Source organism: Pseudomonas sp. AS2.8, assembly GCF_014190935.1.
In the GTDB taxonomy this organism is placed as follows: Bacteria; Pseudomonadota; Gammaproteobacteria; order Pseudomonadales; family Pseudomonadaceae; genus Chryseomonas.
In genome coordinates, this window is sequence record NZ_JACHVV010000006.1 from 1 (window position 1) to 114,608 (window position 114,608).

The following is a 114,608-nucleotide window of genomic DNA, read 5'->3' on the forward strand; positions in this document are numbered from 1 at the left end:
GAGAGGCTGGCCAGCTTGGTGTAGGCACCGCGGATCTTGAAGGAAAACACCGGCTGCAGGTCTTCACGCTTGAGCAGCACCTGGCAGCCCAGTCGCTCGGACAGCGCCCGCGCCGGTTGCAGGGGCGTTTCGATCGCCACGTCGTAGACGGGGGCGAGCAGGGTCTTCTTCACGTACTGTTCGAGCATCGGCGGGGCGATCCGGTGGGTGCGGCGGGGGCGAAAAGTCTACTACGGGCACCCCCGGGTGGGTTAGCCAGGCCGTCCGAGCGGCTATAATCAGCGACCCTCCACCCGTTTTCTCTGCGGATACTCCCATGAATCAGGACCAGCTCAAGCAGGCCGTCGCCCAGGCCGCGGTCGACCTCATCCTTCCCCAGCTCTCCCGCGACAGCGTGATCGGCGTGGGCACCGGCTCGACCGCCAACTTCTTCATCGACCTGCTGGCCAAGCACAAGCTGGAATTCGACGGCGCCGTGGCCAGCTCCCAGGCCACCGCCGACCGGCTGAAAAGCCATGGCATCACCGTCTATGACCTCAACGGTGTCAACAACCTGGAATTCTATGTGGACGGCGCCGACGAAGCCGACGGCCACCTCAACCTGATCAAGGGCGGCGGCGCGGCCCTGACACGCGAGAAGATCGTCGCGGCGGTAGCACGCAAATTCATCTGCATCGCCGATGGCAGCAAGCGCGTCGAAGTCCTCGGCGAATTCCCGCTGCCAGTGGAAGTCATCCCCATGGCCCGCAGCTACGTGGCCCGCGAGCTGGTCAAGCTGGGCGGCGATCCGGAATACCGCGACGGCGTGGTGACCGACAACGGCAACGTCATCCTCGACGTGCACAACATGCACATTGTCGATCCGCTGGGCCTGGAAGCCAGGATCAACAACATCGTCGGCGTGGTCGCCAACGGCCTCTTCGCCGCCCGCCCGGCGGACGTGCTGCTGCTGGGCACCGCCCAGGGTGTGGAGCGGCTGGAGCGGAGCTAAGCCACCCGTAGCGTGGAAAACCGCGCCAACGTTTTCCACCGGGAGGTTCGTGCGTGCTCAGTGTTGGGCTTCGACGATGGAGCCGTCTCAACCCAACCTACCAGGCTCCTGTAGGTCGGGTTGAGCGCAGCGAAGCCCAGCGATCCCACGCACTCAGCCCACAAAAAAAGCCCCGGTCAGGCGAACCCAACCGGGGCTTTTTCATGCCGCCTGGCGGCTTAGAACAGCACGCGGCAACGGATGGTGCCCTTGATGTTCTGCAGCTTTTCCTGGGCCAGGTCGGAGTAGTCGGCGTCGACGTCGATCACCACGTAGCCGACCTTCTCGTCGGTCTGCAGGTACTGACCGGAGATGTTGATGCCGCTCTCGGAGAAGACGCGGTTGATCTCCGACAGCACGCCCGGCACGTTCTGGTGGATGTGCAGCAGGCGGTGCTTGCCCGGGTGCGACGGCAGGGCCACTTCGGGGAAGTTGACCGAGGACACCGAGGTGCCGTTGTCGCTGTACTTGACCAGCTTCTCGGCCACTTCCAGGCCGATGTTGGCCTGGGCCTCGGCGGTGGAGCCACCGATGTGCGGGGTCAGGATGACATTGTCCAGGCCACGCAGCGGCGAGACGAATTCGTCGTTGTTGGAGCGCGGCTCCACCGGGAAGACGTCGATGGCGGCGCCGATCAGGTGCTCGTCCTTGATGGCGGCGGCCAGGGCGTCGAGGTCGACCACGGTACCGCGGGCGGCGTTGATCAGGATGCCGCCCTTCTTGATGGCGCGGATCTCGCGCTCACCCATCATCAGCTGGGTGGCGGGGGTCTCCGGCACGTGCAGGGTGACGATGTCGCTCATGCCGAGCAGTTCGGTCAGGGAGCCGACCTGCTGGGCGTTACCCAGGGGCAGCTTGGTGATGACGTCATAGAAGAACACCTGCATGCCCAGGCCCTCGGCCAGGACCGACAGCTGGGTGCCGATGGAACCGTAGCCGATGATGCCCAGCTTCTTGCCACGGATCTCGAAGGAATTGGCCGCGCTCTTGATCCAGCCGCCACGGTGGCAGGAGGCGTTCTTGGCCGGGATGCCGCGCAGCAGCAGGATGGCCTCGGCCAGCACCAGTTCGGCGACCGAACGGGTGTTGGAATAGGGCGCGTTGAACACGGCGATGCCGCGCTCGCGGGCGGCCTGCAGGTCGACCTGGTTGGTGCCGATGCAGAAGCAGCCGACGGCGACCAGCTTCTTGGCGCAGTCGAACACCTCTTCGGTGAGCTGGGTGCGCGAGCGGATGCCGATGAAGTGGGCGTCGGCGATCTTTTCCTTGAGCTGGGCATCCGGCAGGGAGCTGGTGACGTACTCGATGTTGCTGTAACCCGCGGACTTCAGGATATCCACGGCGGACTGGTGGACGCCTTCCAGGAGAAGGAAGCGGATCTTGCTCTTGTCGAGGGAAGTCTTGCTCATCTGCGTTGAATCCAGAGTGTCCAGGGAGAAGGATGCCGGCGCGGCGCAGGCCAGGTCAGCCAGCGGCAAAGGGGTCGCTATCTTAGCATGAGCCACCGGATGCAGGTCCGGTTGCGACCTGAAGCTTTCTCAGGGCGACCATGAGCGCCTTGCGACCAGGACCGCGCCGCAGCCCCCGCTTTTGGTTAAGATCGGGGGGTCAAGATCGTCCGCAGACGCCACTCACCAGGAGCACCAGATGGCCTACCAGCACCAGTACCTCGATGGCACCAAGATCCACTTCCCCCTGGGCAAGGTCGTCTGCATCGGCCGCAACTACGCCGAGCACGCCAAGGAGCTGAACAACCCGGTTCCCACCGAACCCCTGCTGTTCATCAAGCCGGCCAGCTGCGTGGTGCCGGTGGCCGAGGGTTTCGCCATCCCCACCGATCAGGGTTCGGTGCACTACGAGGCCGAGATTGCCGTGCTGATCGGCAAGCCGCTGTCGAAGAAGCCGTCGGCCGAGGAAGTGCGCGACGCCATCTCCGGCTTCGCCCCTTCCCTGGACCTGACCCTCAGAGAGGTGCAGAGCCGCCTCAAGGAAAAGGGCTATCCCTGGGAGATCGCCAAGAGTTTCGACGGCGCCTGCGTGCTCGCGCCCTTCGTGCCGGGCGATGCCTTCGAGGACCTGGCCGACATCCCGGTGCGCCTGACCATCAATGGCGAAGTGCGCCAGGACGGCAACAGCCGCGACATGCTCAATCCCATCCTGCCGCTGATCCAGACCATCGCCGGGCATTTCTCCCTGCAACCGGGCGACGTCATCCTCACCGGCACGCCGGTAGGTGTCGGACCTCTCAACGTGGGCGATGACCTGGTGCTGGAGCTGCCGGACGTTAGCCGCTTCGAAACGCGCGTGCTATAACCCCGCCACCCACCGTCGCCCGGCCGGTGCCTGGCGACGGTGTGCCGGCACGGCCACGACGCTCTAACAAGAAGCCGTCCGAGCCCGCATGTCCAGACTCCCCCGCCTCATCCTGTCGCGCCTCCTCCCCGCCTTCGTCCTGCTGGTGCTGCTCGTCCTCACCTTCGTCTGGCACTGGAACGACCGGGCCCTGCTCTGGTGGCAGGAATACCGCACGCCGCCGGAAGTGCGCGCCCAGGCGGTCTGGCTGCCGGACTACGAGGCGGTGATCCAGGGCAAGCAACTGCCGGGCCTGGCCGAGGCCGAGACCTCCGACCTCACCTACGATCCCCGTACCCGCACCCTCTTCGCCGTCACCGGCAGCACCCCCTACCTGGTGCAGCTGAGCCTGACCGGGGACATCCTCAGGCGCATCCCGATCCGCAACGTCTCCAACCTCGAAGGGGTCACCGCCCTGGAAGACGGGCGCCTGGCCATCGTCGACGAACGCCAGCGGCGGCTGTCGCTGTTCCAGCTGGCCGACGACACCCGCGAGCTGGACGCCAACACCTTCGAGCACCACGACCTGGGCTTTCCCGACGCCGGCAACAAGGGCTTCGAAGGCATCGCCTGGGATCCGCGGCACCAGCGCCTGATCCTCAGCAAGGAACGCGATCCGGCCGCGCTCTTCACCCTGGCCAGCGACGGTCGCGGCGTGTCCGGCAGCCTGCAGCCCTTTGCGCTGAAGCAGCTGGTGATCGACTATTCCGCGGTGGCGGTCGATCCGCGCAGCGGGCACCTGCTGGCGCTGTCCGACCAGTCCCATACCCTGGTGGAGCTGACCGCCGAGGGGCAACCGGTCAGCTTCATCAGCCTGAGACGCGGCCTGCACGGCCTGGACGCGACCATGGAGCAACCGGAAGGCGTGGCCCTCGACGAGGCCGGCAATCTCTACATGATTGGTGAACCCAATCTCTTCCACGTGTTTCACAAGGTGTCCAAAGCGGCGCAATGAGCGCCTATTCAGCTTGAATTCAGGGTGGCGCCCTTAGGCTGCGCGGCATTACCGCCTCAGGACCCTGTCGATGTTCCCGCTGTTTTCCCCTCGCACCCTGGGCGCCTTGCTGGGCGGCGCCCTGCTGCTGGCCCTGACCCTGGTGGCCCAGCAGCACCGGCTGTTCGAGCGACTCTGGTTCAACGTCCAGAGCCAGCTCCAGGCCGAGAGCCGCCAGGCCCGTTCACTGTGGCTGCCGACCTACCGCGTCACCGTCGAAGCCCGTCCCATCGGCGAGGGCATCACCGACGTCTCGGCGCTGAGCTTCGATCCGGATCGCCGCACCCTGGTCAGCGTCACCAACAAGCCGGCACGCTTTCTCGAACTGGACCTGGACGGCCGCCTGCTGCGCCAGGTGGAGCTCAGGGGTTTCAGCGACCCGGAGGCCATCGAATACATCGCCCCCAGCGTCTACATGATCAGCGAAGAGCGCCGCCAGCGCCTGGTGCGGGTAAGGATCGGCGCCGACACCCGGGTGGTGGACGTCGACGACCGCCAGGTCAGCCACCCCTTCAGCCTCAGCGACGTGCAAAGCGACAACCGCGGCAACGAAGGCCTGGCCTACGACGCGGCGCGCGAGCGCTTCTTCGTCGCCAAGGAAAGCGATCCGGTACGCATCTACGAGATCGAAGGTCTCGGCAGCGAAGCCTTCGAAGGCCTGCAGGCACTGTCGCTGCGCACGGATCCGCAACGCGATCGCCGGCTGTTCGTACGCGATCTCTCCAGCCTGCAATTCGATCCCGGCACCGGCCACCTGCTGGCGCTCTCGGATCAGTCGCGGCTGGTGCTGGAACTGGACGACGACGGCAAGCCGATCAGCTCGCTGTCACTGCTGCGCGGCCAGCACGGCCTGAGCCGCAGCGTGCCCCAGGCCGAAGGCGTGGCCATGGATGACCAGGGCCGGCTCTATGTAGTCAGCGAGCCGAATCTGTTCTATCGGTTCGAGAAGCCGTGAGGGTGGGGGCTACTGCTGGAGCCATAGGCCTGCTCGGACAGCCCCCTCTCCCTGAGGGCGATGGCTGGGGTGAAGGCACGCCTGGCACCTGATCTCCATGTGGAAAAGGCTGCGCCGTTTTCCACGCTACGCAGCCGATGTTGGGCTTCGACGATGGAGCCGTCTCAACCCAACCTACGAAAATCGCCGTAGGTTGGGTTGAGCGCAGCGAAGCCCAACGGACCGGAGCGGCTTCTCCCTCACCCCGGCCCTCTCCCCGAGGGAGAGGGGGTGGTCCCGCGCGGTGCGCGGCTCCCGGTAGCCCTACTCCCCCTGCTCGAACAACTCCTCCAGATAGCGCCGCGCATTGGCTACGTAGACCTGGGCGTTGGCCGCCAGCTGCGCCTGCTGGGCTTCGCTGAGAGCGCGCACCACCTTGGCCGGCGAGCCGAGCACCAGGGAGCCGTCGGGGATCACCGCGTTCTCGGTGACCAGGGCGTTGGCCCCCACCAGGCAGTTGCGCCCGATGCGTGCGCCGTTGAGCACCACGGCGTGGATGCCGATCAGACTGCCGTCGCCGATCTCGCAGCCATGCAGCATGGCCTGGTGCCCGACGGTGACGCCGCGTCCCAGGGTCAGCGGCGAGCCGGGATCGGTGTGCAGCACGGCGCCGTCCTGCACATTGCTGTCGGGGCCGATGTGGATCAGCTCGTTGTCGCCACGCAGCACCGCGCCGAACCAGACGCTGGCGCCCTCATCCAGGCGCACCTTGCCGATCACCGCGGCGGTAGGCGCGACCCAGCTGTGCGGATGGGCGTCGACGCGATGTTCTCCCAGGCGGTACTTCATGGCGGTCATCCTCGTGTTGTCAGGGTTGGCGGAGACGCCGATTGTTCGCCCAGGCGAGCGGCGGACGCAATCGGCAGTGACGCGCGTTGTTGCAAGTCATTCTCGATAGCGAAAGAATACCCAGGGAACCTAAGTCCCCCGGACTGCGACGAATGACCACGGCCAGCGCGCTGGGAAAGCAGGCCGGCCTTTGCAAAGCTGGCTGCCGTTGACCGCGCAGCCCCTGGAAGAGCAGCGTCAGCCGTCCCGGCCCAGGCCGGTTTCCCGAGACCACCGGAATCTGCGAGCGCCCGATGCGTACCACCTGGAAATTCCTGCTGCCCCTCGCCGTCACCGGATTGCTGGCGCTGCTGCCGGCGCCCGACGGCCTGCCCGCTCATGCCTGGCTGTACTTCGCCCTGTTCGCCGGCGTGGTGGTGGGGCTGATCCTCGAACCCCTGCCCGGCGCGGTGATCGGCCTGATCGGCGTGGCCCTGGCGGCCCTGCTGGCGCCCTGGGTGCTGTTCAGTCCGGCGCAACTGGCGACCCCGGGCTTCCGGGCGCCCCAGGAGGCGCTGAAATGGGGCCTGGCGGGTTTTTCCAACAACACCGTCTGGCTGATCTTCAGTGCCTTCATGTTCGCCCTGGGCTACGAGAAGACCGGACTCGGGCGGCGCATCGCGCTGCTGCTGGTCAAGGCCATGGGCCGGCGGACCCTGACCCTGGGCTATGCGGTGATGCTGGCCGATCTGGCCCTGGCGCCCTTCACCCCGTCCAACACCGCGCGCAGTGGCGGCACCGTCTACCCGGTGATCCGCAACCTGCCGCTGCTCTACGATTCCAAGCCCAACGACCCCAGCGCCCGGCGCATCGGCTCCTACCTGATGTGGGTGGCGATCTCCTCCACCTGCGTCACCAGTACCCTGTTCCTGACCGCCCTGGCGCCCAACCTGCTGGCCGCCGCGCTGATCGAGAAGACCGCCCAGGTGCACATCAGCTGGGGTCAGTGGTTCATCGCCGCCGCGCCCATGGGCATCCTCTTGCTGGCACTGCTGCCGCTGCTGGCCTACTGGCTGTATCCGCCGGAGATCAAGCGCAACGACCAGGTGCCGCTGTGGGCGGCCAAGGAACTGGCCGCGCTCGGCCCGCTGACGCGCAATGAAAAGCTGCTGCTGGCCCTGGTGATCGGCGCCCTGGCGCTGTGGATCTTTGGCGCCGCCTGGGCCGATCCGGCGCTGGTGGGCATCCTGGTGATCGTGCTGATGCTGCTGCTCAGGGTGATCACCTGGAACGACGCCCTGGGCAACAAGGCCGCCTGGAACACCTTCGCCTGGTTCGCCACCCTGGTCGCCCTGGCCGACGGCCTGACCCGGGTCGGCTTCGTCGCCTGGTTCGGCCAGTGGGTCGCCGGCCACCTGGGCGGCTTCCATGCCGGCACCGCCATGGTGGTGCTGGTCGCGGTGTTCTATCTCGCCCACTACCTGTTCGCCAGCTCCACCGCCCACACCACGGCGCTGCTGCCGGTGATGCTGGCCGCTGGCATGGGCATCCCCGGCATCGACCTGCCGGTGTTCGCCCTGCTGCTGGGTACCTCCCTGGGACTGATGGGCATCATCACCCCCTACGGCACCGGGCCGAGCCCGGTGTACTACGGCAGTGGCTACCTGCCCAGCGCCGACTACTGGCGGCTGGGGACGATCTTCGGCGCGCTGTTCCTGCTGGTGCTGCTGGGGATCGGGGTGCCGTGGATCATGATGGTGGTGTGAGGCCGAGGCCCGGGCGGAGCACCGTAGGTTGGGTTGAGCGATAGCGAAGCCCAACGGTGCGGCGGTTGCAGTGATGCCTTGGTTTATGGGTGCCCCGGCTGCTTATCGAGTGCTCGGATGACTTTTGTTTCGCCCACCCGGGCGACTCACTTTTGCCAATCGCGGCTACGCGCGCCGGACAAAAGTAAGCAAAAACGCTTGCCCCGACCATCCGGCCTTCCGCTTCGCTCCAGGTCCGCTCACGCCAGCGCCGTTCCGGGGTCGGTCCAGATGGGCCCTCCATGGCCCACTGGACCTCTCGCCGCATCCACGCGGCTCGACCCACTCCACGACACTGGCGTTCGCCCTGCTGAACGGGGTGTTTCGCGCGTCTGAAAGTGTTGGTTGAATAACCCGTAACCCGTAGCGTGGACAACGGCGAAGCCTTGTCCACTGATAACATCGGTACCCACCAGTGGAAAACGCTGCGCGGTTTTCCACGCTACAACCTGTGAACACCGAAGCATCAGGCTTGCACCCGTCCCCGTCAGTGAGGCCGAGTTCCGGTGTCGTGGCGGGGGATGCGAGGCAGGACGCCGAGCAAGGCGCGAGGGGCAGGAGGCCCCTTCGTGCCGTGCCCCTGGAGCGGTACCGGAGCGAGGGGACCCGAAGGGCCGAAGCGTGGGGACAGCGTTTTTGGTTACTTTTTTGGCGAATGCAAAAAGTAACTCGCCCGGGTGGGCGAAACAAAAGCCCTCAGAGCACTCGATAAACAGCTAGGGCACCCATACCCCTAATCCGTTGGGCTTCGCTATGCTCAGCGCCAACCTACGAATACCGATGTTCGAGATGGCTAGGCACCGTTGGGCTTCGCTATCGCTCAACCCAACCTACAGAACCCAACCATCCCCTCCCCCCAATAATTTCCCCTCCACCCGACCTTTTGCTTAGGGACCTAAGCATCCCTTCGGCGTAGAATCCACATTCTTAGTGTGCTTTCGATAACACCCGCAGAGGTCGTCATGTCCCACCGTATTCGCCATCCCGGTTTCGCCGCCAAGCGCCAGAGCGCCGAGCAGGCCGCGCAGTTCATTCGTCACGGCATGACCGTGGGCATGAGCGGCTTCACCGGGGCCGGTTATCCCAAGGCCGTGCCCGGCGCCCTGGCCCAGCGCATCACCGCCAGCCACGGCGCCGGCGAGCCCTTTCGCATCAAGGTGCTGACCGGCGCGTCCACCGCACCGGAGCTGGACGGCGCCCTGGCGCGGGTCGATGGCATCGAGTTGCGGGTGCCCTTCCAGTCCGATCCCGAGCTGCGCAGCCGCATCAATGCCGGTGGTCTGGAGTACATGGACATCCACCTCGGCCAGCTGGCGGAAAAGGTGCGCTATGGCTTCTTCGGCAAGATCGACGTGGCGGTGGTGGAGATCGCCGCCATTCGCGAAGACGGTCTGCTGGTGCCCTCCTCTTCGGTGGGCAACAACAAGACCTGGCTGGACATGGCCGACGCGGTGATCCTCGAGGTCAATCGCTGGCAGCCCGACGCCCTGGACGGCATGCACGACATCTACACCGACGGCGCCCTGCCGCCCCACCGCACGCCGATTCCACTGGCGCACCCCGGCGACCGTATCGGCTCGCCCTATCTCGAAGTGCCGCTGGACAAGGTGGTGGCCGTGGTGGAGACCGACGCCCCGGACCGCAACAGTCCGTTCAAGGCGCCGGACGCCGCCTCCCAGGCCATCGCCGCGCATCTGCTGGACTTCCTCCGCTTCGAGGTACGCCAGGGACGCATCCCGGCCAATCTGCTGCCCATCCAGTCGGGGGTCGGCAACATCGCCAACGCCTTCATGCAGGGCCTGGCCGAGAGCGAATTCGAGGGGCTGACCGCCTTCACCGAGGTGATCCAGGACGGCATGCTGGAACTGCTCATCAGCGGCAAGATGGAGCTGGCCTCGGCCACCTCCTTCTCCCTGAGTCCGGCGGGCATCGAGCGCTTCGTCGAGCACGCCGAGTCGCTGCGCCAGCGCATCATCCTGCGCCAGCAGGGCGTGAGCAATCACCCGGAACTGGTGCGGCGGCTGGGCTGCATCGCCCTGAACGGCATGCTCGAAGCCGACCTCTATGGCAACGTCAACTCGACCCACCAGATGGGTACCGGGATGATGAACGGCATCGGCGGCTCCGGCGACTTCGCCCGCAACGCCTATCTGTCGGTGTTCATGGCGCCGAGCACGGCCAAGAACGGGCTGATCTCGACCCTGGTGCCCATGGTCAGCCACGTCGACCACACCGAGCACGATGTCTCGGTGATCGTCACCGACCAGGGCCTGGCCGACCTGCGCATGCTCAGTCCCAAGCAGCGCGCCCGAGCCATCCTCGAGCACTGCGTGCACCCAAGCTTCCGTCCGGCGCTGGAGGATTACTTCGAACGCGCCCTGGCCGGCAGCCATGGCAAGCACACCCCGCACCTGCTGCCCGAGGCCCTCGCCTGGCACGAACGCTATCTGGTCACCGGCAGCATGCTCGGCCCCGCAGCCCAGGAAGCCCACGACTGAAAGGCAAGGCGCCCGAGGCCTCTCGGGCCCCCTTTCGCTCCGCCATCCCCGCCGTCCGTCGCCCACATGCAACTAATTGTGACTTTTTGCCAGCGCGCTGTGTAAAAAGCTGCCTTGTCGGATTCCCAGCCGACATTCCGGGTGATAAAAGACGTGAAATCTCTGAGCAATGTCCTTGATCTGCAAGGGGCATTGCCGTTCGCGGTTGTTCTAACCCCGCCCCCCTTTTGAGAGCTGCCACCGTGAAGATCTGTCATCAACTTGCCGGCCTGCTGCTGGCTGGCTTGGTCGGGCTGAGTCCGGCCGTCCTGGCCCAGACCCCACCGAAGGTCAAGGCCGCGGCTGCCGCCACCGCCCAGCGCCTGGCCTCGAACCACGCCCTGGTCGTCGACCTCAAGACCAACCAGGTACTCTTTTCCCAGAATCCCGACCAGGTCGCGCCTATCGCTTCGGTGACCAAGCTGATGACCGCCATGGTGGTGCTCGATGCCCGGCTGCCGCTGGAGCAGACCATCGACATCGACATCAGCGAGAATCCGGCCATGCGCGGCATCTTCTCGCGGGTGCGCCTGGGCAGCCAGCTGACCCGTCGCGACATGCTGCAACTGGCGCTGATGTCCTCGGAAAACCGCGCCGCCACCAGCCTCGCCCATCACTATCCGGGTGGCCAGCGGGCCTTCGTCGCCGCCATGAATGCCAAGGCCCGCGCCCTGGGCATGAGAAACACCCGCTACGCCGAGCCCACCGGGCTGTCGCCGCTGAACGTCTCCACCGCGCGCGACCTGGTCACCCTGCTCAAGGCCACCGAACACTATCCGCTGCTCGGTCAGCTCAGCACCACCCCGGAAAAGACCCAGGCCTTCCACAACCCCAACTATGTGCTGGGCTTTCGCAACACCAACCACCTGATCTACAACGCCGACTGGAGCGTGCAGCTGACCAAGACCGGCTACACCGACAAGGCCGGTCACTGCCTGGTGATGCGTACCGTGATGGCCGGTCGTCCGGTGGCCTTCGTGGTGATGGACGCCTTCGGCAAGTTCACCCACATGGCCGACGCCACCCGCGTGCGCCGCTGGCTGGAAACCGGCGCGCTGAGCCCCCTGCCAGGCGCGCCCAAGGCCGGTCGCAGCACGGTGCTGGCGCGGCAGTGACGCCCGCCTGAGCCGGTCCCGAAGCCGCGTTCCGACGCGGCTTTTTCTTGCCTGGCGGCTTTCCACGGGTCGGATACGCGCCACCTCGCCTGGCGCGATCGGCGGCGGACGACAATAGTTATCCCTGGCGCTGGAGACCGCAGTACCGGCACGCCCCCACTCCAAGAGGTGTCCCGATGAAGCCCTCCCTGTCGCGTCGTCAACTCCTGCATTGCGCCTGCTGCCTGCCTGTGGCCGCCGCCCTGGCGCCCCTCGCCCTGCCCGCCCTGGCCGCGCCCACCAGGGCCCACACCACCCTCACCGCCGAGCAGGCCCTGCAACGGCTGATCGACGGCAACCAGGGCTTCATGGACGACCAGCCCCTGCACGGGGAAACCAATCGCGATCGTCGCCTGGCGATCGCCAAGGGCCAGACCCCCTTCTGCGTCCTGGTGTCCTGCTCGGATTCGCGGGTCTCGCCGGAGCTGCTGTTCGGCCGGGGCCTGGGCGAGCTGTTCATCGTGCGCAACGCCGGCAACACCCTGGACACCACCGCCCTCGGCTCGGTGGAGTACGCCATCAGCCAGCTGGGGGTGCCGCTGATCGTGGTGATGGGCCACGAGAAGTGCGGCGCGGTGGAGGCCGCGGTTGCGGTGGTGGAGCAGAACGCCCTCTATCCCGGCGCCATCGGCGCCATGATCGAACCCATCCTGCCGGCGGTGCTCAGCGCCCGCTCCGGCAATCCGCCGGATCTGCTGGAAGCGGCGGTGCGCAGCAACGTACAGCGCACGGTCAGGCGGCTGCGCGCAGCCTCGGAACCGACGCTGCTGACGCCGCAGCAGAACGGCCAGGTCAAGGTGGTGGGCGCCTACTACACCCTGGAAAACGGCCACGTGGACTTCTTCGACGTCTGAGGCGGGCACCCCGGGCGTCAGCCGCGGTCTAGGGCTGTATCACCCGCCTGGAATGCCCCATGAGCAGAGACGCGATCGCCCACGAGTACTACGAAACCGTCACCGGCCGCTGCTGGCTGGATGACGTGCGCGAATGGCGCCGCCTGCAGGCCGAGGCCCAGGCCGCCGCCGACCGCTACCTGGCCTGCCCGGAGGACCTGGGCACGCCCGAGCGCGAATGCCTGGAGCATCGCTGGCGCGCCATCAATGAAGAGGCCGGCGCCTTCTGGCAGCGCATGTGGTCGAATCTGGATCGTCAGTGAGGGTGCGCGGCTTCAGGTAGCCCTGGCGAGAAGCGCCAGCAAGCCTTCGGGTACCAGTCGACAGGTGTCGTCGAAGGAATCGAGCGAGCGCCAGGTGGCCATGAAGGCCTCACCATCGCTTTCCCGGCCGGGCAGTTCGGTCTCTGCATAGCGCTGCCGATCAACGAATTCGGCGGCGTAGACCAGCACCACCTCGTGGCCCGGCCGCCCGGCGTAGCTGAACAGCGACTCCAGGGTGCCCAGCAGCCTCACCTCGGCCAGTTCGACGCCCAGTTCTTCACGGATCTCGCGCTGCACGGCCGCCAGGCTGGTTTCGCCGAACTCCACGCCACCGCCCAGGGGCCGGCAGAAGCGCCGGCCATCGTGCGGGTCCTGCGTCTCGCGCACCAGGATGCGATTGTCCTTACGCAGGATGCAGAGCGCCAGGACGCGAATCTGACCGCTCATTACACCAGCCCCTCCGCCCTCAATTCGCTCTTGAGATAGGCGTAGTACACCGGCGCCGCCACCAGCCCCGGCAGGCCGAAGGCCGCCTCGAACACCAGCATGGCCACCAGCAGCTCCCAGGAGCGGGCGCTGATCTGGCCGCCGACGATGCGGGCGTTGAGGAAGTATTCCAGCTTGTGGATGGCGATCAGGTAGCCCAGCGCCGCCACCGCGACCCAGATCGACAGCGACAGGCCGGCGATGAAGATCAGGGTGTTGGACATCAGGTTGCCGATCACCGGCAGCAGACCCAGGATGAAGGTGAGGATCACCAGGGTCTTGGCCATCGGCAGATGGACATCGAACAGCGGCAGCACGCCGAGCAGGAAGATGCCGGTCAGGGTGGTGTTGAGCAGCGAGATCTTGATCTGGGCGAAGACGATGTTGCGAAAGGCCTGGGCCACCAGGCCGAGACGCACCAGCAGCGCGCCGGACAGCGGGCGCAGGCGCTCGGGATCGGGGGTGGGCTGCAAGGCGACGATGGCGCCGAGGATCATGCCGATCAGCACGATGACAAAGGTCCGCGCCGCATCCCGACCGAACAGCTGCAGTTGCGCCACGTGGGCGCGTACCCATTCCACCAGCTCCTGCTTCATGCTGTCGGCGTTGGCCGGCAGGTAGGCGTCCAGCGACGGCGGCAACTGGGCGCGGGCGCGCTCGGTGAGCACCATGAACTTGTCCAGCAGCCGTCCGGGGTTCTGGACTTCCTGGATGATGAAACTGGTGAACCAGACGAAGAACAGCGTCAGCAGACTCACCACCAGGGCGCCGAGCAGGGCCACGGCGAGCCAGCGCGCGCCGCCGCCGGGCATTTGCCGCTGCAGGCGCCCGGCCAGGGTATTGACCAGTTCGTACACCAGCAGGCCGGCCAGCAGGCTGGGCAGTAGCTTGAGCGGGAGAACCAGATAGAGCGCGGTGAAGACGATGATCCAGCTGGCCAAGATGGCCTGGCGTTGCGTGAAGGCGTACATAGATTACCGGCGGCAGAATCCCTGCCCGCAGTCTGACAGTCTGCCGCCTCGCCGCCCAGCCTGGATAACGAAGAAAGCCCGGACCTCTGTTACCCAGCATTACCCGAGCGGGCGCTTTGGCACCCCTCGCGTCAGTTGGCCAGTTCCGCCGCGCAGACCCGGGCGCGGCCCTGGTGCTTGGCCGCATAGAGCTGGGCATCGGCGGCGGTGATCAGGGCGGCCGGATCGACGGCGGTGGGCGGCAGCGCGGTGGCCACGCCCAGACTCAGGGTGACGTAGCCGGTCACCGAGGAGTAGCCGTGGGTCAGGCGCTGGTCGTGCACCTGCTGCAGCAGCCGCTCGGCGACCTGGGTGGCGCCTTCCAGGTCGGTGCCCGGCAGCAGGCAGCCGAATTCCTCGCCGCCGTAGCGCGCCAGCAGGTCATAGGGACGGAACAGGCCCTGGCCCAGCGCCTGGGCGACCTGGCGCAGGCACTGGTCGCCGGCGAGATGACCATAGTGGTCGTTGTAGGCCTTGAAGTGATCGATATCCATGAGGATCAGCGAAAATGGCGTGCCTTCGCGCTGACTCTGGCGCCAGCCGCGCAGCAGCGCTTCATCGAACTGGCGGCGATTGGGCACGCCGGTGAGGCCATCGACCAGGGCGATGCTGCGCAGGGCATCGCGCTGCGCCTTGAGCGTCAGCTGGGTGCGCACCCGGGCGCGGACGATGACCGGATTGATCGGCTTGCTGATGAAGTCCACCGCGCCCAGCTCCAGACCGGTCACCTCTTCGTCCGGACCTTCCTGGCCGGTGACGAAGATCACCGGGATGGCGGCGGTGGCCGGATCGGCCTGCAACCGGCGCAGCACCTCGTGGCCGTCGAGCTGGGGCATCATCACGTCGAGCAGGATCAGGTCCGGCTGCTGGGCCAGGGCCAGTTGCAGGGCCTGGGCGCCACTGGTGGCCATCAGGGTCTCGCAATCCTGGCGAAAGAGTTCGTGGAGGATGCGGATGTTCAGCGGTTGGTCGTCGACGATCAGCAGTTTGGCCTTGCTGCGCCGTCCGGCGGCCTCGGCGGTCGGCGGAGTCATAGGGCTTCCTTCAGATCGGGCAGGGTAACAAGCGCCGCGGCGAAGTCGAGGGTCTCGACCTGGGCGCGCAAGAGGTCATAGCGCACCTGGGCTTCGGCCCGGCAATGCACGGGCAGCTCGGCGATCAGTTCCAGGGCGTCGAGATTGCCCTGGCTGAGCAACGCTTCGAGTTCGTCCAGGCGTGCGCGCCAGTCGACCTGGGTGTCGGTGGGGGTTGTGGTTGTGGTTGTGGTTGTGGTTTCGGCAATGACCGGCGGCGGCAGGCGTTCGGCCAGGGCGCCGCGCAATTCGACGAGGGCTTCGTCGAGCAGCTGTCGCAGGGTCGTCAGTTCCATCGCCACCTCCAGGGGGACACCCGCTCCGGCCTTGCCGGCGCGTTCGCCCTCGGCGGCGCGCGCGGCCAGGCGCTGCGCACCCATGGTGCCGGCGCTGCCCTTGAGGGAGTGTAGTACGGCAACCGCCGCCTCGCTGTCGGCGGCCTGCCAGGCTTTCGCGAGGCCGTCCAGCAGGCTGACGGAGTCCTCGGCGAAGCGTTCCAGCAGCGTGCCGAACAGCCGGGCATCGCCACCGAAGCGGCGCAGGACGAGACTCAGGGGTTCCACCTGGCGGTCCTCGCCGACCGGTGCGACGGGGGGCGCGGCGCTCACCTCCTGGCCGGTCAGGCGCTGCAGGCGGGCGACCAGCAATTCCAGGTCGATGGGCTTGCCGATGTGGTCGTCCATGCCGGCGGCCAGGCAGGCGTCGCGGTCGGTGTGAGAGGCGTTGGCGGTCATCGCCAGGATCGGCAGGGTGCGGAAGCGCCCGTCGGCGCGGATGCGACGGGTGGCTTCCAGGCCATCGATGTCGGGCATCTGCATGTCCATGATGACCACGTCCAGCGGCGCGCCGGAGAGCACTCGCTCGACCCCTTCCAGGCCGCCCTCGGCCAGCTCGACCTGGGCGCCCTGGGCCAGCAGCAGCTCGGCGGCCACCTGGCGGTTGAGGGCATTGTCTTCCACCACCAGCAGGCGCAGGCCGGCCAGCCGGTGGCTCTCGTCGACCACCGCGGCGGCGTGCACGCCGGCCGGGATCTCGGCGCCCAGGGCACGCTCCACCACCTCGACGATCTGCGCCGGAGTCACCGGCTTGGTCAGGTAGTCGTCGAAGGGCGCATCGGCGCTCTGCTGGGTTTCGGTGAGGAAGTCGCGGCCGAAGCCGGTGAGCATGATGACCTTGGGTCGGTTGTCGGCCTGCCGCTCGCGCAGCTGCCGGGCCGCCAGCAGGCCATCGCCGTCGGGCATGCGCCAGTCCATCAGCACCGCCTCATAGGGCTGTTCCTGCTGCTGGGCCTGGGCGACCCGCGCCAGGGCGGCGGCGCCACTGGTGACCAGGTCCACCTGCCAGCCGAGGGCGGCCAGGGTTTCCACCAGTACCTCGCCGACCAGGGTATTGTCGTCGGCCAGCAGCACCCGCCGGCGTACCGGCGCCAGCTGGGCCTCGCCCTGGCGGTCCACCGCCAGGGCGGCATCGAACCAGAAGCGGCTGCCCACCCCCAGCTCGCTTTCCACCTGCAACTGGCCATCCATCAGCTCCACCAGGCGCTTGCAGATGGCCAGGCCCAGCCCGGTCCCACCGAAGCGCCGGCTGATCGAGGCCTCGGCCTGGGTGAAGCCCTGGAACAGCTGCTCCTGATGGGCCGGGCTGATGCCGATGCCGGTGTCCTGCACCGAGAATTCCAGGCGCAACTGACCGTCCGCCCGCGACAGCTGGCGCACGCTGACCAGCACCTGCCCCGCTTCGGTGAACTTGAGGGCGTTGCCGGCCAGGTTGATGAGGATCTGCTGCAGCCGCAGGCTGTCGCCGATCAGGGCGGTGGGCAGCCCGGCATCGAGGTGGTAGTTGATCTCGACGTTCTTCTCGCCGCTGTTGCCGGAGAGCACCACGCCCAGGTTGCGCAGCACCTGCTCCAGACTGAAGGGATGGACATCCAGCTGCAGCTTGCCGGCTTCGATCTTGGAATAGTCCAGCACGTCGTTGAGCAGCCCCAGCAGCGAACGCGCCGCCTGCTGGGCCTTGGTCAGGTAGTCGCCCTGGCGGGCGTCGAGGACGGTGCGCTGCAGCAATTGCAGCATGCCCAGCACGGCGTTCATCGGCGTGCGGATCTCGTGGCTCATGTTGGCCAGGAAGGACGACTTGGCCTGGCTGGCCAGGTCGGCGCGGGTGCGCTCCTCGCGCAACCGGTGCTCCAGCTCTAGCTGTTCGGTGATGTCGCGGTTGATGCCCACCACTCGCAATACCCGGCCGCGCGGATCCCGCTCGGTGCGGGCGCCGGCGATGATGTGCCGCAGCGAGCCGTCCTGACGGCGCACGCGGAACACCGGATCGAACACCGCGCGTCCGGCCATGGCCGCGCCCAGGCGCTCTTCGGCGCTGTCCAGGTCGTCGGGATGCACGCGGCAGCGCCAGTCGTTGTAGGTGATGCCGGCGGCGCGCTGGGCGTCGGTCCATTCGTAGAGTTCGAACATCCGCTCGTTGCACTGCACCTGGCCGGTGTCGGGCTGCCAGCACCAGATGCCCAGCTGGGCGACATCGGCGGCCATGGTCAGCTGGTCACGGGCCTGCAGCAGCGCCTGGCGCTGGCGACTCTGCTCGGTGATGTCGGCGATGATGGCCACCGCCAGGCGCTCGCCGTCGGTCCACATTACCCCCAGGCTCAGGGTGATGGGGAAGACGCTGCCGTCCGCGCGACGACCCTCCATCTCCTGGCCCTGCTGGCCGGCCGGGTCGTCGGAAATATCCTGCGAGCAGCTGAACAACGCCTCGTAGCCGGCCAGGTAGCCGGGGATCAGTCGGCGGACGGGTTGCCCCACCACCTCGGCCGCGCGATAGCCGAAGATGCGCTCGCCGGCCGGGTTGAAGGAGCGCACCAGGCCGCTGCTGTCCACGGTGACGATGGGGCTGACAGCGGTGTCCAGGATCGCCCGGGTCAGGGCCAGGCTGGCGGCCAGTTCCTGTTCGGCGGCCTTGCGCTCGGTGACGTCGGAGGCGATGCCGAGGTAGCCGCTGACCTGGCCCGTGGCGTCGCGCATGGTGGTCACCACCAGGCTGACGTCGCGATGTTCGCCGTCGCGACGGACGAAGGTCCACTCGCGGGCGTCGGCGCCGGCGCGCTCGGAGCGCTCCACCAGCACGCGGAAGCCGGCGACCGGCAGGCCGTACTCGGCCTCCAGGGCCGCGCCCTGGGTCGCCAGTTCTTCCGGCAGATGGAAGTCGCTGGCCTGCCAGAGCCCCACCACCTCTTGGGCGCGATAGCCCAGCAGGCGCTCGGCACCTTCGTTGAACAGGGTGATGCGACCGTCGCGGTCGGTGGCGATGATGCCCACCTCGGAAGCCGCGCGCAGCACGTCGCCGAGCAGGCGGTTGGTCTGGCTGAGTTCGGCGGTGCGCTGGGCCACCTGTTCTTCCAGCCGGGCATTAAGCGCCAGGATCTCGGCCTGGGCGGCCTTCTGCAGCGAGATGTCGCGCACCGTCTTGGAGGCGCCGGTGATCCGGCCGTCGCGGCCGCGCATGGGCGAGACGCTGACCAGGACCTCGATGAGGCGGCCGTCGCGGTGCTGGCGACGGGTCTCGAAGTGCGGTACCGGCTCGCCGCGGCCGATGCGTTCGAGCACCGACCATTCCTCGTGCTCAAGCTCGGTGGGCACCACCAGATCGAGCAGGCGCTGGCCCACGGCTTCGCTGGCGGTGTAGCCGAACAGTTCCTCCGCCGCGTGGTTCCAGCTCAGCACCACGCCCTGGAGGTCCTTGCTGATGATGCCGTCGGACGAGCTTTCCACCACCGCGGTGAGGTTGGCCTGGTCCTGCTGGTACTGGCGGCGCCGCTGGCGGGTGGTGAGCAGGGCGAAGGTCAGGCCGGCGGCCAGCAGGCTGAACAGCTTGCCGACCAGATGCACCAGGGGGATCGAGACCAGGTTGAGGCCGGCGACAAAGGCCGGAGTGGCGGTAAAGGCCATCTGCCAGCGCCGCCCATAGACATCTCGGGTGACGCTCACCTCCGAGAGTCCCTCGGCGGCCGGTTCCCGGGTATCGCCGCGGGTATAGAACAACGTGGGCCGCGTCGGCTCGGTCACGTCGGTCAGGCGGATCAGCAGACCCGGGATGTCCAGGCGCAGGCTGCCGAACAATTCCTCGATGCTCAGCGGCACATAGGACCAGCCGAGGGTGGCGGCCTCGCGGCGCGCCGGGTCCTTGGGCAGCAGGCCGTCACGGTAGATGGGCAGCATGAGCAACAGGCCGCGCTCGGGCGGTTGATAGGCCTGCAACTCCACTGGCCCGGACAGGTGCATGCTACCCCGCTGCATGGCCAGCACCGCGGTCTCGCGGCGTACCGGTTCAGACGCCGCATCCATGCCGACGGCGCGCTGGTTGAGCGCCACCGGTTCGACGTACTGGACGATAAATCTGTCACCGTCGTGGGGTGCGAAGCTGCGAATGGCAAAGTCCGGCCAGCCATCGGCGCGCGCGGCGTGGACGAAACGTTCCTCCTCGCCGACTGGAACCCGACGGATGAAGCCTATGCCACGCGCACCGCGAAACTCCTGATTCAGATCGTGGGTACGACCGTAGTGCTCCAGCAGCTCGCGCGACAGACCCGCCCCGGCTACCACGATGACGTCACGCATGCCGCTCAGGCTGTATTCATAGACGCGCAGCCGCTCGGCGATTTGCTCACGCACGTCGGTCGCCGCAGCACCGAGGGCATTGCGTACCTGTCGCTCGTTGCGCTCGGTCAGATGGCGCATGGTCAGGCTGGTCAGCAGGACGCCGAGCAGAAAGACGCCGAGACTCCAGCGTACGCGAGAGGATTTGCACAGCCTGCTGAACATGGAGCCCCTGGTGGCAAAAGGTGCCACGCCGTAGGTTAGGCAGTGCCAGGAGCGGGGAAGCGCGCGGAAAAGGGCCTCCACCAGACCTGGCGGTAACAGCTAGCCCATCGGCGGGAAAAAAGGCTTTCTTGATACCGCGGATCGGCCGCCGGGCTGAAGCGCAGCGGCCGATAGGCGCGAAGCGGCAGGCCAGAGCAAGTTCACGCGCTAATTAGTTTTACTGTTTCTGACGAGTGGTGCAGGAAGAATCGGCCTTCAGGCACGCCTTCCTGACCTTCCGGACAGCAAAAAGGGAGAGCCGACCTGACGTCGACTCTCCCTTTTCGCGGATTTGTCACGCGGATTAGATGCGGAAGCCGCCCACCAGCCGCTGCAGGCGACCGGCTTCGGCTTCCAGGGCGGTACAGGCCGCCAGGGTGGCCTGGAGGTTGTCGACGCCCTGCTGGTTCAGCAGGTTGATCTCGCTGATGTCCATGTTCAGGGTCTCCACCACCGAGGTCTGTTCCTCGGTCGCGGTGGCCACCGATTGGTTCTGGCCATCGATCTCGCCGATGCGCTCGGTCACGCTGCCCAGCCGTTCACCGGCGCTCTTGGCCACCTGCATGCTGTGGGCGCTCTGCCGCTGGCTTTCCTGCATCAGCGCCACGGCATCGCGCGAGCCGGTCTGCAGCTCTTCGATCATCTGCTGGATCTGCTGCGCCGAACTCTGGGTGCGGCTGGCCAGGGAGCGTACCTCGTCGGCCACCACGGCGAAGCCACGCCCGGCCTCCCCCGCGCGGGCCGCTTCGATGGCGGCGTTGAGCGCCAGCAGGTTGGTCTGCTCGGAGATGCCGCGGATGACCTCGAGGATCTGGCCGATGTTGGCGGTCTTGCCGTTGAGCGCTTCGATATGTTCGCAACTGGTGCCGATCTTGCTCGACAGCGCCTGCATGGCGTGCAGGGCTTCGTCGAGCACCTCGCGACCCTCCTCGCCCTGGGCGCGGGCGGTGCTAGCCTCGCCGGAGGCATGGGCGGCGTTGCGGGCGATCTCCTGGGCAGCAGCGCCCAGTTCGTTGATGGCGGCGGCCACGCTGGTGGTGCGCTGAGCCTGGAGGTCCGACTGCTGCATGGACGACTGCGACGACTCCAGCACCCGACGGGTGCCCTGGTTGAGTTCGCCGGTGCTCTGGGCCACGTCGCGAATCGAGGTGTGGATGCGCGCCACGAACTTGTTGAAGGCCTCGGCCAGGGCGCCGAATTCGTCGCGGGCCTGCACCGGCAGGCGGCGGGTCAGATCGCCTTCGCCTTCGGCGATGTCGGCCATGGCGCGGGTCAGGTCATGCAGCGGGCGCAGCAGGACGCGGATCAGCAGGCCCAGCAGCAGGATGATGGCGATCACCGCTATCAACGTGGCGACGATGGCCAGGTTGCGCGCCTGGGTCACCGGGGCATAGGCCTTGGCCTGGTCGATGGACAGGCCCAGGTACCACTTGACCGAGGGCAGGCCCTCGACCGGGGTAAAGCTCACCAGCCGGTCGCTGCCATTCTGGCTGACGGCGTGCAGACCGGGCTGCAGGGACGGGGTCTGCTCGGGGAAGACGTCCTTGAGGGTCTTGAGCACCTGCTCGGGGTGGCTGCTGACCAGCACCTTGCCGTCACCGTCGACCAGGAAGGCTTCGCCGAGGCCGCCGACGTCGAGCGAGGTGATGATCTTCACCAGTGCCGAGAGGTTGAGGTCGCCGGCCACCACGCCGGCCAGTTGGCCGTCGCGCTGCAGCGGGGTGGCGATGGTCACGCCCAACTGGCCGGAGGAGGCGAAGATATAGGGCGGGGTCAGCACCGTGGTGCCGGCGGCGGTGGCGGCCGCGTACCAGGGCCGCTTGCGCGGATCGTAGCCGGCCGGCAGGTTGCGCAGCGGACGGGTGGTGTAGGTGCCGTCCACCTCGCCCAGGTAGGTGGAATCGAAGTTGCCGGTGTAGATCTTCTGGTCCAGCAGACCGACCAGGCCTTCGGGCGAGCGATCGCGCGCCAGGGTCTGGGCTTCGCCCTCGATGAGCTTGACCCGCGCATCCAGCCAGTAGGCGATATTGCCGGCGGTGACCCGGCCGGTTTCCGCGAGGTTGGCACTCAGGCTCTGGTCGATGGCCTGGCGTTGCAGGTAGGCATTGAAACCGGCGGAAGCGGCCAACGCGGTGGTGATCACCAGCGCCGCGACCAGCAGGATCTTGTGGCTGAATTTCAGGTGTCGCTTCATACAGGTCTGCATCCGTAGCGAGGGGGAGCCATGCCGCATGCGAGGCATGGCCTATCGCCCTCGTTATCGGGTATTCATCGGACTACTTGAGCGCAGCGGCGATACCTTTTTCAGTGGTCGCGCTAGATCCGGAAGCCGCCCACCAGCCGTTGCAGGCGCCCGGCTTCGACTTCCAGGGCAGTACAGGCCGCCAGGGTGGCCTGGAGGTTGTCGACGCCCTGCTGGTTCAGCAGGTTGATCTCGCTGATGTCCATGTTCAGGGTCTCCACCACCGAGGTCTGTTCCTCCGTCGCGGTGGCCACCGACTGGTTCTGGCCATCGATCTCGCCGATGCGCTCGGTCACGCTGCCCAGGCGCTCGCCGGCGCTCTTGGCCACCTGCATGCTGTGGGCGCTCTGCCGCTGGCTTTCCTGCATCAGGGCCACGGCATCGCGCGAGCCGGTCTGCAGCTCCTCGATCATCTGCTGGATCTGCTGCGCCGAACTCTGGGTGCGGCTGGCCAGCGAACGCACCTCGTCGGCTACCACGGCGAAGCCGCGACCGGCCTCCCCCGCGCGGGCCGCTTCGATGGCCGCGTTGAGCGCCAGCAGGTTGGTCTGTTCGGAGATGCCGCGGATGACCTCGAGGATCTGGCCGATGTTGGCGGCCTTGCCGTTGAGCGCTTCGATATGCTCGCAACTGGTGCCGATCTTGGCCGACAGTGCCTGCATGGCGTGCAGGGCTTCGTCGAGCACCTCGCGACCCTCCTCGCCCTGGGCGCGCGCCGTGCTGGCCTCGCCGGAGGCATGGGCGGCGTTGCGCGCGATCTCCTGGGCAGCAGCGCCCAGTTCGTTGATCGCCGCGGCCACGCTGGTGGTGCGCTGAGCCTGGATATCGGATTGCTGCATGGACGACTGCGAGGCTTCCAGCACCCGGCGGGTGCCCTGGTTGAGTTCGCCGGTACTCTGGGCCACGTCGCGGATCGAGGTATGGATGCGCGCCACGAAGTGGTTGAAGGCCTCGGCCAGGGCGCCGAATTCGTCGCGGGACTGCACCGGCAGGCGGCGGGTCAGATCGCCCTCGCCTTCGGCGATGTCGTCCATGGCGCGGGTCAGGTCGTGCAGCGGGCGCAGCAGGACGCGGATCAGCAGCCCCAGCAGCAGGATGATGGCGACCACCGCCACCAGGGTGGCGACGATGGCCAGGTTGCGCGCCTGGGTCACCGGGGCGTAGGCCTTGGCCTGGTCGATGGACAGGGCCAGGTACCACTTGACCGAGGGCAGGCCCGCGACCGGGGTAAAGCTCACCAGCCGCTCGCTGCCGTTCTGCAGCACGTGATGGAAGCCGGGAGCCAGGCGCGGCGTCTGCTCGGGAAAGACGTCCTTGAGCGATTTCAGCACCTGGTCGGCGTGGCTGCTGACCAGGATCTTGCCGTCACCGTCCACCAGGAAGGCTTCGCCCAGACCGCCGGCGTCCAGCGAGGTGATCATCTTCATCAGGCTGTCCATCACCAGGTCACCGGCCACCACGCCGATCAGCTTGCCGTTCTGCAGGACCGGGGCGGCGATGGTGATGCACAGGAAGCTCTGCGGCGGCGCGGTAAGATAGGGCTCGGTGAGGATGGGACCGCCGGCGCTGACCGCGGCCTTGTACCAGTCGCGCTGGCGGGCATCGTAGCCGGCCTCCATGGGCGTATGGGGGCGGTCGGTGAAGGTGCCGTCGACCTCGCCCAGGTAGGTGGAGTCGAAGTTGCTGGTGTAGAGCTTCTCTTCCAGCAGGCCCACCACGCTGGCCGGGCTGCTGTCGCGGCTGAGCGCCTGGGCCTGGCTGTCGATCAGCTTGACCCGCGCGTCCAGCCAGTAGGCGATGTTGCCGGCGGTGATGCGGCCGATCTCGCCCAGCGAGGCTTCGAGACTCTGGGTGATGGCCTGGCGCTGCAGATAGGCGTTGAAGCTGGCGAAGCCGGCCAGGGCCAGGGTCACCACCAGGGCGGCCGCCAGCAGGATCTTGTGGCTGAATTGAAGCGAACGTTTCATGGATACCACGCGTAAGGCTGGAGAGTGGGCGGCCGCTCTCCTCGCAGCTACTTATTGCGATAGGTATCGAGAGGGCGAACCGACCGGGGGACGGTCGAGGCCGCACTATTACGCTCAAATCCGACTTTTAGCTGGCGCCAACCGATAAGCGTTCTCACAACGCCGATGTCTGGGCGGCGTGCCCTACAGCAGGCTGAAACCTTTCAGCAGGAGCAGGCCGAGATTGGTGGTCAGCATCCCGCCCAGGGTGCTGAGCACCACGATGGTCGCCGCCAGCTGGGCATTGCTGCCGGCGGCGCGGGCCATGACGAAACTCGACGCCGCCGTCGGGCACCCCAGGTAGAGAAAGAGGATACCCAGCGCCGGCCCCTGGATGCCCAGCGCCAGGGCGCCCAGCACGCCCAGCAGCGGAATCCAGACGATCTTCCACAGGCTGGCGCCCAGCGCCAGGCCGCTGCTCTCGCGCAGCGAGGCCAGCGACAGGGTGGCGCCGATGCACATCAGCGCCAGCGGCAGGGTGAGGCCGGCGAAATAGTGCGCCGAGGTGTCCAGCCAGCGCGGCAGCTGCCACTGGAAATAGGCGAAGGGAATCGCCAGCAGGATGCCGATGATCAGCGGATTGCCGAGGATGCTGCGCAGCAGGGTGCGCCAGTTGGCCTCCAGGTGCGGACTGTAGATCGCCAGCACGATGGCCGAGAGCACGTTGTAGAAGAGGATGACCATGCCGGCCATGATCCCGCCCACCGACAGCCCATAGTCGCCGTACTGGGTCGTCGCCAGGGCCAGGCCGACGATGCCGCAATTGCCGCGAAAGGCGCCCTGCACATAGACGCCGCGATCGGCATGGGGACAGCGCCAGATCGCCCAGCCCCAGGCGGCCAGGAAACTCGCCACCGTGGCCAGGGCGAAATAGCCCAGCAGCAACGGCTGCAGCGCCTCGCCGAGATCGGCCTTGAGGATGCCGAGAAACAGCAGGGTCGGCATGGTGGCGCGAAACACCAGGGCCGAGGCGGTGTTGATGAAGGGGGTGTCGATCCAGCCCAGCCGCTTGAGCACGCAGCCCAGCAGCACCAGGGCGAAGACCGGGGCGGTGACGTCGAAGGTCGCCTGGACCAGGGCAAGCACGTCGGACATGGCGGAAGGCATCGCGGAAACGGCTCGCGATGGTAGCAGGCACGGCGCGCCACGGGGCCCTTCCTTCCGTCATCGCGAAGTGACATCAGTCAATGCTTAGCTTACTATCTACCCGCCCGATTTAGACGACGCCCCCGATCCATCCCCCGCTTCGCCTCAGCGCGACCGCTCTAGCTTCCTGCCAGGGAAGCCGGCGAAGGGGTGGAACAATAAGACAGACAACAGGTTCAGACGTAGCAGACGACAGATCCGCATGCGGTTCCGATTTGCGATGTCGTCGATCGAGTCGAAGTCTCTTTTCACGATTGCATTGCGAGCGCTGCCATGACTGTCACTTCCAACGCGAGACCGGGAGGCCTGCCTACCAGGTTACTCGGCATCCTGTTCATCCTCCTGGGCCTCGCCCTGCTGGGGCTGGGCATCAAACTGGCCACCCTCGGGGGCTCCCTGTATTACCTCGGCGGCGGCGTGCTGCTGGCCCTGAGTGGCTACCTGCTGTGCATCCGGCGGGCCAGCGGGGTCTGGGTCTATGCCTTCTTCCTGGTGGTCTCCACCGCCTGGGCCGTACTGGAAGTCCAGTTCGACTGGTGGCAGCTGGTGCCGCGCCTGGCGCTCTGGTTCGTCCTCGGCCTGGTACTGCTGATCCCGGTGTTCCGCCGTCCGCTGGACAGCCGTAGCGGCGGCCTGCCGCTGGTCGGCTCCCTGGTGATCGCCGCGGTCGTCGCCCTGGTCGCCCAGTTCGTCAACTACAACCGTCTGGACGGTGACCTGGGCCGCGACACCGCCGGCACCCAGAGCGCCGCGCCGACCGCCGCCGATGGTGACTGGCCGTCCTATGGCCGCACCGCCTTCGGTGATCGCTACTCGCCGCTCAAGCAGATCGACGTCAACAACGTCAAGGATCTGCAACCGGCCTGGACCTTCCGTACCGGCGACATCCCCGGCCCGAACGATCCCCAGGAGACCACCGCGGAAAACACCCCGCTCAAGGTCAACGGCAAGCTCTATGTCTGTACGCCGCACAGCCAGGTGATCGCCGTGGATCCCGACAGCGGCAAGGAAATCTGGCGCTTCGATCCCAAGCTGAGCACCCAGCACGCCGACAGCTTCAAGGGCTGGGCGCACATGACCTGCCGCGGCGTGGCCTACCACGACGACGCCACCTACGCCGGCACCACCACCGCGGGCCAGAGCCCGGCCACCGGCAGTGCCGTCCCGGTCGACGAGCAGAGCACCCCGGCCGCCAGCAGCTGCCCGCGCCGCCTGTTCCTGCCCACCGCCGACACCCGCCTGATCGCCATCAACGCCGATACCGGCAAGGTGTGCAGCGACTTCGGCGACAATGGCCAGGTCGACCTGACCGCCAACATGGGCAGCTTCACGCCCGGCGGCTACTACTCCACCTCGCCGCCGGCGGTGACCCGCAACCTGGTGATCATCGGTGGCCACGTCACCGACAACGTCTCCACCGACGAGCCGTCCGGCGTGATCCGCGCCTACGACGTGCACACCGGCAAGCTGGTGTGGAACTGGGACAGCGGCAATCCGGACGCCACCGCGCCCATCGCCGCCGATGGCATCTACACCCGCAACTCGCCCAACATGTGGTCGATGATGGCCGTCGATGAAAAGATCGGCATGGTCTATCTGCCCATGGGCAACCAGATGCCCGACCAGTGGGGCGGTGACCGTACCCCGGCCTCCGAGAAGTACAGCGCCGGCGTGGTCGCCCTCGACATCGCCACCGGCAAGGTGCGCTGGAACTACCAGTTCACCCACCATGACCTCTGGGACATGGACGTAGGCGGTCAGCCGACCCTGGTGGACATCAAGACCGAAGGCGGCGTGAAACCCGCGCTGATGGCCTCGACCAAGCAGGGCAGCATCTATGTGCTGGACCGCACCAACGGTCAGCCCGTCTACCCGATCAAGGAAACCCCGGTGCCCCAGGGCGCAGTGGAAGGCGACCACACCTCGCCGACCCAGCCGGTCTCCTCGATCAACCTGGCCGCGCCGACCCTCAAGGAAAGCGACATGTGGGGCGGTACGCCCTTCGACCAGGCGCTGTGCCGCATCGCCTTCCGCGAGCACCGCTACGAGGGCATCTACACCCCGCCGTCCACCCAGGGCTCGATCGTCTACCCGGGCAACTTCGGCGTGTTCGACTGGGGCGGCCTCTCGGTCGATCCGGTGCGCCAGATCGCCTTCCTGAACCCCAGCTACATGGCCTTCACCTCCAAGCTGGTACCGCGTGAAGAGATCGCCAACCAGCCGGCGCGCAAGAGCGAGACCGAGGGCATCCAGCCCAACAAGGGCGCGCCTTACGGCGTGATCCTGTCGGCCTTCCTGTCGCCGCTGGGCCTGCCCTGCCAGGCACCTGCCTGGGGCTACGTGGCGGGTCTCGACCTGACCACCGGCAAACTGGTCTACAAGCACAAGAACGGCACCGTGCGCGACAACTCGCCGGTTCCGCTGCCCCTGCCCATGGGCGTGCCCAGCCTGGGCGGCACCGTCACCACCGCCGGTGGCGTGGCCTTCCTGAGCGGCACCCTGGACCAGTACCTGCGCGCCTATGACGTGAAGAACGGCAAGGAACTGTGGAAAGGCCGCCTGCCGGCCGGTGGCCAGACCACCCCCATGACCTACACCGGTAAGGACGGTCGCCAGTACGTGCTGGTCTATGCCGGCGGCCATGGCTCGCTGGGCACCAAGCAGGGTGACTACGTGATGGCCTTCGCCCTGCCCGAGAAGAAGTAAGGGCGCCCGCGCCCGAGCGCCCCTCTCCTCCGGGAGAGGGTCCGGGGCGAGGATGCTTCGAGCATTTTTGACATCCTGTTGGAACCCCCCTCGCCCCACCCCGAAATCCCGGCCCAGCCGGGATTTTTTTCGCCTGGGTTTTTTCCATAAAGGCCGCAGGGAGCGCTCTTCCCCCTCTCCCCCAGGGAGAGGGTCGGGGTGAGGGCAACCCCGGGCACCAGCGCCAACCCCATCAACCGTCGTTCAGCCCGACTCGGTTAAGCTACCCCCATGCCCATCTCCGCCCCCCTCCACCGCCGGCTGCGCCTGGCCAATGGCCTGACCGTCGCCCTGCTGCACGATCCCGAGCTGCCCCAGGCCGCCGCCCTGGTGCGCATCGGCGCCGGCAGTCACCAGGCGCCGCGGGCCTTTCCGGGGCTGGCGCACTTTCTCGAACACCTGTTCTTTCTCGGCAGCCGGCGCTATCCGGCGGCGGACGGCCTGATGCCGCTGGTGCAGCGCCTCGGCGGCGAACTCAACGCCAGCACCCGCGAGACCACCACCGACTTCTTTTTCGCCCTGGCCCCCGAGCACCTGGCCGCCGGACTCGCCCGGCTGCTGGACATGCTCGCCGCGCCCCTGCTGGCAGCGGACGCCCAGCACCGCGAGCGCGAGGTGCTGCACGCCGAATTCATCGCCTGGTCGCGCAGCGCCGATACCCGCCGCGACCTGGCCCTGGCCACCGGCTTGCCCGTCGACCATCCGGCCGCCGGCTTCCATGCTGGCAACCGATACAGCCTGCCGCTGCAGAGCCCGGCCTTCCAGGCGGCCCTGCATGATTTCCAGCGCCAGTACTACCGCGCCGACAACGCCCTGCTGGTGCTGGCCGGGCCGCAACCGCTGGCCGAACTGGCCGAACTGGCCCGCGAACAGGGCGCCCTGCTGCCCCCTGGCCCGACGCCCAGCGCCGCAACCCCGCAAGCGCTCCCGGCTCCAGGCGAACGCTGGCAGACCATTACCGCCACGCCACCACTGCTGGCCGTGCAATTCGCCCTCGACGACCTGCCACCCGGCAGCTGGGAAGCGGCGGAACTGCTGGAAACCCTGCTGCTCGGCGACCATCCCGGCGGCCTGCCCGCCCTCCTGCGCCAGGCCGGCCAGGCCGAACGACTGAGCCTCGCCTGGCCCTATCGCCAGGCCCGCCAGGGCCTGCTCCGACTGGATCTCGCGCCTGGCCCCCAGGCCAGTCCCAGCCACCTGACCGGTATCCTGTTCGCCTGGCTGGACGCCCTGCGCCAGACACCCCTCGCCGCGCTGCAGCAGGGCCACGCCGAACGCACCCAGCGCCTCTGGGCCACCCTGCCCGCCCTGGCGCTGGCAAGACGCCTGGGTGAACGCCTCTGGCTGGATCGGCCCGGAGACGCCTGGCCACGACCGGCGCTCTCGCCTGCCGCCCAGGCCGCCTGGCCCCGGCTGCTCGCGCAACTGGTCCCGCAGCGTCTCGGTGGTTTCGCCGCCGGCCTGGCCGCTGCACCGAACCGGGCGCCGCCCGTTGCCGTCCCCTTCACCCTGCCACCGCCCAACTCCTTGCTCGCCGACCCCGTCACGCCAAGCGCCCCGACGAGGCAGCCCTGGCCGATCAGCCAGGCCCTCGCCCCCCAGCAGCGCGAAGGCCTGCTGTTCCTGCGCTGGCAATGGCCGGGACCGGCACCGGTCGCGCCCGACGTCCGGGTGCTGGGCGCGCTGCCCCGGCTGGCCGCCGAGGCGGGCGTCAACCTGCGCTGGAGTCCGCCCGGGGTGCCCTGGGAATTGCGGCTGCAGGGCTGGGCCACGGCGTTGCCGGCGGTGCTGGCGCAGGCGCTCGGCCGCTTGACGAACGCGCTGGACCTTTCCCAGCCGGTCCCCGCAGCCTCGATCGAGCCCATGCTGATCCGCCAGCTGCTCAAGGTCCTGCCCGAGCGACTGACCACGGTCATGCCGCTGACAGAGATTGCCGAAGGCCCACGCTGGCAGGCCCTGGCCGGCGGCCTGCCCCAGGCGGCACAGGCGTCCCTGGCCGCCGTCACGCCGCCGCCTCGGCCCCGGGCAGCGCCGCTGGGCGAACCGCCCGGCTGCACCGGTCGCCGCTGGCACCACGAGCCCAGCGCCGATGCTCAGCAGGCGCTGCTGCTGTTCTGTCCGCAACCCGATGCGCGTCCCACTACCGAAGCGGCCTGGCGACTGCTGGCGGCGCGCCTGCAAGGACCGCTGTTCCAGCGCCTGCGCAGCGAGCGACAACTGGGCTATGCGGTGTTTTCCGCCTATCGCCAACTGGGCGATCACGGCGGCCTGCTGATTGGCGTGCAGTCGCCCCAGGCGCGGGCGGCGGAGATCCTCGCGGAAATCGAGAGTGGCCTGGCCGACAGCCTCAACGCGGTGCAGGCCGAGGCCGCGACGCTGGCAGAGAACATCCGCCAGCTGGTGCGCGACTTCAGCCCCGCCACCCCTCAGCGCGCCGCCCTGGCCGAGCGGCTCTGGTGGGGCTTCCAGCGCAGCGGGGCGCTGGACCTCTCGCCCCTGCAACAAGCCCTGGCCGCCCTCGACGCCGAGGCCCTGCAGCTGGCCTGGCGGCAACTCACCGCCGCCGACGCGCCGCGTTTCGCCCTGGCCAATGCCCGCGCGCCATCCGGCTGGATGTCATAGCTTTCAACACTTTCCCGGGAGCGTCGGCCGCCGCTGGCGGTCAATCTGTTGCAGGATCGGTAAGACAGTTATGTCCGCCGGACCGCCAGCGATTCGTCGCGGCAAAAACCCTTAGCTAGGTAACATTTGTTAGACTTAACGACCGGATCCATCCGGCTTTCGCAGTCAAAAGAGGAGACCTCCCATGTGGACCAAGCCTGCTTACACTGACCTGCGCATCGGCTTCGAAGTCACCATGTACTTCGCCAACCGTTGATGCGCCCCACGCCCCGGTTCGCCGGGGCGTACTTTTTCCAGGTTCGATCTTTCCCATGCATATCCAGATTCTCGGCTCCGCCGCCGGCGGTGGCTTTCCCCAGTGGAACTGCAATTGCGTCAATTGCGACGGCTTCCGCAAGGGCACCCTCAGGGCCCAGGCCCGTACCCAGTCTTCCATCGCCCTGTCCGACGACGGGGTGAACTGGATCCTGTGCAACGCCTCGCCCGACATCCGTGCCCAGCTGGCCGGCTTCGCCCCGCTGCAGCCGGCGCGCGCCCTGCGTGACACCGGCATCCGCGCCATCGTCCTGCTGGACAGCCAGATCGACCACACCACCGGCCTGCTCAGCCTGCGCGAAGGCTGCCCCCACGAGGTCTGGTGCACCGAGATGGTCCACCAGGACCTCACCACCGGCTTTCCGCTGTTCAACATGCTCCAGCACTGGAATGGCGGGCTCAGCTGGCAACCTATCGCCCTGAGTGGCAGCTTCACCATTGCGGCCTGCCCGAATCTGGAATTCACACCCTTCCCGCTGCGCAGCGCCGCGCCGCCCTATTCGCCCCATCGCCACGATCCGCACCCGGGCGACAACCTGGGACTGCTGGTCCACGACCGACGCACCGGCGGCAAGCTGTTCTATGCCCCGGGCCTGGGCCAGCCGGACGCTGCCCTGCTGGAGCTGATGGGCCAGGCCGACTGCCTGCTGGTGGACGGTACCCTCTGGACCGACGACGAGATGCAGCGCCGCGGCGTGGGCACCCGCACCGGCACCGAGATGGGCCACCTGCCGCAGAGCGGTCCCGGCGGCATGCTGGAGGTGCTGGCCGGCTTCGAGCGCCAGCGCAAGGTGCTGATCCACATCAACAACACCAATCCGATCCTGGACGAAGACTCCCCCGAACGCGCCATCGTCGCGCGCCAGGGCGTGGAAGTCGCCTGGGACGGGATGTCCATCGAGTTGTGAACGCCATGCCCGACGCCCTCACCCACGCCGAATTCGAAGCCGCCCTGCGCGCCAAGGGCGACCTCTATCACATCCACCACCCCTATCACGTGGCCATGTACCAGGGCCGCGCCAGCCGCGAGCAGATCCAGGGCTGGGTGGCCAACCGCTTCTACTACCAGGTCAACATCCCGCTCAAGGACGCCGCCATCCTGGCCAACTGCCCGGATCGCGAGATCCGTCGCGAATGGGTGCAGCGCATCCTCGACCACGACGGCGAGCCCGGCAGCGAAGGTGGCATCGAGGCCTGGCTGCGCCTGGCCGAGGCCACCGGCCTGAACCGCGAGCAGGTGCTCTCCCAGGAACTGGTGCTGCCCGGGGTGCGCTTCGCGGTGGACGCCTACGTCAACTTCGCCCGCCGCGCCTCCTGGCAGGAAGCCGCCAGCAGCTCCCTGACCGAGTTGTTCGCGCCGCAGATCCACCAGTCGCGGCTGGACGCCTGGCCGACCCACTATCCCTGGATCGATCCGGCCGGCTACGAGTACTTCCGCACCCGCCTGGGCCAGGCGCGGCGCGATGTCGAGCATGGCCTGCAGATCACCCTGCAGCACTACACCACCTGGGAATCCCAGCAGCGCATGCTGGAGATCCTGCAGTTCAAGCTGGACATCCTCTGGACCATGCTCGACGCCATGAGCATGGCCTACGAACTGCACCGCCCGCCCTACCACAGCGTCACCGCCGAGCGTCGCTGGCACCGAGGAATCGACCTATGAGCTTCGACCGCACCCAGGTGCCGCGCTGGCGCCCCGGCTATCGCTTCCAGTTCGAGCCGGCGCAGGACGCCCATGTGCTGCTCTACCCCGAGGGCATGATCAAGCTCAACGACAGCGCCGCCGCCATCGGCGGGCTGATCGACGGCCAGCGTGACGTGGCCGCCATCATCGCTGGCCTCGACGAACGCTTCCCCGGCGTACCCGAGCTGGGCGCCGACGTCGAACAATTCATGGAGGTCGCTCGTGCAGAGCACTGGCTCCTGCTCGGCTGATACCTCGCTGCCTGGAGTGCCCATGCAACTCCCGCAGCCGCCGACGGTAGGCAAGCACAACGTCGGCCTGCCGCTGTGGCTGCTGGCCGAGGTCACCTATCGCTGTCCGCTGCAGTGCCCCTATTGCTCCAACCCCCTGGACTTCGCCGCCCAGGGTCGCGAGCTGACCACCGAACAGTGGTTCAAGGTGATGGCCGAGGCACGGGAGATGGGCGCCGCCCAGATCGGCTTTTCCGGAGGCGAACCCCTGGTGCGCCAGGACCTCGCCGAGCTGATCCGCGAGGCGCGCCGGCTGGGCTACTACACCAACCTCATCACCTCCGGCATCGGCCTCACCGAGGCGCGCATCGCGGAATTCAAGGAAGCCGGCCTGGACCATATCCAGATCAGCTTCCAGGCCAGCGACGAACAGGTGAACAACCTGCTGGCCGGCTCGAAGAAGGCCTTCGCCCAGAAGCTGGCCATGGCCAAGGCGGTCAAGGCCCATGGCTATCCCATGGTGCTCAACTTCGTCACCCACAGGCACAACATCGATCGCATCGACCAGATCATCGACCTCTGCCTGGCCCTGGAAGCCGACTTCGTCGAACTCGCCACCTGCCAGTTCTACGGCTGGGCCGAGCGCAATCGCGCCGGTCTGTTGCCGACCAGGGCCCAGTTGGAGCGCGCCGAAGGCATCACGAACGAGTACCGCGCGCGCCTCAAGGCCGAGAACCATCCCTGCAAGCTGATCTTCGTCACCCCGGACTACTACGAAGAGCGCCCCAAGGCCTGCATGGACGGCTGGGGCAAGCTGTTCCTGACCATCACGCCGGACGGCACCGCCCTGCCCTGCCACGGCGCCCGGCAGATGCCCATCGCCTTCCCCAACGTGAAGGAGCAGGACCTCAGGCACATCTGGTACGACTCCTTCGGCTTCAACGTCTACCGTGGCTACGACTGGATGCCCGAGCCCTGCCGTTCCTGCGACGAGAAGGAAAAGGACTATGGCGGCTGCCGCTGCCAGGCCTTCATGCTCACCGGCGATGCGCGTAACGCCGACCCGGTCTGCGCCAAGTCCCCGCACCACGAGCTCATCCTCGCCGCCCGCCAGGAAGCCGAGACCGCGACCCAGCGGATCGAGGACCTGCACTTCAGGAACGAGCGGAATTCGCGGCTGATCGCCAAGGCCTAGGGCCGGCGGCGGCGCCAGGCACGCCAAGGTCGCCGATGGAATCCAGGGCCCTGCGCCAAGGCGCAGGCTAGTCGACGGGACTCACCACCCACGGCTCCGAGGCGTTTGCCTCCCGGCCGGGCAGTGACCATACTGCCCGGCCGGACCTTTTCCTCGCCTTGCCATGCCCTCGATACGCCCGCTGCGCCCTGCCGACATCCCGGCCGTCCTCGCCATCCAGGCAGCCAACTACCCCGCCGACCTGCTCGAAGACCACGCCTTCTATACCAATCGCCTGGAACTCGCCCCGGAACACTGCTGGGCGGCCCTGGACGCCGAGGCGCGGTTGCAAGGCTATCTGATCGCCTATCCCTGGGACGACGGCCTGCCACCGGTGCTGGGTGCCCGCCTGGAGCAGCTGCCGGGCGCGGCCTCGACCTGGTTCCTGCACGACTGCGCCGTGCACCCCGCCGCCCAGGGCCAGGGCGTGGCCGGGCGCCTCTATCGCCACGCCAAGGGCCAGGCGCGGCGCGCCCGCCTGCGCCAGGGGCGGCTGGTATCGCTGTCCAACGCCATCGGCTACTGGCAGCGCCACCACTATCATCCGGTCCCGGCCGACGCCGCGCTCAAGGCCAAGCTGGCCGGCTATGGCGCCGGCGCCTGCCTGATGCAGCGCACCCTCGATACCCCGGACAGCGACCACGCCTAAAACCTGCAAATCTAAATGCAAGTATTTCGCTTTCGCCTTAACATGGCCTAGCCCAGGAGGGCCTCCGCTGCCCGGCGCTCTGGCGCGGGTATCTTGATCGCCGCTACAAGGAATCCCTGATGAACATCGCTCCAGCGTCTTCGGCCAAGGGCCGGCGCGTCTTTTCCGTCACCCTGCTGGCCGCCCTGCTGGAGCTGGGCGGGCAGGCCGCTCAGGCGCGCTCCAGCTTCGAAGCCCCCGATCCGGACTACCACGGCGAGATCAAGGCGAGTCCCGTCAGCGGCACCGCCATCCTGGCCGGCAGCGAGGTCGCGCTGGACGGCCGCGGCTTCACCCCCGGTCAGCAGATCACCCTGTCCCGCGGCGGCGTGGCGCTCAACCCCGACGCCGCCTACGTGGCCGACGCCCAGGGCACCTTCAAGGCGACCCTGCGCATCCCCGCAGACGCCGCCCCCGGCCAGCACCCCATCGTCATCAGCACCGCCCAGCCCTCGGGCGCCGCGGTCTTCCCGCTCAAGGTCTCGCCGGTGGTACCGCTGTCCGGCGCCGAGGCCTACAGCCTCACCGCGGTCAAGCTGGTCCCCGGCCTCTACCAGGTGGACAGCAGCGCCAAGACCGGCGCCCTCTTCGTCACCTCGGCCGTGGGCCGCCCGCCGGTCAAGGTCTCGCAACTGCTCAAGCTCGATCCCAGGGACCTGTCCATCGAGCGCCAGATCACCCCGGCCGCCGCCCCGGGCGAGGACGCCGGCGTCTACGCCGTCTACGGCGTGGGCGTGGACGATCGCAACGGCACCGTCTGGACCACCAATACCCGGCAGAACACCGTGGCGGTCTATCGCCAGAGCGACCTGGGCCTGGTCAAGCAATTCGAACCCGGCCTCGTGCCCCATGCCCACACCGTGGTGGTCGACGAGAAACTCGACCGCGCCTTCGCCTCGGCGGCCATGACCCCGGACATCGTCAGCTTCGACGCCAAGACCCCGGCCGTGCGCAAGCACATCGCCATCGAATCGGGCGTGCGCGGCGAGCAGTTCGCCGTGGTCGGCATGCATCTGGACCCGGCGGTGCACAAGCTCTACGTCGTCAGCCTGAAGACCAACGAAGCCGCGGTGATCGACGCCAAGACCGAGACCGTCGAGAAGGTCTTTCCGATCCAGGGCGCCAAGACCCCCATGGGCGTGGCCCACGATCCCCAGACCGATCGCCTGTTCATCACCGCCCAGGGCAGCGACAACCTGCTGATCGTCGACGCCAAGACCGGCAAGACCCTGCACAACGTCACCACCGGTGCCGGGGCGCTGAACGTGGCCTTCGACCCGGTCAAGCGCCTGGCCTACGTGACCAACCGCGGCGCCGGCACCCTGACCGTGGTCGACCCGGACGGCACCATCAAGGCCAACCTGGAACTGGGCACCTACCCCAACCACGCGGTGGTGGACAGCAAGGGCGTGGTCTACGCGGTCAACAAGGCCAAGGGCCAGGATGATGCCGAGGGGGATCGGATCACTCGCGTGATGGCCAAGTAACAGGACTGCAGCCCCCTGCCTGGGCTGGGGGCTGCTTTCGGATTTCGGCTTTCGGCTTTCGGCTTTCGTTTTGGGCTTTCGTAGGTTGGGTTTAGCGACAGCGAAGCCCAACGCTCCGGCCTATTGGTGCCCTAGCTGATTATCGTGGCTCGCTGATGGTTTTATTTCGCCCACCCGGGCGACTCACTTTTGTCAGTCGCGACAAAAGTAACCAAAACCGCTTGCCCCGACCATCCGGCCCTACGCTGCGCTCCGGGTCCGCTCACACCAGCGCCGTTCCGGGGTCGGTCCAGATGGGCCGTCCATGGCCCACTGGACCTCTCGCCGCATCCCTGCGGCTCGACCCACTCCACGACACTGGCGTTCGCCCTCCTGAACGGGGCGATTCGCTAGCCTGAAAGTGTTGGTTGAAAAGCCACAACCGTCCGTAGCGTGGACAACGGCGCAGCCTTGTCCACTGATGGTGTCGGTACCTTCCAGTGGAAAACGCTACGCGGTTTTCCACGCTACGACCCCTGAACTCCGAACTCTCAGGCTTGTGCCCTATCCCCGTCAGTGAGGCCGAGCTCCGGTGTCGTGGCGAGGGTTGCGAGGCAGGACGCCGAGCAAGGCGCGAGGGGCAGGAAGCCCCTTCGTGCCGTGCCCCCGCCACGGCGCCGGAGCGAGGGCACCCGGCGCTTTGCGCCGGGCCGAACTGTCGGGGTGCGCTTTCTTTTGCTTACTTTTCTTTGCGCAAACAAAGAAAAGTGAGTCGCCGGCAAGGCGAAACAGAGCCATCAGCAGACATCGATAACCAACTAGGGCACCGATAAGCCAAGGCATCCCCGGCAAAATTCCGCACCGTTGGGCTTCGCTAACGCTCAACCCAACCTACGCCTACTCCCAACCACCAATCCAACCCGGCGGGCGTCATCCAAGCAGGGGCCAAAGGGGAAACTCACCCCTCCAACGACTCCACCCCCAACTCATCCCACACCGCCTCCGCCAGGTGGAAGGTAGCATTGGCCGCCGGGATGCCGCAGTAGATGGCGCTCTGCATGATCAGCTCCTTGAGCTCTTCCCGCGTCACCCCGTTGCTGCGCGCGGCGCGCAGGTGCAGGCGCAGTTCGCCTTCGCGATTCATGCCGATCAGCATGGCGATGGTGATCAGGCTGCGGGTGTGCCGCGGCAGACCCGGACGGGTCCAGATGTCGCCCCAGGCATGGCGGGTGATCATCTCCTGGAATTCTTCGTTGAAGGGGGTCAGCTTTTCCAGGCTGCGATCGACGTGGGCGTCGCCCAGCACCGCGCGGCGGACCTGCATGCCGGCTTCGTAACGTTCTCTTTCGTCCAAGATCGACTCCTTCAGGCGCTGAGAAAGGCCAGCACGCGCTGGGTAAAGGCAGCGCCCATCTGCACGTTGGACAGGTGGGCGGCGGGAAACTCGACGTATTCGGCGCCGGGGATGCGTTCCTGCAGGAAGCGCCCATCGGCCGGGGTGGTCACGGCGTCGTGGCTGCCGGCGACGATCAGCGTCGGCGCCTGGATGGCATCCAGCACCTCGCGGAAGTCGGCGTCGCGCACCGCCGCGCAGTTGGCGGCATAGCCCTGGGGCGAGGTGCCGGCGAGCATGGCGACGATGCGGTCGACCTTATCCGGCTCGGCGCTGGCGAAATCGGGGGTGAACCAGCGACCGATGGAGGCGTCGCGCAGGTCGCGCATGGCCTGCTCGCCACCGGCTTCCACGGTCTGGATGCGCCCGTTCCACACCTCGGGGGTGCCGATCTTGGCGGCGGTGTTGCACAGCACCAGGCGGGTGACCCGCTCGGGGGCATTGATGCCCAGCCACTGGCCGATGGAGCCGCCCATGGACAGGCCGCAGAAGGCGAATTGGTCGATGCCCAGGGCATCGGCCAGGGCCAGGACGTCACGGCCGTTCTGATCCATGCGATAGGGGCCGGGCGTCACCAGGGAGGCGCCATGACCGCGAGTGTCGTAGCGCAGCAGGCGAAAGCGCTCGCTGAAGGCGGCGGCCTGGTCGTCCCACATGGCCAGGTGGGTGCCCAGGGAGTTGGACAGGATCAGCACGGGGGCGCCCGCGGGGCCCTCCAGCCGGTAGTTCAGGTCGCCATCGGCGAGACGTACGCTGGGCATCAGGCAGTCCTCTGGTTTAGGAATGGGTAGGCAGGGTGCGGTGTTCGGCCAGGGCGCGGGCCACCCAGGCCCGGGCCTGGCCCTGGTAATGGGCGGGGTCCAGCAGGCGATCCAGCTCGACGCTGGAGAGTTCGGCGGTGACCTCGGGGGTATCGCCGAGCACCAGACGCAGGTGACGCCCTTCCTGGACGGCGCGCGTGCAGCTCTGCTCCACCAGGTGGTGAGCGGCTTCGCGCCCCAGCCGTCCGGCGAGGGCGATGCTGACCGCCTCGGCCAGCACCAGGCCGTGGGTCAATTCCAGATTGGCCTGCATGCGCGCGGCATCGACCTCCAGCCCGGCGACGATGGCCTGGGCCTGCTGCAGGGCACCGGAGACCAGGCAGAACAGCTCCGGCAGGGTTTCCCATTCGGCGTGCCAGAGGCCCAGGCTGCGCTCGTGCTCCTGGGGCATGGCGGAAAACAGGGTGCTGACCAGACCCGGCGCGCGGGTGGCGGCGGCGATCAGCACCGCCGCGCCCACCGGATTGCGTTTGTGCGGCATGGTGGAAGAGCCCCCCTTGCCCGGCGCCGAGGGCTCGAATACCTCGGCGGCTTCGGTCTGCATCAGTAGCGACAGATCGCGACCCAGCTTGCCCAGGCTGCCGGCCACCAGGCCAAGCCAGGCGCCGACCTCGACCAGGCGATCGCGCTGGGTGTGCCAGGGTTGCTCCGGCAGGCTCAGGTCAAGTTCCTGGGCCAGGGCCTCGGCCACCGGCAGGGCGTCAGCGCCCAGGGCGGCCAGGCTGCCTGAGGCACCGCCGAATTGCAGCACCAGCACCCGCGGTCTTAGCTCTGCCAGCCGCTGGCGATGCCGAGTGATGGCGCCCAGCACACCGGCCAATTTCATGCCCAAGGTCACCGGCGTTGCATGTTGCAGCCAGGTGCGGCCAGCCAGCACGGTGCCGGCATGGCGCTCGGCCTGGGTGGCCAGGGCCTCGGCCAGCCGCGCCAGGTCGGCGTCCAGCAGGTCCAGCGCCTGGCGGATCTGCAGCACCAGGCCGCTGTCCATGGCGTCCTGGCTGGTGGCGCCGCGGTGCACATGGCGCTCGGCCTCCGGGTCCTGGGCGGCGATCTGCCGGCCCAGGGCCTTGACCAGAGGAATGGCGGAATTGCCGGCGCTGACCACGGCCCGGGCCAGTTCGGCTGCGTCATAGCGCTCGGCGCGGCAGGCGGCGGCGATGGGCGCCACCGCCGTCTGCGGAATCACCCCCACCGCCGCCTCGGCGCGCGCCAGGGCCGCTTCGAAGTCCAGCATGCCCTGCAGTCGCCCCTGGTCACAGAACACCGCGCGCATGGCGGCCTGGGTGAAGTAGGCGTCGAACAGCAGGTTGGACATGGGGATTCCTCAAGTGGCGGAGCGGCCAACAAAGCGTAGCGAGCGGTTGCCAGGCGGGTGCGCGCAGCGCGCAGGAATCGGACCGGGCTCGCGCACGAGTGGGCGAGTGGTACATGAGGATTCCGAGCACTGCACGCGCCCGCATGGCGGACGCGCAGTAGTTTTGTTGGTTGCTCCTAGTGGTCGTGATGCAGGTAGGTGGCTTGCCGCGGCAATCTCAGGCTGACCAGGAAGGCCACCGCCAGCATCACCGAGACATAGATGTAGAAGACTTCTTCATGCCCCTGGGTCTTGAAGCTCAGGGCGACGAATTCCGCCGAGCCGCCAAAGATGGCATTGGCCACCGCATAGGACAGGCCCACGCCCAAGGCGCGCACTTCGGGCGGGAACATCTCCGCCTTCACCAGGCCGCTGATGGAGGTGTAGAGGCTGATGATGGCCATCGCCAGGCAGATCAGCAGGAAGGCCACGAAGGGACTCTGGACGCTGGCCAGCGCGGTGAGGATCGGCCAGGTGCAGATCGTGCCCAGGCCGCCGAACAGCAGCATGGAGGCGCGCCGGCCGATACGGTCGGAGAGCATGCCGAACAGCGGCTGCATCAGCATGAACACCAGCAGGGCGCAGGTCATCACGGCGCTGGCGGTCTTGGCGTCCATGCCGCTGGTGTTGACCAGGTACTTCTGCATGTAGGTGGTGAAGGTATAGAAGATCAGCGAGCCGCCGGCGGTGTAGCCGAGCACGGTGAAGAAGGCCGCCTTGTGGTGCTTGAACAGACCGCTCAGGGTGCCGGCTTCCTTGTTGGCGCGGGTCTCGGCGGTGGTGGTCTCTTCCAGCGAGCGACGCAGGAACAGCGAGATCACCGCGGCAGCGGCGCCGACCAGGAAGGGAATCCGCCAGCCCCAGGCGCGCAGGTCGGCGTCGCTCAGGACCTGCTGCAGGATCACCACCACCAACACTGCCAGCAATTGGCCGCCGATCAGGGTGACGTACTGGAAGGAGGCGAAGAAGCCGCGCTGGCCACGTAGCGCCACCTCGCTCATGTAGGTGGCGGTGGTGCCGTATTCACCGCCCACCGAGATGCCTTGCAGCAGCCGCGCGAGCAGCAGCAGGGCCGGGGCCGCGACGCCGATGCTGGCATAGGTGGGCAGGCAGGCGATGGCCAGGGAGCCGGCGCCCATCATCAGGATGGAGATGACCATGGAGGTGCGCCGGCCGTACTTGTCGGCGACGCGCCCGAAGATCCAGCCGCCGAGGGGCCGCATCAGGAAGCCCGCGGCGAAGACGCCGGCGGTGCTCAGCAGCTGCACGGTGGGATCGCTCTTCGGAAAGAAGGCGGCGGCGAAGTAGATGGAGCAGAAGGCGTAGACGTAGAAGTCGAACCATTCCACCAGGTTGCCGGACGAGGCGCCGACGATGGCGAAGATGCGCTTCTTGCGCTCCTCGAAGCTGTAATGCGGGTGAGTGCTCATGGAGATCCTTAATTATAGGTATGGATGGACGGAGGACAGCCTACCGCCATCGGACCAGGAGAGACACACGCGGTTACAGGGGGTGTGGGCATGGATAGAGGCTAGGGGCGGATGAAGTCTTGGTAGGCTGCTGAAGCGACCGCTCTAGGATCAGCTCTGGCTATCGCGGCCATGCCGGTGCGCCGTATCGACCGCTCCTACAGGTACATCAAGCTTCTGTAGGAGCGGCCGCATCGGCGGACCGCCATGGCCGCGATCGAACCGGAACATCGAACCTAAACCGAATCCACCCGCTCCACCGCCAGCGCCAGCCCCTGGCCGACGCCCACGCACATGGTGGCGAGACCCAGGCGGCCGCCGGTCTTTTCCAGGTGGTGCACCGCAGTGAGCACCAGGCGATTGCCGCTCATGCCCAGGGGATGCCCCAGGGCGATGGCGCCGCCGTTGGGATTGACCTTGGGGCTGTCGTCGGCCACGCCCAGTTCGCGCAGCACCGCCAGACCCTGGGCGGCGAAGGCTTCGTTGAGTTCGATGACGTCGAAGGCTTCGATGGAGAGGTCCAGTTGCTTCAGCAGCTTGCGCACCGCTGGGGTCGGGCCGACGCCCATGATGCGTGGCGCCACCCCGCCGCTGGCCATGCCCAGCACCTTGGCGCGTGGCGTCAGGCCGTGCTTCTTCACGGCTTCCGCCGAGGCCAGGATGATGGCCGAGGCGCCGTCGTTGAGACCCGAGGCGTTGCCGGCGGTCACGGTCTTATCCTGGCCGTTGACCGGCTTGAGCCTGGCCAGGCCCTCGGCGGTGGTGTCCGCACGCGGATGCTCGTCACGCTCGACCACCACGTCGCCCTTCTTGCCCTTGATGGTCACCGGGACGATTTCCTCGGCGTAGTAGCCGGATTCCTGGGCCGCGGCGGCGCGCTGCTGGCTGCGCAGGCCGAAGGCGTCCTGGTCGGCGCGGCTGACGCCATAGTCGGCGGCGACGTTGTCACCGGTGACCGGCATGCTGTCGACGCCATAGGTCTCTTTCAGTGCCGGATTGACGAAGCGCCAGCCCAGGGTGGTGTCTTCCAGCTTCTGGCCGCGGCCGAAGGCGCTGTCGGCCTTGCCCATCACATAGGGCGCGCGGGTCATGGATTCCACCCCGGCGGCGATCACCAGGTCCATCTCGCCGAGGGCGATGGCGCGGTAGGCCTGGCCCACCGCTTCCATGCCCGAGGCGCAGAGGCGATTCAGGGTCACGCCGGGCACCGTTTCCGGCAGTCCCGACAGCAGCACCGCCATGCGCGCCACGTTGCGATTGTCTTCACCGGCCTGGTTGGCGCAGCCCATGAACACCTCGTCCACGGCCGTCCAGTCCACCTGGGGATTGCGTTCCTGCAACGCCTTGAGCGGGATGGCCGCCAGGTCGTCGGCGCGCACCGCCGAGAGACCGCCGTTGAGCCGGCCGATGGGGGTACGGATGGCGTCGCAGATATAGACGGGACGACTCATTCCTCACCTCCCTTCTGGCCACCATGGGCCGCCGCGGTCCGCGCCTGCAGATCGCGCAGGGCGTCGAGTTCGGTGGCGGTCGGTGCCGCGCTGGTGGCGACCTGGTCGGCGAAGCGGATGGCCCAGCCGGTGGCGGCCACTACCTGTTCGCGAGTCACGCCCGGATGCAGGGCGGTCACCACGAATTCGTGGGTGCCGGCTTCCGGCTCCATGATGCAGAGGTCGGTGATGATGGCGGTCGGGCCCTTGCCCGGCAGCCCCAGCTGCTGGCGGTGATCGCCACCCTCGCCGAAGCCCACCGAGGTGATGAAGGCCAGCTTGTCGACGAAGCTGCGGTGCGACTGCTTGAGGATGATCAGCACCTCCTTGGCCGAACCGGCGATCTCCGGCGCGCCGCCGGCGCCCGGCAGGCGCACCTTGGGCTGGTGGTAGTCGCCGATCACCGTGGTGTTGATGTTGCCGAAGCGGTCGACCTGGGCCGCGCCGAGGAAGCCGACATCGATGCGTCCGCCCTGCAGCCAGTAGCGGAAGATCTCGCCGGTGGGCACCACGGTGTCGGCGGTCTCGGCCAGTTCGCCGTCGCCGATGGACAGCGGCAGCACCGAGGGCTTGGCGCCGATGGGGCCGGATTCGTAGATCAGCACCACGTCCGGCGCATGGGTCAGGCGCGCCAGGTTCGCCGCAGTGGACGGCAGGCCGATGCCGACGAAGCAGACGCTGCCATTGCCGAGGCGCCGCGCGGCGGCCACGGTCATCATTTCATTGGTGGTGAAGTCGCTCATGATTCAGGCCTCCGCAGCCAGCTTCGCCTGGAAGGCGGCGAAGTCCGCGGTACCGCGGATGTAGGTGTCGATCCACTGGGTAAAGGTGTCGCGATCGCGGGCGATCGGATCCCAGGCCTGGTAGAAGCGGTTGTCCCGCTCGTAGTAGCCGTGGGCATAGGACGGATGCGCCCCGCCCGGCACCACGCAGACCGCGCTGAGTGCCCAGGTCGGCAGCACGCAGGCGTTCATCGGTGCCTGGAGGTCGTCGACGAGCTCTTCCACGGTGACGATGCAGCGCTGGGCGGCCAGCGCCGCTTCCTTCTGCACGCCGAGGATGCCCTGGATCAGCACGTTGCCCTGGCGGTCGGCCTTCTGCGCATGGATGACGGTGACGTCGGGACGCACGCTGGGCACGGCGGCCAGCTGCTCGCCGGTGAAGGGGCAGGCGATGAACTTGATGTCCGGATTGACCTTGGCCAGGTCCGAGCCCTGGTAGCCGCGCAAGACGGCGAACGGCAGGTTGGAGGCACCGGCGACATAGGCATTGGCCAGGGCCGCGTGGCTGTGCTCGGAAATCTCCAGTTTATGCGGCCAGCCCTTTTCCACCGCATCGCGCAGCCGGTGCAGGGAACCGACCCCGGGGTTGCCACCCCAGGAAAAGATCAGCCGCTTGGCGCAGCCGGCACCGATCAGCAGGTCGTAGACCAGGTCGGGGGTCATGCGCACCAGGGTCAGGTCGCGCCGATTCTGGCGGATCAGCTCATGGGCGGCGGCGGTCGGAATGAGATGGGTGAAGCCTTCGAGGGCGACGGTCTCGCCATCGTGGACGAAGCGCTGGATGGCTTCGCTCAGGGACAGGATCTGGGCCATGGATTGTCGACTCGCGTCTTTGTTGTCGGCGCCGCCCGGTGCGGCGGTCTGGGGTCAGACTACAAAGCCCCACCGGCGCAAACAATCCGATAATCGACTAACAGTTCGATTATCGAACAGCATCGTCTGCCAGACTCGCGAGGATCGCGACGCGCAGCGAGTCGTCGCAGCGGCTACACTGCCCTGCCCTCACCCAGAGCCCTGCCGATGTCCGACAAGCCCCGCGCCTCCCTGGAAGGGATCACCCTCGAAGCCCTGCTCACCCGCCTGGTGGAGCATCACGGCTGGGAAGAGCTCGGGCGGCGCATCCCGCTGCGCTGCTTCACCCATGAGCCCTCCATCAAGTCCAGCCTGACCTTCCTGCGCCGCACGCCCTGGGCACGCGAAAAGGTCGAGCAGCTCTATCGGCGACTGCCGAAGCAGGGTTAAGCCCTGCCCCGCGACAACTGCCGGACTAGGATTTGGTCCCCAGCAGGCCACGCAGCGTCTGCTGAATATCGGCCGGCAAGACCACCGTCTTCGCGTTGTCGCTGGTGGCCAGCTTTTCCATGGCGTTGATATAACGCTCGCCCAGCAGATAGAGCACCGGCGTCGGTTCGCTGCCCACGGCTTCGGAGATCTTGCTCAGGGCGGCGGCGGAGGCCTGCGCCAGGGTCACCTGGGCCACGCCGTCGCGCTTGGCGGCTTCGAGACGGGCATCGGCCTCCAGGATGGCGGCCTGCTTGGCGCCTTCGGCGCGGGTCACCACGGCCTTGCGCTCCCGCTCGGCGGCCGCCTGCATTTCCATCGCCGCCTGCATCGAGGGCGTCGGCTTGAGCTCCTGCACTTCCACCGCCTTGACGGTGATGCCCCAGTCCACGGTCTGCTCGGCCATGCTGACCCTCAGCCGCGCCTTGATCTCGTCTCGCGAGGACAACGCCTGGTCCAGTTCCATCTCGCCAATGATGGCGCGTAGCGAGGTCATCGCCAGGCTGGTGATGGCCTGGGCGTAGTCTTCCACGCCATAGGCCGCCTTGGCCGGATCGACGATCTTGGCGAAGCACAGGGCGTTGGCCAGGATCACCGCGTTGTCGCGGGTGATGACCTCCTGTTGCTGCACGTCGAGGATCAGGTCCTTGGTGCTGAGGCGGTAGCTGACCTGATCCATGTAGGGGATGAGGAAGTTCAGCCCGGGCTTGAGGGTGGTGCGGTACTTGCCGAGGCGCTCGACGATCCACTCCTGCCCCTGGGGTACCAGGCGCACGCCCTTGGCGACGGTGACGACGATGAAGACCAGCAACAGCAGGGCGACGATAAGACTGACACTCATGGAGTTTGTCCCTATGGATGGAAGACGTCAGGATTGACGAGCGACCTTGACCAGGTTGCCTTCGAAGGCCAGCAGTCGAACCCGCTCGCCAGCCGCGATCTCGGCATCGGCCAGACAGGGCCATTCATCGCTGCCGAGGATGGGTTTCTGGAAGCGCACGCGGCCACGGGCGAAGGGGCCGACCGCCGCGACCAGCAGGCCAATCTCGCCCAGATGGACGTCGGCGCTCCAGTCCTCACCGGGCTTGCCGCGGTCCTTGCCATAGCGAAACCAGAGAAATACCGCCACCAGCGAGGCCAGACTCCAGACCAGCAGTTGCATGGCCAGCGCCAGGGCCGGCAGCACCAGCAGCAGCACGCCGACCAGCAGGGCACCCAGGCCGAACCAGATCAGGAAAAAGGCCGGCACCACCAATTCGCTCAGCATCAGGCCGACGCCCAGCACCAGCCAGTACCACCATTGCACGTCCATTGCCGCTCCTTCCAGGTAACGCCACAGCATGGCTGCTGATGCGCTCGTCCGCCACCAGGGCCTCCGAGTGGTACCGAGCGCCCGATGAAATGGCGCCCTGTCGCGCAGGTGGGGGCGAGACGGCTCCACCGTCGAAGCCTGACAAGCCAGGGTCGAGCCCGGGCAGCGTTGGGCTTCGCGGTGCTCAGCGCCAACCTACGGGCGGATTCGTAGGTTGGGTTGAGACAGCTCCATCGTCGAAGCCCAACGGACAACGGGTCGAGCCTGGGCACCGTTGGGCTTCGCTGCGCTCAGCGCCAACCTACGGGCGGATTCGTAGGTTGGGTTGAGACGGCTCCACTGTCGAAGCCTAACAAGGCGGGGTCGAGCCTGGGCAGCGTTGGGCTTCGCTGCGCTCAGCGCCAACCTACGGGCGGATTCGTAGGTTGGGTTGAGACGGCTCCACCGTCGAAGCCCAACAAGGCGGGGTCGAGCCTGGGCACCGTTGGGCTTCGCGGTGCTCAGCGCCAACCTACGGGCGGATTCGTAGGTTGGGTTGAGACGGCTCCATCGTCGAAGCCCAACAAGACGGGGTCGAACCTGGGCACCCTTGGGCTTCGCTGCGCTCAGCGCCAACCTACGGGCGAATTCGTAGGTTGGGTTGAGACGGCTCCATCGTCGAAGCCCAACAGGCCAGAGCCGAACCCGGGCACCGTTGGGCTTCGCGATGCTCAGCGCCAACCTACGACGCTTATCCCTGCCCGAACACCAGCACCTTGAGACCGCCTTCGGGGTCCTCGTCGGCGAATTCCGGTGGATTGGCCAGGCGCTCGGCGAAGGCCAGTCCGGGGGCCTCCTGGGCCATGCCGGCGATGAGGAAGTCCGCGCCCAGGCCAGGGTCGTTGACGCAGGCCAGCACCCGGCCGCCGGGGGTGAGCAGTTCGGGTAGGCGGCGCAGGATGCGAGCGTAGTCCTTGGTCAGGGCGAAGCTGCCCTGCTGGAAGCTGGGCGGATCGACGATCACCAGGTCATAGGGCCCCAGCTTGCGCACCTTGCCCCAGGACTTGAACAATTCATGGCCGAGAAAGCTGACCTTGCCCAGGTCATGGCCATTGAGTCGGTGATTCTCGCGTCCGCGGGTCAGGGGCCCGCGGGCCATGTCCAGATTGACCACCTGGGCCGCGCCGCCGGCCAGGGCGGCCACCGAGAAGCCACAGGTGTAGGCGAACAGATTGAGGATGCGCAGGCCGGCGGCCTGCTCGCGCACCCAGCGGCGGCCCAGGCGCATGTCGAGGAACAGCCCCATGTTCTGGTGGCGGGTGAGGTCCAGGCCGAACTTCAGGCCGTCTTCGTGGATGACGTGCTCGCCCACCGGCGCGCCGATCAGCGCCTCGCTGGCGGCGTCCAGGCGATAGCGATGCTGCAGCAGCAGGCTGCGGGCGCCGCTGGCGTGCCACGCCGGGGTCTCGCCCAGGGCGGCCAGGGTGGCGCGCAGGGCGTCCAGTTCGGCGGCGGGCAACTCACGAAACAGCCCCACCCGCACCACGCCTTCCAGCCAGTCGACGGTGAGTTGCTCCAGCCCCGGCAGCAGCCGGCCACGGCCGTGCACCAGCCGGCGCGCCTCGGCGGGTGGCGAAGCGAGGGCGACCAGGAGCAGGTCGGAGAGGTGGGCAAGGGTGGCGGTATTCATGGGCGGTCACGACGGCAAAGGAGCGGCATGCTACGGCAAAAGTGCCGGGCTCGCCTCCTGGCTCCGGCCCGACCGACGTCTGCCGGCGAATCGCTGCCCAGGCCCCCTGGCGCACCCTCGCCAACGAACCGACCAGCCCGATGAAAATATGTCTCAGGCGGTAACGACTCGCAGTTGTATCCAGTTTGTAACCCGCTCTAGAATCCGCCTCCCCGAACCCCAGGACGATAACAATGCGCCGGCTGGTCCCTGCTCTCTATCTGCTGCCCCTCTGTGCCCTCCCCCTCGCCGGCCATGCCCAGGAAAAGGCAGAAGATTCGCCTCAAGCCTTGTCCGATCTCACCATCGTCGGCACGGCCGAATCGCCCACCGGTCCGGTGCAAGGCTACAAGGCAGAGCGTTCCAGCAGTGCGACCCGTACCGACACCCCGCTGCACGAGACGCCCCAGTCGGTGAGCGTGGTCTCCCGCGAAGCCCTCGACGACCTTTCCGCCACCCGCCTGCAGCAGGCGCTGGACCAGGCTGGTGGCGTCGGCCGCGGCAACAACTTCGGCGGCCAGGGCCTGACCAGCTACACGGTGCGCGGCTTCACCAGCTCCGAGTATTTCCGCAACGGCTTCCCCATGAATCGCGGCTATCCCAGCGCGCCGGATGCCGCCACCCTGGAGCGGGTCGAGGTCCTGCGCGGCCCGGCGGCGACCCTCTATGGCCGCAGCGACCCGGGCGGCACCTTCAACGTGGTGACCAAGCAGCCGCTGGGCGAGCGCAAGACCACCCTCGGCAGCCAGTTCACCGACCAGGGCCTGCGGCGCGGCACCCTGGACACCACCGGCCCGGTGGACGAAGACGGTCGCCTGGCCTATCGCCTCAATCTGATCGCCGAAGGCGGCGACAGCTTCCGCGACGATGTCGAGCACGAGCGCTACGAAGTGGCCCCGGTGCTGAGCTGGCAGGCCACCGACGCCACCCTCATCACCTTCGAGGCGGACATCATCCGCAGCAACGCCCCGCTGGATCGCGGCCGCACCAACTACCTGACCCAGCGCGCCGAGGCCAGTCGCTCCACCAACGTCTGGGAAAAGGGCACCACCAACCTGCTGCACAGCGACAGCGAGGCCTATCAGCTGCGCTTCGAGCACCAGTTGAACGACGCCTGGACCCTGGCCGGCGGCTTCCAGTACCTCGACGGCAGCCTCAAGGGCAATGCCGTGGAAGCCAATGGCGTGCAGACCGACGGCGTGACCCTCGGCCGCAACTTCAACTACCGCAAGCTGGAGTGGAGCGATCGCGACCTGCAGCTGAACCTGACCGGTCGCTTCGACACCTTTGGCCTCGGCCACACCCTGATCACCGGGATCGAGGTGGAAGACTACGACTACCGCTCCATCATTCAGCGCTCGCCGGGCAGTGTCAGCGCCTATCCGGTCAACCTGGTCGATCCGGTCCTTGGCCAGCCGCGCCCGGCCCTGACCCGTACGCCCACCCACGACCACGAGACCCTCAAGACCTGGGCCGCCTTCGTGCAGGACCAGATCGCCCTCACCGAGCGCTTCAAGGTGCTGGGTGGCGTGCGCCTGGAGCGCTTCGAGCACGATTACGATAACAAGACGCCACCTCAGGTTCTTGCCGACGGACGGATTGTCACCGGTGACTGGAGCAAGGACTCGAACGCCGTCACCCCGCGCCTGGGCGTCAGCTATGACCTCACCCCGGAACTGGCCCTCTACGCCAGCGCCTCCAAGTCGTTCAAGCCCAACACCGGCGCGGCGCGCCTGGGCGGCGGTTTCGACCCCGAGGAAGGCAAGGCCTACGAGGTGGGCATGAAGTGGGCGGCGCTGGGCGGCCGCCTCAGCGTCGATACGGCGATCTTCCACACGGTCAAGGAAAACGTCCTGACCCCGGACCCGGTCGATACGAATTTCAACGTCGCCGCCGGCGAGGTGCGCAGCCGTGGCTTCGAAGTCAACGTGACCGGTGACCTGACGCCCAACTGGCGCATCCTCGGCGGCTACGCCTTCACCGACGCCGAGGTCACCAAGGACAACACCCTGGCCCGCGGTACGCGCCTGACCAACATCCCGCGCAATGCCGTCAACCTGCTCAACGTCTACGAATTCCATGACGGCGTGCTGCGCGGCCTGGGGCTGGGCGCCAACCTCAAGTATGTGGGTGAGCGCGAAGGCCAGAAGACCGCGCTCAGCGACTACCGCATGGACAGCTACACGGTTACCGACCTGCTGAGCTTCTACAAGGTCGACGAGCACCTGCGGCTGAACCTGGACGTGCGCAACGTCTTCAACAAGGGCTACGACGAGAGTTCCTGGAACGCCTACAGCTATCCGGGCGAGCCGCGTACCGTACAGGCCGGTTTCACCTACACCTTCTAAAAGCACCCAACAAAACTACTGCGCGTCCGCCAGGCGGGCGCGTGCAGTGCTCGGAGTCCTCATGTACTACTTGTACACTGCGGCTCCTGCGCGCCGCGCGCACCCGCCTGACAGCCGCTCGCTACGTTTTGTTAGCCGCTTTACGGCTCTCTAGAATCAGGCCTCGTTGAAGGCCTGACCGGTCAGCGGCTGCACCACCGGGCGGCCCTGGCGATCGTGGAGGATGTCCACCGCCACGCCGTAGGTGGCTTCCAGCAGGTCGGCGGTGACGATGGCGGCGGGTCGCCCGGCGGCCAGCAGGCCACCGTTGACCAGCACCAGCAGCGAATCGGCGTACTGGCAGGCCAGGTTGAGGTCGTGCAGCACCACCACGGTCACCCGCTGGTGCAAGCGGGTTTCGTGGCGCACGCGATCGAGCAGGTTGATCTGGTGGCGCAGATCCAGGGCGCTGACCGGTTCGTCCAGCAGCATCACCTCGGGTTCGCGCATCAGCACCTGGGCAAAGAACACCAGTTGCCGCTGACCGCCACTCAGGGCGCCCAGTTGGCGCGAGGCCAGGTGGCCGATGCCCACCTCGTCGAGCTTGCCCAGCGCCCGTTCCAGCAGGGCGTCGTCCAGGTGGAGGGTCAGCCGTTCCAGGCTGCCCATGGCCACCGTCTCCAGCACCGACAGCGCCGCCTCGGCATGGGAATCCTGGGGCATGTAGGCCACGCCCTGGCGCCAGCCCTCCCGCTGCCCGCGCAGCGAAGCGCCCGCCACCAGCCGCCGCGCACCGCGCTCGATCTGGCCGGCCACCAGCGGCAGGTCACCGGCCAGGGCGCGCAGCAGGGTGGTCTTGCCGGTGCCATTGGGGCCGAGGATCACATGCACCTGCCCGGCGTGCAGTTCGGTGCAGAGTCCGGAGATCACGGTGCGATCGCCGCGCTTCAGCGCGAGGTCCTGGAGGCGGATCATGGGCTGGACCTGCGTGGGGCGAAGATGAGCCAGAGCAGGAAGGGCACCCCGACGATGGCGGTGACGATGCCCACCGGAAACAGCGCCCCGGGCAGGATCGACTTGGACAGCACCGAGGCGAAGGACAGCATCAGGGCGCCGCAGATGGCCGACAGTGGCAGCAGGAAGCGCTGATCCTCACCCACCTGCCAACGGGCGATATGGGGCGCGACCAGACCGACGAAGCCGATCACCCCGACGAAGCTGGTGGCCGTGGCGGTCATCACCGCCACCAGGATCAGCACCTTGAGGCGCAGCCGGCGGATGTCCACGCCGAGGCTCTCGGCCCGTGCCTCGCCCAGGCGCAGCGCGGCCAGCTTCCAGGCATCGCGCAAGAGCAGGAGGCAGCACAGCAGGGTCACCCCGGCGACGATGGCCAGGGTGGTCCAGGTGGCGCGACCGAGGCTGCCGAACAGCCAGAAGAGGATCTGCTGCGACAGCTCCGGCGAGGAGAGGAATTGCACCAGCGACAGCAGCGACTGGAAGAGAAACAGCAGGGCGATGCCGCCGAGGATGATGGTGTCGCTGCCGGTGCGCTTGAGCGACGCCAGGGCGAAGAGGAACAGCGCCGCCAGCATGGCGAAGGCGAAGGCGCCCAACGGCACGCCGATCAGCGCGCCCAGGCCGAAGCTGCCCAGCGCCAGGCTGAGGGCGGCGCCACAGCCGGCGGCGGCGGCCATGCCCAGGGTGTAGGGACTGGCCATGGGGTTGTTGAGCAGCGTCTGCATCTGCGCCCCGCCCGCGCCGAGGGCGGCGCCCACCGCCAGCGCCATCAGCGCCACCGGCAGGCGCAGGTCGCGGACGATGGCATCGGTCATCGGCTGCCGCTCGCCGAGCCCGGTCAGCGACTTGAGCACCTCCAGCGGCGAGAGCAGCGACGGCCCGGTGGCGATGTCCAGCACCAGACCCGCCAGGGTCAGCAGCAGAAATACCCCGCAGGCGCGCCAGCGGCGACGCTCACGGGCGCGCTGCTCGGCGATGGCGTTGCCGTGGCTAGCGTTCGCGGCCTCGCTCATGGCGTCAGGCCTATGGCAAAGGTGCCCTCAGGCTGAATCGGCATGTAGCGGCGATAGTACTCGCGGTAGTTGGCCAGCGGATCCACGTCCTGGAACAGATCCGGATAGAGCTGCTTGGCGATGAACTGCAGCATGGCGAAGTCCTCCAGGCTGCGCGAGGCGCCCTGGTAGACGCCATAGAGGCGCCCATCGCGGATCGCCGGCAGATTGGCCCAGCCCGGTCGCTGCATGAAGGCGCGCAGGTGGCTGCGGGCGTCGTCGGCGGTAACGCCGGGGCCCATGGGCAAGGCGGTCGGATTGCTGTTGTCCTCGCGCCCGGAGATGAAGATGACCTCCGGCTGGGCCATGAGCACCTGCTCCGGATTCATCACCCCCCACCACTGGATGAAGGGCGCGGCGATGTTGTCGCCGCCGGCCAGGGTGACCATGGCGCCCCACATGTTGCGGCCATAGGTGAAGGAGTATTCGGCCGGGCCCTTGTTGCCGAATTCGGTATAGACCCGCGGTTTCGGACGCTGGGCCGCCGCGATGCGGCTCTGGATGTCCTGCACCACCTTGGCGTAGAAGTCGGCCAGCTCGGCGGCACGCGCCTCCTGCCCGGTGATGACGCCGAGCAGGAGGGTGGAAGCCAGGTGGCGCTCCAGGGTCTGGGCGTTGTAGTCGATCGCCACCACCGGGATACCGAGCTGTTCGAGGCGCTTGACCTCGCTGTCCAGCGCCTGGAATTGCCAGGCGGCCAGCACCACCAGACCAGGCTTGAGGGCGAGGACCTTTTCCACGGAAAAGCTGTTGTTTTCCGTCTCCCCCACATCGGGAAGGCTGGCCAGGGAGGGTCGGTGGGCGACGTTGAGCGCCCAGTTGGCCGGCACCTTGCGCTCCCAGGCGCCGCGGGAGACACCGACCACGGCGTCGAAGGCCTGCTCGCCACCGACCGCCAGGTAGTCGCCATAGTGGAAGCCCAGCACCACCCGCTTGGCCGGCGCCTCGATCGTCACCGTGCGGCCGAGGACGTCGGTGACCTGCCGGGTCTCGGCAAAGGCCGGAGCAATCAGAAAGCAAGCGATAAGCGTTACCAGCCGGACAGCCCACTGCCCGCTGCGCGCGAAACCTTTCATGGAACCCCTTGGACGTCTGCACCTGCTCTAGGCAAGCGATTACAGCGCATGCAAAGGGTGCAACTTTACGCGGTGGCAGCGCCTGCGCCTAGCGCCCGCCACCGGCAAAGGGGAAGCCGTCGACCTCAGGTCGCGTCGGCGTGACTGACCACCCCCTTGATCAATACCGCCACGGCCGCGAGACCCGCCGGCAGGAGCAGCGCGGTGAGCACCTGGGTGAAGGTCCAGCCCAGGCCCAGCAGGGTCGCGCCCATCCAGGCGCCGGTGATGGCGCCGAAGCGGCCGATGCCGAGCATCCAGGACACCCCGGTGGCGCGGCCATGGGTCGGGTAATAGCGCGCCGCCAGCGAGGGCATGGCCGACTGGGCGCCGTTGATGCACATGCCGGCCACCAGCACCAGGGTGGCGACCAGGGCGACCTGGCCCAGGCTCTGGCCGACGCAATAGGCGAAGACGCCAGCCAGGACATAGAACAGGCCGATCACCTTGTGCGGATTGAACCTGTCCATGGCCCAGCCGACGAACACCGCGCTGAGCACCCCGCCGAACTGGAACAGCGCGCCGATCAGGGCGGCCTGCTCCAGGCTGGCGCCGGCGTCGCGCATCAGCGTCGGCAACCAGCTGGTGAGCAGGTAGACGATCACCAGGCCCATGAAATAGGTCAGCCACAGCAGCAGGGTGCCGGCGCTGTAGTTGCGGTTGAAGATCACCGCGATGACGTTGCCGGTCTTGACCGACTTTTGCTCGGGCACCACGAAGTGCCGCGCCTCGGCGGCCTCGCGGCCGATCGGCGCCAATACCCGGCGGATGCGCTCGGCGCTCTTGCCGTGCACCACCAGATAACGCGCCGATTCCGGCAGCCAGAGCAGCAGCACCACGGCCAGCGCCAGGGGCAGCACGCCGCCCAGCACCAGCAGGCTGTGCCAGCCGTAGGCCGGGATCATCCAGGCCGAGACGAAACCGCCGCCGGCCATGCCCAGGTTGAAGCCGCAGAACATGCTGGTCACCAGCAGCGACTTGAGGCGCTCGGGGGTGTATTCCGAGAGCAGCGTGGTGGCGTTGGGCATGGCGGCGCCCAGGCCCAGGCCGGTGAGGAATCTGAGGATCACCAGTTGTTCGAGGTTGCTGCTGAAGGCCGACAACAGGCTGAAGCCGCCAAAGATGAAGGTGGCGACCACCAGCACGCCCTTGCGACCGAAGCGATCGGCCAGCGGCCCGGAGCCCAGGGCGCCAAAGACCATGCCGCCCAGCGCGGCGCTCATCACCGGCCCCAGGCTGGCCCGCGGGATACCCCACTCCACCGACAGCGCCGGGGCGATGAAGCCCATGGCCGCGGTGTCGAGGCCGTCGAGAAAGACGATGAGAAAGCACAGGGCGACGATGCGCCACTGGTAGGTGGACAGCGCCTGGCGATTGATGAAGTGCTGGACGTCCAGGGTGCCGGCTGTCGCCGTGGCCGAGGAATCGGCCAGGGGCACGGCGCCCGCGAGGGTGTGCGTCATGGTGGTCTGCTCGTGTTGTTGTTATCGGCGTAGTGCGCCACTGCGCTGACGTTAAGCCCAACCCCGAACAGCTGACAATTCGATTATCGGCGATATGGCCGATAATCGACCGGATTCGCTAGTGAAACAGCCGGGTGCTCAATTCCTGGCTGGCCGCCAACAGCACCGGCAGGAATCTCGTCTCCAGCTCCTGGCGACCGACCCGACTGGCGTGGGTGCCGACGTTGAGCGCTGCCAGCACCTGGCCGGCGGCGTCCCTCAGGGGCACCGCCAGGGATCTCAGCCCCACTTCCAGCTCCTGGTCGACGATGACGTAGCCCTGCTGGCGCACCTGGCCCAGGCATTCGATGAGCGCCGGCGGCTGATAGAGGGTACGGCTGGTCTTGGCCTGCAGATCGGCGTGTTCCAGGTAGTCGTGCAGGGCGGCATCGTCCAGGGCGGCGAGCAGGATGCGGCCCATGGAGGTGCAATAGGCCGGCAGCCGGCTGCCGACGCTGAGGTCCACCGAGATCAGTCGCTGCGGCGTGGCCGAGCGGGCGATGTAGAGGATCTCGTCGCCTTCCAGGGTAGCCATGGAGCAGGCCTCGTGCAGTTGCTCGCTCAGGCGATCGAGCACCGGCTGGGCGGTGACCGCCAATGGCGTCGACGACAGATAGGCATGCCCCAAGGTCAGCACCTTGGGCAGCAGCGAATAGGTGCGCCCGTCGGTGGTGACGTAGCCCAGCTTCATCAGCGTATGCAGGCAGCGACGCACCGCGGCGCGCGGGATCTCGGTGCGATGGCTGATCTGGGCGATGGTCAGCTGGCGCTTGCGCTCCTGGAAGGCGTGGATGACCGCCAGGCCGCGGGCCAGGGAGGTCATGAAGTTGGGATCGCCGGTAAAGGCTTCGATGCGCTTGGCCGGCGAGGCGATGATGGGCGGCGCGGCCAGTGGCGGCAGGCCGGTGGCATGAGCGGTGCGGTTATCGTCCATCTGACCGGTCCTCGGCAGGCTTTTGATCGATTATCGAGCGAGGGGGCGATTATCGCAATCGCATTTCTGTCGGCGCCCGCAGACGCGCAGGGGCCTGCAGGTGCATGCTGAGGCTTTCCGCCCAGCCGCCTGGATGCCTGCCGATGAAGACCCTGGAAGATCATCTCAGCCAATACGCGAGCTACCACCGCGATCCGCGCAACATCGCCAGCCACTTCCCCGGCATCCTGCTGATCGTGCTGGCGGTGGCCATCCTGCTGTCGCGACCGGTCTTCAGCCTGGCCGGCTGGCCGCTGTCGCCCGCGGTGCCGGTGGCCGGTGCGGTGGCGCTCTTCTACCTGCGTCTGGATCGGCCGCTGGGGCTGCTGATGAGCGTCCTGCTCGCGCTCGCCCTCTGGCTGGGCGCCGCGCTGGCCGCCCAGGCCACGGGCGTCTGGCTGACCTGGGGGCTGGGTCTGTTCCTGGTCGGCTGGGCGATCCAGTTCGTGGGGCACCACTACGAGGGGTGCAAGCCGGCCTTTCTCGACGACCTCGCCGGCCTGGCCATCGGCCCGCTGTTCATCGCCACCGAAGCCGTCTTCTGGCTGGGGGGTCGCCAGCAGCTCAGGCAGGCGATCGAAGAACGGGCCGGCCCGGTGCGGCGCCGTCAGCCCAGCCGATAGCGGATCGTCGGGCGACCGTCGGGGCCGTCCAGCGTCACCTGCGCCCTCACCCCCCAGACCTGCTGGATCAGTTCGGCGGTCAGCACCGCGGCCGGGGCGCCTTCGGCGACCAGGCGACCGTCGCGCAGCACCGCCAGCCGATCGCAGAACAGCGCGGCGAGGTTGAGATCGTGGATCGCCAGCACGCAGGTCGCCGGCAGGCGGCGGACCAGGTCGAGGATCTCCAGCTGGTGCTGGATATCGAGGTGGTTGGTGGGTTCGTCGAGCAGCAGTTCGCTGGGCTCCTGGGCCAGGGCGCGGGCGATCTGGGCGCGCTGGCGCTCGCCGCCGGAAAGGCTGTGCCAGCGGCGTGCCGCCTTGTCGACCAGGCCGACCTGGGCCAGGGCGCGCTGGCAGACCTCGGCGTCGCGCGCGCTCCAGGCATCGAGCAGACCGCGATGGGGCGTGCGCCCCAGGCGCACCACCTCGGCCACCGAGAGATCGGCCTCGGTACCGGCCTGCTGCTCCACCAGGGCGACGCGGCGCGCCAGGTCGCGCCGGCGCAGCTCGGCCAGGGGCGTCGCGTCGAGACTGACCCGGCCCTGCTCCGGTCGGCGCAGCCCGGCCAGCAGCCGCAGCAGGCTGGACTTGCCCGAGCCATTGGGGCCGAGCAAGCCGAGCACCCCGCCGGGCGGCACCGCGAGGGTCACCCCGGCGAGGATCGGCTGGCCGCCGGCGCTCCAGGCCACGTCGCGCGCGGCGAGGCTCATCGGACCTCCCGTGCGCGATAGAGGATGAAAGCGAAGGCCGGCGCGCCGACCAGGGCGGTGACCACGCCGATGGGCAGGGTCTGCTTGGCCACCAGGGTGCGGGCGACGATGTCGGCCAGCACCATGAACAGCGCGCCGATCAGCGCGCAGGTGGGCAGCAGCCGACCATGTCCCGGACCGACCAGGAAGCGCGCCACATGGGGGATCACCAGGCCGACGAAGCCCACCGCGCCCACCAGGCTGACCAGGCAGGCGGTGATCAGGCCGGTGACCGCCAGCAGCAGCAGGCGCAGCGGTCCCACCGCCACGCCCAGGCTGGCGGCGGCGTCTTCGCCAAAGGCGAAGGCATCCAGCGCCCGGGCGCAGGCCAGGCACACCAGCAGCCCGGCGAGCACCACCCCGCCGGCCAGCCAGACATCCGGCCAGCGCACCCCGGCCAGGCTGCCGAGCAGCCAGAACATCACGCTGCGCGCCTGCTCGGCATTGGCCGCGGTGGCGACGATATAGGCGGTCAGGGCATTGAACAGCTGGGAGGCGGCCACCCCGGCGAGGATGATGCGGGTGCTGCCGCCACTGCCGAGAAAGGGCAGCACCACGGTAAAGGCCAGCACCGCGCCGAGAAAGGCGCCGAGGGACACGCCGAGCATGCCGCCCCCGACGCCCAGCAGCATCACCAGCACCGCGCCGGTGGAGGCGCCGGCTGACAGCCCCAGCACATAGGGTTCGGCCAGGGCGTTGCGCAGCAGCGCCTGGAGGATGGCGCCGGAGACCGCCAGGCCCGCACCGCAGCAGGCGGCGACCAAGGCGCGACTGAGGCGGTACTCCCAGACGATGCCCTGGATGATGCGTTCCACCGGATAGGGCCCCAGGCCGAGGCCGTTGGCGATGGCTTGCAGACTGGTCAGGGGCGCGATGGGCATCTCGCCGAAGGACGCCGCCAGCACCACGCTCGCCGCCAGTGCCAGCACCGCGGCCAGGCCCAGCAGCCAGCGCCAGGGCCGGGCCCCTTCGGCCGCCAGGGGCAGACTCATGGTTGCGACTTGGCCAGGTCGGCGGCCAGGGTCTCGACGCTGTCCACCACCCGCAGCGAGGGATTGAGGGTCGGGGCGTCCACCACCAGCAGGTGATTCTCGCGCACCGCGCGCAATTCCCGGGTCAGCGGGTCGCTGCGCAGGAAGGCCAGCTTCTTGTCCACGTCATCGGCCGGGTAGAGGCGGCGGTCCATGCGCGCCACCACGATATAGTCCGGATCCAGGGCGGCGATGCGTTCCCAGCTCACCGCCGGCCATTCCTCGGCGCTGTCGACCACGTTGCGCAGGCCCAGGGCACGGGCGATCCAGGCCGGCGCGCCGAGCTTGCCGGCGACCCAGGGATCCCCTTCCAGCCGCGGACTGGAGAACCAGAACAGCACCGAGCGGCCCTGGACCCCGGCCGCCCTGGCCTGCTCGCCGGCGGCGGCGATGCGGCGGTCCAGGTCGGCGACCAGGCGCTCGCCGGCCGGTTGCACATCGAGGATGGCGGCCAGCTCCCGGGCCTCGCGGGTCACCAGCTGCATGTCGAAGGGGGCGCTGCGGCTGCCGTCGCTGTTGGAATCGGCGGTCACCGCCTTGCCTTCGCAATCGCTGGGCGCTACATAGGCGGCGATGCCGAGCTTGGCGAAGCGCGGGAAGTCCGCCACCTCGCCGCCGGGGCCGACGTGATAGGTGTACTGGGCCGCCACCAGGTCCGGCCGGGTGCCGACCACGGCCTCGAAGCTGGGCGCGTTGTCGGCCAGCCGCGGAATGCCCTTGCTCTCGTCCTGCAGATCCGCGGGCAAGCCGCCGAACCAGACGCCGGTACCCACCAGCCGCGCACCCACGCCCAGGCGCAATAGCAACTCGGTGCTGGCCTGGCCAAGGCTGACCAGCCGCTGGGACGCGCGCTCGAAGACCAGTTCACGACCGCAGTTGTGTACGGTCAGTGGATAGGCAGTGGCGGCCTGGGTGGCGAGGGGGGATACGGACAGCAGGCCGGCGCTGAGCAGCGGCAGAAGACGGCGAAACATGGACTCTCCTTGGGATGACGCGTCCCTTGTGGATGTTGGGTGTCCCCTGGCAAGGTCTGGCTCGCTTCTCGCGAAGCTCACAGTGGCGCGACCGCGCCGGAGTTGCACCGGCTTCCCGCCAGGGAATGGGAAGGTCGCCGAGGGTGAGCCAGCGGCGACCAAGATTCAAGCACTAAATGTTACTTTATAACAATTCCGTATCGTACCAGCGCGGCGTATAGACCCATTCGCCGCCGTCGGCCCGCGGAAAGCGCCGGGTATGGCTGGAGCCGAGGATCACCAGGGTGCGCGAATCCACCATCTCGCTGCGCAGGGCGCCGAGGCTGGTGTATTCGAGACCGCCACCGGGGCGGCCGACGTCGCGGCCGAGGATCACCGGGGTGTTCGCCGAGCGGCAGCTGCGCAGGACGTCCAGCGCCCGATCCAGCTGGTGCGGCCGGGCCTTGGAGATGGGATTGTAGAAGGCCATGGCCAGGTCCGCCGCGGCGGCCTGGCGCAGGCGCTGCTCGATCACCGTCCAGGGCTTGAGGTTGTCGGACAGGGATATCAGGCAGAAGTCGTGGCCCAGCGGCGCGCCGGCCAGGGCGGCGCTGGCCATGGCCGCGGTGATGCCCGGCAGGATCTCCAGCTCCACCGCCGCCCAGCGCGGGTCAGCGGCGCCTTCCAGCACCTCCAGCACCGCGGCGGCCATGGCGAAGACGCCCGGATCGCCGGACGACACCATGACCACCTGGCGCCCGCTGGCGGCCAGTTCGAAGGCGTGGCGGGCGCGCTGCAATTCTTCGCGATTGTCGCTGGCATGGGCCAGCTGGTCCGGGCGCAAGGGGCCGGCCATCTGCACGTAGGTGGCGTAGCCGAGCACGTCCTGGGCCTGGTCCAAGGTGCGGCGCACCACCGGGGCCATGAGTTCGGCCGCGCCGGGGCCGAGACCCACCACGCTGAGACGCCCACGGCGCTGGCCGAGGTCGTCGGCGTCCAGCGGCCGGTCATGCAGGTGCAGGGCGAGGCCATGGGCCTGGGCCCGTGCCACGGCCGCCTGGGCGAAATCCGGGGTGCGGGTATCGACGAATCGCAACGGTACCGCCAGCGTCTGGCTCAGCTCGGCGAGGTCAGGCACGGCCATGTCTTCCGCTCGCGCCAATAGTACCGCCACAGCCCCGGTTGCATAGCCGGTGCTGGCGAGCAGTGCGGTGACGGCGGCGGCGGTGGCATCGGCGCGCACCGCCACCAGCACGGCGCGGGGATGGATCAGCAGGGTATGGTCGTCGGCGCTGGTCATGGGCGAGACCAGGATGCGCTGCCGCGCCTCGGGATCGCGGGCCAGGGGCACCTCATCCAGCCAGGGCGCCTCGCCCTCGATGCGCACCGGCTCACCGGCCAGCAGATCGGCCACCCGGTGCTTGGCCACGTCGACATCGGCCAGGGCATAGCCGGCCGGCGGATCGAGCAGGCAGGTGCCGAATCTCAGCTCGCCACTGGTGGTGATGGCCGGGGCCACGTCCAGCAAGGTACCCAGCTGACGGGCCAGGCGATTGGCGCCGGCCAGGCCACCCAGCAGCGGCACCACGGCGCTGCCGTCCTCGGCCACCGCCAATACGGGTGGCTCGGCGGTCTTGTCGTCCAGCAGCGGGGCCAGGCTGCGGATGACGATGCCGGCGGCGCAGAGCACCAGCAGCGGCCGCTGTTGCCGATAGAGGTCACGCAGGTGGTCACCGAAGGCCGTGTAGCTGACATCGCCCTCGACCCGCCCGGCCAGGCCGTGCACCAGGCTGCCCGGCAGGCCATCCTGCAAGCGGCGGGCGGTGGCCAGGGCGCCGGGGCCGAGGATGACGATGGCCGGGCTCAACCCTTCCATTTCACCCCCGGTACCACCACCAGCGAGAAATACGGCGAGGCCATGGGCTCGACGGCGTCCAGCGCGACGATGCGCTGGTTGTCCATGGTGGCGCGCTCGATGTAGCGGGCGCGCTCGTCCAGGCCCAGCTCACGCAGGACCTGGCGCACCTTCTCGAAGTTGCGCCCGAGCTTCATCACCACGGCGGCGTCGGCGCTGGCCAGGCGCGCCTTGAGCTCCTCGGCGGAAAGCACCCCGGAGAGCACCGTGAGGGTCTGGTTGCGATAGACCAGCGGCAGGCCGAGCATGGCCACGCCGCCGAGCATGGAGCAAACCCCCGGCACCACCTGGGCCTCGTAGCGCTCGGCCAGGCGATCGTGCAGGTACATGTAGGAGCCATAGAAGAAGGGATCGCCCTCGCAGATCACCGCCACGTCGCGACCGGCGTCCAGATGATCGGCCACCTGGGCGGCGGCGGTGTCGTAGAAGTCGGCGATCACCGTCTCGTAGGACAGCGGCGGCGCCAGCTTCTCGGTGGTCACCGGATAGACCAGCGGCAGGCGCTGCTGGCCGTCCAGCAGATAGCCTTCGATGACGCCATAGGCATTGCCGCCCTGGCCCGCGTTGGCCTTGGCCTTGGCGACGAAATAGGCCACCACTGGTGCGCCCTGCAGCAGGCGCAGGGCCTTCACGGTGATGAGTTCCGGATCGCCGGGGCCGACGCCCAGGCCGAGCAGGCGGCCCGCCATCACTCCACCTCCGTGGCCAGGGCGTTGACCGCGGCGGCGGCCATGGCACTGCCGCCCCGCCGACCGCGGACGATGACATAGGGCACGCCGCGGCTGTCGGCGGCCAGGGCATCCTTGGACTCCCGGGCGCCGACGAAGCCCACCGGCATGCCGAGGATCAGCGCCGGCCTGGGCGCCCCGGCGTCGAGCATCTCCAGCAGATAGAACAGCGCGGTGGGGGCGTTGCCGATCACCACCACGCTGCCGGCCAGGTGCGGCCGCCAGCGCTCCAGGGCCACCGCCGAGCGGGTGTTGCCCTGGGCGACTGCCAGTTCGCGGATGCCGTCGTCGTGCAGGGTGCAGATCACCGGGTTGTTCGCCGGCAGCCGGGTGCGGGTAACGCCCTCGGCGACCATGCGTGCATCGCAGAGGATGGGCGCGCCGGCCGCCAGGGCCGCGCGACCGGCCGCCCCGGCGCCCGGGGAAAAGGCCAGGTCCTGGACCACGTCGACCATGCCGCAGGCGTGGATCACCCGCACGGCGAGCTTTTCCAGGTCGGCGGGGATGGCCGAGAGATCGGCCTCGGCGCGGATGGTGGCGAAGGATTGGCGATAGATCGCCTGGCCGTCGCGTTCGTATTCAAGCATCACTGGGACTCCGGGCCAGCCAGGCGGCGGCCTCGTCGAGGGATAGTTGGGTGGCGCGCCGCCGGCCCGGACCGGGCTGGGTGGCGTCGCGCACGAAGAGGTCGTAGCAGCCGGGGGCCACAGCCAGCAGGGTGTGGGGCGCCTGTCCGGCCAGGGCGCAGCTGCGCGGGCAACCGGAGAGGTGCACTTCCACGTCCGCCGGCAGCCGCTCGGCCAGGCGCAGGGCATCGCCCTTGGTGTCGGCCAGGCCCTTGGCGCAGCCCTGGCTGCCGGTACAGGCGATCAGCCGGGCCAGGGGCGCGGCGGGATCGGTGGTCAGCCCCAGGGTGGCCAGAGCGGCGAGCAGCTCGGGGGCCTGGTCGACCGGCACATCGGGCAGCAGCAGGCCCTGCCAGGGGGTCAGGTGCAGGTCGCCGTTGCCGAGGTGCTCGGCCAGGTCGGCGACCGCGGCCAGGCTCGTTGCCGGCAGGCGGCCCAGGGCGGGCTGGGCGCCGATCCAGCAGTGACCCGGCTGACGCTGGGGATGGCTGCCCAGACGCAGCGCGGTTACGGCCGGCGCGCGCGGGCTGCGCGGAACAGGCAGCAGGTCCGACCCCGCCAGCAATTCCGCGGCCGGACGCTGCGCCAGCAGCTGGCGCATGCGGCCCTGCTCGGGACCGGCGAGATCGAGAAAGCGATGCAGCAACCGCGTGACGGTTGCCACCTCCTGGCCCGGAGCGATCAGCCCAGCCGGCCGGTCCAGCGGGGTACCGGCCAGGCCAAGGACATAGCCCTCGGCGCGGGCCGACAGCCAGACATCGTGGGGATGATCGAGCCGCGCCAGGGCTTCGCCGCCGTCCAGTTGCAGGGCGAACTTGGGCGACAGGCCATGCAGCCGGCGGTCGTCTTCCAGCAGGGCGAGCAGCTCGGCGGCCAGGGGGCGGACGTCGCGCAGCTGCTGAGGATCACGACCCGCCGCCGGGCTGAGCAGCAGATTGCGCACGTCGTCGGCGGCGGGATCGCTGGGGCCGAGACCGGCGGCCTGCAGCTCGGCCACCAAGGCAGCGGCGCCGTCCGGGCGCACGCCGCGCAATTGCAGGTTGGCCCTGTTGGTCAGCTCCAGTACCCCGTTCGCCCAGCGCGCGCTGGCGGCGGCGATGGCCCGCGCCTGGCCTGCCGCGAGTCGCCCGCCCGGCAACTTCACCCGGCACAGGCCGCCATCGCGCGTGGGCACGATGCGCAGCAGGCCCGGACAGGCCGAAGGCCGCGGGACGAGGGCGGAAGGAGACGGAGGATTCACGGCGGAAGGTCGGGCTGAACGGGAAAGACGTTATTATGCCCGCTTTGCCCGACCCCTTGAAAACGCCCGGTCGGCTGACGTTCGATGAGGTGTGCTCATGATCCCCTGGCTGACCGTGGTGGGTATCGGCGAAGACGGCTACCCCGGCCTCGGCAAGCAGGCCCGCCGCGCGCTACTGGAGGCGGGGGTCGTCATTGGCGGTCCACGCCAGCTGGCGCTGCTGCCACCCTGCATTCGCGCCATCCGCGAGCCATGGCCGCAGCCCTTCGCCCTGGCCCCGGTCCTGGACCGCCACGGCACTCCGGTCTGCGTGCTGGCCAGCGGCGATCCCATGCTGTTCGGCGTCGGCGCGAGCCTTGCGCGCCAGCTGTCGGCCGACGAACTGCAGGTGCTGCCGGCGCCCTCCTCCTACTCCCTGGCCGCGGCTCGCCTCGGCTGGCCATTGCAGGACGTCACCCTGCTGTCGGTGGTGGCCCGGCCGCTGGCCGCTGTGACGCGCCAGCTGCACCCGGGCGCCCGATTGCTGGTATTGAGCAATGACGGCCACAGCCCTGCCGCCCTGGCCGCGCTGCTGGTGGACCAGGGCTTCGGCGCCAGCCAGCTGCAGGTGCTGGAGCACCTGGGCGGCCCTCTGGAGCGCCGCATCGCCGGTCGCGCCCAGGACTGGTCGCTGGCGGAAGCGGCGGCGCTCAACCTGGTGGCCATCGAAGTCCTCAGCGAGACCGGTGAAGCAGGCCTTCCGCTCACCCCCGGTCTGCCGGACAGCGCCTATCGCCACGACGGCCAGCTGACCAAGCAAGACGTACGCGCCGTGACCCTGGCACGCCTGGCACCGCGCCCGGGCGAACTGCTGTGGGACGTAGGCGCCGGCTGCGGCTCCATCGGCATCGAATGGGCGCGCAGCCATCCCGACTGCCGGGTGCTGGCCATCGAGGCCGACACCGGTCGCCAGGCCCATATCCTCCATAACCGCGACCACCTCGGCGCCCCAGCGCTGCACCTGGTGGCCGGCCAGGCGCCCGAGGCCCTGGCCGGTCTGGCCACCCCGGACGCCATCTTCATCGGCGGCGGCCTCACCGCGCCGGGGGTGCTGGACGCTTGCTGGACCGCGCTGCGCCCCGGCGGTCGCCTGGTCGCCAATGCCGTGACCCTGCAGACCGAAGCCGCCCTTGTGGCCTTTCGCGAACGCCACGGCGGCGACCTGACCCGCCTGCAGGTGGCCCAGGCCCAGCCGCTGGGCGCCTTCGACACCTGGCGCGCGGCGCTGCCTATCACCTTGCTGGACGTGGTGAAGCCGTGAGTGGCCGTCGTTCGGCAAAAGTAGAGCGGGTGATTGGGTGTGCTTCCTTCATTCCTGAAGATTGTGAGCGGCGCCTTGCCCCCTCACCCCAGCCCTCTCCCCGCGGGGGCGAGGGGGCGGTTAGGCGTGCCTCCTTCATCCCTGAAGACTATGAGCGGCGCCTGGCCCCCTTACCCCAGCCCTCTCCCCGCGGGGGAGAGGAGGCGGTTGGGTGGGGGCCTGGAAGCCTGGCGTCCGGGCTGACGCTCACGACCCTTGCTGAGCACGCTGCGATCATCGGCGGGAAAGCCGCCTACGAGACCAATACCCCTACTCCGCCGCCAGCCCCCAGGCACCGCCTTTCCTCCCCTCTCCCTCAGGGAGAGGGGCCGGGGGTGAGGGCGCGCCATGCATGACGAAGCCTCCGCCACGCCTACGGAAGAGCGCCCATGAAGATCCTCCTGCTCGGCGGCACCACCGAAGCCCTGGCCATCGCCCGCACGCTGCCGGCGGAAGCCCTCTACAGCCTCGCCGGTCTCGGTCGAGTGCCCCAGGACCTGCCCTGCCAGGTGCGGGTCGGTGGCTACGGCGGCGCCGCAGGGCTGGCCGCCTTTCTCCACAGTGAAGGCATCGAGCTGCTGCTGGATGCCACCCATCCCTACGCCGCCCGGATCAGCCATAACGCCGCCGTGGCCGCAGCCCAGGCCGGTATTCCCTGCTGGGCCCTGCGCCGCCCCGGTTGGCAGGCCGGTCCCGACGATGACTGGCGCGAGGTGGCCGACTGGACCGAGTTGCAGACCGCCATAGCGCCCTTCATCCGCCCCTTCTTCACTCTGGGCCGCGAACCCCTGGAGCACCTCGCGGAGATCCCGCCCCACCAGTTCTGGACCCTGCGCCTGCTCGACGCCCATCCCGGCCACGCCCAGGCGCGGATCATCGCCGACCGCGGTCCCTTTGCCCTGGAGGCCGAGCGCGCGCTGTTCGCCCAAGGCGACTTCGATGTGCTGATCAGCAAGAACAGTGGCAGCGCCGCCACCCAGCCCAAGTTGCAGGTGGCGCGCGAGCGGGGCCTACCGGTGCTGATCCTGCGTCGCCCCGCGTTGCCCACCGTCGATCGTGAATTCGCCAGCGTCGCCGACCTGCTCGCCGCCCTGGTCAAGGAAATCCCATGACCGTCCATTTCATCGGCGCCGGCCCCGGCGATCCCGACCTCATCACCGTCAAGGGCCAGCGGCTGATCCGCCAGTGCCCGGTGATCCTCTATGCCGGCTCCCTGGTGCCGCCCGCGGTGCTGGAAGGTCACCAGGCCGAGACGGTGATAGACACCGCCCACCTGGACCTGGATGCCATCGTCGGCCATCTGGCCGCCGCCCATGCCCGCGGCCAGGACGTGGCCCGGGTGCATTCCGGCGATCCCTCGCTGTATGGCGCCATCGGCGAGCAGATCCGCCGCCTGCAGGCGCTGGGCATTCCCTATGAGATCGTTCCCGGCGTCACCGCCACCGCCGCCTGCGCAGCCCTGCTGGGGTGCGAACTGACCCTGCCCGGGGTCAGCCAGACGGTGATCCTGACCCGCTATGCCAGTCGCACGGCCATGCCGGCCGGCGAGGCGCTGGCCGACCTGGCGCGCCATCGTGCGACCCTGGCCATTCACCTCGGCGTCGGCCAGCTGGAGCGCATCGTCGCCGACCTCCTGCCGCACTACGGCCCCGGCTGTCCGGTGGCCATCGTCCACCGCGCCAGCTGGCCGGACCAGGACAGCGTGCGGGGCACCCTGGCCGACATCGTCGAACGGGCGCGGGACAAAGACTTCCGTCGCACCGCCCTGATCTTGGTCGGCGAGGTGCTGGCGCCGGGTGATTTCCAGGATTCCAAGCTGTATCGGCAAGGACCGGGCTAACCCGTAGGTTGGGCTGAGGCGGTTCCCTCGCCGAAGCCCAACACAAAGCCGCAGCCTTGGGCTTCGCTGCGCTCAACCCAACCTACGTCGACCCTGCATCAATACCCTGCCCCACCCTCGCCACCGCTGACGATGGCCACGCCCGAGCTGGTCCCCAGGCGGGTCGCGCCGGCGTCCAGCATGGCCTGGGCGGTGGCGCGGTCACGCACGCCGCCGGAGGCTTTCACGCCCATTTCCGGACCCACCTCTTCGCGCATCAGGCGGACATCGTCCAGGGTCGCGCCGCCGTGGCCGAAACCGGTGGAGGTCTTGACGAAGGCGACGCCCAGGTCGCGACAGATCCGGCAGGCCTGGCGTTTCTGGTTCTCGTCGAGCAGACCGGTTTCCAGGATCACCTTGAGCGGTATCGCTCCACAGGCCGCCTGCACCGCGGCGATGTCGGCGGACACCTCCTCCAGCAGGCCATCCTTGAGCCAGCCGAGGTTGAGCACCATGTCGATCTCCCCAGCCCCGGCGGCGATGGCCTGCGCGGCCTCGAAGGCCTTGGCCGTGCTCAGTCCGGCGCCGAGCGGAAAGCCCACCACCGCGCAGACCTTGACCGCGCTGCCGGCCAGTTGCGCCGCGGCCCAGGGGACCTGGGCGGAATTCACGCACACCGAATAGAAGCCATGGGTGCGTGCCTCCTGGCACAGGCGGTCGATCTGCGCGCGACGGGCGTCGGCGGCGAGCAGGGTGTGGTCGATGGTCTTGGCGAGTTCGCCGGGTTCAAGCTGCATGGGGCCTCCTCAGGCACGGGTAGCGTATGATCGGATCAGAATTCTTTGTTGGTGCGGCCTGCACCCCTCGTCGGACTCCCGTAGCGCACCCCTCATGGATAGCAAGAAAGCCGCTCGGCTCAAGCTGATGCACCAGGCGCTGCAGGATCAGCACGCCATTCACCTGCGCGAGATGGCCCAGCTGCTGGGTGTCTCGGAAATGACCCTGAGACGCGACCTGCGGCTCCCGCCGGACGGCCTGCGCCTGCTCGGCGGTCACGTCACCCGCGATGTCGGCGGCAGCGAGGCGCCCGGCTACCAGGTGGTCGAACAGGACCTGCGCCAGGTCGAGGAAAAGCGCCGCATCGGTCGACTGGCCGCGGCGCAGATCCGCGCCGGCGACACCGTCTTCCTCGATTGCGGGACCACCACGCCCTTCGTGGTGGACTTCATTCCCGACGACCTGGAATTCACCGCCGTCTGCCATTCGCTCAATGTGCTGCTCAAGCTGCAGCAGAAGGTCAACTGCACCCTGGTGGTCTGCGGCGGCACCTTCCAGCGCAAGAACCAGATCTTCGAGAGTCGCCTGGAGACCGGGGTGCTCGATGGCGTGCGCCTCACCCATGCCTTCGTCTCGGCGGCCGGGGTGAGCGAGGACTTCGGCGTCACCTGCTTCAACTTCAACGAGGTCGAGGTCAAGCAGAAGGTCCTGCGCCAGGCCCAGCAGCGGCTCCTGCTGGTCGACCATACCAAGTTCGACGTGGTGCGCGCCGCGCATTTCGCGGCGCTCGGCGACTTCGACGGGGTGGTCAGCGACGGGCGCATTCCGCGCAGCTATCGCGAGCGGATCGAGGCGAGCGGCGCGCAACTGCTTACCTGAGCCGCGCCGGGTCGGCCAGGCGCGCCAGCAGCGCCGCGCGCTCGGCGGCGGCGAGATAGCCGGTCCGGACGCTGAAGGCGCGACGCTCTCCCGGTTGCAGCTGCTGCACCTGGCCCTTGGCCGTCTCGGCCAGATAGCCCTCCGGCTCGCAGGTCGCCGGCAGCACGAAGGCCGCCACCTGCTGATCGGGGTTGTGCAGCACCCAACGCGTGGCATGGGGCAAGTCCGCCGGGCGATAGGCCGTGTAGAAGGCGGCGCCGCCCGGATGCTCCAGCAGGAAGTGCGCCTCCCCCGCCGCGTCGGTACCCGGCGCATCGATGAAGCTGACGATCTCTGGCTGGTAGCGCGCCGGCGCATCCAGCACTCGCAGCCGCTCGGAGTCCTCGGCCAGCGCGGCGATGAAGGCCTGCCAGTCGGCGGTCGGCCGCACATGGGCCGGCACGCTGGTGCGCACCCGGGTGCGGGCCACGCCGAGCGGCTCGTGGAAGCGACCACCAGGCACATAGGCGTAGTTCATGTGCGCCATGTACATCAGGTCCATGGGCTGGCCGGCCTGGTTTTCCAGCTCCAGACCCAGTTCGAACACCGCGCTGTCCGGCCTCAGGGTCACGCGGGGCTGGGCGCGATAGCGATCGCCGAAACCCATGGCGTAGTCATGGCGGCCGCCCAGGCGCAGGAAGTCGCCCTCCGCGTCCCGGCCCAGTTCCAGCCAGGCCTCGTCCAGCGGCGCGCAGGGCAGCTCGCCGTGCAGCTCGTGGGTGTCCGCCGGCGCCGGGCAGCCGTTGCGCAGCACCCCGGCGTGGAACATGAAGCAGCCATAGGTCTCGATGATCCGCCGGGTCGGCCGCGGCTGGTCGAACAGCCCCGGCATGGTCAGGCGACAGCCGTCGAAGCTGGCGTCCCAGATCATCTGCCCCTGGTAGGGCAGCACCACCAGGCGGCCACGACGATTCTCCAGCGCCAGGGCGCGTACCCCGGAGGGATAGGTCCAGGCGCGCACCTGGAAGGCGTCGCTGGCGAGCAGGGTGCGCTCGCCAGCGGTGAATTGCTCGGGCTGCAGCGGCAGGCGTACGGACATGGCGGCGCCCTCCTCAGGCGGTCTGGGCGGCGCCCACCGGCAGCCGTTCGCTGGCCGGATGACGCAGGCAATAGAGGGCGTAGGCGACGATCACCGTGAAGCACAGCAGCGGCACCGAATAGGCCAGTTGCATGTTGCCGCCGGTGTAGTCCGACAGCAGGCCCTGGAAGATCGGGATCACCCCGCCGCCGACGATGCTCATCACCAGCAGCGAGCCGCCGAATTCGGTGTCCCGGCCGATGCCGTCGACGGTCAGGCCGTAGATGGTCGGCCAGCAGGGGCCGAGGAAGATGCTCACGCCCACGGCGGCGTACACCGCGGTGATGTTGGGCACCAGGATGGTGTAAGCCAGCAGGGCGATGCACAGCACGCCGTAGACGCCCAGCACCTTGGCCGGATGCCAGCGGCGCATCAGCAGGTTGGCGATCAGCTTGCCGACGAAATAGGCGGCGAAGGTGGTGAGCAGGAACCAGGAGGCGCTGCGCTCGTTCATGCCGCCGAGTTGCATGGCCAGGCGGATGGTGAAGCTCCAGACGCCGACCTGGGCGCCGACGTAGAGGAATTGCGCCAGCACGCCAAAGACGAAGCGCGGATTGCGTCGCAGGCGGCCCAGGCTGGCGGCGACGCCGTCGCCCTCGCTGCGTATGCGGTCGTTGCCCTTGCAGGCCGGATAGCGGGTGCAGGCGATCAGCACGAAGATCAGCACCAGCACGCCGATCATCCACTGGTAGGGCGTCAGGGTGGCCTGGATCATCTGCAACTGCTGGGCGGCGGCCTCGGCGGGATTCATCTGCAGCAGCTGCGCCTGGCTGGCGTCGCCCTCCTTGAACATCACGAAGCTGCCGACGTAGACGCCGGTCATGGCGCCGAAGGGATGGAAGGTCTGGGAGATGTTCAGCCGGCGGGTGCCGGTCTCGCGCGGCCCGAGCAGGGTCGAGTAGGTGTTGCAGGCGGTCTCCAGAAAGGACAGTCCGGCGGCGATCACGAACAGCGCTAGCAGGAACATGCCGTACTTGGCCATGGAGGCGGCTGGAAAGAACAGCAGGCAACCGACCATGTAGAGGAACAGGCCGAAGAGGATGGTCGTCTTGTAGCTGAAGCGCCGCACCATCAGCGCGGCCGGCAGGGCCAGGAAGAAATAGCCGAGATAGAAGGCCGACTGGACGAAGGCGGTCTGGAAGTCACTGAGCAGGAAGGCCTTCTTGAAGTGGGCGATGAGCACGTCGTTCATGCTCGCCGCGGCGGCCCAGAGGGCGAAGATGCAGCACAGCAGGATGAAGGCGAACCACGGCGTGCGGTTCAGGTAGTAGCCGTCGGCGCTGGGCCGCAGAGGTGACTGGCTCATTGTTGTTCTCCGTAGGGATGCCAGGGTGGGGGATCGCCGACCTTGCGTCAGAGATCCAGGGAAGCGAGGTAGTCTTCGAAGACCGCGGCCTCGGGATAGGAGGTCTGGGTGCCGCGCCCGGTGACCGACAGCGCCGAATAGGCCACCGCCCGCTGCATGGCCTCACGCAGGCCCAGGCCCTGGACGCGGCCATGGGCGAAGCAGCCGATGAAGGCATCGCCGGCGCCGGTGGTGTCGAGGGCCGCCACCCGCTGGCCGGGCAGGCTGAATTCGCCCTCCTCGCCCACGTACAGCGCGCCCCCGGCGCCCAGGGTGACCACCACGTGACGGATGCCGCGACCGGCCAATACCCGCGCGGCGGCGAAGGCGCTCTCGCGATCCGCCACCGGCAGGCCGCTGACCAGGGCCAGCTCGGTCTCGTTGGGGACGAAGTAGTCCAGCCGGGCGAGGTGCGCGGCGCTCAGGTCGGCCACCGCCGGCGCCGGATTGAGCAGCACCGGGATGCCCAGGCGCTGGCCGCAGTCGATGGCGGCATAGACGGTCTCCAGGGCAATCTCCAGTTGCAGCACGATCAGCGCGCAGTCGCGCAGATCGGCTTCCGCCGCCTGGATGTCGGCCGGCGCGAGGGCGGCGTTGGCGCCCTTCACGATGAGGATGCTGTTGTGCGAATCGGGCTGCACGAAGATCGGCGCCACGCCGCTGGAGCGCCCAGGCGCGCGGGTGACGTGGCGGGTGTCGATGCCGAAGCGGCGGAAGTTGGCCAGGGTGTTGTCGGCGAAGAGGTCGTCGCCGACCTTGGTCACCATCAGCACCTCGCTGCCCAGCTTGGCGGCGGCGACCGCCTGGTTGGCGCCCTTGCCGCCACAGCCGAGGGCGAAGTCCGGCGCTTCCAGCGTCTCACCCTGGACGGGCAGTCGCTCGATATAGGTGATGAGATCGACCATGTTGCTGCCGATGACCGCGATTTTGCCCATGCCGAACGCGCCTCCGTTTTTTTGATGTTATTAAATTAACGGTTTTTGTTAATTTTTCATCATAGATACTGCAACTCGGGGCGCAGCTCAAGCGCCGGTGATCGTCCAGGGACGACACCGGGGCTTGCGGCCTCGAGGCTGGGAGCTGCGACACGAAAATGCGGGGACGGGAAGGTCAGACGAGGGGCGGTACGACAGCGGGAAGCGGCGCACCGGGGACCCGGTGCGCGCGGGGGAGATCAGTGGAACACTTCGGCGATAAAGGCCGCGCCGATGAAGGTGCCGAAGCTGGCGATCAGCGAAACCACCACGATGCGCCAGCCGAGGCGGCGGAAGGCCGGGATGTCCTTGGCGATGGACAGGCCGGCGAAGGCCAGCATGGGGGTGATCAGCGCCATGATGCCGACTGCGTTGTGGGCGGCAGTGATCTGCGGCGCCAGCGGACACCAGGGCGAGGTCAGGAACATGGCCACCAGCGATACCCAGCACACCGCCGGCACCTTGCGGCGGAACAGCTGGCAGAGCAGTTCGCCGACGAAGGCCGCCAGGATCATCACCGCGATGCCCAGGAAGGCCGCCGGCGGCAGGGTCTTGCTCATCACCAGGGTCGCCAGCAGCGCCAGGACGCCCGAGGCCAGCCAGGCGCTGAAGCGCGCCGACCAGCCTAGCTCCACGGGCTCGTCCACCACGCCGGCGTCCACCGCGCTCTGCTGGAAAGAGGCCTTGGTAGTGCGACCGATGCGCGGCTCCATCACCCGGTAGCCCCAGACCGCCAGCGGCAGGGAGATGAACAGGGTGAAATAGGTGCCCAGGGTTAGGGTGATGAGATTGGCGGCGGCGGCCAGCGCCATGACCTCCTTGGCCACCTCGGGCGTCTGCTGGGCGGCGATGGCGCCCGCCGCGGCGGCCATGATGCTGCCCGAGCCCAGGCCGGCGCCCATGGCCAGGGAATAGGGATGGAAGATGTTCAGGCTGGCGATGAAGCCGGCGACGATGGCCATGAACACCGCGCCGAACAGGGTGCCGGTGAGGTATTCGGCCAATACGCCGCGGCCTTCTGGGGAATCCATGCCATAGCGTTCGCTGATGATCGCCAGGCTCGGTTCGCGCCCCACCGAGAAGGTGGCACCGATGGCCTCGCGCTTGATGCCCAGCAGCAGTGCCACCGGCAGGCCGAGCAGGATGGTGCCGACGAAATGCCCCAGCTCCTGGAAGGCCAGCGCCCAGCCGGCGGCGATCACCGTGGGCAGCGAGCCGCCCACCACCAGACCGAGCTTGGCGATGAATACCAGCAAGGCGTACTGCAGGATGGCCGCCGAGCGCACCTGGGCGCCGCGGTCGATGCCCAGCCCCAGCGGCATGCGCTTGCCGACCTGCCCTACCGCCGCGCCTAGTAGCAGGGCCCAGATCATCGGCAGCAGGACCACCTTGCCGGGACCCAGGGGAATGCTGATGGCGCCGATCAGTTCGGCGATCAGCAGCACCACGGCGGCCCAGATATAGAGTTTCACGGTATTGCTGACAGCGCGGTCCTGGCCGACGGCCAGAGTCGGATGGGCACTCATTCTTCCCCCTGCGGCCCGCTCGCGGGCTCGGTTGTTGGTATGGTTGGCAGTCGCGAGCGCGAGGCCCGCTGGGCAGAAAAGGGCTCCGCAAGGGAGCACGACCCGGTCGTTCTGGAGGTCTGGTCGAGGTCGCACGGCTGGCGTGCCGGAGGCTTGAAGCCCGCCGCGGACAGGGTCTCGCATGGGGCTTTGCACCGTTCCGGGGCTCTGCGTCGCGGGCCTCGGCCAGGCCGGGGCGGCCGTGGTCTTGGCCCGAGTATGGACAGCGCCCTGTTCTCTCTCCAATACTGGAAACGGCCTTTTCCGTTGCTTTTACGAGAACACACGGATGCGTGGAATTCACGAACAACGCTTGCATTATTTCGTCGAGGCGGTGCGTCTGGGCAGCGTGCGCGCCGCCGCCGACGCCCTCGACATCGCCCCGTCCGCGGTCAGCCGGCAGATCGCCCAGGTCGAGGCGGAACTGGGCGTCGACCTGATCGAGCGCCACCGCCGCGGCATCACCCCGACCGAGGCCGGGCGCCTGGTACTGGACTATTTCCGCCAGCGCCAGACCCAGCTCGACGGGCTGAGAGACGCCATCGCCGATCTACAGGGGCTGCGCACCGGCCGCGTGGTGCTGGCCATCGGCGAAGGCTTCATCGGCGACCTGTCGCGCAGCCTGGGCGACTTTTCCGCGCGGCATCCGGAGATCGAGGTCAGGGTCAACGTGGTGGGCACCAACGAGGTGATCCGCCAGGTGATGGAAGACGAGGCGCAACTGGGGCTGGTGTTCAATCCGCCGCGCGATCCGCATCTGCGGGTGCATGGCAGCCGTGGCCAGCCGCTCTATGCCATGGTGGCGCCGGAGCATCCGCTGGCCGCGACCCAGGGGCCCGTGACCCTGGCCGCGCTGGGCGAGCACCGCCTGGCGCTGCCGGACATCTCCTACGGCATCCGCCAGATGCTCGACGCCGTGGAACAGGCCGCCGGCCAGCGCCTGGCGCCGACCCTGACCTGCAACACCTTCGCCCTGCTCAAGCACTATGCCCAGCAGGGCGGCGTCACGCTCCTGCCGCTGTTCGCCGCCACCCAGGAACTGGACAGCGGCGCCCTGCGCGCCCTGCCCCTGGCCGATCCCGGCTTCGCCCGTGCCCACGTCGAGCTGGTCACCCGCCTGGGCCGCAAGCTCAGCCGCGCCGCGGATGAATTGCGGACCGGTCTAGTGCAGCAGATGACCGCCTTTCGCTGAGCGTCGGCTCAAAGCCAGCTGCGCGTCGGCCAAACTGCGTTGAAGAGGCCTTCGGAATGCTCATTTACCACTTGTAAACTCCGCTTCCTCAGGCCTCTTCGCCTTGTTTGGCTCTAGCTCGCAAGTCTTTGGGCTTTGACCAAACGCTCAAGACTAATCAGGCGGGCAGCTCCTGGCGCACCAGCTCGGCCCACAACCGCACGGCCGGTTCGATGATGGCGTCATTGAAGTCATAGGCCGGGTTGTGCAGCGGCGCCGAGGGCTGGGCGCCGTCGACACCCAGCCAGAGATAGGCGCCGGGACGCGCCGCCAGCATGAAGGCGAAGTCCTCGGAGGCCATGGACGGCGGCACGCCATCGCTGACCCGCTCGGCGCCAAAGGCTGTCACTGCCGCCTGACGCACCCGCGCGGCCTGCGCCGGATGGTTCTGGGTCACCGGATAGCCGCGGGTGAATTCCAGTTCGCCGCGTACGCCCTGGGCCAGCGGCGCCTGGGCGACGATCTCGCCGATCAGCCGCTCCACCTCGGCGCGCACCGCGCCGTCCAGGCAACGCACCGTACCCCGGAGCCGCGCCACCTCGGGAATGACGTTGATCGCCTCCCCTGCTTCCATCATGGTCACGCTGACCACCACCGACGCCAGGGGCGAGATCCGCCGGGCTACGATGGTCTGCAGCTGCAGGATCAGGTCCGCCGCGGCGACGATGGGATCGCGGCCGCGCTCGGGCATGGCCGCATGGCAGCCCTTGCCGGTCAGGGTGATGGCGAAGGTGTCCAGCGAGGCCATCATGGCGCCCGGATTGACCACCACCTGCCCGGCCGGCAAGCCCGGCCAGTTGTGCAGGCCGTAGAGGGCATCCATGGGGAAGCGCTCGAACAGGCCGTCCTCGATCATCTTCTGGGCGCCGCCGAGATTCTCTTCGGCGGGCTGGAAGACGAAATAGAGGGTGCCGCGGAAATCGCGGTTTTCGCTCAGGTGACGCGCGGTGGCCAGCAGGATGGCGGTGTGGCCGTCATGGCCGCAGGCGTGCATGCGCCCAGCGGCGGTGGAACGGTGGGGGACGTTCCCCACCTCCTGCATCGGCAGGGCGTCCATGTCGGCGCGCAGCCCCAGGCTCGGGCCCTCGCCATGGCGCAACACCCCGACCACGCCGGTGCCGCCGAGGCCACGATGGACCTCCAGGCCGAAGCCCTCGAGCAATTCGGCCACCCGCGCCGCGGTGCGGTGCTCGGCGAAACCCAGTTCGGGATGGGCGTGGAAATCGCGACGCCAGCTACGGGCGTCGTCCAGCAGCGCTTGGTGAATGGTCATCGGTTACTCCAGGCTGGCGCCGTAGCCAAAGCCGGCGGCAGGGACGGCGGCGGTTTCCACCCAGACGCTCTTCACCTCGCTGTATTCGCGCAGGGCGTCGAGGCCGGAGGAGCGACCGTAGCCGCTCTCGCCATAGCCGCCGAAGGGCGAGCTGACGTGGATGGTCTTGTAGCCGTTGACCCAGAAGGTGCCGGCGCGCACGCCACGGGCCACCCGGTGGGCACGCCCGACGTCGCGGGTCCAGACCGCCCCGGCCAGGCCGAAGCGGCTGTCGTTGGCGATGCGGATGGCGTCGGCTTCGTCCTTGAAGGGAATGGCCACCACCACCGGCCCGAAGATCTCTTCCTGGGCGCAGCTCAGGCCATTGTGGCCGGCCAATACCGTGGGATTGACGTAGTAACCGGTCCCGGCGGGCAGCGGCTCGACGCCATTGGCGACATGCCGTGCGCCCTCGCCCAGAGCGCCTTCCACCATGGTGCGCACATGAGCGAATTGCTTGGCGTTGTGGATCGGACCGATCTGGGTCTCGGGATCGCCGGGATCCCCGACCTTGAACTGGCTGGCGGCGCGGGCCACCGCCTGGATGAAGCGCTCGTAGATGGATTCCTGCACCAGCAGCCGCGAGCCCGAGACGCAACTCTGGCCGGCGCCGGAAAAGATCGCCGCCTGGGCGCCGCGCACCGCCAGGTCCAGGTCGGCGTCTTCGAAGACAATGTTGGCCGACTTGCCACCCAGCTCCAGCACCACCGGGATGCAGCGCTGGGCCGCGGCGGCGGCGATGTGCCGGCCGGTGGCCGGCGAGCCGACGAAGACCACCTTGCGGATGTCGGCATGGGCGATCACCTGCTGGCCGACGGTATGACCCTGGCCGGCGAGCACGTTGACCAGGCCCTTGGGCGCACCGGCGCGTTCCACCAGCACGCCCAGCAGCAGCGAGGTCACCGGGGTCAGTTCGGAGGGCTTGAGGATCACCGCGTTGCCGGCGGTGATGGCCGGCGCGATCTGCCAGCCACCGGTGAAGATCGGCGCGTTCCAGGGGGTGATCTGCAGCACCGTGCCCAGGGGTTCGTAGGTCACGTAGTTGAGATGACTGGTGGGCACCGGGATGACTTCGCCGTGCAGCTTGTCGGCCCAGCCGGCGTAGTACTCGAACATCTCGGCGACCTTGAGCACCTCGACGCGGGCGTCACGGATCGGCTTGTTGGCGGTCTGGGACTCCAGCTGCGCCAAAACCTCGGCCTCCTCGCGGATCAGGGCGCCGACCCGGTAGATGATGCGCCCACGCGCCTGGGCGGTCAGGGCGCGCCATTCCTCGCGCGCCCGGCGGGCGGCGGTATCGGCGCGCTCGACCACGGCCAGGTCGGCGTCGGGATAGCTGTAGGCAGGGCTGTCGTCATGGGCGTTGCGCACGGTGATCCGCTCGCCGCTGCCGTCGACGAATGCGCCGTCCACGTAGCTGGCGACCTGTTGGCGATCACCCCAGAAGGGCTTGAGCAATTCCAGTGTCTTGGCGTTCATCATGATCATTCCCCGTTGCCGAACAGGTCTTCGCTGGTGCGTCGCGCGATGGCGCAGAAATCCTCGCCGTCGGCCAGGGTCTCGGCGCTGGCCTTCCAGGCCTGGGCCGTGGCCGCGGCCAGCGGCAGGTCGAGGCCGAGTTCGGCGATGAGCTGCTGGGCCAGGCCCACGTCCTTGCGCATCAGGCCCATGGTGAAGCCGGAGTCGTAGGCCTTGTTGAGCACCCAGGTAGGGAACATGCCCTGGCTGGCGGCGCTGCGCCCGGAGCCGGCATTGATGCCTTCGAGCAGCTTTTCCGGGGCGACGCCGGCACGGGCGGCCATGGTGACGGCTTCCGCGGTGGTGATCAGGTGCGCCGCGGCGAGGAGGTTATTGGCAATCTTGGCGATGTTGCCGGCACCCACGGCGCCGATGTGCACCCGGGTGGCGCTCATGGCTTCCAGCGCCGGCAGCGCCTTGGCCAGGGCCGCCTCGCTGCCGCCGATGACCATGGTCATGGTGCCGGCCGCGGCACCGGCGGGGCCGCCGGAGACCGGGGCATCGAGGAAATCGGCGCCGACCTCGGCAAAGGCCGCCGCCACCCGGCGACTGGTCTCCGGGGTGGAGGTGGTGGTGTCGACCACCACGGTGCCCGGCCGCACGCGGCTGACCAGACCCGCCTCGCCCAGGCACACGGCCTCGACATGCTCGGCCTTGGGCAGCGACAGCACGATGACGTCGCAGCTGGCGGCCAGGGCCGCCAGGTCGCCGGCGATGGCCACGCCCTGGGCGGCGACCCGCTCGCAGGCGGCGCTGGAGGGATCCAGCCCGGTGACGGTCACGCCCTTGCGCGCCAGGGTGATCGCCATGTTGCCGCCCATGTTGCCGAGTCCGATGACCCCGACCTGCCTGCCCATGCCTTGTTCCTCTTCTTCGAATTGGCGGTGACCGACCCGGTGGCCGACCCCTTGGCGATCGAGTATGGGAGGACCAGGCATCACCACCAATACGGCATTCGGACTTTCATGTTGCGCAAAAGGCAACGACGGCTGAGGGCACCAGCATCGTGCAAAGGCACGATTCGAGGGCACTGCTCGGCCCCAGGCTGGTGCAGAGCCACCAACCGCGCGACCGCGGCTGCAGGCAAAGCGCCAGTCACCGTGCGCCTTTGCGAACCCTGGCACAATTCCTGAAAAGGCGCCCTGGCTGGCCAGCAGTCCAGCCCAACAACAGCGCACGTTCGCTAAGGAGCCTTTCGCATGAAGCGCCGCCCACTACTGAAGACCACCCTTGCCGCGTCCGCTCTGCTCATGAGCGGTCTGTTTCCCTGGAGTGCCGCCCACGCCGCGGACACCATCAAGGTCGGTATCTTGCATTCGCTGTCTGGCACCATGGCCATCTCCGAGACCTCGCTCAAGGACATGGCGCTGATGACCATCGACGAGATCAACGCCAAGGGCGGGGTACTGGGCAAGAAGCTGGAACCCGTGGTGGTGGATCCGGCCTCCAACTGGCCGCTGTTCGCCGAGAAGGCGCGCCAGCTGGTGACCCAGGACAAGGTCGCGGTCACCTTCGGCTGCTGGACCTCGGTCTCGCGCAAATCGGTCCTGCCGGTCTACGAAGAACTCAACGGCCTGCTGTTCTACCCGGTGCAGTACGAAGGCGAAGAGATGTCGCCCAACGTCTTCTACACCGGCGCGGCACCGAACCAGCAGGCCATCCCGGCGGTGGAATACCTGATGAGCGAAGAAGGCGGCGGCGCCAAGCGCTTCTTCCTGCTGGGCACCGACTACGTCTATCCGCGCACCACCAACAAGATTCTCAGATCCTTCCTGCACAGCAAGGGCGTGCAGGACAAGGACATCGAAGAGGTCTACACCCCCTTCGGCCACAGCGATTACCAGACCATCGTCGCCAACATCAAGAAGTTCTCCGCCGGCGGCAAGACCGCGGTGGTCTCCACCATCAACGGCGACTCCAACGTGCCCTTCTACAAGGAACTGGGCAACCAGGGCCTGAAGGCCACCGACGTGCCGGTAGTGGCCTTCTCGGTGGGCGAGGAAGAACTGCGCGGCATCGACACCAAGCCGCTGGTGGGCCAGCTGGCCGCCTGGAACTACTTCGAGTCGCTGGATAACCCGGTGAACAAGAAGTTCGTCGAGGCCTGGAAGGCCTACGCCAAGGCCAAGAACCTGCCCAACTACCAGACCGCCGTGACCAACGACCCCATGGAAGCCACCTACATCGGCATCCACATGTGGGCCCAGGCGGTGGAAAAGGCCGGCAGCACCGACGTCGACAAGGTCCGCAAGGCCATGGCCGGCCAGACCTTCGCGGCGCCGGACGGCTACACCGTGAAGATGGACGAGAAGAACCATCACCTGCACAAGCCAGTGATGATCGGTGAGGTCCAGGACGACGGTCAGTTCAACGTCGTCTGGCAGACCGAGGGCCCGGTCCGCGCCCAGCCCTGGAGCCCCTACATCCCCGGCAACGACAAGAAGTCCGACGAACCGGTGAAGAGCGGCCAGTAACGCCCTCTCACCCCCGGCCATTCTCCCGGAGGGAGAGGAGAGCAAAACGCCGCTCAGCTTGTAGCTCTTGCCCCCTCTCCCCTCGGGAGAGGGTTGGGGTGAGGGCAAAAGGCGCGCCGAGGCCAACAGCTCTTCCCCCTCTCTCCTTGGGAGAGGGCCAAGGCGCTTCCCGCCAGAACCGGAAGCGCCGCACCACCACCGCTCCGCTCTTCCCCTCTCCCCCCGGGAGAGGGCTGGGGTGAGGGCCCGCCAGCGCACCCGGCCACACGGTCCGGTGCCCGGCACCAGAAACGAGGCCACGCCCGCCATCCCCCCGGAGACGCCGTGCAGGAGCCTTTACCCATCGACGAGGCCGAGCATGTCCCTACGCCTTTTTCTTCTGCCCCTGCTGTTGCTGCTCGTTGGCACCGCCCAGGCCGGCCCCGCCGCCGAGCTGGCCGCCGCCAGCGCCAACGACCAGGCCAAACTGCTGCAGGACTGGGCCGCCGCGCCCGATCCCGCCCAGCTCCCGGTGCTCCAGGCACTGCAGGACGGTCGCCTCTATGTCGACGAAGACAAGCGGCCCTTCTACAAGACCGGCGACAGCTACAGCGCCGCCGAAGGTGACGCCACGGCGCCCACCGGCACGCCCAAGCAGATCCGCCTGAACAACCGCCTGCGCGTCCTCATCGGCGCCGCCCAGGCCAGCGGCGGGCTGCTGTCGGCGGATGCCGGCGTACGCCTGACCGCCGCCCAGGCCCTGCGCCAGGAAGCCAAGCCCGAGCAGCGTGCCTTCCTGGAAAAACGCCTGCAGAGCGAAGCCGACAAGGACGTCAAAGGCGCCCTCGTCGCCGCCCTGGCCAATCTGCAGCTGACCGATCCCGATCCCGCCGTGCGCCTGGCCGCGGTGCGCCTGCTCGGCGAATCCGGCGAGCCCCAGGCCAAGACCCGCCTGCAGGCCCTGCTCGATCCGGCCGTGGAAGCCAACGACGACGTCCGCAAGGCCGCCGCCACCGGCCTCGCCCAGGTGGACCGCAAGCTGCTGCTGGGCGATCTGCTCGGCCAGGCCTTCACCGGGCTGTCGCTGGGCTCCATCCTGCTACTGGCCGCCCTGGGCCTGGCCATCACCTATGGCCTGCTCGGCGTCATCAACATGGCCCACGGCGAGATGCTGATGCTCGGCGCCTACAGCACCTATATGGTGCAGCTGACCCTGCAGCGCCTGGCGCCCGAATGGCTGGCCTGGTATCCGCTGCTGGCCCTGCCGGTAGCCTTCGCCGTCACCGCCGCCATCGGCATGGCGCTGGAGCGCACCGTGATCCGCCACCTCTATGGCCGACCGCTGGAAACCCTGCTGGCGACCTGGGGCATCAGCCTGATGCTGATCCAGGCGGTGCGGGTGCTGTTCGGCGCCCAGAACGTCGAGGTGGCCAACCCGGCCTGGCTGTCCGGCGGCATCCAGGTGCTGCCCAACCTGCTCCTGCCGTGGAACCGCGTGATCATCCTCGGCTTCGTGGTCTTCGTGCTGGTCCTGACCTGGGCCCTGCTGAACAAGACCCGGCTGGGCCTCAACGTGCGCGCCGTGACCCAGAATCGCAACATGGCCGCCTGCTGCGGCGTACCGACGGGCCGCATCGACATGCTCGCCTTCGGCCTCGGTTCCGGCATCGCCGGTCTGGGCGGCGTGGCCCTGTCGCAGATCGGCAACGTCGGTCCGGACCTCGGCCAGAGCTACATCATCGACTCCTTCCTGGTGGTGGTGCTCGGCGGCGTCGGCCAACTGGCTGGCAGCGTGCTGGCGGCCTTCGGCCTGGGCATCGTCAACAAGATCCTCGAACCCCAGATCGGCGCCGTGCTGGGCAAGATCCTCATCCTCGGCCTGATCATCCTGTTCATCCAGAAGCGGCCCCAGGGCCTGTTCGCCCTCAAGGGGAGGGTCATCGATTGAACCAGCCACTCGCGCTTACCGCTGTGCAGAAGGCCGGCCCGCGCCTGAGCTTGGCCGTGCTCGGCCTGGCCCTCGCCGTGCTGATCGCCCTGCCGCTGCTGTCCCTGCTGCCGGCCGACAACCCCTTCCAGGTCTCGGCCTACACCCTCACCCTGGTGGGCAAGATCCTCTGCTATGCCATCGTCGCCCTGGCGCTGGACCTGGTCTGGGGCTACGCCGGGATGCTCTCCCTCGGCCACGGACTGTTCTTCGCCCTCGGCGGCTACGCCATGGGCATGTACCTGATGCGCCAGGCCGCCGGTGACGGTCTGCCGCCGTTCATGAGCTTTCTCTCCTGGACCCGCTATCCCTGGTTCTGGGCCGGCACCGACCATTTCCTCTGGGCGCTGTGCCTGGCGGTACTGGCCCCCGGTCTGCTGGCCCTGGCGTTCGGCTTCTTCGCCTTCCGCTCGAAGATCAAGGGCGTCTACTTCTCGATCATGACCCAGGCGCTGACCTTTGCCGGCATGCTGCTGTTCTTTCGCAACGAGACCGGCTTCGGCGGCAACAACGGCTTTACCGGCTTCACCACCCTGCTGGGCTTTCCGGTGGCCGCCCAGGGCACCCGCGCGGTGCTCTTCCTGCTCACCGTGGCCCTGCTGGTGGCCAGTCTCTGGCTGGGCTGGCGCCTGGCGCAGAGCAAGTTCGGCCGCATCCTCACGGCGATCCGCGACGCCGAGAACCGGGTGACCTTCTGCGGCTACGATCCGCGCGGTTTCAAGCTGTTCGTCTGGGTGCTCTCGGCGGTGCTCTGCGGCCTGGCCGGGGCGCTCTACGTACCCCAGGTGGGCATCATCAACCCCAGCGAGATGGCCCCGACCAACTCCATCGAAGCGGCCATCTGGGTCGCCCTCGGCGGACGCGGCAGCCTGATCGGCCCGGTGCTCGGCGCCGGCATCGTCAACGGCGCCAAGAGCTGGTTCACCGTGGCCTTTCCCGAATACTGGCTGTTCTTCCTCGGCGCCCTGTTCATCGTCGTCACCCTCTATCTGCCGCGTGGCGTGATCGGCCTCATCAAGAAGGAGCGCGACGCATGAAAGCCGCCCCCGTACCCCCCGTCGCCGCGGAAGTGCTCGATCCCGGCATCGGCGCCGAGGCCAGCGGTCTTGGCCATCGCGCCGGCACGGGCCTGGACACCCGCCACGGCACCATCCTCAGCCTGGAAGGCATCGAGGTCAGCTTCGACGGCTTCAAGGCCTTGCGCGACTTAAATCTCTACATCGGCGTCGGTGAATTGCGCTGCATCATCGGCCCCAACGGCGCCGGCAAGACCACCATGATGGACGTCATCACCGGCAAGACCCGCCCCGACCGCGGCAGCGCCTGGTTCGGCGAGACCCTCGACCTGACCCGCCTGCAACCGGTGGAGATCGCCCAGGCCGGCATCGGTCGCAAATTCCAGAAGCCCACGGTGTTCGAGGCCCTGACGGTCTGGGAGAACCTGGAGCTGGCGCAACGGACCGACAAGTCGGTGTGGGCCAGCCTGCGCGCACGGCTCTCCGGCGAACAGCGCGATCGCCTGGAAGAGGTGCTGACCACCATCCGCCTGCAGGAATCGCGCGGGCGCACGGCGGGCCTGCTCTCCCACGGCCAGAAGCAATTCCTCGAGATCGGCATGCTGCTGGTGCAGGAGCCGCAACTGCTGCTGCTCGACGAACCCGTGGCCGGCATGACCGACGCCGAGACCGAATTCACCGCCGAGCTGTTCAAGTCGCTGGTGCCCCGGCACTCGCTGATGGTGGTGGAGCACGACATGGGCTTCGTCGGCAGCATCGCCGATCACGTCACCGTGCTGCACCAGGGCCACGTCCTGGCCGAAGGCTCGCTGGACCAGGTCCAGGCCAACGACCAGGTGATCGAGGTGTATCTGGGGCGCTAGCGCGCGGTCGCGCCCCTGTCCGTAGGTTGGGTTGAGACGGCTCCACAGTCGAAGCCCAACACCGATACGGACCGGGAGCGTTGGGCTTCGCTCCGCTCAACCCAACCTACGTCGGCAGGCCATCCGGCCTGCCAGAGACCAGACAACCGGCCGAGGCCCCCATGCTCCAGGTCAACGAACTCCATCAGTACTACGGCGGCAGCCACATCCTGCGTGGCCTGTCCTTCGACGCGCCCATCGGCGAGGTCACCAGCCTGCTCGGCCGCAACGGCGTCGGCAAGACCACCCTGCTGCGCTGCCTCATGGGCCTGATCCCGGCCAAGCGCGGCAGCGTCACCTGGGAAGGCCAGGACATCACCTCCCGCAAGCCGCACCAGCGGGTGCAGTCCGGCATCGCCTACGTGCCCCAGGGCCGCGAGATCTTTCCGCGCCTCACCGTCGAGGAAAATCTGCTCATGGGCCTGTCGCGCTTTCCCGCCCGGGAAGCCCGCGAGGTACCCGAATCCATCTACGAACTCTTCCCCGTGCTGCGGCAGATGCGCCAGCGTCGCGGTGGCGACCTCTCCGGCGGCCAGCAGCAGCAACTGGCCATCGGCCGCGCCCTGGCCAGCCGCCCGCGCCTGCTGATCCTCGACGAACCCACCGAGGGCATCCAGCCCTCGGTGATCAAGGAGATCGGCACCGTCATAGCCCACCTGGCCAAGCGCGGCGACATGGCCATCCTGCTGGTGGAGCAGTTCTACGACTTCGCCAGTGAACTGGCCGACGGCTACCTGGTGATGTCCCGTGGCGAGATCGTCCAGCGCGGCCGCGGGGTCGACATGGAGGTGGAAGGGGTACGGGGACTGGTGGCGATCTAGCGGGCCAGGGTCGATAATCGAACGCTTCCGCAGCCTGCCCTGCCACCCGCCCGACCGACTCGATTGACGGAATTAACCGGCTGGTACATTTTCTCTCCAGTGCCGGGCAGCGCCTGCCCGGCAAGACAACAAGAGAGAAGGCTGTCATGTCCTCCCGCCGCATCCTGGTCCTCAACGGACCCAACCTCAATCTGCTCGGCACCCGCGAGCCCGCCACCTACGGCCACGAGACCCTGGCCGACGTCGCCCGGCTGTGTACCGAGACCGCCGCCGCCGAGGGTTACGAGGTGGACTTCCGCCAGACCAACCACGAAGGCGAATTGCTCGACTGGATCCACGCGGCCCGCGGCGCCTATGCCGGGGTGGTGATCAATCCCGCCGCCTGGACCCACACCTCGGTGGCCTTGCGCGACGCCCTGGTGGCCAGCGAGCTGCCGGTCTACGAGGTGCACCTGTCCAACGTGCATCGCCGCGAAGCCTTCCGTCATCATTCCTATGTCTCGGGCATCGCCGTCGGCGTCATCTGCGGCCTCGGCAGCCAGGGATATCGCGCCGCCATCGCCGCCCTCATCGCCCACCAGGGAAACTAACGCCATGACCGCACCCAAATCCGTCCTCGCCGGCCTCATCGGCGCCGGCATCCAGGCCTCGCTGACGCCCGCCATGCACGAACGCGAAGGCGACGCCCAGGGCCTCAGATACCTCTATCGGCTGATCGACCTGGATGCCCTCGGCCTCGCTGCAGACGCCCTGCCCGAGTTGCTGCAGGCCGCCCAGCGCACCGGCTTCACCGGCCTCAACATCACCTTTCCTTGCAAGCAGGCGATCATCCCGCTGCTCGACGACCTCTCTCCCGAGGCGCGCGGCATCGGCGCGGTGAATACCGTGGTGCTGGCCGACGGCCGCACCGTGGGCCACAACACCGACTGCCTGGGCTTCGCCGAAGGCTTTCGCCGCGGCCTGCCGGACGTAGCCAAGCGCCTGGTGGTGCAACTGGGCGCCGGCGGTGCCGGCAGCGCCGTGGCCCACGCCCTGCTCGCCGAGGGTGTCGACCAGCTGTTCATCTTCGATGTCGAGGCCGAGCGGGCCCAGGCGCTGGTGGACAACCTGACCCGCCACTTCGGCCCCGGGCGCGCCGCGGTCGGCACCGACCGGGCCGCCGCGGTCGCCGCTGCCGATGGCCTGGTCAACACCTCGCCGGTGGGCATGGCCAAGCTGCCCGGCATGCCACTGCCGGCCGAGTTGCTGCATTCCGGACTCTGGGTCGCCGAGATCATCTACTTCCCGCTGGAAACCGAGCTGCTGCGCCAGGCCCGCGCCCTCGGCTGCCGCACCCTGGATGGCGGCACCATGGCCGTGTTCCAGGCGGTCAAGGCCTTCGAACTCTTCAGCGGTCGTAGCGCCGACGCCGAACGCATGCAGGCCCATTTCGCCGAATTGCGCGGCTAGTCCCCAGCGTTGGGCTTCGCTGCGCTCAACCCAACCTACCTCGCTCATCCGTAGGTTGGGTTGAGACAGCCCCACCGTCGAAGCCCAACGACCCCGCACCTGATCTAGCGCCCATGAAAAAGGGGAGGCCTCGGCCTCCCCTTTTCTCCTGCCCTCGCCTCAGCGCGGCATGTTCGGCTGACGCCGCGACTTCTTGCGCGGACCGCCCTTGGCGTAGCCGGCGGCCTGGCCTTCCTGGCCCTTGTCCCAGGCCTTGCTGCCATCGCTGGCGCGGGGTGGCAGGCCGGTGTGCTGGGTGAGGATGCGCCCGGCGCCGGTACCGGCCTTCTTGCTGCCCACCGGAGTGGAATTCTTGCGCCGCGCACTCTGGTAGCCCGCGTCGCCCACCGGCTGGGTGGCCGGGATCAACTGGTGCTTGCCCGGCCCGATCAGGTCGGCGCGACCCATATCCTTGAGCGCCTCGCGCAGCATCGGCCAGCCCTTGGGATCGTGGTAGCGCAGGAAGGCCTTGTGCAGGCGGCGCTGCTGGTCGCTCTTGACGATGGTCACGCCATCGCTCTTGTAGGTGACCTTGCGCAGCGGATTCTTGCCCGAGTGGTACATGGCCGTGGCGGTGGCCATCGGCGAGGGATAGAAGGCCTGCACCTGATCCGCGCGGAAGCCGTTGCGCTTGAGCCACAGGGCGAGGTTCATCATGTCCTCGTCGGTGGTGCCCGGGTGCGCGGCGATGAAGTAGGGGATCAGGTACTGCTCCTTGCCCGCCTCCTTGGTGTACTTCTCGAACATCTGCTTGAAGCGGTCGTAGCTGCCGATGCCGGGCTTCATCATCTTGTCCAGCGGACCGCGCTCGGTGTGCTCGGGCGCGATCTTCAGGTAGCCGCCGACATGATGGGTGACCAGTTCCTTGACGTACTCGGGCGACTCCACGGCCAGGTCGTATCTCAGGCCCGAGGCGATCAGGATCTTCTTCACCCCCGGCAGCGCCCGCGCCTTGCGGTACAGCTCGATCAAGGATGAGTGATCGGTATTGAGGTTCTCGCAGATACCGGGGAACACGCACGACGGCTTGCGGCAGTGGCGCTCGATCTCCGGGTCCTTGCAGGCGATGCGGTACATGTTGGCGGTCGGCCCGCCGAGGTCCGAGACCACGCCGGTAAAGCCCGGCACCTTGTCGCGCATCTCCTCGATCTCGCGGATGATCGAGTCGTGGGAGCGATTCTGGATGATCCGGCCTTCGTGCTCGGTGATGGAGCAGAAGGTGCAGCCACCAAAGCAGCCGCGCATGATGTTCACCGAGAAACGGATCATCTCGTAGGCCGGGATCCTTTCCTTGCCATAGGCCGGGTGTGGCACGCGCGCATAGGGCATGCCGAACACATAGTCCATTTCCTCGGTGGTCATGGGGATGGGCGGCGGCGTGAACCAGACGTCCACCTCGCCATGCCGCTGCACCAGCGCGCGGGCGTTGCCCGGGTTGGTTTCCAGGTGCAGCACGCGGTTGGCATGGGCATAGAGCACCGGGTCGTTGCGCACCTTCTCGAAGGACGGCAGGCGGATCACCGTCTTGTCGCGGGTCATGCGCGGGCTTTCCAGCAGCTGCACCACCTTGGCTTCGTTGGGGTCTTCGACCTCGCCTTTGGCCTGCTCGATGGCACAGGCCTCGGTGTCCTGGGTGTTCACGTAGGGATTGATGATCTTGTCGACGCGACCGGGTCGATCGATGCGGGTCGAGTCGACCTCGAACCAGCCCTCGGGCGTGTCCCGACGGATGAAGGCGGTACCGCGCACGTCGGTGATGGCCTCGACGCGCTCGCCACGCGACAGCCGCTGGGCGATCTCGACCACCGCCCGCTCGGCGTTGCCATAGAGGAGGATGTCGGCGGTGGCATCCATCAGGATCGAGCGGCGGACCTTGTCCTGCCAGTAGTCGTAGTGGGCGATCCGGCGCAGCGAGGCCTCGATGCCGCCGAGCACGATCGGCACGTGGCTGTAGGCTTCCTTGCAGCGCTGGCTATAGACCAGGCTGGCGCGATCCGGACGCTTGCCGGCGACGTTGCCCGGGGTATAGGCATCGTCGGAGCGGACCTTCTTGTCCGCGGTGTAGCGGTTGATCATCGAGTCCATGTTGCCCGCGGCCACACCGAAGAACAGATTCGGCTCGCCGAGCTTCATGAAGTCGTCCTTCGAATGCCAGTCCGGCTGGGCGATGATGCCCACGCGGAAGCCCTGGGCCTCCAGCAGCCGGCCGATGATGGCCATGCCAAAGGACGGGTGATCGACGTAAGCGTCCCCGGTGACGATGATGATGTCGCAGCTGTCCCAGCCGAGTTGCTCCATCTCCGCCCGACTCATGGGCAGGAAGGGTGCAGGACCAAAGCACTCGGCCCAGTATTTCGGATAGTCGAACAGCGGCGTGGCGGCTTGCATGGCAGCTTCCGGGAAAGGGGTGTTTTCAGGAGGTCGCGAAGAATAGCACAAAAAATGACCAGCTCAGCCCCCGGACATCGATTGCCTTTGGCTATCGGGCGGCTGCCTCGGCCCTGCCCTCACCCCAACCCTCTCCCCGGGGGAGAGGGGGCAAAAGCACCTCGCGCACCTGCTCGTCCTCTGCTCCCTTGGGGAGAGGGAAGCCCACCGGCAATGCCCTTCAGCCGTAGGGTGGACAACGGCGCAGCCTTGTCCACGCGTAGCGGCCTCTTTCGTCCAAGGGCAGACCGCGGAAAGATGCCCAACGGCAATCCCCTCCCGCAGCACGCCCTTCCCCTTCTCCCTCCGGGAGAGGGTCGGGGTGAGGGAAGCCCCAGGACCAGGCCCCTGGTGACAGGAGTGCTACCATAGCCGCCCGCTCCCCTCACCACCGAGACATCCCCGTCCATGTCCCAGCCCCAACCCGCCGCCGGCCAGTTGCAGCGCGGCCTGAAGAATCGTCATATCCAGCTGATCGCCCTCGGCGGGGCCATCGGCACCGGTCTGTTCCTCGGCTCGGCCGGGGTACTCAAGTCGGCCGGTCCGGCGATGATCCTCGGCTATGCCATCGCCGGCTTCATCGCCTTCCTAATCATGCGCCAACTCGGCGAGATGATCGTCGAGGAGCCCGTGGCCGGCTCCTTCAGCCACTTCGCCAGTCGCTACTGGGGCCGCTTCCCGGGCTTTCTCTCCGGCTGGAACTACTGGGTGCTCTACGTGCTGGTAGGCATGTCGGAGCTCACCGCGGTGGGCAAGTACGTGCAGTACTGGTGGCCCGAGGTACCGACCTGGGCCAGCGCCCTGGTGTTCTTCGTGCTGGTCAACGCCATCAACCTGTTCAACGTGAAGGCCTTCGGCGAAACCGAGTTCTGGTTCGCGCTGATCAAGGTGGTGGCCATCCTCGGCATGATGGCCTTCGGGCTCTGGCTGCTGGTCAGCGGCAGTGGCGGTCCCGAGGCCTCGGTGAGCAATCTCTGGAACCATGGCGGCTTCCTGCCCAACGGCTGGAGCGGCCTGTTCGCGGTGCTGGCGATCATCATGTTTTCCTTTGGCGGCCTGGAGCTGGTGGGCATCACCGCCGCCGAAGCCGACCAGCCGCGCACCGTGATCCCCAAGGCCATCAACCAGGTGGTCTGGCGCATCCTGATCTTCTATGTCGGCGCCCTGACCATCCTGCTGTCGCTGCATCCCTGGGACGAACTGGTGCGCAGCATCGGCGCCGGCGGCGACGACTACGCCGGCAGCCCCTTCGTGCAGACCTTCGCCCTGCTTGGCAGCGACACCGCCGCCCACCTGCTCAACTTCGTGGTGCTGACCGCGGCGCTGTCGGTCTACAACAGCGGTGTCTACTGCACCAGCCGGATGCTCTACGGCCTGGCCGAACAGGGTGATGCCCCCCGCGCCCTGCTGCGTACCAATCGCCGTGGCGTGCCCCTGCTGGGCATCGCCGTGTCCTCGGCGGTGACCCTGCTCTGCGTGCTGGTCAACTACCTGCTGCCGCAGAATGCCCTGGAGCTGCTGATGTCGCTGGTGGTGGCCTCGCTGGTGATCGCCTGGGCGCTGATCAGCCTGACCCACCTGAAATTCCGCGCTGCCCAGCGCCAGGCCGGGCGCACCTCGCACTTCCCGGCGTTCTGGTCGCCCTTCGTCAACTGGCTGTGCCTGGCCTTCGTCGGCATGATCCTGGTGCTGATGCTGCGCATCCCCGGCATCGCCGTCTCGGTCTACGCCATCCCGGTCTGGCTGGCCTTCCTGTTCCTCTGCTACAAGCTGCGCCGCGGCTGATCATCCTCGCACCCGTAGGTTGGGCTGAGCGAAGCGAAGCCCAACACCTGCATCATGCACCGCTCGTTGGGCTTCGACGATGGAGCCGTCTCAGCCCAACCTGCCCCGCTACTCGAACGGCACCCAGGGCCGCTGCGGCTTCATGATGATGCAGCCGTCCTCGCCCACCGCCCAGATGTCGTAGAAGCGATTGTCCACCAGGCGCGTGGCGGCGCCCGGCACGGCCACCCGCTGGCTGCAGCTGTCGCTGTCGGCATCGTCGATCACCCCCAGGTCCAGCAGGCGTTCGGCGATCATGAAGTTGCCCGGCGACAGGCCGAGGATGAAGGGCAACACCGGCACCTGCTCGAAGGTCTTCTGCGCCAGCGGCAGCCAGGCCACCTCCAGCGGACCGCCAGTCCAGAGCAGACGCCTGAGCGACCGCAGCTCCGGGCGACTGCTGAGATCGTGGTGCAGCTCTTGGACGAACCCGCGCTCGAAAGTCTTCTGCGCCGAGAGCACCTGGCCATAGGCATAGGCCAGTGACAGCATCCACAGCACCGGCAGCACCAGCAGCCAGGTCAGCCGTGGCTGGAATCGCTCCAGCAGATCATGGGCCAGCAACAGCGCCAGGGTCAGGATGACCGCCAGCCCCATCAGGGTGCGGGCTTCGAGGATGAAATCGCTGAACAGCAGGGTGATGCCGGCCACGCAGGCGGCCAGCACCGGCAGGGTCGCACCGTACAGCAGCAGGGGCAGCAGCGCCCGCCGGCCATAGGCGCGGGCATAGGTCAGGGCCCCCAGGCCGTAACCGATCGTGGCCAGCCCGCCGAACAGCCACCACAGCCAGAGATTGCCCGGGGTGACCAGCAGGCCGACGCTGTGCAGCACCTCGCCCAGTCGGTGCCAGAGCTCCGGCAGTACCTGGCCGCCCACGCCGGCGTGCCGCGTGGTCGCCATCAGCTGGTAGGCGGTGAGGAAGTAGAGGGTGCAACCCAGCAGCAGCTGCAGGCCCTGGCGCAGCACCAGCCGCAGGGCCTGCTCCGGGGCCTCGCGGCGCTGCACGACGCGGATCAGCTCCAGGCAGCAGAGGCCGACGAAGACATTGAGCGCCACCTGGTAGAAGGCGATGGCCGCCGCCAGCAGCACCGCCGGCAGCAGCAGCGCCAGCGCGGTATGGCGACTGCGATAGATCACCGCATAGATCACCGCCACCAGGCTCAGGGCCATGGTCGGGCCGTCGTACTGGTAGGTCAGATTGCCTAGCCAGAACGGCGAGAACCACAGCGGCAGGAGGGCCAGGCACTGGGTCGGCCGCGGCGCGCCGAAACAGTGCCTGGCCAGGTCGGTCAGGGCCCAGGCGGCTGCGGCGCAGGCGATCAGCAGCGGCAGGGGGAAGAGATTGAGGGTGCTGCCGCTGAAGGTCAGCAGCCGGTAGAAGACTTCGGTCAGCACCCGCCCCTGCTGCCGCCACTCCGGGCCGTTCTCCAGCTGGATGCGCCAGTTGTCATCGACATAGGGGAAGTCGACCAGGATGAAGGGCAGGACGAACAGCAGCAGCGCGGAAAAGAACAGCGCCCGGGTCTGCACCGGGGTGAGCGTCTGGGGCATGGCGGCGGATCCGAATCCGGCTTCGACGGGAGACGCAGCCGCCACCACCCGAAGCGATAGCGGCGCCGGCTGCGTGAGGGTCAGTCCTGCAGGGCCAGCTGGCAGATCCGCTCGCAGAGTTCGTCGAAGTCGATACCCATGGCCGCCGCCGATTGCGGCAGCAGGCTGGTGGCGGTCATCCCCGGCAGGGTGTTGACCTCCAGGCACCAGAGCCGCCCTTCTGCATCCAGGCGGAAGTCGGCACGGCTGTAGCCGTCGAGCTTGAGCGCCCGATGCGCGGCCAGGGCCAGGCGGCGCGCTTCCTCGGCGATCTCGGACGAGACCTCGGCCGGAAACACTTCCACCGCGCCCTTGGGCTGGTACTTGCTGGTGTAGTCGAACACCCCGCTCTGGCCGAGGACGATCTCGCCCACCGCCAGCGGCTGGTCGCCCAGCACGCCCACGGTCAGCTCGCGCCCGGCGACGAAGCGCTCGATCATCACCTCGCGGTCATAGCGCAGCGCCAGCTCGATGGCCGGTTGCAGGTCCTCGGCGCGGCTGACCTTGCTCAGGCCCACGGTGGAGCCCTGCTGGCTGGGTTTGACGATCACCGGAAAGCCCAGGGTCGCGGCCACGGTCGCGGCATCTGCCGGCGCCATCAGCCAGTCGGCAGTGGGTACGCCAGCGGCGCGGAACAGCCGCTTGCTAAGGTCCTTGTCCATGGCCACGGCACTGCCCACCCGGCCGCTGCCGGTGTAGCGCAATTGGGCCAGGTCGAGCAGGGTCTGCAGGGTGCCGTTCTCGCCGGTGCCGCCGTGCAGGGCGAGGAACAGCAGATCCTGGTCGCCCAGCTGGGCACGGCTGAGCAGCGCGCCGGCATCCTGGCCACGCATCCGCACCAGGGCAGTCCGCTCCGGCGGTTCGAGGCCGACCCGGGCTTCCAGCAGGGCGCGTTCGGCATCCTCGTCGAGCAGGCCCAGGGCGGTATCCACGGTCACCACCTGGTGCCCGCGCCGGCGCAGGGCCGCCACCACCTGGGCACCGCTGGCGATGGACACGTCGCGTTCTTCGCTGGTGCCGCCGAGCAGGACCGCGATCTTCAGCTTGTCCTTGACCATCATTCGTCCTCGAAAACGTAGCTGCCGGGCGCGAGATTCTCGAACCGGGTGTATTTGCCGATGAAGGCCAGCCGCGTGGTGCCGATCGGACCGTTACGCTGCTTGCCGATGATGATTTCCGCCACGCCCTTGTATTCGGTCTCCGGGTGATACACCTCGTCCCGGTAGACGAACATGATTACGTCGGCGTCCTGCTCGATGGCCCCCGATTCGCGCAGGTCGGAGTTCACCGGGCGCTTGTTCGGCCGCTGTTCCAGCGAGCGGTTGAGCTGGGAGAGCGCCACCACCGGGCAGTTGAATTCCTTGGCCAGACCCTTGAGCGAGCGCGAGATCTCGGAGATCTCGGCGGTCCGGTTCTCGCCGCTGCTGCCGCCGATCTGCATCAGCTGCAGGTAGTCCACCATGATCAGCCCTAAATCGCCGTGCTCGCGGACCAGGCGCCGGGTGCGGGCGCGCATTTCCGAAGGACTGATGCCGGCGGTATCGTCGATGAACAGCTTGCGGTCGTTGAGCAGGTTGACCGCCGAGGTCAGCCGCGGCCAGTCGTCGTCGTCCAGCTTGCCGGAACGCACCTTGGTCTGGTCGATGCGGCCGAGGGACGAGAGCATCCGCAGCACGATGGAGTCGGCGGGCATCTCCAGGGAGAACACCAGAACCGCCTTGTCGGTGCGCAGTACCGCGTTCTCCACGAGGTTCATGGCGAAGGTGGTCTTGCCCATGGACGGACGACCGGCAACGATGATCAGGTCCGCCGGCTGCAGGCCGCTGGTCTTTTCGTCCAGATCGGCGAAACCGGTGGAGACCCCGGTGATGGCTTCGCTGGAGTTGAACAGGGTGTCGATGCGATCAATGGCCTTGGTCAGGATGTCGTTGACCCCGACCGGACCACCGGATTTCGGGCGGGCCTCGGCGATCTCGAAGATCTTGCGCTCGGCTTCGTCGAGCAGCTCGTTGGCCCCGCGGCCTTCCGGGTTGTAGGCACTGTCGGCGATGTCGGCGCTGATGCCGATCAACTGCCGCAGGGTGGCCCGCTCGCGCACGATCTGCGCATAGGCCTTGATGTTGGCCACCGAGGGGGTGTTCCTGGCCAGCTCGGCCAGATAGGCCAGGCCGCCCACCTGGGGCAGCTGGCCTTCGTTGTCCAGCTGTTCGGACAGGGTCACCACGTCGAACGGCTGGTTGCGCTCGGCCAGACGGGCCACGGCGCGGAAGATGAGTCGGTGGTCGTGGCGATAGAAGTCGCCATCGGACACCTGATCGAGCACGCGCTCCCAGGCGTTGTTGTCCAGCATCAGACCACCCAGCACGGCCTGCTCGGCCTCGATGGAGTGCGGCGGGACCTTGAGGGCAGCGGTCTGCAGATCGTACTGCTCGGGCAGGGAAATCTCGTTCATGCGCAGGTCTTGGGCCCCCATTGCGGGCGGCGAAATGATTTTTCGGACGGCAGAAAAGACAAAGGGCACGTCACTGCCTTGGCAATGACGTGCCCGATTGTCGACAGACCGGCGCCGGGGCGCAAGTCCGCCAGTCAGGCGACGGCGCGCTTATTCAGCGACGACGACGATCTTGACGGTAGCTTCGACGTCGGTGTGCAGGTGCACTTCGACATCGTATTCGCCAACGCTGCGCAGCGCGCCGTTGGGCAGGCGAACTTCGCTCTTGTCCAGCTCGACGCCGGCGGCGCTGACGGCTTCGGCGATGTCGCGGGTGCCGATGGAACCGAACAGCTTGCCTTCGTCGCCGGAGTTGGCGGCGATGGTTACGGTCAGGTCAGCCAGCTTGGCAGCACGGGCGTCAGCCTCGGACTTCTTCTCGGCAGCCTGCTTCTCGAGCTCGGCGCGACGAGCTTCGAAAGCCTCGACGTTGGCAGCGGTGGCTGCGGTGGCCTTGCCCTGCGGCAGCAGGAAGTTACGGGCGTAGCCGCCCTTGACGTTCACTTTGTCGCCCAGGTTGCCCAGATTGGCGATCTTTTCCAGCAGGATGACATCCATTGAGTCTTTCCTCTTAACTTTTAACCTTCACCGTCCGCGGGCCCCTGCGGCTCTTGCGCAGACCGCCCACGGAAATCGAACACGCTATCGATCACAGCCAGAATCACCAACAACGGATAGATCAGCTGCCCGAACAGCAGCAGCGTCACGTACAGCCCCACCAGCCAGAATCCTGCCAGGCGCTTGGCCGCCACCAGCCCGTGCAGCAGGGCGATGCCGGCAAAGGCCAGCGGCACGCTGCACAGCGGAGTCAGCAGGCCAAGCCCGCTGCCCAGGTTCGGCGCCAGCACCAGCAGGGCCAGGAGGCCGAGCGCGATGGCCGGACGCAGACGCAGGACGCCAAATTCGCGACCGAACCCCTGGGGGTTGTACAGCGCCGCCTGCCAGTAGCGCCCGAGCATCAGGCACAGCAGGCAGGTGATCTGGAAGAACGCCGCCATCAGGCCGGTCAGCACGGGCAGCAGCAACTGCTGCAACTGCGCCTGCTTTTCCGGCGGCAACTGCGCCGCGCTCGGGCCCAACACCTGGGGCAGCAACCGGCGGATTTCCTCCGCCAGTTGCGCGATGCCCTCGGCATAGACCTGCCCCAGCACCAGGGCGAAAACCAACCCCAGCGGGACACTGGCCAACAACACCCGTGTCCAGGACAGGCTCTGGCGCAAAATGGCCGCCAGCAGCGTCGAACCCAGCAACACCAGCACGATGCTGGCATCACCCAGATACAGCCAGAACAGCGCTGGCAGCAGGGCCCAGACCAGCACCCCGGCCGCCGCGGCGGGTCCCCGGCGCAACAGCACCAGGCTGCCACCAGCAGCGGTCATCCAGTACAGCAGCGGCACGACTGCACCCAGCACCACCACGAGGGTGGCTTGAGTACGGCCGCGCATGATGAACTCAGCCAGAGGCCGCATGCCGTGTTTATCCGTTATTCGTGATCAGGCGTCGATCAACGACCGTGGCTGTCGGTGTAGGGCAGCAGGGCCAGGTAACGGGCACGCTTGATGGCGGCGCCCAGCTGACGCTGGTACTTGGCCTTGGTGCCAGTGATACGGCTCGGGACGATCTTGCCGGTTTCGGAGACGTAGGCCTTCAGGGTGTTGAGATCCTTGTAGTCGATCTCTTTCACGCCTTCGGCGGTGAAACGGCAGAACTTACGACGACGGAAGAAACGTGCCATGACAATGATTCCTCGCTAGATCCAGATTACTCGGCGCTGTCGGCGTCGTCGGAGTTGCCTTCGGCGGACTCGGACTCGGACTCGGCAGGACGCTCGCGACGCTCGCGACGCTCGTTGCGGTTTTCTTCGGCCTTGAGCATCTCGGATTGACCGGTGACGGCCTCGTCACGGCGCAGGATCATGTTGCGGATCACGGCGTCGTTGTAGCGGAAGTTGTCTTCCAGCTCGGCCAGGGCCTTAGCGCTGCACTCGATGTTCATGAGTACATAGTGAGCCTTGTGAACGTTGTCGATGGCGTAAGCCAGCTGACGACGGCCCCAGTCTTCCAGGCGATGGACTTTGCCACCGTCTTCTTCGATAGCCTTGGTGTAGCGCTCGACCATGCCGCCCACCTGTTCGCTCTGGTCCGGATGAACCAGGAACACGACTTCGTAATGACGCATTTAATGCTCCTTACGGGTTGCAGCCTGCCGCGGAAACGCGGTCAGACAAGGAGTGAATAGTTCGGATGACTTGCCCTGCGGAATGCGGACGCACTCCGGGCAAGGGGCAACATTCTAGAGAAGGGCGCCGGAGGGCGCAACCGCAGGCATGCCCGGCGCGACCGCCGGACAACCACAGACACTCAGCGTTGCACGTCGGCCAGGGCCTGGCGGATCTTGTTCAGGTCATAGGGCTTGATCAGCACCCCGACCCGCGCTTCCATGCCCGGCTCGCGCTCGAAGGCATAACCCGAGGCGACGACGATGCGCAGCGTCGGATCCATCGCCAGGGCGCGCCGGGTCAACTCGATGCCGGACATGCCGCCCAGCCCGATATCGGTGAACAGCACATCGTGTTCGCGCTGCGGCAGCAACTCCAGGGCAGCCTCTGCCGAGGCGACAGCCGTGACCTGATGGTCCAGCTCCTCGATGACTTCGGTGGTCAGCATGCGCAGCGTGGCATCGTCTTCGACGAGCAGCACTCGCAAGCCTACCGGCTCTTGGATCTCCTGACTCACGCGGGCATCCTCTTGTTGACAGGTCTCGCTCCGGGCTTTCCCGGGGCGAGGCCGGTATTCTGCGCACTGCAGCGCGATTCGTATAGTGCGATACGCACTGCGTAGGTACCCAGACGTTTCCTGGCGTGGGCTACCGCGGCGCAGAGGCGCGTCTTTGACGCACGGCCTCGAACAGGCAGACCCCGGTCGCCACCGAGACATTGAGACTGCTGACGCTGCCAGCCATGGGCAGTCGGGCCAGATGATCGCAATGCTCGCGGGTCAGCCGGCGCATGCCCTTGCCCTCGGCGCCCATGACCACCACGGTCGGTCCACTCATGTCGACGTCGTAGATCTCCTGGGTCGCCTCACCGGCGGTACCGACGATCCACAGGCCGCGCTTCTGCAGCTTTTCCAGGGTCCGCGCCAGGTTGGTGACAGCCACCAGCGGCAACACCTCGGCAGCACCACAGGCCACCTTGCGCACCACGGCGGTCAGGGTAGCCGACTTGTCCTTGGGCACGATGACCGCCAGGGCCCCGGCCGCGTCGGCGCTGCGCAGGCAGGCACCGAGGTTGTGCGGATCGGTCACGCCATCGAGCACCAGCAGCAGCGGCGGTCCTTCGGCCCGGTCGAGCAACTCCTCGAGCATGGCCTCGCCCCAGACCTGACTCGGGCTGACCTGGGCCACCACGCCCTGATGCACACCCTCGGCCAGCTCGTCGAGCAAGGCCCGCGGCTTGCTTTCCACCGCCAGACGCTGACCGGCGGCCAGCTCCAGCAGGGCATCGACCCGCGGCTCACGCCGCCCTTCGGCGATCCAGAGCTGCTTCACCCGCCGCGGATGGAAGCGCAGCAGCGCTTCCACGGCGTGGATACCGTAGACGGTTTCCAGCTGGCTCATGCGTTATCCTTGGGGCGCGACTGACCCTTGCGATGAGGCTTCTTGGCCTTGGTCCGGCTCTTGGCCGCGGCCTGAGCCTGACCTTCGGCCTTGGGCTTGCCCGCCGATTTCTTCTTGGCGGCAGCAGCCTTGGCCTTCTTGACCTTGGCTTCCACCGCCGCTGCGCCTTCGGCAGCCGAGCCCTTACCCTGACGCGCTGGCGCCGTACGGGTCTTGGCCGTATCGCTGGCCTTGCCCTTGTCGGTACTACCCTTGGCTTTGCCATTGGCCTTACCTTGGGTTTTGGGCTTGCCGCCCTCGACCTTGGCTTCGGCCAGCAGAGCCTGTTTCACCGCACGACTACGCTTGACGTCGGTATTACCGAGCAATTGATCGTCCTGCTTCGACGCCTTCGGCGAAGTCGCCTCAACCGAGGCTGGCACAGGCGCACTGGCATCCTGCGGCTGTTCCGCAGAGGCCGCGCGCCGACGATCACTGCGCGAGCGACGCGGTTCAGGCTCCGGCTCTGGCGAAACGCTTGCAGGCGTTGCCTCGACCGCTGCGGCGACACCTTGCTCCTGCGCGGGCGCATCACGACGACGACCGTTACGCGAGCGGCGGGATTCACGCTCCGGCTCCGGCGAAACGGCGTCAGCCGAAGTCTCGGCAATCGGGACGACGCTTGATTCTGGCGACGACCTTCCACGCCGACGGCCGCTACGCGAGCGGCGGGGCTCACGTTCCGCCTCCGGCGCGACGGCCTCAGCCTGGGGCTCGGCGACCGGGACAGCACCTGTCTCCTGCACTGGCGCTGGCGCACCGCGACGACGGTTGTCACGCTTATTGCGCGGCTCGCGCTCTTCACGCACGCGGGGCGCCCCGGCACTGGCCGGCAGCACGAAGTCGATCTTGCGCTCGTCCAGGTCGACGCGAGCCACCACCACCTCGAGCGGATCGCCGAGGCGATAGCTGCGACCGCTGCGCTCGCCGGAGAGGCGATGGTGGACGCTGTCGAAGTGGTAGTAGTCATCGGGCAGCGCGGTGACATGCACCAGGCCCTCGACGAACACCTCGGACAACTCGACGAACAGGCCGAAGCCGGTCACCGCGGTGATGACGCCGGCAAAGGTCTCGCCGACGCGATCCTTCATGAACTCGCACTTGAGCCAGTTGGAGACGTCCCGCGTGGCTTCGTCGGCGCGGCGCTCGGTCATGGAGCACTGCTCGCCGAGCTGATCCAGGCGCAATTCGTCGTAGGGATAGATGCGCGCCTTGGCCATGCTCGTCGCGCCTGCGCGCTTGACGTGCTTGGTCTCCAGCTTGGAGCGGATGACGCTGCGGATCGCCCGATGCACCAGCAGATCCGGATAGCGCCGGATCGGCGAGGTGAAATGGGTATAGGCCTCGTAGTTGAGACCGAAGTGACCGTTGTTGTCCGGGCTGTAGACCGCCTGGCTCAGCGACCTGAGCATCACCGTCTGGATCAGGCGGAAGTCCGGCCGCTCGCGGATCTGCTGCAGCAGCGCCTGGTAGTCAGACGGCACCGGATTGGCCTTGCCCTTGGTCAGCGACAGCCCCATCTCGCCGAGGAACTGCCGCAGATTGGTCTGCTTTTCCAGGGGTGGCGCATCGTGTACCCGGTAAAGGGCTGGCACCTTGTGCTTCTCGAGGAACTTGGCGGTGGCCACGTTGGCGCACAGCATGCATTCCTCGATCAGCTTGTGGGCATCGTTGCGCTGGGTCGGGCGGATCTCGGAGATCTTGCGGTCGGCGCCAAAGACGATGCGGGTGTCCTGGGTGTCGAAATCGATGGCCCCGCGGACGTGACGGGCAGCCAGCAGCACCTTGTACAGGCTGTAGAGCTGCTCCAGGTGCGGCACCACCTCGCCGAGCTGCTTGCGCAACTGCTTGCCTTCGGCCGACTTGGGCTGCTCCAGCACCGTGGAGACCTTATTGTAGGTCAGGCGCGCGTGGGAATGGATGACCGCTTCGTAGAACTGGTAGCCGGTCATGCGCCCGGAAGCGGCAATGGTCATCTCGCAGACCATGGCCAGGCGATCCACCTGGGGATTGAGCGAGCAGAGCCCGTTGGACAGCGCCTCGGGCAGCATGGGGATCACGCGCTCGGGGAAATACACCGAGTTGCCGCGCTTCTCCGCCTCGGCGTCCAGCGCCGAGCCGACCTTGACGTAGTGGGAGACGTCGGCGATGGCGACGTAGAGCCGCCAGCCCCCGGATTTCTTGGCTTCGGCATAGACGGCATCGTCGAAGTCGCGGGCGTCTTCGCCATCGATGGTCACGAAGGGCAACTGGCGCAGGTCGATGCGCTTCTGTTTGTCCTTTTCTTCCACCTCGGGCTTGAGCTTGGCGGCTTCCTTCTCGACGGCCTTGGGCCATTCGTTGGGGATGTCGTAGCTGCGCAGCGCCACCTCGATCTCCATGCCCGGCGCCATGTAGTCGCCGAGGATCTCGACCACTTCGCCCTGGGCCTGCCGGAAGGTGGTGGGCCACTCGTCGATGCGCACCTGCACGAACTGGCCGTGAGCGGCGCCGCCGTGCTTGCCTTCGGGCACCAGCACCTGCTGGCCGATCTTGGGATTGTCCGGCACCACGTAGGCCAGGCCGCTCTCCTGGAAGAAGCGACCGACCAGGGATTCGTGCGCCCGGGTGACCACCTCGACCAGGCCGCCTTCGCGACGACCGCGCCGATCGTGGCCGGCGACCCGCGCCAGGGCGATGTCCCCGTCGAACACCAGGCGCATCTGCGCCGGGCTGAGGAAGAGGTCGTCGCTACCGTCGTCGGGGATCAGGAAGCCGAAGCCATCACGATGGCCGGCGATGCGTCCGCGCACCAGATCCAGCTTGTCGATGGGCGCATAGGCACCGCGGCGGGTGTAGATCACCTGACCGTCGCGCTCCATGGCGCGCATGCGCCGCCGCAGGGCTTCGAGCTGGTCTTCGGTGACGAGACCGAATTCCTCGGCCAGCTGCGGCCGGGTGGCCGGGGCGCCGCGATCGGCAAGATGAGCCAGAATGAGTTCGCGACTCGGAATGGGGTTATCGTACTTTTCCGCTTCCCGGGCGGCCTCGGGATCGAGGGATTGCCAATCGGCCATCAGTCTGGGGTTACCTTCTAAGTCTGGGTTCGGTAGGAACTGCCATAAAGCCTATTGAAACGTGAAAACCGCGCAATAGTTAGCCTGGCATGCTCAATAAAAATATTTTTCACAGCAGGGGTTTACAAGCAAACGCCCCCTGAGTAAAGTGCCGCCCCACGACGTCGGGAGCAATCACGACGCCGGAGATGAGCAATCATCGCCTTGAGTGCCCAGGTGGCGGAATTGGTAGACGCACTAGGTTCAGGTCCTAGCGGTGGCAACACCGTGGAAGTTCGAGTCTTCTCCTGGGCACCACTCATTATAGTCGATCGATTTGCAGATCGGTCGACGAAAAGCCGGCGCTAGCCGGTTTTTTAATCCTGAAACCCGCAAGGGTGACGGGAAGCGATCAGAAGTCGCACTGCAGGCCCAGGTGGCGGAATTGGTAGACGCACTAGGTTCAGGTCCTAGCGGTGGCAACACCGTGGAAGTTCGAGTCTTCTCCTGGGCACCAATACCAAGCGGACGATCCCAGATCGGACGCAACAGAAAAAACCGGCTTCGGCCGGTTTTTTCTTGCCCGCGAAAAGGCGCGGGCCTCCCTACGCCTTGAATTGCCCCAGGCTGCCGCGCAGCTGAGCGGCCAGTTCCGCCAGGGTACGACTGCTGTCCGCGGTCGCCGCCACCGACTCGGCTGCACGCAGCGCCTCGCCATGGATGACCTCGACCCGCTGGCGCACCGCTGCGGCGCCCGCCGCCTGACGCTGGGCCGCCTGGGCAGCCGTGCTCATGCTGGCATGCACCTGATCCACCGCGCGGTGGACATCCTGCTGGATGCGCTTGCTGTCGCGCAGCACGGCCAGCCCGCTGCTGGCCTGCTGGCGCGCCTCGCCTATGGCAGCGACGGCCTCGCGCGCCCCTTCCTGCAGTCCGGCGATGTGCGTCCGGATGCTGCCGGTGGATTCCTGGGTCTTGCTGGCCAGCGCCCGCACCTCGTCGGCGACCACCGCGAAGCCACGCCCGCTCTCGCCGGCCCGGGCCGCCTCGATGGCCGCATTGAGCGCCAGCAGATTGGTCTGCTCGGCGATCCCGCGGATCACGTCCAGCACCACCTCGATCTGCTCGCTTTGCGCGGCCAGCCGTTCGATCACCTGGGCCCCCGATTCGACCTGGGTCACCAGCCCCTCGATACCCTCGGCCACCTCGGTGGCGATGCGGGCATTGCTTTGGGCAGAGCTGCGGATGGCTTCCACCTGCTGCAGGGCGCCCTGCATGGCCAGACTTTCGCCCTCGGCCTCCGCGGCGATGCCGGACAGGGCCTCCAGGCTGCGGGCCACCTCTTCGCGCTGACGCAGCGCGGCCGCTTCGGCGGTGGCGCTGCTGCCGGCCAGGCCGCGGATTTCCTCGCCGGTGCGGGCAGCGACGCCATGGGCCTCGCCCACCAGCGGCTGCAACTTGGCCAGGAAGCGATCGACCGCCCCACCCAGCGCCTGGATCTCATCGCCCTGCCCCAGCTGCAGGCGGCGGGTCAGATCGCCCTCCCCGGCCGCCAGATCGTCCAGCGCCCGCTGCAGCACGCCGATCCGGCGCAGCACCCGTCGCCCCAGCACCAGCGCCACGGCCACGACCATCACCACGCCAACCCCGATCAGCCCCAGGGCGATCTGCCAGCGCAGCGCGCCCGCCAGGACGGCAACCGTTTCACCGGCATTGCGACTCATGGCCAGGGCGGCCTGACGGGTACCTTCCAGACGTGTCGCCAGGGTCGCGGCACTGCCCTTGGCGGCGGCCGTCACGCTGCTGGAGACCAGACCGCCGGCGTCATCGATCAGGGTCTTGAAGCCCTGATCCAGGGCTGCGCCGGTACGCTCGATGACCTGGGTGGAAAAGCCCACCACCACCTTGCCGATTTCCACGCCGTTGGGACTGATGGAGGCATCCACACGATAGACCGAGGGATCCCGGGTCGCGGCATCCAGCACCTTGGCCAGGGCGCCCTCGCCCTGCCCCATGGCGAGCAGGCGCGCCACGCGCTCGTCCTGACGATTGAGGTAGCGGGTCAGATTCTGGCCCTGGGCATCCTGGAAGACCACGAACAGCACCTCGGGATTGCCCTGCGCCCGGCGCGCCAGGTCGGACAGCGCCGGGACATCGGCATCCCACATCGCCTTGGGCGCCACGCCCGCCAGCAACTCGGCCAGATTCTGCGCATTGCTCTTGAGGGTAGCGGTCAGGGTCTCACCCACCTGCTGCCGCTCGCGCGCCAGGCGTTGTGCAAGCCCCTCGGCCAGCCGCGTGCGGGTCTGCCCGGCCAGCTCGGCAAGACTGCCATCCACCTCGCCCCCGGCCTGGCGCAGGGTATCGGCGAGCTGCTCGGATTCACCGGACAGGCGCGCGGCCAGACCGGACTGCAACCCCTTCACCGCCTCCTGGGTCAGCCAGAGCGCCAGGCCCACCTGGAGAACGACGGCGAGCAACAGACTGATGAATACCGGCAACAACAGGCGGCTGCGCAGCAGCGACAAGAGAAACGACATGGGGGTCTCCAGCGGCGAGGGACATTTACAGGCTGTCGGCCAACTCGGGAAGAGCTGGAGCCTCAGCGATAAATAGTCATAGCAATATGCTGGCCATTTCGGACCAGCGGCCGTCTCCGGCCTACCAGCGTCTCTCGCACCCCGAAAACAGAAAAGCCCCGCAAGGCGGGGCTTTTCTGGCTGCATCCTTTTAGCGCATCAGGCGAAAGGATGGCGCAGCACGATGGTTTCCTTGCGATCCGGACCGGTCGAGACGATGTCGATCGGCGCCTCGACCAGCTCGGCGATGCGGCGGATGTAGGCCTGGGCGTTGGCCGGCAGCGCCTCGAGGCTCTGGGCACCCACGGTGGATTCGCTCCAGCCCGGCATCTCCTCGTAGACCGGCTGCAGACCGGTGTAGCTGTCGGCGTCGGTGGGCGCCTCGGTCAGCAGGTTGCCGGCGGCGTCCTTGTAACCGGTGCAGATGCGCACGGTTTCCAGACCGTCGAGCACGTCCAGCTTGGTCAGGCACAGGCCGGAGATGCTGTTGATCTCGATGGAGCGACGCAGGATGACGGCGTCGAACCAGCCGCAACGGCGCGGACGGCCGGTGACGGAGCCGAATTCGTGGCCCTGCTTGGCCAGGTAGGCACCGGTCTCGTCGAACAGCTCGGTCGGGAAGGGACCGGAGCCGACGCGGGTGGTGTAGGCCTTGGTGATGCCGAGGATGTAGTCCAGGTACAGCGGACCCACGCCGGAACCGGTCGCCACGCCACCGGCGGTGGTGTTGGAACTGGTGACGAAGGGATAGGTGCCGTGGTCGATGTCCAGCAGGGTGCCCTGGGCACCTTCGAACATCAGGTTCTCACCGGCCTTGCGCAGCTCGTGCAGACGGCTGACGACGTCCATGACCAGCGGCTGCATGACCTTGGCGTGCTCCATGGCCTCGTCGTAGGTCTTCTGGAAGTCCACCGGCGGCTCGTTGAAGTAGTTCTGCAGGACGAAGTTGTGGTAGTCCAGCACTTCCTTGAGCTTGACGGCGAAACGCTCCGGGTGGAACAGGTCGCCGACCCGCAGACCGCGACGGGCGATCTTGTCTTCGTAGGCCGGGCCGATGCCGCGACCGGTGGTGCCGATCTTGGCTTCGCCACGGGCCTTCTCGCGGGCCTGATCCAGGGCCACGTGATAGGGCAGGATCAGCGAACAGGCCGAGCTGATGCGCAGGCGCTCGCGCACCGGCACGCCGCGCGCTTCCAGCTCGCCGACTTCCTTGAACAGGGCTTCCGGCGACAGCACCACGCCATTGCCGATCAGGCACTGGGTGTCGGCGCGCAGGATGCCCGAGGGAATCAGCCGCAGGATGGTCTTCTGACCATCGATGACCAGCGTGTGGCCGGCGTTGTGACCGCCCTGATAACGCACCACGGCAGCGGCCTGGTCGGTCAGCAGATCCACGATCTTGCCCTTGCCCTCATCACCCCACTGGGTGCCCAGGACGACGACGTTCTTACCCATAACCTTATCCCCTGTCAGGAAGATTTCTGTCGGCCAGGCCGACGATGCTCACGTTCACCCGGATGCCAGATCCGGTGCTTAGGAATTCAAGGGCACCACGATCCAGGCGCCCTGTTGCTCGATCAGGCGACGATCGCAACCCGAGCTGTGCAGCTGGTCTGCGTCGTCATGAGCGGTGGCCTGGACCACCCGCTCGCCGGCGGCGCGCAATTCGCGCACGGCCTGCCAGAGCACCGGCGCATGACCAGCCGGCGCCCAGATGCCGCGACGCGGTTCTTCGAGCACGGCGGTGCCCAGCTCGACGAGGGTCTTCAGATCGGTGGAAAAACCGGTGGCGGGACGCGAACGCCCGAAGTCGGCACCGATGTTGTCATAGCGACCACCCTGGGCGATGGACTGCCCGGTGCCCGGCACGAAGGCGGCGAAGACCACTCCGGTGTGGTAGTGATAACCGCGCAACTCGCCCAGGTCGAAATACAGCGGCACGCCCGGGAAGCGTCCCTGGAGCGACTCGGCCAGGGCGATCAGCTCCTCCAGTGCCCGCAGGACAGCCGCGGGCGCACCCGCCAGGCGCTGCCGGGCCTGATCGAGCACCGTGGCATCGCCGCTGAGCTCGACCAGCGCCCGCAGCCAGCCGCGCTCGGCGACCGGCAGCTCGGCCGTCAGCTCGGCGATCTCGTCGACCGCCTTGCGCTGCAGGGCGTCGAACAGCTGCTGCTCGCTGGCGCCGGAGACGCCGGCCGCCTGGCATAGCCCGCGATAGATCCCCACGTGCCCCAGATCCATGTGGATATCGGGCACCTGGGCCTGCTCGAGCACATCGAGCATCAAGCTGATGACTTCCAGATCCCCTTCGCTGCCGGGCACGCCATAGAGCTCGGCGCCGACCTGGATCGGGCTGCGCGATGTGGAAAGAGCACGGGGACGGGTATGCAGCACGCTGCCGGCATAGCACAGGCGGCTCGGACCGCTCTGCTTGAGGCTATGGGCTTCCATGCGCGCCACCTGGGGCGTGATGTCGGAGCGGAAGCCCATGAGGCGACCGGAACTGGGATCGGTCACCTTGAAGGTGCGCAGCTCCAGTTCCTTGGCCGCGCCGGTGAGCAGCGATTCCAGGAATTCCAGGTGCGGGGTGATGACGAACTCGTAGCCCCAGCAATGGAACAGTTCCAGCACCCGGCGCCGAGCGCCTTCGATGCGCGCCGCGTCGGGCGGCAGGATTTCCTCGATACCGTCAGGCAGCAGCCAGCGGTCTACCGTAGCCATTAGGCCTCTTCTCCATGTCATGGATCGGCACGCGGCTGCCGAGGTCGGCGCAGTGGATTCCTGGAGAATCCTGCCGCCGGATCAAGCCGCTCTGCCGTGGATTGCTACCCGAATCAGCCAGGGCGTCGCCCTTCCACGGGTTTCGTACGGACGCAAAAAAGCCGGGGATGGCCCCGGCTGATTCATGATAACACGAAAAAATCGACGATCGGGGATGAACGACGAGCGAAGCCTAGCCGCCGCTCATCCCGGACCTCACTGCCCCGGGCTCTGGAAATACTTGAAGAAATCGCTCTTCGGATCCAGCACCAGGACATCGCTCTTGCTAGAGAAGCTGGAGCGATAGGCCTGCAGGCTGCGATAGAAGGAGAAGAACGACGGATTCTTCGAGTAGGCCTGGGAATACACCTGGGCCGCCTGGGCATCACCCTCACCGCGGGCCTGCTCGGCCTGGCGATAGGCTTCGGCCAGCAGCACGCGGCGCTGACGATCGGCGTCGGCACGGATGCCCTCGGCCAGTTCGCGACCCTTGGCACGGTGCTCACGGGCTTCCCGCTCGCGTTCGGTACTCATCCGCTCATAGACGCTGCGACTGACTTCCTTGGGCAGGTCGATGGCCTTGACGCGCACGTCCAGCACCTCGATACCCAGCTCCTGGTTGGCCATCTTGTTCAGCGCCGCGGTCAGCGAACCGACCATGGCATCCCGCTCACCGGACACCACCTCGTGCAGGGTGCGACGACCAAACTGGTCACGCAGTCCCGCTTCCAGGCGGCGCAGCAGGCGTTCGTCGGCGATCTGCTTGAGACCCGAAGTCGCGGTGTAGTAGCGATCGGCGTTGAAGATGCGCCACTTGGCGTAGGCATCCACCATCACCGCTTTCTTTTCCAGCGTCAGGAAACGCTGCGTCGGGGTATCCAGCGTCTGCAGGCGGGCATCGAACTTGCGCACCCGATTGACGTACGGGATCTTGAAGTGCAGACCGGGCTCCAGATTGGGCTCGACCACACGACCGAAGCGCAGCATTACTGCCCGCTCGGTCTCCTTCACCACGAACAGACTGCTCCAGGCGGCAAGGCCCAGAACGACCACGACGATCAGCGCGGCCAGCGATTTGTTGCTCATCAGCGGCTCTCCCTCGTACGCGCCTCGGTGGACTGCGGCAGATTGCGAATGACCGAAGCGGCCGTATCGCTCGACGCCGCCGGGGCAGCACCGCTGCTGATCGCCGAAGTCGGTGCCGGGGCACGGTTCTGCATCAGCTTGTCGAGCGGCAGATAGAGCAGATTCTGGCCGGCCTGACCGGTGATCATCACCTTGCTCGCCTGGCCGAGCACTTCCTGCATCGTCTCGATATACAGACGTTCGCGGGTCAGCTGCGGATTGGCCGCGTACTGGACCGCCAGCTGGCTGAAGCGCGAGGCATCACCCTGGGCACGTGCCACGACTTCGTCGCGATAGCCGTTGGCTTCCTCGATGATGCGCTGGGCAGCACCGCGGGCCTCGGGGATCACGCCGTTGGCATAGGCTTCGGCCTGGTTCTTCTCGCGCTGTTCGTCTTCACGGGCGCGGATCACGTCGTCGAAGGCTTCCTGAACTTCACGCGGCGCCGAAGCGCTCTGGATGTTCACCTGGGTCACGGTGATACCGGTCCCGTAGGTGTCGAGGAAACGCTGCAGACGTTCGCGGACGTTGGTGGCGACCTGCTCGCGGCCGTCGGTCAGCAACTGGTCCATGGTCGAGGAGCCGGCCACATGGCGCACCGCGCTGTCGGTCGCCTGCTGCAGGCTGACCTCGGGCTGGTCGACGTTGAGGACGAAGTCCTTGAGGTTGGTGATGCGGTACTGGACGGTCAGCGGCACCTCGACGATGTTTTCGTCCTGGGTCAGCATGGCGCCCTGCTTGCTGTAGGCCCGCTCACGGGTGACGTTTTCCTGGTACTTGGTCTCGAAGGGCGGGAAGTAGATGTTCAGGCCAGGGCCTACCGTCTCATGGTATTTGCCCAGACGCAGCACGACCGCCTGCTCCTGCTCGTCCACGACGTAGACGGCGTTGTACAGCCAGAGAGCACCGACCAGCAGTACGCCCAGGAGCAGCAGGCCCTTGCCACCGCCCGAGCCGAAGCTGTCGCCACCGCTGCCGCCGGAGCGCTTCTTGCCGCCGACCAGGCGGTTGATGCGATCCTGAAACTTACGCAAGGCTTCGTCGAGATCCGGCGGCCCCTTGCGTCCACCATTGCCGCCACCGTTGTTGTTGCGGCCGCCCCAGGGGTCTTGATTGTTCGAGTTGCCACCGGGCTCGTTCCAAGCCATAGCGCTCTCCCTACTGATAACGCGAAAACGCGCCGAAATGGCGCGCCGACCAATGCTACCGGATGGTCCCTGCCCGAACAAAAGCGCCGAGCGGGGGTTTATTGCAAAACATGTTGCTGGATAAAGACTTCCGGTTCTTCACCGGCCCGGCTGAGCAGTCGATTGAGTTCGGCGCGGGGTACTCGTACAGACAACAGGATGTTGCCTTCGTCATCATGATCGTCCTGGCGAACCACACCCAGGTCGAACAGCTGAGCGCGCAGTCGGGCATGTCGCTGGGGCAGGCGCAGCACCCCGACGAAGAGATCCTCGCCGAGCAATTCGGCGACGGCCTGCCCGACCAGCTCGAGACCGCGACCTTCACGCGCCGACACCCAGACCCGGATCGGCCGTCCGGTTTCGTCGTCGCGCTGGATGTGCGGCTCGACCCCGTCGAGCAGATCGAGCTTGTTGTAGATTTCCAGCATCGGCAGCTCATCGGCGCCGATCTCGTGCAGCACCGCCTCGACCTGCTCGATCTGCAGCTGGCGATCGTCCTCATGGGCATCGATCACGTGCAGCAACAGGTCGGAGTTGCTGGATTCCTCCAGGGTCGCGCGAAAGGCCTCGACCAGCTTGTGCGGCAGATGGCGGATGAAGCCCACGGTATCGGCCAGCACGATCGGCCCCAGGTCCGGCAGCTCCAGACGGCGCAGAGTGGGATCGAGGGTGGCGAACAGCAGGTTGGCCGCGTAGACGCCGGATTCGGTGAGACTGTTGAACAGGGTGGACTTGCCGGCGTTGGTGTAGCCGACCAGGGACACCGAGGGGATCTCGGCACGGCGGCGCCCGCGACGGGCCTGCTCGCGCTGGCTGCGTACCTTGTCCAGGCGCTGGCGGATCTGGCGGATGCGGATCCGCAGGAGACGACGGTCGGTTTCCAGCTGAGTCTCACCCGGACCGCGCAGACCGATACCACCCTTCTGACGCTCGAGGTGAGTCCAGCCGCGTACCAGCCGCGTGCTCATGTGCTCGAGCTGGGCGAGTTCCACCTGCAGCTTGCCCTCGTGGGTACGGGCGCGCTGGGCGAAGATATCGAGAATGAGGCCCGTCCGGTCGAGGACGCGGCACTCGAAGGCTTTTTCGAGGTTGCGCTCCTGACTGGGCGTGAGGTCATGGTTGAAGATGACCAGATCGGCGGCATGGGCGTGCACCTGATCGTGCAGTTCCTCGACCTTGCCGGTACCTATGAGATAACGCGCCGTCGGCTGGCTACGGTTCACCGTGACGAAAGCCACGGTCTCCGCACCCGCCGATCGCGCGAGTTCGAGGAACTCCTGAGGATCTTCGCGCGCCTCGGGATGCAGGCCTTCCAAATGGACCAGAATGGCCCGCTCACCACCTTCGTGACGCTCGAAGAACAACAGGGCGCTCCTCTTGTTATTTATTCGCTATCCGACTCGCTCGTCTCGGAGCTCGGCAGACGGACCGGGCGGCTCGGCACCACGGTGGAGATTGCATGCTTGTAGACCATCTGGCTGACGGTGTTCTTGAGCAGGATCACGAACTGGTCGAAGGACTCGATCTGACCCTGCAGCTTGATACCGTTGACGAGATAGATGGAAACCGGAACGCGCTCTTTACGCAGGGTGTTCAGGTAAGGGTCTTGTAGCGAATGCCCTTTCGACATCGTGTCGCTCTCCTAAGGAAATGAAAATACCGATCTGGCGACATGCCAGTTTCCGCTGCCCACCATGGACACGCGGACAAAAACGATTCAGCTGTGGGGCGATATGGTGTCACCGGCCAGGCATTTCAAGATCCGCGGCAGATTGTCACAAGCCAGGCTGTCGAAGGTGTGCGCGGCGGGCCAGCCACGCAACCAGGTCAACTGCCGCTTCGCCAATTGCCGCGTCGCCGCAACGCCACGCGCCACCATCTCTTCCCGCGTGCAATCCCCTTCCAGGAACTCCCACACCTGACGATAGCCTACGGATCGCATGGACGGCAGACCAGGATGCAGATCGGGACGTTCCCGCAAGGCTGAAACTTCGTCGATGAAGCCCTGTTCCAGCATCAGATCGAAGCGCTCGGCGATACGTGCATGGAGCACCTCACGCCGACCGGGCGCCAGGATCAATTGGGCCACAGTATAGGGTAATTGCGTCTGGGGCGCGCCGTTCGAATCGGCATTGGCGCTCATTTGCAGCGCGCGATGCGCGGTCATCGACTGGCCGCTGACGCGATACACCTCGAGGGCGCGCAGGAGGCGCTGGGGGTCGTTGGGATGGATGCGCGCGGCCGACACCGGATCGACCTCGGCCAGTTGCCGATGGATCTCGCCCCAGCCCGCCGTGGCCGCCAGCGCCTCGATCTCGGCCCGCACCCCTGCATTGGCACCGGGCATGTCGGCCAGGCCTTCGAGCAGAGCCTTGAAGTAGAGCATGGTGCCACCCACCAGCAGGGGGATGCGCCCGGCCGCGGTGATCTCGGCCATGGCCGCCAGGGCATCGGCACGAAATTCGGCGGCGGAATAGCTCTCGGCGGGATCGCGGATGTCCACCAGCCGGTGCGGATGGGCGGCCAGCAGCTCGGCGTCGGGTTTGGCGGTGCCTATGTCCATGCCGCGATAGATGAGCGCCGAATCCACGCTGATCAACTCGACGGGCAGCAGCCGTGCCAGCTCGATGGCCAGGTCGGTCTTGCCGGAGGCGGTCGGCCCCATGAGGAAGATGGCGGGCGGCAGGGGGGCGGTCATGAGGGATTCTCGAAGGGCGCCGCGCAGGACGCGGCGGGGCGGTCAGCGGCCGCGCAGGAAGAGTTTGTCCAGGTCGTCCAGGCTGAGCTGGGCCCAGGTGGGCCGACCGTGGTTGCACTGGCCGCTGCGCTCGGTGGCTTCCATGTCGCGCAGCAGGGCGTTCATCTCCGGCAGGGTCAGCCGCCGGTTGGCGCGTACCGAGCCGTGGCAGGCCATGGTGCCGAGCAATTCGTTGAGGTGCGCCTGGATGCGATCGCTGGTGCCATAGTCCAGCAGGTCGGCCAGCACGTCCTGCACCAGCCGCGCGGCCTGGGCCTGCTTGAGCAGCGCGGGGATCTGCCGGATGGCCAGGGTCTCGGGGCCGAGCCGCTGCAACTCGAAACCGAGGCGCTCGAACCACTGACCGTGCTCTTCGGCGCAATCGGCTTCGCGTTCGCTGACCGCCAGGGATTCCGGCACCAGCAGCGGCTGACCGCGCAGGCCTTCGCTGGCCATGGCCACCTTGAGACGCTCGTAGGTGATGCGCTCGTGGGCGGCGTGCATGTCCACCAGGATCAGGCCCTGGGCATTCTCGGCGAGGATGTAGATGCCCTTGAGTTGCGCCAGGGCATAACCCAGCGGCGGCACGTCGCCCTGCTCCGCCGGCAGGGAGGCGGCTTCGGCACCCTCCGGCAGCGGCGCGAAGAAGGCCTTGTAGGCGCTCTGCACCTCGGCCACCGGGGCACCCGCATAGGGCTGCGGAGTGGGACTGTAGTGCGCGGCGCCACCCGACCCGCCGCCACCGGCGAAGGGCTGGGCCGGCGGCGCGGGGCTGTCATGCAAGACGGCGGCGGCCAGGCGCATCTCGCCCTGGGGACCGAATTCGCCAGCGGCCGGACCGCTCAGCGGCGCCGGCGCCGTGGGCGCCACCACGGCGAGCTGGTCGTCCGGACGGATATCGCCGAGGGCGCGGTGCAGGGTGCCGTAGAGGAAGTCATGCACCTGGCGGCTGTCGCGGAAGCGCACCTCGTGCTTGGTGGGATGGACGTTGACGTCCACCACCGCCGGATCCACCTCCAGGAACAGTACGAAGGCCGGGTGGCGGCCGTTGTAGAGGACGTCGCGATAGGCCTGGCGCACCGCGTGGGCGACCAGCTTGTCGCGCACCATGCGGCCGTTGACGTAGAAGTACTGCAGATCCGCCTGGCTGCGCGAAAAGGTCGGCAGGCCGACCCAGCCCCACAGGCGCAGGCCGTTGCGCTCGTGTTCCAGCGGCAGGGCCTGCTCGAGAAAGGCCGGACTGCAGACCGCGCCGACCCGCCGCCCCTGGCTCTGCGGATCGCCCGCCGGATGCAGGGCCAGCACGCTCTTGCCGTTGTGGCGCAGATGAAAACCCACGTCGAAGCGCGCCAGCGCCAGGCGCCGCACCACCTCCTGCAGGTGATCGAATTCGGTCTTTTCGGCGCGCAGGAACTTGCGCCGCGCCGGGGTATTGAAGAACAGGTCGCGCACTTCCACCGAGGTGCCCTGGGGATGGGCGGCGGGCTGTACCCGCGGCTGCATCTCGCGGCCCTCGGTCTCCACCTGCCAGGCCTGGTCCTCGCCCTGAAAACGCGAGGTCAGGGTGAGGCGCGACACCGAACTGACCGACGCCAGCGCCTCGCCGCGAAAGCCCAGGCTGGTGACGCTTTCCAGTTCGTCCAGGTGATAGATCTTGCTGGTGGCATGGCGCGCCAGGGCCAGGTGCAGGTCATCCGGCGGGATGCCGTGGCCGTCGTCGCGGATGCGCAGCAGCTTGACCCCGCCCTGCTCCACCTCGATGTCGATGCGCCGGGCACCGGCGTCCAGGCTGTTCTCCAGCAGCTCCTTGGCCACCGAGGCGGGTCGCTCGACCACCTCGCCAGCGGCGATCTGGTTGGACAGCCGCGGGCTGAGCAGCTGGATGCGCCGGGGTTCAGTCATTGCTGGCCGCCAGTTCGTGGGTGGGGATGGTGAGGACCTGACCGGAGCGGATGCGATTGCCGCGCAGCCCGTTGGCGGCGCGCAGGGTCGAGAGGTCGACGTCATAGCGACGGGCGATGAGACTCAGGCTTTCGCCGGGTTGCACCCGGTGCTGATCGAAGCCGCGCACGCTGCCGACCTTGTCGCCCCGCTGCTCGCGCTGCCAGGCCAGGTAGGTGCCTGGCGGCGGACGGTGCTGGAAGTACTGCACGATACCGGCCTGGATCTGCCGGGCGAGCAGCCCCTGGTGCGCCGGACTGGCCAGCTTGGCCGACTCGTTGGCATTGGTGATGAAGCCGGTTTCCACCAGGATCGAGGGAATGTCCGGCGATTTCAGCACCATGAAGCCGGCCTGCTCAACCCGCGTGTGCAGCAGCTTGGTGGCGCGCCCGACCTGGCCGAGGATGGTCTGGCCGACCTCCAGGCTGGAGGCCACGGTGGCGGTCATGGACAGGTCCATGAGCACCCCGGCGAGCATGGGATCCTTGTTGTCCAGGGCATCGGACACCCCGCCGACCTGGTCGGAGCGGTTTTCCGCATCGGCCAGCCAGCGCGCCGCCTCGGAGGTGGCGCCGCGCTGGGACAGGGCGAAGACGGTGACGCCCTCGGC

94 protein-coding genes, 2 tRNA genes, 2 other RNA genes, 4 pseudogenes and 1 riboswitch (1 of these 103 running past the window's edge) are annotated in these 114,608 nt (G+C 67.7%); of the genes and pseudogenes, 37 read left to right on the plus strand and 65 right to left on the minus strand.

The genetic code is table 11. The features are described from left to right. Window positions 1-188 (minus strand): pyridoxal-phosphate dependent enzyme (locus FHR73_RS21040; protein WP_183633846.1); only part of this gene is annotated, 188 nt, incomplete at its 3' end. 128 nt (window positions 189-316) lie between these two features. Here FHR73_RS21040 and rpiA point away from each other — a divergent pair. After that, window positions 317-991: a ribose-5-phosphate isomerase RpiA gene (gene rpiA, locus FHR73_RS21045; protein WP_183633847.1), complete on the plus strand. Its 675-nt coding sequence runs from the start codon at window positions 317-319 to the stop codon at window positions 989-991. A 218-nt stretch (window positions 992-1,209) separates the two neighbouring features. Here rpiA and serA read toward each other — a convergent pair whose 3' ends face one another. Then, window positions 1,210-2,439 (minus strand): phosphoglycerate dehydrogenase, encoded by a 1,230-nt coding sequence (gene serA / locus FHR73_RS21050; protein ID WP_017639986.1) that lies wholly within the window; start codon window positions 2,437-2,439, stop codon window positions 1,210-1,212. Window positions 2,440-2,677: 238 nt separating this feature from the next. On the opposite strand from serA, the gene FHR73_RS21055 reads away from it, so the two are divergent. The 3 genes from FHR73_RS21055 (at window position 2,678) to FHR73_RS21065 (ending at window position 5,331) form a co-directional block, all read left to right on the plus strand. Continuing rightward, window positions 2,678-3,343 (plus strand): fumarylacetoacetate hydrolase family protein, encoded by a 666-nt coding sequence (locus FHR73_RS21055; RefSeq protein WP_183633848.1) that lies wholly within the window; start codon window positions 2,678-2,680, stop codon window positions 3,341-3,343. 88 nt (window positions 3,344-3,431) lie between these two features. Continuing rightward, window positions 3,432-4,337 carry an SdiA-regulated domain-containing protein gene (locus tag FHR73_RS21060; RefSeq protein ID WP_183633849.1) on the plus strand — a complete coding sequence of 302 codons (906 nt, stop codon included), beginning with the start codon at window positions 3,432-3,434 and terminating at the stop codon, window positions 4,335-4,337. Window positions 4,338-4,407: 70 nt separating this feature from the next. Further along, a complete protein-coding gene (locus tag FHR73_RS21065; RefSeq protein ID WP_183633850.1) occupies window positions 4,408-5,331 on the plus strand; it encodes an SdiA-regulated domain-containing protein in 924 nt (307 codons plus the stop codon). A 303-nt stretch (window positions 5,332-5,634) separates the two neighbouring features. Here FHR73_RS21065 and FHR73_RS21070 read toward each other — a convergent pair whose 3' ends face one another. Next, on the minus strand, window positions 5,635-6,159 hold the full coding sequence (locus tag FHR73_RS21070; protein WP_183633851.1) for a gamma carbonic anhydrase family protein: 525 nt from the start codon (window positions 6,157-6,159) through the stop codon (window positions 5,635-5,637). A gap of 293 nt (window positions 6,160-6,452) precedes the next feature. Between FHR73_RS21070 and FHR73_RS21075 the strand changes: the two genes are divergently transcribed. The 5 genes from FHR73_RS21075 to FHR73_RS21095 all read left to right on the plus strand — a co-directional run bounded on the left by FHR73_RS21075 (window position 6,453) and on the right by FHR73_RS21095 (window position 12,790). Next, window positions 6,453-7,904, plus strand: a complete 1,452-nt coding sequence (locus FHR73_RS21075) for an anion permease (protein WP_183633852.1) — start codon at window positions 6,453-6,455, stop codon at window positions 7,902-7,904. A 1,001-nt stretch (window positions 7,905-8,905) separates the two neighbouring features. Continuing rightward, a complete protein-coding gene (locus FHR73_RS21080) occupies window positions 8,906-10,441 on the plus strand; it encodes an acetyl-CoA hydrolase/transferase family protein (RefSeq protein ID WP_183633853.1) in 1,536 nt (511 codons plus the stop codon). Window positions 10,442-10,683: 242 nt separating this feature from the next. After that, window positions 10,684-11,595 (plus strand): D-alanyl-D-alanine endopeptidase, encoded by a 912-nt coding sequence (pbpG, locus tag FHR73_RS21085; protein ID WP_183633854.1) that lies wholly within the window; start codon window positions 10,684-10,686, stop codon window positions 11,593-11,595. A gap of 176 nt (window positions 11,596-11,771) precedes the next feature. Next, window positions 11,772-12,488: a carbonic anhydrase gene (locus FHR73_RS21090; protein ID WP_183633856.1), complete on the plus strand. Its 717-nt coding sequence runs from the start codon at window positions 11,772-11,774 to the stop codon at window positions 12,486-12,488. 59 nt (window positions 12,489-12,547) lie between these two features. Next, window positions 12,548-12,790, plus strand: coding sequence for a hypothetical protein (locus FHR73_RS21095; protein ID WP_183633858.1), 243 nt, complete (start codon window positions 12,548-12,550; stop codon window positions 12,788-12,790). Between the two features lie 12 nt (window positions 12,791-12,802). On the opposite strand, the gene FHR73_RS21100 is transcribed toward FHR73_RS21095, so the two are convergent. The 9 genes and pseudogenes from FHR73_RS21100 to FHR73_RS21130 form a co-directional block, all read right to left on the minus strand. Further along, complete coding sequence (locus FHR73_RS21100) at window positions 12,803-13,237, minus strand: NUDIX hydrolase (RefSeq protein ID WP_183633860.1); 435 nt, start codon at window positions 13,235-13,237, stop codon at window positions 12,803-12,805. Further along, on the minus strand, window positions 13,237-14,247 hold the full coding sequence (locus FHR73_RS21105) for an AI-2E family transporter (RefSeq protein WP_183633861.1): 1,011 nt from the start codon (window positions 14,245-14,247) through the stop codon (window positions 13,237-13,239). The genes FHR73_RS21100 and FHR73_RS21105 overlap by 1 nt, the downstream gene beginning before the upstream one ends. Window positions 14,248-14,378: 131 nt before the next feature. Next, window positions 14,379-15,320 carry a diguanylate cyclase domain-containing protein gene (locus FHR73_RS21110; protein ID WP_183633862.1) on the minus strand — a complete coding sequence of 314 codons (942 nt, stop codon included), beginning with the start codon at window positions 15,318-15,320 and terminating at the stop codon, window positions 14,379-14,381. Beyond that, entirely contained in the window at window positions 15,317-20,185 is a 4,869-nt protein-coding gene (locus FHR73_RS21115) for a PAS domain S-box protein (RefSeq protein ID WP_183633863.1), read from the minus strand. Before FHR73_RS21115 ends, FHR73_RS21110 begins: the two co-directional genes overlap by 4 nt. 343 nt (window positions 20,186-20,528) lie before the next feature. Further along, entirely contained in the window at window positions 20,529-21,293 is a 765-nt protein-coding gene (locus tag FHR73_RS22950) for a methyl-accepting chemotaxis protein (RefSeq protein WP_371099681.1), read from the minus strand. Window positions 21,294-21,386: 93 nt separating this feature from the next. Then, window positions 21,387-22,466 (minus strand): annotated as a pseudogene (locus tag FHR73_RS22955) (cache domain-containing protein); the annotation flags it as partial. A gap of 74 nt (window positions 22,467-22,540) precedes the next feature. Beyond that, the gene (locus FHR73_RS22960; RefSeq protein WP_409258706.1) at window positions 22,541-23,305 is read right to left on the minus strand and encodes a methyl-accepting chemotaxis protein; all 765 of its coding nucleotides are present in this window, start codon (window positions 23,303-23,305) and stop codon (window positions 22,541-22,543) included. A gap of 93 nt (window positions 23,306-23,398) precedes the next feature. Next, window positions 23,399-24,433, minus strand: a pseudogene (locus FHR73_RS22965) (cache domain-containing protein); the annotation flags it as partial. 183 nt (window positions 24,434-24,616) lie between these two features. After that, entirely contained in the window at window positions 24,617-25,558 is a 942-nt protein-coding gene (locus FHR73_RS21130; protein ID WP_409258707.1) for an AEC family transporter, read from the minus strand. Window positions 25,559-25,891: 333 nt separating this feature from the next. On the opposite strand from FHR73_RS21130, the gene FHR73_RS21135 reads away from it, so the two are divergent. The 9 genes from FHR73_RS21135 to FHR73_RS21175 all read left to right on the plus strand — a co-directional run bounded on the left by FHR73_RS21135 (window position 25,892) and on the right by FHR73_RS21175 (window position 36,623). Continuing rightward, window positions 25,892-28,324 (plus strand): glucose/quinate/shikimate family membrane-bound PQQ-dependent dehydrogenase, encoded by a 2,433-nt coding sequence (locus tag FHR73_RS21135; RefSeq protein WP_183633867.1) that lies wholly within the window; start codon window positions 25,892-25,894, stop codon window positions 28,322-28,324. 270 nt (window positions 28,325-28,594) lie between these two features. Further along, complete coding sequence (pqqF, locus tag FHR73_RS21140; RefSeq protein ID WP_183633868.1) at window positions 28,595-30,985, plus strand: pyrroloquinoline quinone biosynthesis protein PqqF; 2,391 nt, start codon at window positions 28,595-28,597, stop codon at window positions 30,983-30,985. Between the two features lie 184 nt (window positions 30,986-31,169). Next, entirely contained in the window at window positions 31,170-31,241 is a 72-nt protein-coding gene (gene pqqA / locus FHR73_RS21145) for a pyrroloquinoline quinone precursor peptide PqqA (RefSeq protein ID WP_003243383.1), read from the plus strand. Between the two features lie 55 nt (window positions 31,242-31,296). Continuing rightward, window positions 31,297-32,208 carry a pyrroloquinoline quinone biosynthesis protein PqqB gene (pqqB, locus tag FHR73_RS21150; RefSeq protein WP_183633869.1) on the plus strand — a complete coding sequence of 304 codons (912 nt, stop codon included), beginning with the start codon at window positions 31,297-31,299 and terminating at the stop codon, window positions 32,206-32,208. Window positions 32,209-32,213: 5 nt separating this feature from the next. After that, window positions 32,214-32,963, plus strand: coding sequence for a pyrroloquinoline-quinone synthase PqqC (gene pqqC, locus FHR73_RS21155; RefSeq protein ID WP_183633870.1), 750 nt, complete (start codon window positions 32,214-32,216; stop codon window positions 32,961-32,963). After that, on the plus strand, window positions 32,960-33,235 hold the full coding sequence (pqqD, locus tag FHR73_RS21160) for a pyrroloquinoline quinone biosynthesis peptide chaperone PqqD (RefSeq protein ID WP_183633871.1): 276 nt from the start codon (window positions 32,960-32,962) through the stop codon (window positions 33,233-33,235). Before pqqC ends, pqqD begins: the two co-directional genes overlap by 4 nt. Before the next feature lie 22 nt (window positions 33,236-33,257). Then, the gene (pqqE, locus tag FHR73_RS21165; RefSeq protein WP_183633872.1) at window positions 33,258-34,409 is read left to right on the plus strand and encodes a pyrroloquinoline quinone biosynthesis protein PqqE; all 1,152 of its coding nucleotides are present in this window, start codon (window positions 33,258-33,260) and stop codon (window positions 34,407-34,409) included. 163 nt (window positions 34,410-34,572) lie between these two features. Then, window positions 34,573-35,097: a GNAT family N-acetyltransferase gene (locus FHR73_RS21170; RefSeq protein WP_183633873.1), complete on the plus strand. Its 525-nt coding sequence runs from the start codon at window positions 34,573-34,575 to the stop codon at window positions 35,095-35,097. 119 nt (window positions 35,098-35,216) lie between these two features. Further along, window positions 35,217-36,623 carry a YncE family protein gene (locus tag FHR73_RS21175; protein WP_183633874.1) on the plus strand — a complete coding sequence of 469 codons (1,407 nt, stop codon included), beginning with the start codon at window positions 35,217-35,219 and terminating at the stop codon, window positions 36,621-36,623. A 937-nt stretch (window positions 36,624-37,560) separates the two neighbouring features. On the opposite strand, the gene pcaC is transcribed toward FHR73_RS21175, so the two are convergent. The 8 genes from pcaC to FHR73_RS21215 form a co-directional block, all read right to left on the minus strand. Next, a complete protein-coding gene (gene pcaC / locus FHR73_RS21180) occupies window positions 37,561-37,956 on the minus strand; it encodes a 4-carboxymuconolactone decarboxylase (protein ID WP_093257243.1) in 396 nt (131 codons plus the stop codon). Between the two features lie 11 nt (window positions 37,957-37,967). Further along, the gene (gene pcaD / locus FHR73_RS21185) at window positions 37,968-38,756 is read right to left on the minus strand and encodes a 3-oxoadipate enol-lactonase (protein WP_183633875.1); all 789 of its coding nucleotides are present in this window, start codon (window positions 38,754-38,756) and stop codon (window positions 37,968-37,970) included. A 16-nt stretch (window positions 38,757-38,772) separates the two neighbouring features. Further along, the gene (locus tag FHR73_RS21190) at window positions 38,773-40,131 is read right to left on the minus strand and encodes a 3-carboxy-cis,cis-muconate cycloisomerase (protein WP_183633876.1); all 1,359 of its coding nucleotides are present in this window, start codon (window positions 40,129-40,131) and stop codon (window positions 38,773-38,775) included. Between the two features lie 23 nt (window positions 40,132-40,154). Continuing rightward, window positions 40,155-40,246, minus strand: a non-coding RNA gene (locus FHR73_RS21195) — sX9 sRNA. A 61-nt stretch (window positions 40,247-40,307) separates the two neighbouring features. Then, a complete protein-coding gene (locus tag FHR73_RS21200) occupies window positions 40,308-41,600 on the minus strand; it encodes an MFS family transporter (RefSeq protein ID WP_183633877.1) in 1,293 nt (430 codons plus the stop codon). Between the two features lie 275 nt (window positions 41,601-41,875). After that, window positions 41,876-43,090: a 3-oxoadipyl-CoA thiolase gene (pcaF, locus tag FHR73_RS21205; protein WP_183633878.1), complete on the minus strand. Its 1,215-nt coding sequence runs from the start codon at window positions 43,088-43,090 to the stop codon at window positions 41,876-41,878. Continuing rightward, entirely contained in the window at window positions 43,087-43,872 is a 786-nt protein-coding gene (locus FHR73_RS21210; RefSeq protein ID WP_183633879.1) for a CoA-transferase subunit beta, read from the minus strand. Before FHR73_RS21210 ends, pcaF begins: the two co-directional genes overlap by 4 nt. A 3-nt stretch (window positions 43,873-43,875) precedes the next feature. Beyond that, window positions 43,876-44,724 carry a CoA transferase subunit A gene (locus FHR73_RS21215; RefSeq protein WP_183633880.1) on the minus strand — a complete coding sequence of 283 codons (849 nt, stop codon included), beginning with the start codon at window positions 44,722-44,724 and terminating at the stop codon, window positions 43,876-43,878. 207 nt (window positions 44,725-44,931) lie between these two features. On the opposite strand from FHR73_RS21215, the gene FHR73_RS21220 reads away from it, so the two are divergent. Next, a complete protein-coding gene (locus tag FHR73_RS21220) occupies window positions 44,932-45,153 on the plus strand; it encodes a VF530 family DNA-binding protein (protein WP_027598793.1) in 222 nt (73 codons plus the stop codon). A gap of 25 nt (window positions 45,154-45,178) precedes the next feature. Here the strand turns inward: FHR73_RS21220 and FHR73_RS21225 are convergent, their stop codons facing one another. The 3 genes from FHR73_RS21225 to FHR73_RS21235 all read right to left on the minus strand — a co-directional run bounded on the left by FHR73_RS21225 (window position 45,179) and on the right by FHR73_RS21235 (window position 48,173). Further along, window positions 45,179-46,033, minus strand: coding sequence for an SPFH domain-containing protein (locus tag FHR73_RS21225; protein ID WP_158891698.1), 855 nt, complete (start codon window positions 46,031-46,033; stop codon window positions 45,179-45,181). Window positions 46,034-46,060: 27 nt separating this feature from the next. Continuing rightward, window positions 46,061-46,504, minus strand: coding sequence for an NfeD family protein (locus tag FHR73_RS21230; protein WP_183633881.1), 444 nt, complete (start codon window positions 46,502-46,504; stop codon window positions 46,061-46,063). Between the two features lie 730 nt (window positions 46,505-47,234). Next, window positions 47,235-48,173, minus strand: a complete 939-nt coding sequence (locus FHR73_RS21235) for a class I SAM-dependent methyltransferase (protein WP_183633882.1) — start codon at window positions 48,171-48,173, stop codon at window positions 47,235-47,237. Window positions 48,174-48,406: 233 nt separating this feature from the next. Between FHR73_RS21235 and FHR73_RS21240 the strand changes: the two genes are divergently transcribed. After that, window positions 48,407-50,560 carry a TonB-dependent siderophore receptor gene (locus FHR73_RS21240; protein ID WP_183633883.1) on the plus strand — a complete coding sequence of 718 codons (2,154 nt, stop codon included), beginning with the start codon at window positions 48,407-48,409 and terminating at the stop codon, window positions 50,558-50,560. 61 nt (window positions 50,561-50,621) lie between these two features. Beyond that, window positions 50,622-50,697, plus strand: a non-coding RNA gene (locus tag FHR73_RS21245) — sX9 sRNA. 19 nt (window positions 50,698-50,716) lie between these two features. On the opposite strand, the gene FHR73_RS21250 is transcribed toward FHR73_RS21245, so the two are convergent. The 5 genes from FHR73_RS21250 to FHR73_RS21270 all read right to left on the minus strand — a co-directional run bounded on the left by FHR73_RS21250 (window position 50,717) and on the right by FHR73_RS21270 (window position 56,159). Then, window positions 50,717-51,514 (minus strand): ABC transporter ATP-binding protein, encoded by a 798-nt coding sequence (locus FHR73_RS21250; RefSeq protein ID WP_183633884.1) that lies wholly within the window; start codon window positions 51,512-51,514, stop codon window positions 50,717-50,719. Then, window positions 51,511-52,569 (minus strand): iron ABC transporter permease, encoded by a 1,059-nt coding sequence (locus tag FHR73_RS21255; protein ID WP_183633885.1) that lies wholly within the window; start codon window positions 52,567-52,569, stop codon window positions 51,511-51,513. The genes FHR73_RS21250 and FHR73_RS21255 overlap by 4 nt, the downstream gene beginning before the upstream one ends. After that, window positions 52,566-53,684 (minus strand): ABC transporter substrate-binding protein, encoded by a 1,119-nt coding sequence (locus tag FHR73_RS21260; protein ID WP_183633886.1) that lies wholly within the window; start codon window positions 53,682-53,684, stop codon window positions 52,566-52,568. The genes FHR73_RS21255 and FHR73_RS21260 overlap by 4 nt, the downstream gene beginning before the upstream one ends. Before the next feature lie 125 nt (window positions 53,685-53,809). Next, entirely contained in the window at window positions 53,810-55,186 is a 1,377-nt protein-coding gene (locus FHR73_RS21265; protein WP_260175768.1) for an MFS transporter, read from the minus strand. 118 nt (window positions 55,187-55,304) lie between these two features. Continuing rightward, window positions 55,305-56,159 (minus strand): IclR family transcriptional regulator C-terminal domain-containing protein, encoded by an 855-nt coding sequence (locus tag FHR73_RS21270; protein WP_059316348.1) that lies wholly within the window; start codon window positions 56,157-56,159, stop codon window positions 55,305-55,307. Between the two features lie 143 nt (window positions 56,160-56,302). On the opposite strand from FHR73_RS21270, the gene FHR73_RS21275 reads away from it, so the two are divergent. Then, a complete protein-coding gene (locus tag FHR73_RS21275) occupies window positions 56,303-56,821 on the plus strand; it encodes a DUF962 domain-containing protein (RefSeq protein ID WP_183633887.1) in 519 nt (172 codons plus the stop codon). Here the strand turns inward: FHR73_RS21275 and FHR73_RS21280 are convergent. The 7 genes from FHR73_RS21280 to cobG all read right to left on the minus strand — a co-directional run bounded on the left by FHR73_RS21280 (window position 56,806) and on the right by cobG (window position 64,102). Further along, window positions 56,806-57,570, minus strand: a complete 765-nt coding sequence (locus FHR73_RS21280) for an ABC transporter ATP-binding protein (protein WP_183633888.1) — start codon at window positions 57,568-57,570, stop codon at window positions 56,806-56,808. The two genes, FHR73_RS21275 and FHR73_RS21280, sit on opposite strands and share 16 nt — an antisense overlap. After that, entirely contained in the window at window positions 57,567-58,601 is a 1,035-nt protein-coding gene (locus FHR73_RS21285; protein WP_183633889.1) for an iron ABC transporter permease, read from the minus strand. The genes FHR73_RS21280 and FHR73_RS21285 overlap by 4 nt, the downstream gene beginning before the upstream one ends. Beyond that, window positions 58,598-59,614, minus strand: a complete 1,017-nt coding sequence (locus FHR73_RS21290) for an ABC transporter substrate-binding protein (protein WP_183633890.1) — start codon at window positions 59,612-59,614, stop codon at window positions 58,598-58,600. Before FHR73_RS21290 ends, FHR73_RS21285 begins: the two co-directional genes overlap by 4 nt. A gap of 30 nt (window positions 59,615-59,644) precedes the next feature. After that, a riboswitch (cobalamin riboswitch) is annotated at window positions 59,645-59,792 on the minus strand. Window positions 59,793-59,798: 6 nt separating this feature from the next. Further along, window positions 59,799-61,469, minus strand: coding sequence for a precorrin-3B C(17)-methyltransferase (gene cobJ / locus FHR73_RS21295; RefSeq protein WP_183633891.1), 1,671 nt, complete (start codon window positions 61,467-61,469; stop codon window positions 59,799-59,801). Beyond that, on the minus strand, window positions 61,457-62,197 hold the full coding sequence (locus tag FHR73_RS21300) for a precorrin-2 C(20)-methyltransferase (protein ID WP_183633892.1): 741 nt from the start codon (window positions 62,195-62,197) through the stop codon (window positions 61,457-61,459). Before FHR73_RS21300 ends, cobJ begins: the two co-directional genes overlap by 13 nt. Then, window positions 62,197-62,823 (minus strand): precorrin-8X methylmutase, encoded by a 627-nt coding sequence (locus tag FHR73_RS21305; RefSeq protein ID WP_183633893.1) that lies wholly within the window; start codon window positions 62,821-62,823, stop codon window positions 62,197-62,199. Before FHR73_RS21305 ends, FHR73_RS21300 begins: the two co-directional genes overlap by 1 nt. Then, on the minus strand, window positions 62,816-64,102 hold the full coding sequence (gene cobG, locus FHR73_RS21310; protein WP_183633894.1) for a precorrin-3B synthase: 1,287 nt from the start codon (window positions 64,100-64,102) through the stop codon (window positions 62,816-62,818). The genes FHR73_RS21305 and cobG overlap by 8 nt, the downstream gene beginning before the upstream one ends. Window positions 64,103-64,199: 97 nt before the next feature. Here cobG and cbiE point away from each other — a divergent pair, with 97 nt between their 5' ends. The 3 genes from cbiE (at window position 64,200) to cobM (ending at window position 67,281) form a co-directional block, all read left to right on the plus strand. After that, window positions 64,200-65,402, plus strand: a complete 1,203-nt coding sequence (gene cbiE / locus FHR73_RS21315) for a precorrin-6y C5,15-methyltransferase (decarboxylating) subunit CbiE (RefSeq protein WP_183633895.1) — start codon at window positions 64,200-64,202, stop codon at window positions 65,400-65,402. A 428-nt stretch (window positions 65,403-65,830) separates the two neighbouring features. Beyond that, the gene (locus FHR73_RS21320) at window positions 65,831-66,553 is read left to right on the plus strand and encodes a cobalt-precorrin-6A reductase (RefSeq protein WP_183633896.1); all 723 of its coding nucleotides are present in this window, start codon (window positions 65,831-65,833) and stop codon (window positions 66,551-66,553) included. Then, window positions 66,550-67,281 (plus strand): precorrin-4 C(11)-methyltransferase, encoded by a 732-nt coding sequence (cobM, locus tag FHR73_RS21325; RefSeq protein ID WP_183633897.1) that lies wholly within the window; start codon window positions 66,550-66,552, stop codon window positions 67,279-67,281. The genes FHR73_RS21320 and cobM overlap by 4 nt, the downstream gene beginning before the upstream one ends. A gap of 98 nt (window positions 67,282-67,379) precedes the next feature. Here the strand turns inward: cobM and deoC are convergent, their stop codons facing one another. After that, on the minus strand, window positions 67,380-68,057 hold the full coding sequence (deoC, locus tag FHR73_RS21330) for a deoxyribose-phosphate aldolase (RefSeq protein ID WP_183633898.1): 678 nt from the start codon (window positions 68,055-68,057) through the stop codon (window positions 67,380-67,382). Between the two features lie 94 nt (window positions 68,058-68,151). Here deoC and deoR point away from each other — a divergent pair, with 94 nt between their 5' ends. Next, window positions 68,152-68,916 carry a DNA-binding transcriptional repressor DeoR gene (gene deoR, locus FHR73_RS21335; protein WP_183633899.1) on the plus strand — a complete coding sequence of 255 codons (765 nt, stop codon included), beginning with the start codon at window positions 68,152-68,154 and terminating at the stop codon, window positions 68,914-68,916. Here the strand turns inward: deoR and FHR73_RS21340 are convergent. From FHR73_RS21340 to FHR73_RS21355, 4 genes are all read right to left on the minus strand, one after another. Continuing rightward, entirely contained in the window at window positions 68,909-69,994 is a 1,086-nt protein-coding gene (locus tag FHR73_RS21340) for an aldose 1-epimerase family protein (protein ID WP_183633900.1), read from the minus strand. The genes deoR and FHR73_RS21340 overlap by 8 nt on opposite strands. A 13-nt stretch (window positions 69,995-70,007) precedes the next feature. Beyond that, window positions 70,008-71,339: an L-fucose:H+ symporter permease gene (gene fucP / locus FHR73_RS21345; protein WP_183633901.1), complete on the minus strand. Its 1,332-nt coding sequence runs from the start codon at window positions 71,337-71,339 to the stop codon at window positions 70,008-70,010. A 47-nt stretch (window positions 71,340-71,386) separates the two neighbouring features. Continuing rightward, window positions 71,387-72,313: a ribokinase gene (gene rbsK, locus FHR73_RS21350; protein ID WP_183633903.1), complete on the minus strand. Its 927-nt coding sequence runs from the start codon at window positions 72,311-72,313 to the stop codon at window positions 71,387-71,389. 239 nt (window positions 72,314-72,552) lie between these two features. After that, complete coding sequence (locus FHR73_RS21355) at window positions 72,553-73,878, minus strand: DUF3100 domain-containing protein (protein ID WP_183633905.1); 1,326 nt, start codon at window positions 73,876-73,878, stop codon at window positions 72,553-72,555. A 328-nt stretch (window positions 73,879-74,206) separates the two neighbouring features. Between FHR73_RS21355 and FHR73_RS21360 the strand changes: the two genes are divergently transcribed. Further along, the gene (locus tag FHR73_RS21360) at window positions 74,207-75,109 is read left to right on the plus strand and encodes a LysR family transcriptional regulator (protein WP_183633907.1); all 903 of its coding nucleotides are present in this window, start codon (window positions 74,207-74,209) and stop codon (window positions 75,107-75,109) included. A 157-nt stretch (window positions 75,110-75,266) separates the two neighbouring features. Here the strand turns inward: FHR73_RS21360 and FHR73_RS21365 are convergent, their stop codons facing one another. From FHR73_RS21365 to FHR73_RS21375, 3 genes are read right to left on the minus strand one after another with little or no spacing between them, the layout of a single operon-like run. Then, window positions 75,267-76,421 carry a M20 aminoacylase family protein gene (locus FHR73_RS21365; protein WP_183633909.1) on the minus strand — a complete coding sequence of 385 codons (1,155 nt, stop codon included), beginning with the start codon at window positions 76,419-76,421 and terminating at the stop codon, window positions 75,267-75,269. 3 nt (window positions 76,422-76,424) lie between these two features. Further along, window positions 76,425-77,942, minus strand: coding sequence for an aldehyde dehydrogenase family protein (locus FHR73_RS21370; RefSeq protein ID WP_183633911.1), 1,518 nt, complete (start codon window positions 77,940-77,942; stop codon window positions 76,425-76,427). A gap of 2 nt (window positions 77,943-77,944) precedes the next feature. Further along, window positions 77,945-78,901 carry an NAD(P)-dependent oxidoreductase gene (locus FHR73_RS21375; protein ID WP_409258708.1) on the minus strand — a complete coding sequence of 319 codons (957 nt, stop codon included), beginning with the start codon at window positions 78,899-78,901 and terminating at the stop codon, window positions 77,945-77,947. Between the two features lie 276 nt (window positions 78,902-79,177). On the opposite strand from FHR73_RS21375, the gene urtA reads away from it, so the two are divergent. From urtA to FHR73_RS21410, 7 genes are all read left to right on the plus strand, one after another. After that, entirely contained in the window at window positions 79,178-80,452 is a 1,275-nt protein-coding gene (urtA, locus tag FHR73_RS21380; protein WP_027598819.1) for an urea ABC transporter substrate-binding protein, read from the plus strand. A gap of 358 nt (window positions 80,453-80,810) precedes the next feature. Further along, the gene (urtB, locus tag FHR73_RS21385; protein ID WP_183633915.1) at window positions 80,811-82,379 is read left to right on the plus strand and encodes an urea ABC transporter permease subunit UrtB; all 1,569 of its coding nucleotides are present in this window, start codon (window positions 80,811-80,813) and stop codon (window positions 82,377-82,379) included. Further along, window positions 82,376-83,455: an urea ABC transporter permease subunit UrtC gene (urtC, locus tag FHR73_RS21390; RefSeq protein ID WP_026084070.1), complete on the plus strand. Its 1,080-nt coding sequence runs from the start codon at window positions 82,376-82,378 to the stop codon at window positions 83,453-83,455. The genes urtB and urtC overlap by 4 nt, the downstream gene beginning before the upstream one ends. Continuing rightward, window positions 83,452-84,297, plus strand: a complete 846-nt coding sequence (gene urtD, locus FHR73_RS21395; protein WP_183633917.1) for an urea ABC transporter ATP-binding protein UrtD — start codon at window positions 83,452-83,454, stop codon at window positions 84,295-84,297. Before urtC ends, urtD begins: the two co-directional genes overlap by 4 nt. 161 nt (window positions 84,298-84,458) lie before the next feature. Continuing rightward, window positions 84,459-85,157 (plus strand): urea ABC transporter ATP-binding subunit UrtE, encoded by a 699-nt coding sequence (urtE, locus tag FHR73_RS21400; RefSeq protein WP_183633918.1) that lies wholly within the window; start codon window positions 84,459-84,461, stop codon window positions 85,155-85,157. Between the two features lie 146 nt (window positions 85,158-85,303). Beyond that, entirely contained in the window at window positions 85,304-85,747 is a 444-nt protein-coding gene (gene aroQ, locus FHR73_RS21405; protein ID WP_183633919.1) for a type II 3-dehydroquinate dehydratase, read from the plus strand. Window positions 85,748-85,751: 4 nt separating this feature from the next. Then, on the plus strand, window positions 85,752-86,606 hold the full coding sequence (locus FHR73_RS21410) for a shikimate dehydrogenase (protein WP_183633920.1): 855 nt from the start codon (window positions 85,752-85,754) through the stop codon (window positions 86,604-86,606). 159 nt (window positions 86,607-86,765) lie between these two features. Here FHR73_RS21410 and FHR73_RS21415 read toward each other — a convergent pair whose 3' ends face one another. Next, entirely contained in the window at window positions 86,766-89,033 is a 2,268-nt protein-coding gene (locus FHR73_RS21415) for a YgiQ family radical SAM protein (RefSeq protein ID WP_183633921.1), read from the minus strand. A gap of 447 nt (window positions 89,034-89,480) precedes the next feature. On the opposite strand from FHR73_RS21415, the gene FHR73_RS21420 reads away from it, so the two are divergent. Further along, the gene (locus FHR73_RS21420) at window positions 89,481-90,857 is read left to right on the plus strand and encodes an amino acid permease (RefSeq protein ID WP_183633922.1); all 1,377 of its coding nucleotides are present in this window, start codon (window positions 89,481-89,483) and stop codon (window positions 90,855-90,857) included. A gap of 108 nt (window positions 90,858-90,965) precedes the next feature. Here the strand turns inward: FHR73_RS21420 and FHR73_RS21425 are convergent, their stop codons facing one another. The 10 genes from FHR73_RS21425 to rnr form a co-directional block, all read right to left on the minus strand. Continuing rightward, window positions 90,966-92,447 (minus strand): glucosyltransferase domain-containing protein, encoded by a 1,482-nt coding sequence (locus FHR73_RS21425; protein ID WP_183633923.1) that lies wholly within the window; start codon window positions 92,445-92,447, stop codon window positions 90,966-90,968. An 80-nt stretch (window positions 92,448-92,527) separates the two neighbouring features. Beyond that, on the minus strand, window positions 92,528-93,544 hold the full coding sequence (locus tag FHR73_RS21430; protein ID WP_183633924.1) for a D-alanine--D-alanine ligase: 1,017 nt from the start codon (window positions 93,542-93,544) through the stop codon (window positions 92,528-92,530). After that, a complete protein-coding gene (gene dnaB, locus FHR73_RS21435; protein ID WP_183633926.1) occupies window positions 93,544-94,938 on the minus strand; it encodes a replicative DNA helicase in 1,395 nt (464 codons plus the stop codon). The genes FHR73_RS21430 and dnaB overlap by 1 nt, the downstream gene beginning before the upstream one ends. Window positions 94,939-95,088: 150 nt before the next feature. Then, window positions 95,089-95,535 carry a 50S ribosomal protein L9 gene (rplI, locus tag FHR73_RS21440; RefSeq protein ID WP_158896715.1) on the minus strand — a complete coding sequence of 149 codons (447 nt, stop codon included), beginning with the start codon at window positions 95,533-95,535 and terminating at the stop codon, window positions 95,089-95,091. 20 nt (window positions 95,536-95,555) lie between these two features. Next, window positions 95,556-96,446 carry a hypothetical protein gene (locus FHR73_RS21445; protein WP_183633927.1) on the minus strand — a complete coding sequence of 297 codons (891 nt, stop codon included), beginning with the start codon at window positions 96,444-96,446 and terminating at the stop codon, window positions 95,556-95,558. 35 nt (window positions 96,447-96,481) lie between these two features. Then, complete coding sequence (rpsR, locus tag FHR73_RS21450) at window positions 96,482-96,712, minus strand: 30S ribosomal protein S18 (RefSeq protein ID WP_059316384.1); 231 nt, start codon at window positions 96,710-96,712, stop codon at window positions 96,482-96,484. A 26-nt stretch (window positions 96,713-96,738) separates the two neighbouring features. Beyond that, a complete protein-coding gene (rpsF, locus tag FHR73_RS21455; RefSeq protein WP_007161146.1) occupies window positions 96,739-97,155 on the minus strand; it encodes a 30S ribosomal protein S6 in 417 nt (138 codons plus the stop codon). A 182-nt stretch (window positions 97,156-97,337) separates the two neighbouring features. Next, on the minus strand, window positions 97,338-97,712 hold the full coding sequence (locus FHR73_RS21460) for a response regulator (protein WP_007161147.1): 375 nt from the start codon (window positions 97,710-97,712) through the stop codon (window positions 97,338-97,340). A 130-nt stretch (window positions 97,713-97,842) separates the two neighbouring features. Next, complete coding sequence (gene rlmB / locus FHR73_RS21465; RefSeq protein ID WP_183633928.1) at window positions 97,843-98,595, minus strand: 23S rRNA (guanosine(2251)-2'-O)-methyltransferase RlmB; 753 nt, start codon at window positions 98,593-98,595, stop codon at window positions 97,843-97,845. After that, on the minus strand, window positions 98,592-101,690 hold the full coding sequence (gene rnr / locus FHR73_RS21470; protein WP_183633929.1) for a ribonuclease R: 3,099 nt from the start codon (window positions 101,688-101,690) through the stop codon (window positions 98,592-98,594). Before rnr ends, rlmB begins: the two co-directional genes overlap by 4 nt. A gap of 210 nt (window positions 101,691-101,900) precedes the next feature. On the opposite strand from rnr, the gene FHR73_RS21475 reads away from it, so the two are divergent. Together FHR73_RS21475 and FHR73_RS21480 are read left to right on the plus strand one after the other, a co-directional pair. Beyond that, window positions 101,901-101,987 (plus strand) — tRNA-Leu (locus FHR73_RS21475). Window positions 101,988-102,099: 112 nt separating this feature from the next. After that, window positions 102,100-102,186, plus strand: a tRNA-Leu gene (locus FHR73_RS21480). Between the two features lie 88 nt (window positions 102,187-102,274). On the opposite strand, the pseudogene FHR73_RS22970 reads toward FHR73_RS21480, so the two are convergent. The 11 genes and pseudogenes from FHR73_RS22970 to FHR73_RS21530 all read right to left on the minus strand — a co-directional run. Further along, a pseudogene (locus tag FHR73_RS22970) lies at window positions 102,275-102,790 on the minus strand (methyl-accepting chemotaxis protein); the annotation flags it as partial. 342 nt (window positions 102,791-103,132) lie between these two features. Further along, window positions 103,133-104,395: pseudogene (locus FHR73_RS22975) on the minus strand (HAMP domain-containing protein); the annotation flags it as partial. 12 nt (window positions 104,396-104,407) lie between these two features. After that, window positions 104,408-105,703, minus strand: coding sequence for an adenylosuccinate synthase (locus FHR73_RS21490; protein ID WP_183633931.1), 1,296 nt, complete (start codon window positions 105,701-105,703; stop codon window positions 104,408-104,410). Between the two features lie 78 nt (window positions 105,704-105,781). Then, window positions 105,782-106,969: an ATP phosphoribosyltransferase regulatory subunit gene (locus tag FHR73_RS21495; RefSeq protein ID WP_183633933.1), complete on the minus strand. Its 1,188-nt coding sequence runs from the start codon at window positions 106,967-106,969 to the stop codon at window positions 105,782-105,784. A 255-nt stretch (window positions 106,970-107,224) separates the two neighbouring features. Further along, a complete protein-coding gene (gene hflC / locus FHR73_RS21500) occupies window positions 107,225-108,094 on the minus strand; it encodes a protease modulator HflC (RefSeq protein ID WP_017642910.1) in 870 nt (289 codons plus the stop codon). After that, window positions 108,094-109,281 (minus strand): FtsH protease activity modulator HflK, encoded by a 1,188-nt coding sequence (gene hflK / locus FHR73_RS21505; protein ID WP_183633935.1) that lies wholly within the window; start codon window positions 109,279-109,281, stop codon window positions 108,094-108,096. The genes hflC and hflK overlap by 1 nt, the downstream gene beginning before the upstream one ends. Window positions 109,282-109,379: 98 nt before the next feature. Further along, complete coding sequence (gene hflX / locus FHR73_RS21510; protein ID WP_183633944.1) at window positions 109,380-110,684, minus strand: ribosome rescue GTPase HflX; 1,305 nt, start codon at window positions 110,682-110,684, stop codon at window positions 109,380-109,382. A 20-nt stretch (window positions 110,685-110,704) separates the two neighbouring features. Further along, window positions 110,705-110,950 carry an RNA chaperone Hfq gene (gene hfq / locus FHR73_RS21515; protein ID WP_007161156.1) on the minus strand — a complete coding sequence of 82 codons (246 nt, stop codon included), beginning with the start codon at window positions 110,948-110,950 and terminating at the stop codon, window positions 110,705-110,707. 87 nt (window positions 110,951-111,037) lie between these two features. After that, window positions 111,038-112,018, minus strand: a complete 981-nt coding sequence (miaA, locus tag FHR73_RS21520; protein ID WP_183633946.1) for a tRNA (adenosine(37)-N6)-dimethylallyltransferase MiaA — start codon at window positions 112,016-112,018, stop codon at window positions 111,038-111,040. 42 nt (window positions 112,019-112,060) lie between these two features. Continuing rightward, a complete protein-coding gene (mutL, locus tag FHR73_RS21525) occupies window positions 112,061-113,959 on the minus strand; it encodes a DNA mismatch repair endonuclease MutL (protein ID WP_183633948.1) in 1,899 nt (632 codons plus the stop codon). Continuing rightward, window positions 113,952-114,608, minus strand: the final stretch of a protein-coding gene (locus FHR73_RS21530; RefSeq protein WP_183633950.1) for an N-acetylmuramoyl-L-alanine amidase. It continues 774 nt past the right edge of the window; the window shows 657 of its 1,431 coding nt (coding positions 775-1,431); its start codon lies beyond the right edge, outside the window; its stop codon occupies window positions 113,952-113,954. Before FHR73_RS21530 ends, mutL begins: the two co-directional genes overlap by 8 nt.

Coding starts and splice junctions, on each gene's coding strand:
- fucP (WP_183633901.1), bottom strand. CDS start 71,339: ATGAGCCAGTCACCTCTGCGGCCCAGCGCCGACGGCTACTACCTGAAC.
- FHR73_RS21265 (WP_260175768.1), bottom strand. CDS start 55,186: ATGACGCACACCCTCGCGGGCGCCGTGCCCCTGGCCGATTCCTCGGCC.
- pqqE (WP_183633872.1), top strand. CDS start 33,258: ATGCAACTCCCGCAGCCGCCGACGGTAGGCAAGCACAACGTCGGCCTG.
- FHR73_RS21175 (WP_183633874.1), top strand. CDS start 35,217: ATGAACATCGCTCCAGCGTCTTCGGCCAAGGGCCGGCGCGTCTTTTCC.
- pqqC (WP_183633870.1), top strand. CDS start 32,214: ATGCCCGACGCCCTCACCCACGCCGAATTCGAAGCCGCCCTGCGCGCC.
- FHR73_RS21490 (WP_183633931.1), bottom strand. CDS start 105,703: ATGGGTAAGAACGTCGTCGTCCTGGGCACCCAGTGGGGTGATGAGGGC.
- FHR73_RS21105 (WP_183633861.1), bottom strand. CDS start 14,247: ATGTACGCCTTCACGCAACGCCAGGCCATCTTGGCCAGCTGGATCATC.
- FHR73_RS21340 (WP_183633900.1), bottom strand. CDS start 69,994: ATGTCCGTACGCCTGCCGCTGCAGCCCGAGCAATTCACCGCTGGCGAG.
- FHR73_RS21115 (WP_183633863.1), bottom strand. CDS start 20,185: ATGTTCAGCAGGCTGTGCAAATCCTCTCGCGTACGCTGGAGTCTCGGC.
- FHR73_RS21200 (WP_183633877.1), bottom strand. CDS start 41,600: ATGAGCACTCACCCGCATTACAGCTTCGAGGAGCGCAAGAAGCGCATC.
- FHR73_RS21285 (WP_183633889.1), bottom strand. CDS start 58,601: ATGAGTCTGCCCCTGGCGGCCGAAGGGGCCCGGCCCTGGCGCTGGCTG.
- FHR73_RS21320 (WP_183633896.1), top strand. CDS start 65,831: ATGAAGATCCTCCTGCTCGGCGGCACCACCGAAGCCCTGGCCATCGCC.
- rbsK (WP_183633903.1), bottom strand. CDS start 72,313: ATGGGCAAAATCGCGGTCATCGGCAGCAACATGGTCGATCTCATCACC.
- FHR73_RS21190 (WP_183633876.1), bottom strand. CDS start 40,131: ATGTCCAACCTGCTGTTCGACGCCTACTTCACCCAGGCCGCCATGCGC.
- FHR73_RS21275 (WP_183633887.1), top strand. CDS start 56,303: ATGAAGACCCTGGAAGATCATCTCAGCCAATACGCGAGCTACCACCGC.
- cobJ (WP_183633891.1), bottom strand. CDS start 61,469: ATGGAAGGGTTGAGCCCGGCCATCGTCATCCTCGGCCCCGGCGCCCTG.
- FHR73_RS21075 (WP_183633852.1), top strand. CDS start 6,453: ATGCGTACCACCTGGAAATTCCTGCTGCCCCTCGCCGTCACCGGATTG.
- aroQ (WP_183633919.1), top strand. CDS start 85,304: ATGTCCTCCCGCCGCATCCTGGTCCTCAACGGACCCAACCTCAATCTG.
- FHR73_RS22950 (WP_371099681.1), bottom strand. CDS start 21,293: ATGCAGCAGTCGGACCTCCAGGCTCAGCGCACCACCAGCGTGGCCGCC.
- FHR73_RS21220 (WP_027598793.1), top strand. CDS start 44,932: ATGTCCGACAAGCCCCGCGCCTCCCTGGAAGGGATCACCCTCGAAGCC.
- pqqF (WP_183633868.1), top strand. CDS start 28,595: ATGCCCATCTCCGCCCCCCTCCACCGCCGGCTGCGCCTGGCCAATGGC.
- FHR73_RS21290 (WP_183633890.1), bottom strand. CDS start 59,614: ATGTTTCGCCGTCTTCTGCCGCTGCTCAGCGCCGGCCTGCTGTCCGTA.
- serA (WP_017639986.1), bottom strand. CDS start 2,439: ATGAGCAAGACTTCCCTCGACAAGAGCAAGATCCGCTTCCTTCTCCTG.
- FHR73_RS21080 (WP_183633853.1), top strand. CDS start 8,906: ATGTCCCACCGTATTCGCCATCCCGGTTTCGCCGCCAAGCGCCAGAGC.
- FHR73_RS21170 (WP_183633873.1), top strand. CDS start 34,573: ATGCCCTCGATACGCCCGCTGCGCCCTGCCGACATCCCGGCCGTCCTC.
- FHR73_RS22960 (WP_409258706.1), bottom strand. CDS start 23,305: ATGCAGCAATCCGATATCCAGGCTCAGCGCACCACCAGCGTGGCCGCG.
- urtA (WP_027598819.1), top strand. CDS start 79,178: ATGAAGCGCCGCCCACTACTGAAGACCACCCTTGCCGCGTCCGCTCTG.
- FHR73_RS21135 (WP_183633867.1), top strand. CDS start 25,892: ATGACTGTCACTTCCAACGCGAGACCGGGAGGCCTGCCTACCAGGTTA.
- dnaB (WP_183633926.1), bottom strand. CDS start 94,938: ATGAACGAGATTTCCCTGCCCGAGCAGTACGATCTGCAGACCGCTGCC.
- FHR73_RS21410 (WP_183633920.1), top strand. CDS start 85,752: ATGACCGCACCCAAATCCGTCCTCGCCGGCCTCATCGGCGCCGGCATC.
- FHR73_RS21110 (WP_183633862.1), bottom strand. CDS start 15,320: ATGACTCCGCCGACCGCCGAGGCCGCCGGACGGCGCAGCAAGGCCAAA.
- FHR73_RS21420 (WP_183633922.1), top strand. CDS start 89,481: ATGTCCCAGCCCCAACCCGCCGCCGGCCAGTTGCAGCGCGGCCTGAAG.
- pcaD (WP_183633875.1), bottom strand. CDS start 38,756: ATGCCCAGCGTACGTCTCGCCGATGGCGACCTGAACTACCGGCTGGAG.
- FHR73_RS21250 (WP_183633884.1), bottom strand. CDS start 51,514: ATGATCCGCCTCCAGGACCTCGCGCTGAAGCGCGGCGATCGCACCGTG.
- pcaF (WP_183633878.1), bottom strand. CDS start 43,090: ATGAGTCGTCCCGTCTATATCTGCGACGCCATCCGTACCCCCATCGGC.
- FHR73_RS21210 (WP_183633879.1), bottom strand. CDS start 43,872: ATGAGCGACTTCACCACCAATGAAATGATGACCGTGGCCGCCGCGCGG.
- rpsF (WP_007161146.1), bottom strand. CDS start 97,155: ATGCGTCATTACGAAGTCGTGTTCCTGGTTCATCCGGACCAGAGCGAA.
- FHR73_RS21230 (WP_183633881.1), bottom strand. CDS start 46,504: ATGGACGTGCAATGGTGGTACTGGCTGGTGCTGGGCGTCGGCCTGATG.
- FHR73_RS21360 (WP_183633907.1), top strand. CDS start 74,207: ATGCGTGGAATTCACGAACAACGCTTGCATTATTTCGTCGAGGCGGTG.
- FHR73_RS21495 (WP_183633933.1), bottom strand. CDS start 106,969: ATGGCTACGGTAGACCGCTGGCTGCTGCCTGACGGTATCGAGGAAATC.
- hfq (WP_007161156.1), bottom strand. CDS start 110,950: ATGTCGAAAGGGCATTCGCTACAAGACCCTTACCTGAACACCCTGCGT.
- hflK (WP_183633935.1), bottom strand. CDS start 109,281: ATGGCTTGGAACGAGCCCGGTGGCAACTCGAACAATCAAGACCCCTGG.
- FHR73_RS21100 (WP_183633860.1), bottom strand. CDS start 13,237: ATGAGCGGTCAGATTCGCGTCCTGGCGCTCTGCATCCTGCGTAAGGAC.
- FHR73_RS21280 (WP_183633888.1), bottom strand. CDS start 57,570: ATGAGCCTCGCCGCGCGCGACGTGGCCTGGAGCGCCGGCGGCCAGCCG.
- FHR73_RS21365 (WP_183633909.1), bottom strand. CDS start 76,421: ATGACCATTCACCAAGCGCTGCTGGACGACGCCCGTAGCTGGCGTCGC.
- pqqB (WP_183633869.1), top strand. CDS start 31,297: ATGCATATCCAGATTCTCGGCTCCGCCGCCGGCGGTGGCTTTCCCCAG.
- cobM (WP_183633897.1), top strand. CDS start 66,550: ATGACCGTCCATTTCATCGGCGCCGGCCCCGGCGATCCCGACCTCATC.
- FHR73_RS21095 (WP_183633858.1), top strand. CDS start 12,548: ATGAGCAGAGACGCGATCGCCCACGAGTACTACGAAACCGTCACCGGC.
- urtD (WP_183633917.1), top strand. CDS start 83,452: ATGAAAGCCGCCCCCGTACCCCCCGTCGCCGCGGAAGTGCTCGATCCC.
- FHR73_RS21240 (WP_183633883.1), top strand. CDS start 48,407: ATGCGCCGGCTGGTCCCTGCTCTCTATCTGCTGCCCCTCTGTGCCCTC.
- FHR73_RS21270 (WP_059316348.1), bottom strand. CDS start 56,159: ATGGACGATAACCGCACCGCTCATGCCACCGGCCTGCCGCCACTGGCC.
- FHR73_RS21445 (WP_183633927.1), bottom strand. CDS start 96,446: ATGCGGCCTCTGGCTGAGTTCATCATGCGCGGCCGTACTCAAGCCACC.
- FHR73_RS21355 (WP_183633905.1), bottom strand. CDS start 73,878: ATGAGTGCCCATCCGACTCTGGCCGTCGGCCAGGACCGCGCTGTCAGC.
- FHR73_RS21070 (WP_183633851.1), bottom strand. CDS start 6,159: ATGAAGTACCGCCTGGGAGAACATCGCGTCGACGCCCATCCGCACAGC.
- FHR73_RS21370 (WP_183633911.1), bottom strand. CDS start 77,942: ATGATGAACGCCAAGACACTGGAATTGCTCAAGCCCTTCTGGGGTGAT.
- rplI (WP_158896715.1), bottom strand. CDS start 95,535: ATGGATGTCATCCTGCTGGAAAAGATCGCCAATCTGGGCAACCTGGGC.
- FHR73_RS21235 (WP_183633882.1), bottom strand. CDS start 48,173: ATGAATACCGCCACCCTTGCCCACCTCTCCGACCTGCTCCTGGTCGCC.
- deoC (WP_183633898.1), bottom strand. CDS start 68,057: ATGCAGCTTGAACCCGGCGAACTCGCCAAGACCATCGACCACACCCTG.
- mutL (WP_183633948.1), bottom strand. CDS start 113,959: ATGACTGAACCCCGGCGCATCCAGCTGCTCAGCCCGCGGCTGTCCAAC.
- rnr (WP_183633929.1), bottom strand. CDS start 101,690: ATGGCCGATTGGCAATCCCTCGATCCCGAGGCCGCCCGGGAAGCGGAA.
- FHR73_RS21090 (WP_183633856.1), top strand. CDS start 11,772: ATGAAGCCCTCCCTGTCGCGTCGTCAACTCCTGCATTGCGCCTGCTGC.
- FHR73_RS21305 (WP_183633893.1), bottom strand. CDS start 62,823: ATGCTTGAATACGAACGCGACGGCCAGGCGATCTATCGCCAATCCTTC.
- rpiA (WP_183633847.1), top strand. CDS start 317: ATGAATCAGGACCAGCTCAAGCAGGCCGTCGCCCAGGCCGCGGTCGAC.
- deoR (WP_183633899.1), top strand. CDS start 68,152: ATGGATAGCAAGAAAGCCGCTCGGCTCAAGCTGATGCACCAGGCGCTG.
- hflC (WP_017642910.1), bottom strand. CDS start 108,094: ATGAGCAACAAATCGCTGGCCGCGCTGATCGTCGTGGTCGTTCTGGGC.
- FHR73_RS21225 (WP_158891698.1), bottom strand. CDS start 46,033: ATGAGTGTCAGTCTTATCGTCGCCCTGCTGTTGCTGGTCTTCATCGTC.
- FHR73_RS21055 (WP_183633848.1), top strand. CDS start 2,678: ATGGCCTACCAGCACCAGTACCTCGATGGCACCAAGATCCACTTCCCC.
- rlmB (WP_183633928.1), bottom strand. CDS start 98,595: ATGAGCCAGCTGGAAACCGTCTACGGTATCCACGCCGTGGAAGCGCTG.
- FHR73_RS21415 (WP_183633921.1), bottom strand. CDS start 89,033: ATGCAAGCCGCCACGCCGCTGTTCGACTATCCGAAATACTGGGCCGAG.
- FHR73_RS21425 (WP_183633923.1), bottom strand. CDS start 92,447: ATGCCCCAGACGCTCACCCCGGTGCAGACCCGGGCGCTGTTCTTTTCC.
- rpsR (WP_059316384.1), bottom strand. CDS start 96,712: ATGGCACGTTTCTTCCGTCGTCGTAAGTTCTGCCGTTTCACCGCCGAA.
- pqqD (WP_183633871.1), top strand. CDS start 32,960: ATGAGCTTCGACCGCACCCAGGTGCCGCGCTGGCGCCCCGGCTATCGC.
- FHR73_RS21255 (WP_183633885.1), bottom strand. CDS start 52,569: ATGAGCGAGGCCGCGAACGCTAGCCACGGCAACGCCATCGCCGAGCAG.
- FHR73_RS21260 (WP_183633886.1), bottom strand. CDS start 53,684: ATGAAAGGTTTCGCGCGCAGCGGGCAGTGGGCTGTCCGGCTGGTAACG.
- FHR73_RS21060 (WP_183633849.1), top strand. CDS start 3,432: ATGTCCAGACTCCCCCGCCTCATCCTGTCGCGCCTCCTCCCCGCCTTC.
- FHR73_RS21215 (WP_183633880.1), bottom strand. CDS start 44,724: ATGGCCCAGATCCTGTCCCTGAGCGAAGCCATCCAGCGCTTCGTCCAC.
- urtE (WP_183633918.1), top strand. CDS start 84,459: ATGCTCCAGGTCAACGAACTCCATCAGTACTACGGCGGCAGCCACATC.
- FHR73_RS21430 (WP_183633924.1), bottom strand. CDS start 93,544: ATGGTCAAGGACAAGCTGAAGATCGCGGTCCTGCTCGGCGGCACCAGC.
- urtB (WP_183633915.1), top strand. CDS start 80,811: ATGTCCCTACGCCTTTTTCTTCTGCCCCTGCTGTTGCTGCTCGTTGGC.
- FHR73_RS21300 (WP_183633892.1), bottom strand. CDS start 62,197: ATGGCGGGCCGCCTGCTCGGCCTGGGCGTCGGCCCCGGCGATCCGGAA.
- FHR73_RS21065 (WP_183633850.1), top strand. CDS start 4,408: ATGTTCCCGCTGTTTTCCCCTCGCACCCTGGGCGCCTTGCTGGGCGGC.
- cbiE (WP_183633895.1), top strand. CDS start 64,200: ATGATCCCCTGGCTGACCGTGGTGGGTATCGGCGAAGACGGCTACCCC.
- miaA (WP_183633946.1), bottom strand. CDS start 112,018: ATGACCGCCCCCCTGCCGCCCGCCATCTTCCTCATGGGGCCGACCGCC.